Here is a 115,343-nt window from a genome sequence, read left to right as displayed (position 1 = left end):
CTGAATTTAGCGGCAATGCTACGAATGGTAAATCCGTGAGTTACAAGCAAGATGTTCTCAGCACCATCAAGTTGGCTGATTAAGTTAAATCCTTGTCCGACCCTATCCCAATATTCTTGGGCATTTTCAGCATCATGAAATGGATCAGCTTCCTTAATCCAGTCTTTAATTTTATCAATGGGTTCATTCTTAAATAAATCATAGTGATTTTTGTAACCATGAGGCCCACCAATCATTTGCCAAGCCATATCGGTGTCCATGCCTTCAAAATAGCCATAAAAATGCTCACGGAAAAAGGGGGTAGCAATGTGCTGTATTTCATTGCGATTAACGTTGTGATTAATAATGATGTCGCAAGTATCACTAGCACGCTTCAAATCACTAGATAAGGCAATATCAAAAGGTGTGTCTTTTAGTGCTTCACCTGCTTCATCAGCACCCTTAATTCCTGTTTCAGTTAAAGGAGTATCACACCAACCTTGCATCTTATTGTAACGGTTGATGTAGGTTTGACCATGACGAACAATATATATTCTCTTCATTTAATAATTACCCATATTTTCTATTTTTACTTTTTATATAGTTTCTTGACATTTTGAATATCTAGACTTTGAATTGGGTAAATTGAACCAGTAGGATACATGACGGATTGATTAGTATTATGTTTTAGACCAATCGCATGTCCTAATTCATGTTCAACAGTATTGACTACCCGTTGATAACTATAGTTGTATGAGGAGAAATTATCAAGGTAGTAGGTGTTTAATTTGGTGTCAGCTGAGAATAATATGTCATTTTTTAAATAGTAATGAAAAGTGGTGTAACCAGCATAGTCACTGTTAGGATTGTAGATTTGTTCGACTACAATATCAGCATTTTTCTTGTTATCAGTTTTTACAAAAGTAAAAGCTCCGGTATTATTCCAAGCCTTGATTGCTTCGTCTGATGCAGAAAGTAAATTTTTATTGCCATCTAAATCTAGGTAAACTGTGGCTTCGGGTTTTTGCCATCTCCATTCGGTAGAAGCTTTAACTTTTTTAGTTTTCTTAGCAAGCTTAACCTTTTTGGTCTTCTTGGCATAAACAATTTGACATGAATTATTTAGGGAAATACTATTATTAAGCAGTTCGAAGGATCCGTTGACAGCAATAACAGTGAATAAAGCTAAAACAAGTTTATTTAAAAAGTGTTGAATATTTTTCATTGTTTACAAGCTCCGTTACTTTATTTTGGGGAAATATATACATAATTATTTTTCGTTTCTTTAACCTATTATATACGTAATTTTCTATAATTTCACGAATAATATTCTAATAACAATTTTTTAAAAAAATAAGCTCTTTAGATATCGCCGAAATCGATATCATGGTAAAATAATAGACAGCTTTTTAAAAAAACTAAAAATAACGTTATGTTAAAAAGCTAGTATTTTTTAAAAACGTATAGGTGACGTTATGCTAAACGCGACAGATGATAAGAAATTTGAACAAAAACATCTTGACCAAATCTTAAAGATGGTTCGAGCAAAAAAGACGGAGTTATCCTCGTCAATTAAGTCGGCAGAAGGCGAAGCCAAAGACATTAATTCGCATTTTTTTGACGATGTGAAATTGGATTATGATGGCTACTCGACTTCAATGGAAACCGCATTATCGATTCATCAACAGCAGCAACTGCTCGATGAACGTGAGAATGCATGGCAGCATGCCGCTAGACAACTGAGTACGATTCAAAAGCTTGAAAAAAAGCCCTATTTTGCTCGGGTAGATTTTAAAGAGAATGGGCAAAAAACTGAGACTATTTATATTGGCTTAGGTTCATTTGCTGATAAAAATAATCACTTTTTGATTTATGATTGGCGGGCACCGATTTCCTCTATTTACTATGATGGGAAATTGGGAGATGTTTCATACCATTCACCAGAAGGTGAGATTACGGTTGAAATGACCAAAAAGCGGCAATTCATGATTGATGATGGTCAAATTGTTAACATGTTTGACACTAATGAGTCAATTGGTGATCAAATGCTTTTAGAAGTGCTGGGTGAAAAATCCAGTACGCAGATGAAGACAATCGTAACTACCATTCAACGTGAGCAAAATAAGATTATTAGAAATACTGACGCTGACTTGTTATTTGTTCAAGGAGCAGCCGGATCGGGAAAGACTTCCGCTATCTTGCAGCGAATCGCCTTTCTACTTTATCGCTATCGGGGCAACTTGACTAGTAGCAACGTCATTATGTTTAGTCCGAATCAATTATTTAATGACTATATCAAAAATGTTCTGCCAGAAATGGGTGAACAAAATATGGTCCAAATGACTTATTGGCAGTTTGTTGCCCGCCGTTTACCAGGAATGAGCGTTGAAAACCTCTTTGACCAATTCGAAGATGCGGCTGCTGATTCTGCGATTAGTCGTTTTAAAGATTCAACTAATTTCTTTGCCCTCTTAACGCGCTATGCTAAACACCTCAATCGTCGGGGCATGGTTTTTAAAAACATTTACTTTCGCGATAAGAAGCGGCCATTTTTTACTAAAGAAAAAATTGGTGAAATCTATTATTCATTTAATTCCAATTACAACTTGAATAACCGGATTGATGCAACGCGTGAAGATTTAATCAAGATGTTGAACCGTAAAATAAGTTCTGAAAGCAAGAAGGCATGGGTGTCAGATGCAATTCAAAGTTTGAGCCAAGAACAGCTTAACCAGTTGTATGACCGCCCGGATCAAGAGTTTGAATCTGAAGAAAAAGAAGAGAAATTCTTGAGCCGCAAAATTGTTGTGAAGGCTTTGGATAAGGTGTTCCAGCAAATTCGACGCAACAACTTTATCAACATGCGGGCACAGTACCTGAGTTTCTTACGTGCAGTGCCAAAAATGACGGATTTGGCTAAATGGAAAATTACGGAAAACGACTGGCGTGATCACGTTAATAAGGTCAAGGAAAGCTTTAAAAAGCATTACATGCATATGAACGATGTTTCAGCCTACCTTTACCTTTATGACCTGATTACGGGACGGCACGTCGATTATGAAATGCGCTATGCCTTTATTGATGAAATTCAGGACTATACACCATTTCAGCTTTGCTACCTTAAATACAACTTCCCCAGAGCGAAGTTTACAATGCTCGGTGATTTGAACCAAGCGATTTTTACTAAAGACGAAAGTAAGAGTCTACTAAAACAAATCAGTGGCTTGTTTGATCCTGAAAAAACTGATGTTGTTCAGCTGACAAAGTCTTACCGCTCAACCAAGCAGCTTACTGATTTCACTAAGCAGATTTTACGTCAAGGTGAAAAAATTGAGTCTTTCAATCGGCAGGGGCCAAAACCAGTGCTCTGGGGCCGGGAGAATGATCAACAGGCAATTGCACTACTCCAAAAGATTTTGGCAGATAATGATCAGGAGCAATTGACCACCGCCGTTATTACCAAAGACCTTGAACAAGCAAAATTTGTTGCTGACAAGCTAAAACAAGCTGGCGTTAAGGCTACCCTGATTGCAACTGCCAACCAGCGCTTGGTCGAGGGAACACTGATCATTCCGTCATATCTTGCTAAAGGGCTTGAGTTTGATGCCGTTATCATGTGGGGAGCTTCCCGCGAAAATTATCATCGAACTGATGAAACCCAATTGGTCTATACGATTACTTCTCGGGCAATGTACAAACTAGATGTTGTCTATGTTGGTCAAAGAAGTCCGCTGCTTGATGTTGACCCGCAGACTTTTATTGAAAAATAGGTGGCACGCAAAATGGAAAATGAGAAGTTTACTTTTAAAAAGATTGCTGAAATGAAAGGGCGAGAGGTCTATTGCGTTGCCCGGCTCAGAATTGATACTTTTGTGACGGAACAAAAGATAACTGACCCAGAGCTTGATGACCAAGATCTAACCGCAATTCAAGTCTTCCTGCTTAATGAAAATCAGACCAATGCTTTAGCTGTTTGCCGGTTATTTGTGAATAATGGTAAATGGATGCTTGGCCGGGTCGCGGTTGCAAAAGCTGCGCGTGGTCAAAATCTTGGAACTAAGATGATGGCGCAAGTTCATGAATATTTGCAAAAGCTTGGGGCGAAGCGGTTATATTGCCATGCACAGATGCAAGCCAAACCATTTTATGATTACCTTGGCTACCAGGTTCAGGGAGATGTTTTTACTGAAGCTGGCATCGAGCATGTAATGATGGCTTATGATTTATAAAAATTACAAACTCGCGTTAATGTACGCGAGTTTTTTAGTTAGAAAATGCCTGCTCTGGAAGTTTTTGGTGTAAGGCAGAAATTTATTTTATAATGAATAAAAAAGATTAAGGAACTATTACTGATGAAGAATTATTTGCGTTTTAATCGTGATGAATGGGCCTCATTTTCATCTGAGGCTGCGGTTAAAATTACTAAAGAAGAGTTGGCTAATATTAAGTCATTAGGGGATGTTATTAATCTTACTGATGTCCAAGAAATTTATGGCAGTTTAATCAATTACCTCTATTTGGTTTACCAGGAAAAGTGTCGGCTGCAGCAAAAACAAAGCGAGTTTTTACGACAAAAAGTGACGGCAGCCCCTTTTATCATTGGAATTTCCGGTTCGGTTGCGGTCGGCAAGTCGACGACAGCCCGCTTGTTGCAGGTTTTATTGAGTAGAACATTTGCTAATTTAAAGATCCACTTAATGACCACTGATGGTTTTATTTATCCCAATGATGAGCTAAAAAGACGCGGCTTATTTGATCGCAAAGGCTTTCCTGAAAGCTACAACATGAACTTGCTCAGGAACTTTTTGCGTGATGTCCTTAGTGGTAAAGATAATATCGCGTACCCACTTTATTCCCAGGAATTAAGTGATATTGTTCCCGGCAAGTACGGTCATGTTCAACGGCCAGATATTTTGATTATTGAAGGAATTAACACCTTACAGTTGCCGACAAATGGGCAAATTGTCACGAGTGATTTCTTTGATTTTTCAATTTATATTGATGCGGACGAAGATTTAATTGAAAAGTGGTTTATGCAGCGGTTTGTACGTGTCTTGGAACTTAATAAGAATAATCCTACTAACTTTTATTACGAGATGGCTAACGGGCCACGAGAAGATGCTTTACAACTGGCTCAGGATACTTGGCAAATGGTTAACTTGATTAACCTGCGGGAGTATATTGCACCAACGAGACAACGTGCTAGCCTAGTTTTGCATAAAACGACAGGTCACCGAATTGATGAGATTTATTTAAGGCAATTTTAGTAATCTGTTTAGTTAAAAAGATGGCGAAAGCCGTGCGGGAGAAAAACGATGTTAGTATTAACAAAAAAGGACATTGAAAAGTGTTATTCACTTAAAGAGTGTATCGATGCAGTAGCAGAAGCATTCAAATACTTTTCAGCAGGCAAAGTTGACGTTCCCTTGCGAACACAGATTGTGAAAAAGAATGGGCGCGATACTTTCTTATGTATGCCGGCTTTTTGTGAAGAAAAAGATGCTGCTTGCGTGAAGATTTTGAACATGTTTCCGAATAACATTGAGCATGGCCTACCCTCAATCAACGCGCAGGTGTTAAATATTGATGCAAATACCGGTGTCGTAAATGCCATTATTGATGGTAATTACCTGACGCAATTACGCACTGGGGCGGCTTCAGGTGTTGCACTTAAATATTTAGCAAGAAAAAATTGTACTAAGGGTGCACTAATTGGTACGGGCGCACAAGCGGCGACACAACTAGAGGCAATGCTACTTGTTCGCGATTTGGCTGAAGTTTTGGTGAGTGACCTTAACTTTGAGCGTGCACAGGAATTCGCTAGCAAAATGCAAACTAAGCTAGCCAAATATCAGACTAAGATTAAAGCCGTAAAAACAGGTAATGAGGCCGTTCGGGATGCAGATATCATCATTTCAGTTACCCCATCGCATAAACCCGTTTATGATTTTAGCAATGTTAAAAAAGGGGCAACAATTTGTGGCGTTGGTTCGTATCAACCACAAATGGAGGAAACCCCAGCAGAGCTGGTGGCACATGCTGATAAAATTTATTTTGATGCGAAAAAAGCGGTTCTAGCAGAAGCCGGTGATATTATTATTCCATTACAGCAAGGATTGATTGACGAAAGTCATTTGCAAGGTGAAATCGGTAAGGTAATCAGTGGTGAACTAGTTGGGCGTGAAAATGATGAAGAGACCATCTTCTTTAAAACAGTTGGCATTGCGGCACAAGACCTGATGACCGCCAAAGCAATTTACGCTAAAGCTGCAGTAGCTAACAATTAGGTGAGATAAGGCAGTTGTTATAATCACTAAAAACGCTAATTTTTTGGTACCTAGATGTGCGCAACTTTGTTATACTAAACACTATGAATACGATTTATTTACTATTAATAAAAAAATTTGCCTTGCCTCCGGCGTCAACTTTCTTGATGAATAATAATTAAAGTGAGTTTTAAAGGAGACAAAAATGGTACAGGCAATTAACTTAAAAAAAGGTATGGTTTTCAGTCAAGACGGCAAAATGATTAAGGTACTCAAGGCCAATCACCACAAGCCCGGAAAGGGTAATACCGTTATGCAAATGGACTTGCGCAATATTGAAAGTGGTGCAGTGGTTCATAAGACAATGCGTCCGACTGAAAAAGTCGAATTAGTTGATATTACAAAGAAAAATGCGCAGTTTCTTTACAATGAAGGTGATGTTTACACCTTCATGGATACTGAAACTTATGAGCAATATGAGGTCTCAGGCGAGCAACTTGGTGACGATAAGCTATACTTAATGCCTAATATTGAAGTTCAACTTGAATTTGCGGATGGTACTAAGCTGCTTGGTGTTGAGCTGCCTTCAACCGTTACAATGAAGGTCGTTCATACTGAGCCTGGAATTAAGGGTGCAACTGTCACTGGTTCCGGTAAGCCTGCCACAATGGAAACAGGTTTAGTGGTTCAAGTTCCCGACTTCATTAAAGAAGGCGAAGAGCTGGTAATTAACACAGCCGAAGGTGCCTATAAGTCAAGAGCAGAAAGCGGAAAATAAGCTAAAACAATAAGCCATGGTCATAATTTTGACCATGGCTTTTTTGTATGCAACTTAGCGATCATCAACTGCAATTCTTGTTGTAGTCATTGAGTTTTTAAAACAATCTTCTTCTTGCAAACAAGAAGTTAAGATATCGATTAGATACATGTTGGAAAACTGCGAGTTAATTAATTTTTGGTTATTGGCCAAATGAGGTTCGGTTGCGTGGCCGTAATTAGATAAGCTGGTGCCGAAAGTGTTAGCTATAAAGATTGCTATGAATATTAGTATCCAAAATGACCACTTCTTATAAAATGATTTTTAGATTGCATAATTTGTTTTCCTTTTAGATAGCTAAAAACAGTTTTAAGTAATTAAATCAGATATTGGCAATAGTATTATTAAAATTTTATTAATTAGGCTAATTATCCGAAATAAACGGACAGTTGGTCTATTTGTGCAGGAAATTGTAAAAAGCTGCAATTATTATCTGATTGAAAAGGAAAAACTTGTTATATTATGAATAATGGCTAATGAGATTTAAAAAATGAATCTATTCTACCAAGTATTTGTATATTTAAAACACTAGATATTTAAAAATTCACTTAGTACATATGACTAGGTGAATTTTTTAATTATTTATACATTAAAAATAATATGTAACTATATTAATAATTTATGCATAATATATAAAAACAATTGTGCTATTTTAAGCAAATACTTAGATTGCAAATAGTTTAGTAGTATTTTTTTCTAAATTTACCAGGTGATAATCCGGTAGCTTCCTTAATTTTTTTGTATAAATGTGATGCGTCTGTAAAACCACATAAACTAGCTATTTTTTCCAACGGAATAGCATTATCTTTTACTAATAAACTTTTAGCTACTTTAACGCGAACTTTTAATAAATAATGATGCAAACTCATACCTGTATATTTTTTAAAGTCTCGAGAAAGTTGGGAAGGACTAATTGAGCAATTATAAGCAATATCACTTATTCTAATTTTTTGTTTGTAGTTTCGATTCATAAATTCTAGCGCAGACTTAATGTAATCAGGCATAGAATGAAAGTCACTTGATAAATTTGTTAATTTGTTTTCCTGTGTTACTGATAAGTCACAAATCAAATTGTAAGTTAAGTTTGATAAAAATGGGTCATTTTGACCGTCGGAATTGGTAGAAATAAGTCTGAAAATTCTTATGAATAAATTCTCAATATTTTTGCGAGGATTAAAAACTGGAAGAGTATACTTAGTAATTTGATTGAAAATCTTTTGCATAAATGGACTATTGAAGTGAAGAAAGTAAAATTCACTATCGGTAATAGCCTTATAGCTGTTTATTTCTTTACAGTCAAGTAAAACAATCTTATTCTTAGCGTGAAATTCCTGATTACGAAAACAAAACTTCAATTCTCCTTTTTTGATATACATAAGTAAAAATGAGTCCATAAAATCTCTCTTTACCTGATAAGGATAAGTTACCCGATATTCAGCTCCAAACATCGGGTAAAAGTATATTTCGTGAGCTAAATCACTGGGATTGTTATAATATATGCCTTTTTCAACAGTTACGCCACATTCATTTTCGGGAATAAAATCTTTGTACTTATTCATTTTATTCCTTCTTCATTTCTTTATCCTCAGCTGTTTCGCTAGACTGAAAACAGGATTGTAACTCTTCAAGAGACTTTCCACGTGTTTCAGGGATGAATTTAATTGCATAAAACAAAGAAAGAACATTTAATATGGTAAAAATAATAAATGTATTGCTTAATCCAAAATTTGTTAATAAAATCGGAAAAATATAGCCGACTAAAAAATTTGCAAACCAAAGAAAGAAAGTCGCTATGCCCATTGCCATTCCACGAATGCTCTGGGGAAAAATTTCCGATAACAGTACCCATACAATTGGCGAAACTCCACCCTGAAAAAAGATTAAGAAAATTGCCATTAATATCAACATAATATATGGAAAAAGAGAATTATCCTTGAGCAAAAAAGACAAGATACTGATTATTAGCATAGTGGTAGTAGTACCACAAATTGCGGTAATGACCATTTTTCGTCTGTCAATTTTACCCATTAAATGAATGCTGACAATGGTTGCAATGGTTGAAATGATACCGTTGCTGATATTTGCGACTAAGGCTGCAGAATGGCTAAAACCCGCATTGCTTAGAACCGTTGTTCCATAAAACATAATAATGTTAATGCCAATGCCTTGCTGCATAATGCCTAGTCCAATGCCAATTAAAATTAGACGCCGAATCCACGGAACTTTTAAGTCTTTTAGTGTTACCTTTTTTTGTTTATTACTTTTTGATAAGGAATCTTCTATTTCGGATATTTCAGTTGATACGTCTTCCCTATTGCTACGAATATCCTTTAATATATTCGCGGCTTTTTTATTTTGATGTTTGGTAATCAGCCATCTTGGTGATTCTGGAACTTTGCTTATTCCGACTAAAAGTAAAACTTCTGGAATTAAGCCAAAAGCCAGCATATAGCGCCATACTCCACTGTAGTTACCTAGCATTACGCCAAAAAGAGCATTGATAATGTAAGCCAGTAATTGTCCGCTGACAATCATCAATTCATGATGATTAACAAAATTTCCCCTAATATCTGGGGTAGATAGTTCAGCAAGGAAAACAGGGCTAATGACAGATTCAGCCCCTACAGCTAATCCTAAAATGAATCTAAATAGGATCATTACAATGGCATTGGGAGCAAAAGTGCAACCTAAGGTACCCAAAACAAAAATCCAGGCTGCGTACATTAAAACATGTTTTCTGCCAAATCGATCTGACAATTTGCCACCAATAACTGCGCCAAAAGCTGCACCTAAAGTTATTCCACTAGTAACTAGTCCTTCGTCTGAAGCATTTAAGTTAAGCTGATCTGGTCTGCTCATAAAGGCCAGAGAGCCATTAGTTGCTCCTGTATCAATTCCAAAAAGCAGACCACCCAAAGTGATTATCCAACCGTATAATTGTAACTTTTCTTTTTTCTTCTTATTTACGATCTCATCTTCTTTGCCAGAAGACGTAGCTTGATTATTATTCATCGTATCACCATTTCCTAATTCAAAAATAAATCAGTTATAGTGATGCAATCAGTCAAAAATATGCTCGTGAGTAATTTATTCATATTTTTAAAATCATTACAAGTAAATCTGGGTTCAAAAGAAAAAAATGACACTTGCGATTCATTGATATATAAGCATTAGTGATAGTCAGTTTAATTTCTTGAAAACTTTCTAAATTAAGGGACAATCTGGGTAAAGTTGTTATTTTAGGGGCCATCTGAGATAAAAATTTACATTTTTGTGGTTAAAATTTACGCTTTTATTCTTAATAAAGCTCATATTTTCTATTTTAAATTACTTTTATGCTTGAAATTGTTCTTTATTATTTTTTGCCAAAATATTGGAAAAATCCTTATCTGACGGAACATAAATAAAAGATAAATTTGTGACGAATCTTCCAAAAAAATATAAGCGCTTGCAAAAAGGTTGACTCTAAATAAAATGATTTTTAGTGATTGCAATCACGAAAAAATAGATTTAAAGATCTATGTTACATAGGTATTTATTTTTTTGCTCGTTAAAAAAATAGGTGTGGTTAAGTTTAATCCTATGCTTTTATAAATAATAGCATTAGGTTAGAAAAATTTGGAGATTGCAAAATGCAAGAAGATAGTTATGAAAATAACCATCATGGTTATTTAGTTTTGGTTGCATGGATTGCATGTATGGGAGCTCTTTGCTTCGGTTTTGATACTGGGGTAGTAAATGGGTCCTTAGATTTCATGGCAAAACCAAGTCAGTTAAACTTGTCAGCTTTTGAGCAAGGCGTTGTTTCAAGTGGGCTGACTTTTGGTGCCGCTTTTGGTGCCGTCTTTGGCAGTCCGTTAAGCGATCGAATTGGTCGTAAAAGGCTGATGATTTGGTTAGGAGTGTTATTCACAATTACCGCTTTTGGGTGTGGTTTTGCACCTAATACAATGATTCTGATTATTTTTAGAGTAATTATGGGTCTAGCAGTTGGTGCAACTTCTGCAATGGTACCCGTTTATTTAGCAGAAATTTCACCAGCTGAAGAACGCGGTAAATTTGTAAGCATGAACCAGTTGCTGATTGTCGGTGGTCAAGGACTAGCTTTTCTCATTAATGCCGTTTTGGGCAATACGATTGGTCTTCATGATGCTGCTGTGTGGAGAATAATGCTGGGTATTACGGCTATTCCAGGTGTTTTATTGTGGTTTGGCATGTACCTGGTTCCAGAAAGTCCTCAATGGTATGCAAACAAAGGAATGTTTGGCCAAGCTCTGGAAGCTCTTTGTCGGGTCAGGAGTAAGGCACAAGCAGAAGCTGAGATTAACGACTTAAAAGAAAACGCGGCAAAATTAAAACAAGAAAATGCAGAAAAAGCTTCGTTTAAAGATTTTAAAAAACCCTGGATTTTGCAAATTGTTATTACAGGTTCTTTATTAGGCGTTTTCCAACAATTTGCTGGAATTAACAGCGTCATGTATTACGGTACCAAAATTTTAACTTCTGCTGGTTTTGGTAGCAATACATCATTATATATGAATATTGCAAATGGAGTATTTTCAGTAATTGGCGCCATTGTTGGAATGTATACGGTTGATAGACTTGGCAGAAAGCCATTGCTGCTAATCGGATATGTTTTTTGTGCAGTTGCTTTAGTTGCAATTGCGCTAATTGGCAGTTTTGCCCTTCATACTTCATGGGCTCCATTTGCAGTTTTGATTATTTTACTCATTTATATTGTGATTGATCAGGGGACCCTGGGGCCCGTTACGTGGTTGCTCAATTCGGAGATCTTCCCAGTCCGCTACCGTGGATTAGGAACTGGTATCACGATTTTTGTTTTATGGATGGCTAATTTTATAGTTGGATTAGTTTTTCCAGTTATTCTCTCTATTTTAGGGATATCATCATTCTATATTTTTGCGATATTCTGTCTTATCGGCGCATGGTTTGTCAAAGTTAGGATTCCAGAGACAAAGGGTGCTTCATTAGACAGTATTGAAAAATTCTTCCGTGAAAGATATGAAAAATAAAAATAAGCAACTAAATAATTTATTTAGTAAGGAGAAATATTATGGCCGAATATAAAATTGATAAAAATATTAAATTAGGTATTTGTCCTATTGGTTGGCGCAATGATGATATTCCATCAATTGGTGCTGAAAACACTTTTCCTCAACTCTTAAGCGATGCCGCATTAGCTGGCTTTAAGGGTGTAGAAATGGGTGGCTTTTTCCCAAGCACAGATGAAATAAATTACGAACGAAAATTACGTCACATTGAAATTGCTGGTCAATGGTTCAGCAGTTTCATTATTAGAGACGGTATTGAAAAAGCAACGGCTGACTTTGAAGAGCACTGCAAGAAACTACAGGCTCTAGGAGCTCACATTACTACAGTTTCAGAGCAAACTTATTCAATTCAGCAAACAAGTAAAAATATTTTTACGGATAAACCTTACTTTACGGATAAGGAATGGGATGAAGTCTGTGAAGGCCTGAATAAATATGGTGAAATTGGTAAGAAATATGGCGTAAAAATCGCATATCATCACCACATGGGTACCGGCATTCAAACTTTTGAAGAAACTGAAAGACTTATGGACAATACTGATCCGGACAAGGTTGGTCTGGTATTTGATACAGGTCATGCTTTTGTTTCAGAAGGTGAAGTAATGCCGATGCTTAACGCATTTATTGACCGTGTTGTCCATGTACACTTCAAGGATGTTCGTAAAGCTAAAGAAGATGATTCAAAGGCAAGGGGATTGTCGTTCCAAGATGCATTTATGAATGACATGTTCACTGTACCAGGTGACGGTGATATTGACTTTAGGCCAATATTTAAGGCACTAGCTGATCATCACTATACAGGTTGGATTATGGTTGAGGCAGAACAGGATCCTAAGAAGCATAATCCATTTGAAATGGCATTAAAGGCACATAAGTATATGGAAGATGAACTGTTTGCACCATATAGAAAGTAAAAATAAGCAATCATAAGTTAACAAGTATTTTTATCACTTATAACGTTTACTAGTTAATATCAAGAATGCGAATTTACCCGAACTGTAAACATCTAATTATTTGAGTAGTTCTTTTAAAAATTCATAATAATGATAAATTCACTAGTTTTTAGATTAATATAACATGCTTGTTTAATTAAATTTTTCAAATTAATTTACGCCTAATTTGCCTTAAAAAAAGAGAGGTTTTTAATAAATATGATAATTGATAAGTCCATAAATTGGGATAAAGTCTACGATGTAGTAGTGTTAGGCTTTGGTGGTGCTGGTGCTAGTGCAGCCAGATTTGCTGCAGATGACGGTGCAAAAGTTTTGGTAGCAGAAAAAGCTCCGGAAGGCCATGAGGGTGGTAATACCAGATACTCGGGCCAAAATGTTGGTTATACCCCAGATCCAGAAAAGTTCAGAACATATTATAAGCAGCTTGCGCAAGGCTTCCACATTGATAAAGACGTGGAAGATACTGTAATCAAGGGCTTGTCAAACATGAAAGATTACTTCTCTAAATACTTAGAGGTAGAGCCGTTTGTATTTGGTGAACATCCGAATGATAACCCGTTAAGTCATACTGCTGATAATCAAACGACCGCAACACACCCAGAATTCACTAATTCTTCAGCTTCCGAATTAATGACTGTTCATAATGGAATGTTTGACTCTGCACTATGGACTGTGCTTAGAGAGAGGGTTATTGACAGGATGGATAATATTGACGTTTGGTTTGAATCGCCAGCCGTTCATATTATTCAAACCCCTGATAAAACTGTCGTTGGTGTTCAAATCAAGAGAAAGGGCAAAGTGAGAAATATTGGAGCACGAAATGGTGTTGTTCTTTCAACTGGTGGCTTCTCGAATAGTAAAATTAAAATTCAAGATTTTATCGGTGAGCACCATTTAGCTCCAGTGGGAACTCTTTACAACACTGGTGATGGTATTGACCTTGCAATTGAAGCTGGTGCTAGATTATGGCATATGACTACTTATAACTCAGCTGGCATCGTTGGTGATTTAACATTACCAGTGCATGAAGGTGAGCGCAGTATTTTCCAGCCAGCCGATATTGATGCTAAAGAAATGTACACAGGTAGCATTTTCTTAGTTGGTGATGATGGTACTAGATATTGTCGTGAAGATATATTTAGTATAGAGGGCTGGTTCTACAATCATGGTCAATGGCGGACGCCGCAGGCTCCAATTAAGCCGTACGTTGTTTTTGATCAAAAGCAATACGAAAGACTGGCTAAAATAGATCACGTACCATATCAACGAGCACTAAAGAATTTCTTGATAAGTGCTGACAGCGTTGAGAAACTGGCAGCCAAAATCGGTGTTGAAACAGAAACGCTAATTTCAACAATTGATATGTTTAATTCTTACGCTGAATCCGGTAACGATCTAGATTACCACCGTGCAGCTGATACCATGGAGAGATTTGACGCAACGCATACTGTATATGCTTTGCCTATGGTTCAATCAATTGCGCAAACGCATGGTGGTCCAAAGAGAAACGGCAAGGCTGAGATCATGGATCCATTTAACAATGTGATTCCTCATTTTTATGGTGCAGGTGAACTAGGAAGCAACATTGTTAGGATTTATCAAGGTGGTGAAAACCTTGCTGACTGTCTGATATTTGGTAAGGTTGCAGGTGAAAATGCTGCCAAGGTAAAGCCCGACAGAAATAATGTGTTTGACGACAACAGTGATGTCACCTCAGGTGCATCTGTAAAAGAAGACACTGACTTATCTACCGATTTGAAGAAAAAATATACCGTTAAGCTGGACAAAAACCAATTTCTTGGCGTAAGTTCTGCTGGTATGGGCAATGATATTGTTGTCCGAATCACTGTAGATGATGACTTGAACCTGAAAAATGTTGAAGTTTTACAGGAAAGCGAAAGTGAAGACTATGGTAAGCGTGCGATTAAGACCTTGCCAAAAATCATGGTAGAGAAAAACACTTATGATGTTGATGTTGTTTCAGGAGCTTCTTCTTCGAGTCGAGCTATGAGGGAAGCTGTTAAAAACGCTTTAGATTCGGCAAAGGAATTCCATAGTAAATAAAATTTTATTGACAACAAATATGCGATGTGTAAAACACATTCGATGACATACTAAAATATTTGCTAAAACTCGTAGTTAACTTTTTCAGAATGATTAATGCAAACATTCAGCTGATTAGTTCTACGAGTTTTTTGGTAAAAAGCAAAAATAAGGAGATTGCTATGTTGAAAGGAATAATCCCTGTATCTGTTTCTGCAAGGTTAATAAGAAACTGTAAGAAAAGCACACCAGTTTTTGTCAGTGGTAGGCTCTTATCCTTAATGACTTTAGGTAGGGATAATGAAGGTCTGATTACTAGGCGTGAATATTTACAATACTTTACTACTTTGAGTATTGAAACAGATGCGGTATTAATTGCTGATGGTCAGACTGGTTTTGGCAATGAATTAAGTGCGCGAATGACAGTAGAGGAGCTGGGCAATGCTGGCGCGAAATACTTGGTAATAAACGACCAAATTTGGCCTTCAACATCGGTAAAGATTTCAGGCTCAATTGCTAAAAAAATTTTCATTAATACTGTCAAAGCAGCCATATATGGTGCTGAAGATTATAATCTGCAAGTTGTTCCTAAACTGGAGGGAATTAATGAGTATGGCTATAGTGAATTATTAAATCGTATTCAGGCATTGTTGCAATTAGGAATTACACAGATTATTGTTTCACGCTCTAATAAAAGTGACGTGCTTAAACTTAAGCAAACAGCATTTTTTAATCACTTAGGAATAGCGCTGGACGATCGAGCAATATCTTTTACTGAGGCCCGTGAATTAAAACCTTCATTTATTCTGCCGGTCAGGCAGACAATTGATCAGATTGAAAAAGCGGATAATGAAATATTGAGTTTTTAATTTAGGGGGGAATAACAATGAAAAACAAAGCACAAATAATGTGTTCGGCTTTTAATGATTTAGTTCACGAAGGTGATAAAATCCTTAAATTACCAATTGCCGGCAATGGACTATCAGCCAAAGTATGTGAAAAAGCGGGTGCAAGGGCCATTAATTTGACTGGCTTTGCAGTTAATTCTGCTTATGGTCATCCCAACATGGGATTTGCTGATTTTTATGCATTATTTAATCAGGCAAAAGAGATAATTGATAGCGTTGATATTCCTGTTTTATGTGATGTAGGTACCGGTCATGGTTTTAGGGAAAATATTGCGAGAACTACGCGTAGCTACGAAGCCATTGGTGCAGCAGGAATTTACATTGATGACGGAGTCTGGCCTAAAGCATGCGGCATGATGGCGAAAACTATGATTGTGCCAATACCCGAAATGGTAAACAGAATTTACGCTGCAGTTGCAGCCAGAAAAAATAATGATTTTACAATTATGGCTCATACATCTTCTCGTGATATTTGTAATATTAATGAGACAATTAATAAATGCAGCAATTACGTTAAGGCAGGCGCTGATATGCTGTTCATTGATAATATTGCAAGTATTATGGAAGTTAGCAAAATTATCAGAGAAATTCCAGATACACCATTGCTAATAAATGCTTGCTCACTGAAAGAACCTATCAGCATGAATGAGTTGCTTAAATTAGGCGTTTCCATAGTAACATTCGATGATAGCACGTTATATGCAAGTGTAGAAAGAGAGCAGGAGACGCTTAGACAAGAGCTTAAGTGTACAACTGTTTCAAAAAAGCAGAAAACTTGTAATGATGCAGCACGTTTTTCGCGTCTTGTTGGGACTGAAAGTATTGCTAATCTCGAAAAAAAATTCAAGATATAATTGGGATATTTTCATGAAAAAACAAAGACTAACAATTAAATTTATCACTATTATCGTTTTATTTTGGTTTGCGCAATATGTTTATATTCCCTATCAAACTCCCTTTTTGACAGCTATCAATGTAGCTTCAAACCTTATTGGTCTTGTTGTAGGAGCCTACGGTTTATCACAGTTGTTGCTTAGAATACCAATAGGCATGCTAGCAGATTGGTATTTGAATCACAAATTACTTATCATTTTTGGAACATTTCTTTCCGGATTTGCTTCTTTAATAAGGTTAGTTTTTCCAAATGGAATAGGATTTTTAATTGGTAATATTATTTCAGGAATTGCTAGCTCAACTTGGCTGTCCTTTATGCTCTTTTTTTTAAAAATTAACACTAAAAATAGTAAAGTAGAAAATATGGCAATTCTAGTAATGTTTAATAATATAGGAATGCTTTTAGGATTTATAATTTCCAGTATTTTTTATGGGCAATTTTCGATGTCAGGTTTATGTTTATTTAGCATTATAGCTGGAATACTAGCTTTTGCATTATCCATAACGCTACCAGATGTTGCCTTTTCAACTAACTCTGGTCAAAATCTGTGGTCTAATTTTTTTCGAGTTGTAAAAAACAAGACTTTACTGATATGCGGGCTTCTTGCATTTATTCAGCAGGGTGTCCAGATGTCAACCACAATGTCTTTTACCACTCAAGTTATTAAAGAAATTCATGCACCAGAATATTCTGAGGGTCTTTCTTCAATTATCTTCATGGTGGCAGCAGTTATATTTGCCCAAATAACCTCTTCAAGGCTTCTTTCCCGATTTTCCAAAAAAAGCATCTTGATAGTTAGCTATATTCTGTTAGCAATTTACTGCTTTTTGATACCAATCACAAAGAATATTTATTTAATCTACTTTTTACAGCTCATACCAGGAATTGGTACAGGGACGCTGTTCGCAATTCTAAATGCTGTAGCGATTTCTGAAGTACCACAAGCCGCATTGTCAACTGCAACTGGTTTTTTTCAATCTATTTATGCGTTAGGGATGACATTATTTCCAATTCTAGCAGGCCAATTGCGTGCTAAATATTCAATGATTACAGCATTTTATGTATTAGGGATTGCTTCATTAATAGGTGGATTCATAGTACTGCTTTTTGGGGATAAAAAGCCGAAAATATTTAGTTAGTTTTTACATTTTATAAATATTTATTTACATTGTGAGAAGTTTATAAAGCTCTATAATGAATTTTGTATCAAGTAAGCGAAAGCGCTTACCTAAAAATAACTTAAGTCTTAGGAGGCAAATTATGACACTTAGAATAGGTATTATTGGTTGTGGTTACAAGGGAACCGACCATGTCGAACGTGTTGCAAATAGTATTAACGGCGCAACACTAGCAGGTGTAGCTGACATCAAACAGGAACGTGCAGCAAAACTGGCAAAAAAGTTTAACTGCAGGCAATTCAAAACGGGCGATGAATTGATTGAATCACCTGATATTGATGCAGTCATGGTTGTTACTCGTCCACACGATACTCATGTACCATTTGTTCTTAAATCTCTTGAAGTAGGTAAATACGTCTTTAGTGAAAAGCCACTTTCAACTTCCGCTGAGGACTGTAAGCGTGTTGTTGAAGCTGAAACCAAAATCGGTAAGCGAATGGTGCAAGTAGGCTTTATGCGTCGCTATGATAATGGCTACCGTCAAATCAAGAAGGCAATCGATGAAGGAACGTATGGCAAACCATTGGTTCTTCACATGACTCATAGAAACGAAACTACAGTTTCAGACTATTATGACAATGATGCAATTGTTGAAACAGCTATTCACGAATGCGACATCATGCACTGGTTGGTAGGAAGTGACTATGACAAAGTTTCTTGCTTTATTCCAGGCGCACAGACCAAGTATACCCACAAAGGTTTGAAAGACCCACAAATTATGACTTTCGACACTAAGAGCGGCGTACATGCTGACCTCGAAGTTTTTGTTAATAACCATAACAGCTATGACATAAACTGTGAAGTCGTTTGTGAAGAAGGTAATATTGCTTTGACTAGTCCAACATTCACATCAGTCAAGACACAAGAAAGATTCCAGACTTCAATTCCACAAAATGACAGCTTTCGCTTCCGTCAGGCCTTTGACTCTGAAATTCAGGATTGGGTAAATGGAGTTTTGGCCGATCATCTTAACCCAGCTGCACCTACAACTTGGGATGGTTTAATGGCTTGCGTCGCAGCTGATGCTTTAGAGAAGTCACGCGATAACGGCTTTGTTAAGGAGCCAGTTATTTTACCAGAGAGACCAGCTCTTTATGAAAACAAGTAATAAGATAAGAAGAAAAAAGAGGTCTTTTAATGAAATTAGCATATGATGCTTCGATGTTTCGTGATAACACACCTCTTCATGAGACAATTGACAAAGTAGCTCAGTTGGGTTACAAGTACCTGGAATTAGCTCCAAGACAAGACTTTTTCTGGTTTTACCAATATCCGAAGGCAAATTCGGCCATGATTGCCGATGTTCGCAAATGGTGTATGGATGCAGGAGTACAAATTTCATCGTTGGTACCTGTCCAGCAATGGTCATCGCCAAACGAACAGGAACGCCAGGCAGCAGTTCGCAATATGAAGAGAACTATTTGGCTAGCATCAGAATTAGGAGTCGATATAATTAATACTGAGTTTTCTGGCGATAAATATAATTCTGTAACCTCTGAAGGTCAATGGTATAAATCGATGGAAGAATTGCTTCCAATTTTTGAAAAAGAAGGAATTCGTCTTGAGATTCAGGCTCATCCAAATGACTTTGTCGAATCAAGCTATGCTGCAGCTCAACTTATTCGTTCATTAAATTCAGATAATGTAGGACAAGTATTGTGTTCAGCACACGCTTTCTATTCAGATGCTGGTAAGGGTGATGTGCGTCAAGAAATTTTGGATTCAAAAGATATTTTGAGCCACATATTAATCGCAGATACATTTAATTTTGCTGGATCATATGGATTACGATACACAATTAATCCTCCTGGTGCCCCCGTTACAATTCACCAACACCTCAATCCAGGTGAAGGTGAAGTAGATATGGATACATTCTATGCTACTCTTCGTGAAATTAACTTTGATGGTATTGTTACGAACAACGTATTTATGTGGCCTGACCGTATTGAATGGTCAAATGAAAAAACATTAAAGTCTATTAAAGAAGGACTTCATATAAACTAAAAAGGAGACAGTTATGCTTTCTTACGATGACTTTTGTATTAATAGAAAAGCAGCACCAGGATTAGATTTAAAAGATTTTATTCGCATGGTTGCTGATTTGGGGATCAAGTATATTGAATTACGTAATGATATTACAGGTAAAGTTGATAACTCCACAATTTTAGATGATTACCAGCCAGAGGAGATCAAGGACCTGCTTGATGAAAAGGGCATTCAGGTCGTTGATATCAATGCTCAGGGCAACATGGATTTAGTAACAAAATTAGATGAAAATATCACTAGTTTGGAAGAAATGATTCGTATTGGTCGCGTTTTAAAAGTTAAGAACATTTTATTTTGTCCTGTTAGGGATGAAAATGATTCAAGAACTAGTGAAGAAAAATATCAAGGCGCAGTTAACAACATGAAAGCATACTCAAACTTGCTAAAGGAAAATGACATGAGCGGCTTGCTTGAGCCCTTGGGTTTTATGGATTCTTCCCTTAGAACCCCTTGGCAAGCTCAGGATGTTATCAAAGACGCTGGTGTAGATAACTTTAAACTAGTAGCCGACAACTTCCATTACTATTTAGCTAATGTTACTCAAAAAGATTTCGACACAAAAATTGATCCACAAATGGTTGGTTTGGTTCACCTAAGTTCGGTCATCAACCATAAGAAACGTGAAAACTTAGATGATGCTGACAGAATCATGCTAGATGAAAATGACATAATGCGTGCTGATGTTCATGCAAAAATGTTCGAAAATAGTTCTTATGACGGACTATATTCATTTGAGCCTTTTTCACCTGAACTATACAAATGGGATGCCAAAAAGGCTAAAAAAGAAATTATTCACAGTATTAATTTAATTAATGCTAACTAATTTGAATCAAATACTTACTTCATAATCCAATTCGTTTATCAAAAATAAAGTTTAATAAAACAAACAGTAGACTTATCAAAATCAAACCCTTTCAAAGTTTTTGCTTAACTTTCTAATCGCAAAACGTATCAGACTGGTTATTAGCCTGATACGCTTTTTTATTGAATTCTTTAAATATTGTAGCTAGGTTTAAAAAACTTCTTAATATAAAAACCTGTTAACAACTTATCCATCTAATAAGTCATTAACAGATTATTTTTTATTCTTTATCCCGCAATAATCTTTTCTATGCTACTTGAGATTTCTTTCTTGCATTTATCATAACTCCAGTCATTAATTTCAGGAGCACATGGTTCAAAAGAATAAAGACCAAAATAGTTGCTTTCTTTAAACCAATTTGCTTGCTCTACTGATTTCATTACATCATCTTTATTATCAGAAATAAAGTAGCGGTCAGCGTCGTCTGCCTCTTCAGGGTTCTTGTTAGTCGTGATTGAACTGAGGTGGATTAAACCAACCCGGCTGACATCAACTTTTTTTGTAAAGTCATCTTTAGTAACACCTGCCTTATAGTAATGGAAAGTATCGGCAATTAACTTGAAGTTTTTAGCATCGGCTTCTTGAAGAATTCTTTGTGCAACCCACGGAAAGCGGAGTGATGAGTCACCAAAGCCAAGTGGCTCAACAAGTCCGTTTACACCCACTGCACCGAGAATATCAGAATAAATACGAATATTGTGAACTAAATCGGCAAATTTTTGCTCGTCAGTTCGAATATCATCGGTGTTTCGAATAGGAGTAAAAAGGATGTTCTGCGCACCAATTTTCTGCGCAATTTCCGTTAATTTAGTGACTTCTTGAAGTTTTTGGTTCCAATTACTTTGATCATCTAAGTTAAATTCGGCAGAAATATTGGCGACATGTACATCATAGTTGCGCTGTAAGTTGTTAAATTCATCAGTAGTTAAATCATCTAAAAAATTACTGCCTTGATGAATATCAGTGCGAAGTTCAATATTGTGAACACCCACATCATTTGCTAATTTAACAAATTCGGGTAATGAGAGACCGCCTGCACAACAACGATTAACACAAAAATCATTTAATTCTAGCATAGTTGTTTCCTCCTATATTTTTTTCAGCATTTCAATACTGGTTGTAAGATTTGCTTTAGCTTTTTCGTAATTCCATTTACGTAATTCATTGGAAAATGGTTCAAAGGAAAATAAACCGTCAAACTGGCTGTTTGCAAACCACTTAATAGTATCGTAAGCACTAATATTATCGTGATTTGGATCACCTAAAAGTACCCGATCTTGATCTGTCAGTTTTGATTTTGGTCTTTTAACTTCAACCGTACTCATGTGGATTAGTCCTACTTGACTAACATCCAATTTTTCGTCTAAGTCCTTTCGTGTAACGCCACCCATAAACCAATGAAATAAATCTGCAACTACTTTAAAGTTATCGGCTCCTGCTTCTTTAATAATGTCAATGGCTCTAAAAGGTGTTCTTACAGAGCTTTCTGGGAAGCCTAAGGTTTCAAAAAGTCCAGACATTCCTTCTTCTTCAAGTTGCTTTGCAAAAACCTTGACTGTCTTGACGCCTTCGGTAAATTTTTCATTATTGCTGCGATAATCATGCTTATCCATAACTGGACAAAAAAGTATTTTTTTTGCACCAATGCCCTTAGCAATTGTAATCATTTCATTTAAGTCTTTAAGATTATCCTCTTTTTGCGACAATAGATCAGTACTGCCTAGTGAGTTGATATCTTCAACCTGAACGTCATACTGTTTTAACAAGTCGTTGAACTCAGAAATGCTCATTCCGTCCAAAATGTTCTTATTATCTGGCTCACTACCCAGGTCATTGCGCAATTCTACGTGCTTAATTCCTAAATCATGTGCTAGTTTAATAAAATCCGTAATTGGAAGACCGGGAGCAGACTTCCGATTAAGACATAAATTTGAGTTATTGATCATTGAAAACCTCCATTTTTAAAGTTCTATTTTTCCACTATAAAAGCGTTTTCCATAATCAATAGTAAATAATAAAAGAAGGTTGGTAAATGTAAAAACCGCGCACATAATTGTACTTTTATATAGTGTAAAATGCTGTTAACAAAAGTTAGCATTATGAAAAAGTATGTACCATAATTAAATGTTTACGATAGTTTAGCTTAAACAAAGTGAACTGAGAGGATAAACTATTCAATTAGAGTTACAAAAAAGCAAGTTTACCAATTAGGCTGACTTGCTTTTATTTTAGTTTTAAGTTTATAGCAGTATTAAAATACTAAGCTTTGCTTTGATGTTTATTTCTCATTGAATTTTTGCGTTTCTTGTGTTTTTTTAAGTTTTGAAGGTGCAATCGGTTCTCCAAATGGCAAAGTAGGTAATTTAAGTACAAGCCAAATCAAGAGTGGTAATAGACCTATTTCAAGGTACCCGATAACTGATACAGCCACTCCAAACCACAGAAAGCAAGAGCGGATAATTTTTATATAATAAAATATCCGGTTAATTTTCCAGTCTTTTTGGTTTTTGACCTTAAAATATCTGATTTTTGACGCTTTTTTTTGATGATCATTATTACTGTTAATACGGCTTTCTTGAACGGTATTTTTTTCGTTAAAAAACTTAGCAGAGTTTGCTTGCCTATTTGTCGCACTTTTTGTTTTGATTTTTTGACTGTTGGCTTCAGTAAATAATTTTCGTGAATCAATGGTAGTTCGGCTGTAAAGGGCATTGTACACTTTTTGCTTCGGATGTGCCCAACCCATACCGCGTTTCCCGTAATTAGGAATGATTGCTTTTTTTAGAGCTCTCGTAGCTCTACCCTTGGTTCTTGCAGCAATAGATTTTTTGAGACTTGGCTTTCTTAGACCTACTTTTATCATTGTCATTAACCTCTTTTTTTAATATTTCCATTTGCATAGTGTATAGCCTTGACGAATAGCCTGCCCTAACTTCATACTAGTAATATTTCCGTTTGCAGGTCTTAAGCCTCTGCAGTCTGGATCAAAGTGATACCTTCTGCCGGAATTTGGTGCTACATAGACAGTTTGATTGTTACGCTTGTTTTCAGCAGATTGCTTTTGTTGTTGCTGTTTTAGTTGTTTCTGCTGTCTTTTTCTTTGCAGTTTTAACTGCCTATTATGTCTTATTTTAGCTTCTTTTTGAGCCCTTTTTCGTCTTTTTGTAGCTGAGCTTTTTTGTCTTGCTTTTCTTTGAGCAGTTTCCTCGACAGCTGCTTTTTTCTTAGCTGCAAGTTTTTTTACACTGCTGCTTTTCTTTTCCTTTGAATTTTTAGAGGCAGTATTCGTTTCAACTTTTGCTGATTTTGGTTCACTGTTATTATTAGTTTCAGCTTCAGAACCATTTCTAATACCATTTGTAATGAAGATTACCACAATAGTAATTAGCCAAAACCACCATCTCTTATAAAACCGTTTTTTATTATCATTTTTATCTCCTTTATTTTGATTCTAAATAAACAGTTCATATATAGAGATAATTGTGGCGATAATTCACATTTTTTCTAGACAGATTATTAGTTATAGAAAAATGGTGAAATAGTAATTATAGTCTTATAATTATCAAAAACGTCTTGTTGCCCAGGCGTTTTGTTTCATATAACTAGGTTAAATTTGTGGGGTGCTATTATGAATATTGGACCATTGTCAGAGTGGGTTACTGCATTTGCAGAGATCGCAGCAGTATGTGTTGCTTTGTTTTTACCAGTTTATGATAAAAAGCAGGAAAAACGCAAAAGAACACGTAACCTGAAAGCAATATTTAGGTATTTAATTAAAAAATCGCTTGATGAAGAGAACACATCAAACTTAGAATCGTATTTTAAAATCAGTTATCTTATCCTTGACAGCAATGATGATAAGCAAGTATATTCCATGGTTCAGCATGCGATTGAAATATTAAAAAATAACGAAATATCGCAAAGTAAAAAAGAACAAGATATTGACCAAGTAATTAAATATTTAATGTAAAAATGATGTCAAAATGTGCTTAGCAATTAACCTGTTGGGCACACTTTTTTATAATAAGGAGCTTGTAACGGTGCTTTTTGAAGTCGACTGTACAAAATCACAAGTCCATAAGAAAGTGACATTTATCATCTACTATACCTACTGAGTAACATATATAATGAAGTTGTCATGACTTAGAAAGCGCTTTTAAAAAATACTAATAGAATTTTTGGAGGCACAATAATGATAATTAATAAGCTCCGGTTAGCTACTTCGATTGCGGTAACAGCCATTTTGAGTGTTGGTCTCGTAAATATGAAAGCAGTTAAAGTTTTTGCAAGTACCACAAATATCCCAAGTACTTTATTGGAACAGGTGAAAAACACTCAAGCAACTTCTACGGCTGATGAAAACGACCCTTTGCTTGATGGCAAGTATGTTTCAAATGGATATAGTGATAATGGGTATACATTTTTGAAGCCAAGTGATACTTCCTCCGAACGGACAAGTTCTTTTCATCTGGATACGCAAGAGGGCTGGTCAAATGATTTACAGACTATTGTTTTTGATAGCGAAAATAAAGAATGGAATATCTATTATCTTCATACAGAAAAAGTAGTCAATGGTGATACGGGTGCCAAGCAGAATTGGGAACGCGTAACCACTAGGGACTTTATCCATTTTAGCAAGCCTAATATTGCAATTGCTGATTTAAAAGGTGACATTGGTGATGCTTGGAGCAGTGCTTGGACTGGAAGTATTATTACTAATCAAGGTAATATTGCTGGTGTACCTAAGGGGGCTAAAGTCGCATATTTTTCCGGCTTGAGCAATAAAGATAATCAACAAAATATATGGACTGCTTGGTCGGATGATAATGGGAAAACTTTTAGCCACCCGTTAAATGACAAGAAAATTATTCTAGACCATTATTGGCCATGGACATCGATTAATCGTTCAGATGAACGTGATCCTTCTGTCTTTTACTGGAAGGGTAAGTTGATTATGTACGCTGCAGAAGGCGATAAGATCGGGGTATATAAGTCTGAAGATGGACTTGTCTGGTCCAACGCTAATACTAATCAGGCTGACAGCAAATTATCTAGTGATCTCTTTTTTAAAGGACTACCGTTTGAAGCACCCGTTGAATGTCCAGCTGTCAGAAGTATGAAGATGACCAATGGCAGCACTAAACAGGTTTTATTCTTTGGTGCTAAGGCACCACAGGCTGGGCAGACTACCGGCACCTATTATATTGTCGGTCACTTAAATGATCAGGGTCTGTTTGTACCAGAAACTAATGCTAAAAGAATGGACCAAGGGACGGATTATTACGGTGCAAACTTCACTGGCAGCGATGACTTGACTCAAGCCGATGATTCACTCATTACAATGGGTTGGGTAGGAAACTGGAACTATACAAATTCTGGCATTAAGGCAAATCAAAGTGGTTTTTCACCAAATTCAACCCGGCTTGGAACTTATACGTTAGCTAGAAAAATCACTTTAAACAATGATTTAACTATCTCCAGCTCGCCAGTTACTGAGAATCTTGAAAAAGATCCGGACAAAAAGGTAACTGGCACTGTTGGAAATCAGCCTGCTTCTAAAAACAATTATTATGAACTGCTTAATTTAACCCAACAGCCTGTTAACAGCAAATTTAATCTGCATTTTTCTACTAAAAATAGTGAAAATTATCAGGGTGCGGTTAAAATATCTTTCACTCAAGGTAAAGACAGCAACTTTATTATTTTTGATCCGGCAACCGGAAAATATCGTATTGCGGGACAAAGCAGCGAGCTATCCGGTGGTGCGGCTGATTACTATAAGAATGGTCTGGCCAGCGGCTTGGGTTACATTAATGATTCCGGCCTGAAAGGCATTAACGACTTTTCAATAACTGCCTTCACGGATAAAAATGTCATTGAATTGTTCTTTTCCAACGGTCAAACTGCGACATTAGCCCGTTTTTGCGTCAATAATGTGCAAGACGTCAAGGTGGAAGCCCAAGATGAAAACAAAGTCAACCAGTTTGACATTGCTTATGGTCAAGTAGGCACGAAACTAGTGGGTTTCGAGCAACAGTCGGGAAATACCGATAACACAGGTGGCAGTTCAACAGGTAATAATACGCAAAATACGGGCAGCACAAGTAATGACAATACTACTTCAAATGTTGATGCTGGAAAAGTCGAAAATGAGGCGGGTAAACCAAAACAACCTGCAGATCATACTAATGGCAAAAAAGCTAAGAAAAGGACTGTAATGCACGATGCTTTTATATATACTACTGAAGAAAAAAGGACATCATATAAACTTAAAGCTGGCTCAATCGTCAGAACTTATGGCATAAAGAAGATTAATGGTAAAAGATATTATGTTCTAACCAATAAGCGCTGCATTTTGGCTGCCAATATTTCTGGGACAAAAAGAAAACTGAAGCATAATGCGTTTGTCTACGATAACAAAGCTAAACGAATTAAGAAGCTGTTACTGCAGAAAAAATCTGCAGTAAGAACATATGGCGCTGCCATTAAGATTAATGGTAAAAAGTATTACATAGTTGGTAAGAATGCGTTTGTGAAGAAAGCAAATTTTTAAAGTTTGCTAATTAAAAAATCCATTTTCTTAACCTCAAGGTTATAGAAAATGGATTTTGTTTTGCTTTTTATTCTTCGTCAGTTTGGTTGACCTGGAGCTGAATATTAAACAATTGAGTTTCTAAGTCGCCGGATTTTAAAGCGTTTTGAATCTTATAATCTAGTCTTTCTAGCTTATTATTATAAGACTTAAATTTTGGGCTGATTGCTCCGTCTTTCATAATCAAATCCAGTTTTTTGGTAGTTAAATTATGATAACTGATTACTTTTTCATCGAGTATCTTTTGTGCAGCAGGACTGTTAACGACACTGGATAAAACTGAAGTGCCCATATTGGTTTTCATTACTTCGCGTTGAATGTTCTTATTCGTACATAAAAGTTTCATAAATTCCCACGCACTTTGGGCGTTTTTCGCCTTGCTGGAAATGGCAAACATTGTAGTCTCCATTGGTGTGGCCAGTGCGTGACTAATTCCGGGCATTTTTGTGCACTCCCAGACAAAATTGTTGTTACGTGTGATGTGAAATGGATAGGAAGTATAAGTCCGATATTGGGCCAGACCTAAAGGCATAAACGCTACGCTGCCTTTATCAAAAAGACGAGAGGTGACATTGTATGAGGGCTGGTCGTTAGTGATATTTTCAATTAAGGAAAAGGCCTTCCTGGCGGTATCAGTAGTTAGCTGCACGTTATTGTCATCTTTGCTAAAAAGTTGATTCCCATATGCTAGCTGGGCATCTTGCCAATTATAATTCATGGTAACGCTATAGTATTTTCGCTTTTTTGTGGAATAAACAACGCGTCGGCAAAGCCTGTAAAATTGGCTTGGCGTCCAATTTTCACTCGGCGTAGCAATCTTTAATTTTTTTAGCAAAGTTTTGTTCATTACCATCAAAGTCGGGTTAGCTTCATAGGGCAGAGCAAGTTGTTGGCCATTATATTGTCCGGCTTTTAGGGTGCTCTGGTAAAAGACAGCAGGCTGAATCCGATCCTTTTGCATCATTTGACGTAGGTCTTTAAATGCGCCTTCACTGGCCAGAGCATTAAAATCTCGGTTGGGGACAATGATTAGGTCAGGAGTCTTATTTTCAATGATCTTTTCACTAAGCCAGTTGCGATAATCGTCCTGCTGGATTCCACCCTCATACTTGATTTTAATTTCTGGATGTTCTTTTTTAAACTTCTTGATTGCATAATCGATTACGTGGTATTGGTGACCATTGGGCACGTCCCAGCTGCTGCTAGTATAGAGGCCGATGGTTAAAGTTTTTTGCTGTTCAGTGATATGACGCTTCCAAACAACGACACTCGTAATAAACACAATAATTAACGCGATGATGATAAATAATCTTTTCTTAACTTTCATCATCATCACCAATTGATTCGCTAGTGATTCCAGTTTGTACAGCCCAAATAGCTAGCTGTGTGCGATCCCGCAGCTGCAACTTATCCAAAATTTTAGAAATGTAGTTACGAACTGTTCCCTCTGATAAAAACAGCTTGGCAGCAATTTCTTTGTTGGAAAGTCCAAACCCAACTTGTTGAATCACGCGCCACTCATGCTTAGAAAAGTTTTTAGTGTCCTTGTCATTAACCTGAATTGCGTAATTTGCCTGAGCCATCTTAGAAAATAGCTTGAAAACTTTTTCTGCAATATCGGGATTAATCATTGCCCCACCGTTATAAACAGTTTTGACAGCTCTATATAAATCTTGAGTTGATGCACCTTTTAAAAGGTAGCCAGAAGCTCCATATTTTAAAGCACTAAAAATAAAGTCGTCGTCATCAAATGTGGTTAAAATAATTACCTTTATGTTAGGATATTTTTCCTTGACATACTTGGTGCAGACAGTACCGTCCATCTTAGGCATTCTAACGTCCATCAAGATGATATCAGGCATCTTCTTTTTAATACTATCTAAAACCTCCTGACCGTTTGCAACCGTATCCGTTACGCAAAAGTCTGGATTAGCGTTTAAAATAATTTTTAACGAATCGCGAATCAGTTGTTGATCATCTGCAATCATAATTTTAATCATCTGTGTCACCTTCTATTGGAATTTCAACCTTAGTAGTAAAACCATTTTTGCCATCAAAGCTGATCTTACCATTAATAATCGCTACACGTTCCTTCATTTGTGTAATTCCGTAACCCGGCCTGAAGTTTGTTGCTCCTAGTCCGTTATCTTTAATTATCATCTGGTAAATATTGCTTTCGCTTTTAGTGCATTTGATGCTTACCTCACTGGCATGGCCGTGGCGTAGTGAGTTGGTAATCGACTCTTCAATGATGCGGAAGACCACGTCTTCGGTCGTTTTCTCAAAATCGGTTGATCCCCAGTGGTAGGAAAAGTTAATTTCGATTCGGGAAATGTCAGCATATTCCTTCAACATCTTTTTTAATGATTCTTCAAGCGTATAGTTGGTAAGTGCTCCTGGTCTTATACGATTTACGGCTTTGCGGACATCTTTAATACCCTGCTTTACCGCTACTTGAATCTTAGTTAGCTGCTTTTTAGTTGCTTCAGGATCAATATCAATTAAAACCAAAGTAGCATCAATTCCTGCTGCAATTCCTGTCAAAGCATGTCCAACTGAATCGTGAATGTCACGAGCAATTCGTTTTCTTTCTCTATCTTTGGCGATGTATTCGGAAAAAGCAGCGTAGTTTTTTAATTCATAGTTTGCCTTAGAGGCTAAGGCAAGTTTGTTTTGAATGTCGTTTTCCTGATTTAGCTGATAAATTGCGAAATAAATTAAAATTAGGATAAATAAAGTTAAATTTAAAGTAGTGATAAAGTTTTTCCAGAAAACAAGCGAAGGTCCAATTTTTCCGGGCAAAAAACTTAAATAAGTAGTTATATCCGGCAATGTCATGAAGTGACTCAAAATTGAATAATCTGTTACTAGCAATATGATAAGCAAAAAGCCAACAACTAAAACCCAGATCAGATAGTCGCGAAAATTGTACTGGTTACGGTTGCTGATAATAAAGTCAACAAAAATAAGTAAAAAAATACCATTATAAGTCATTCGTAGTGTAACAAAAACAGTAATGGCCAAGATAAATTCGATCAGTATGATTAAGTTGTTCAACTGCGAATTATGGCTAAATTTTTGGGTATGATGATGAAATAGCATTACAAAAGCTAAAACTACAAAACTAATAATACTCTGCCAAAAAATAGTTTGAGGAGAATCAGGAATGTGGTGTAAAGAGGAAAGCAACTGGTAAGACTGTTCAGTTTTAATAACATAATCTGTGGCATAAATAAACAAGGTTGCGTTGAACAAAATTGCAAAAAAGTTTAGCCATAACATCATTCTGCGCAAGACGATCAAATACTTAAACTTTGGCATCACTGCCACCCCAAAACATTGTAGTGATTAATGTTTTTATTAGTAATCAAATAAACGGGCAGGATAATTTTTGGGGGGACTCTTTTGCCGGCAATTAATTTATAAGCGACTCTAACGGCTGTTTTTCCCATATTAATTGGTGTTTGCGCAGAACTAGCAATCGCGTTGTGGTTAACTCCAAGCAGCTTTTTCATGTTTTCTGAACCGTCTACGCTGTACACATCAATCTGTCGCTTTACTCCTACCTCATCGATTGCAGCTAGGGCTCCAACTGCAGCCTGATCATTTAAAGCCATAATGGTGTTAAATTTAGCTCCATTCTTTAAGGCCTTTTCTACTAGCGGTAAAGTAATCTCGGACTGGCCATAAGTATTAATTTTACCTACGACATGGAAATTTCTGTGATTAGGCGATTTTTTGAGAGTATCAGTGAAGCCTTGAATACGGTTATTAGCCGAATAAGCTGAATAATGCTCAAGAAGGAGAATAGTTGCGCTTTTTCTGCTTCTTAATAAATGTTCAGCACAAAGCTGTCCTGCCCGGTAATTATCAGACAATATAGTACAGTCAACATAACGGTCAGATTTCATTTGCGAGTCGACGACAATAACTTTAATACCCTTAGTTTTAGCTTTATGCAGGGCTTCTTGGATTTTAATACTATTACCATCAACGGGATTAATAATGATTGCGTTGACACCCTGATTGATAAATGAATTAAGTTCCTGGACCTGTTTATCAACAATTAAAGCAGGATCGCGATTATATAATCGACCATGACGGTTATCGATGTAATTAGCGATTTGTTCATTTAAAACAGGGTAAAAACTATTGTTCATTGTCATGTAGGTAGAGCCAATCTTTGTTTGCTTATTTTGGCTTGGATTAACAATAAAGACTAAGTAGACTAACAAAATAAAAAATGCAGCGAAAAGCAGTTCGATGCCCAGTAAAATTCGTGTATAAGGGTTTTGGTTTTTTCTATGCTGCTTTTTTGGTTTCGGCAAATTCAATGTCAACATCTCGTTTATTTATTAATAGTAAAAAGCTGATGCTTTTCATATAAATTATTATTGCTGAAAAATCCTGTTCAATCAACAATATTCAGGAAAGCGCTTTAAATAGTGACAAATGTCACACTCAGATTGATGACATTTAGCACTGGTAGCGCATCCAAAATCTGTGATAATTTTTACTTGCAATAAGAAAAGAGGGGAATGACGAATTGAAATATTTAATATTGGTTTCTCATGGCAAGTTTGCGGAGGGCATTAAAACTTCGCTTGAAATGTTTGCTGGAGATTCCACTAAGCAGTGCTTTGCATTGTGTCTTCATAATGGTGAATCGGCTACAGATTTTGAAACAAAAGTTGACCGCTTTTTGCAGGAGCAGCAATTTAAAAAGAATGATGAATTCGTGATTTTAGCAGATATTATTGGCGGAAGTCCGCTGACTACATTTTTGGATTCATTTTCTAAAAAAGGATACCTAGAAAAGGCAGTAGTTTTAGGTGGAATGAATTTTTCAATGGCCCTAACTGCTATCGTTTCTTTAAGCATCATGAGCAAAGAAGAACTAGCAAAAGCGGCTTTAAGTGAAGGAGAAAAAGCAATCAAACAATATAAAATTTCACAACTAACAGATGACGAAGATGATATTTAGATTTTAGGAGAGAAAAAATGACAGTTTCATTAATTAGGGTTGATGACCGAATTATTCATGGCTTAATCACTACTCGCTGGGCTAAAGAGCGTCCGTGCGACGGAATTATTGCTGTAAATGATCAGGCTGCTTCTAATCCAATCTTGAAGTCAGCTTATAAATCTGCTGGCGAAGATCAAGGTAAGAAAACTTTTATTTGGACCATGAAACATTTTAATGATGTTAGAGAAAAAGTCTTAAGTTCCCAAACGCGCTATTTCTTGATTACCAAAACCCCGCAAGATATGAAACATATTTTGGTTGATCTTAACTTTGTCCCGAGTGAACAAAAAGAACTAATTGTGGGACCAGGTAATGATCGTCCAGGTGCTATTAAACTGGGAAGCAATCAGTCGTTTACGCAAGAAGAAGGAGATGCATTTGAAGCAATCAGTCAAAAAGGGTATAAAGTCCATTTTGCTTTACTTCCGGATAAACAGTTAGGTTATTGGGATAAATTTAAGGCTAAATTTGGCTATTAGAGTTGGTCCAATTAAGTTTCAGTTTAGTTAATTTAAAAAGTTAGTTTTTAATTTTTAGAAGAAGGAGAAAAAATGACTATAAGTTGGGTACAAGCCGCCATTCTTGGAATTTTTGCATGTCTTTGTTCAAATTCCTGTATGGCTGGTCAAGCAGTAGGTAATTATACTATCGGCCGCCCGTTAGTTGGTGGACTAGTCTGCGGGATTGTTTTAGGCAATATTCCTCTGGGCATTGCTTGTGGCGTTGCCACGCAATTAGTTTATATTGCTCTTGTTACACCCGGTGGAACAGTTGCAGCTGACGTTAGAGCAATTTCATATATTGGTATTCCTTTAGCAATGGTGGCAATTTCTTCTCGTGGATTGAATCCACTAGGTGCGGATGCCGCCAATATGGCAAAATCACTTGCTACTTTGGTAGGAACAGTTGGGTCAGTATTGTTCTATGCTGTAGCCTTTATGAACTTAATATGGCAAGCGTTTGGCTGGAAAGATATTGAAAATGGTAAATTGAATCGCTTATATAGTGTTGACTTTGGTTGGCCATGGGTTTCTCACTTGGTATTTTCTTTTTTGCCAACTTTACTGATGACGCACTTTGGTGCACAAGCAGTTACGGCATTAAGAACTGCGCTTCCAATGGACGGTATTCCGATGAAGACATTGTTTACCGTTGGTGCCATGCTTCCATGTGTAGGGATAGCAATTTTATTGCGTCAAATTATTAATCAAGCTACAGATTTTATTCCATTTTTAGTAGGCTTCACCTTAGCGGCATCGTTACACCTTAATCTTGTTGCTGTGACGGTCATTTCATTATTATTTGCAGTAATTATGTATGAAATCGAAATGGCTAAAAATTCTGGGAAATCATCTGCAAATACAAAGTTTGCTTCTACCAATGAGACTATTGATGATGAAGAAGAGGAGGATATTTAACGATGGATGCAGGAAAGAAAAGAATAAGTCATAAGACCTTAAGTAAATCTTTTAACTTGTGGTTTTGGGGAGCATTAACCTGTTTTTCACAAGAACATATGCAGACATTCGGTTATTTGTGCTCTATGCTGCCAATTATTAAGGAACTGTATCCCAACGATAATAAGACACAGACCGAAAACATTAAGGCATATACTGCATTCTTCAATACTAATCCAATGTTAGGATCAATTATTATTGGTACAACAGCTAGTTTGGAAGAAGCACGGGCAAATGGTGAAAATATTGATGGTGAGACAATCAATGATATGCGTGCAGGTTTGATGGGCCCAATTGCTGGCATTGGTGATTCGCTAATTGATGGTACGTTAATTCCAATTTTGTTAGGTATTGCCCTAGGGATGTCCAGAAATGGATCCCCGATTGGAGCAATTTTCTATATTATTGCTTGGGATTTAATTGCTTATTTTGGTCAGCGCTTTTTATACTTCCGTGGATATAAGCTGGGCGATAAGGCTGTAGGATTTCTTGTTGGTAAGCAAGGAAAGGCCGTTCGCCGAGCAATTTCAATTGTTGGTGGTATGGTTGTTGGTGGCGTCTTGGCAACTTGGGTTAATGTAACAACTTCATTGCAATTAAAAGATAATACTGGTCATGTCTTTCTTGATTTGCAAAAGCAATTAGATGGTATTTTTCCCGGAATTTTAACTGTTATTATCACGTTATTTTGCTGGTGGTTAATGGCTAAAAAACATGTCTCTGCCATCTGGACAATGATTATTTTAATCGGTGTTGCCTTTATTGGTGTTGTACTTGGCGTCTTCAATCCAGGCTTGAAGTACTAAATCAGGAGCAAATGGGAATGGAAATCAAAGAAATAACCAAGGGATATCAAGCCGAGGTAAACTACCAAAAGAAAATGCTGCAAAATCTTCAGTACTGGCTGCAGTTTTTCTTAGCAACTGGTGCAATTGGTGTTGTCCTGTGCTACTATTTCTACTCTAAGACAGTTGGGCTATTTATTTTAGGGGTTATTTTACTGATTATTGGCATGCTGGGGTCAGTCATAATCGTTTATGGTCGTCATAGGGGAAAACAAAATCTTAACTTACTGATTGATGATTATCAGGCCAAGATAAATTATCTAAAAAAGCAATAAAAAGCCTGATATGGGCCCAAAAATTACGACAGTTTAATAAATTTCAGCTGAGGACTAATTCCCTACATTCAATCGGGTTAGTCCTCTTAGCTTGTTATAGTAATTGATATTTTTTGTTTCTTCGGTTGTTACGAAGAATAAAAAGCAGATAAGACAACTTTTTGGTGTTTTGTTGGCTTCTTTTTACTTCAAAGAGCCATTTTTTAAAACACCTTCTTTATAGCTATATCTTTGCATGATTAACTGATTTTGTACAAGAAGTTAACATCTATTAGTCGATTAAGGGAGATACCCTACATTTTTGAAACAGGATCTTAAATTCTCTTAATTTCTAAATTTAAGTTTTAAGCTATTTGTGAATTAAATTTACATATTCTATAGTCTTAACAACAGCACCTAGCGGTTTTTATGAGAACGATAGTCTAAAAAATCAGCCAGTTCAGCCATTAGTAGCATACTTAAGGTAATTGCTATCTAAATAATTCTTTAACGCCATTAGAGCAAGATTTAGCTAGTGCATTCACTAATTATTTGTTAAGGGCGTCTATTATAAAGGTATTTTATAAAATAATGATTATGGTGTAACTATAAATAATCAATAATAATGCCATTATTTATAAAATAGATATATGTAATAGTGAATATTTTTATTTTTGACAAATAATTAAACAAAATAGATTGGACTTAATTTTTTAGCTTGATTTATTAATAATAAAGCTTGAAGACTTATAGCAATTCTATTAATGTCATCATATTTTTTGCTAATTACCTTTGGGTTAGTCAGTGTGACACTCCCAACTTGTGAATTTGATACTCAGAATTACTTATACACCTGTAATTTTTATTAAAAATAAATATTAATGTATCCTTTATAATTATTTCAAATACATGATGTGCAAAATTTGAACACATTAAAAACTGATTGCATGATATTATGAAATTAGGAATTATATTATGCTAGAGTTCTTTTTGAATAAATTCCTTAAATATATTACTGAATTTATTATACGTTTTTAGTTAAAAGTTTATAACTTTGGTATGAGGTGATCACTATGAGAAAATCAATAAATATGTTATTGTTAAGAACAATCATTTTGAAATTGCTATTCCTAATAGTGCTAAGTTTTTACCTAATGTAATTGAAGGTGCTCAAAAGCAACTTAATATTTCAAACAAGCTTGTTAAAGACAATGGATTAGTTATTAATCCATTAACAAAACCCGCAAATATGATGTCATTAAAAACGCGTAAATTATCAGCAAATTAAAATCGAATTGAATCTTGTAGATTAAGGTCAATCTTTCGCAGTAATCCAGCAGTCAATACTAGAGTAAATGTTTATTACGATATTTTTATGTTTTTAACTGTTCAAGATGTCTCCACACAATTAGACAATGTGCGGGCTGAATTTTATAGGTTCATCTATTGCTCAAAATCACTCATAAACATGGGTAGATAATCTATCTAGTTACAACGGGTGTCATAAAAAGCAAGAAGATATCAAGATGCAAATTGGGTAGCACAAGATTCAGAAGGAGTTTGGCATGATTAAATTTAGCTAAAATGCTGATTTTTAAACCAAAGTGGGGTGAAAGCTAATGCAAGCCGGTCAACAACTATTCATAAACATTTTTCAAGCTGGCCAATTAGTTTTAATAATTGGCGTAGTAATTGCAGCTTTTTACGTTAAAACACATGAGCGAGAAATCTATAGTAGGCCAAGGCTCTATCCTAAAAAGGTTGAACTATTCTTATCTTGTATACCTTTTTTAGTTCCATGGGCTGCATTAATTGGTTACTTTATTTTTCCATTAAAAGCTGATTTTTCTGTTTATGTCAAGCGTGTACTAGATGTTTGGCCATTAATCATAATCTGCATAGTTTGGACACTAATTATGGTTTTAGCAATCCATCATGATTTGAAATTACGGAAAAAATATGGCGGTGACCCATAACCAGTAGGAGATAAATAAAAAAGAATCTGAGACTTATTACCAAAATATCTTTTAACTAAAAGCAGCAATCCTATTAAATCAAGGTTTAGCAATACCGAAATTTAATAGGATTTTTTGGTTTAGAAGAGTTATTGCTCAGATTCTTTTTTGTTTATAACTGAACTTGGACTACCTGAACACCAGCTTTGAAAAACTCCGTAATTGTTTGACTCGGTGTAAAAGAGTCGGTAATTAGTAAATCAATGTCTTCTGCGTGACCAATGGTGAAGTTCGAAAACTGACCAAATTTGCTGTAGTCTGCAACCACAATTAGCTTACGTGAATGCTTAATAATTGCCTGGTTAACTTTGGCTTCTTCGATGAAGGGAGTTGAGATGCCATGCTCGAGACTTAATCCGGCGCAACCAATAATTGCCCAATCGGCGTAAATTTTTAGGAACGGATCAACTGCTAGATCACCGCTCATAATCATTTTGCGACTGATGTTGCCGCCACTAAGGATAATTTTGCTGTTGCTATTACGCATATCGAGATTGCCAGCATAGCCATTGTTGGTCAGAATATTGACGTCTTTTTGCAATAAATAAGGAATTGCTTCGAAAGCAGTTGTACTTGAATTAATGAAAACCCAGTTATGTTTTTCGATGTGACCCGCTGCTTCTTCACCGAGTCGCTTTTTGATGTAACTGACAGAATCGGTAAAAGGCACTTCTTCAGGTTTGACCAGCGAAACCGTCCCTTTATCCTGAATGATTTTGCCTTGATTAGCTAAATTACTACAATCTCGCCGCACAGTCATGATTGATACGCCCAGTTTTTGACAAAGTTCATCTAAGGAGATGTTTTTTTGATGATTGAGCAAGTCAATTATTTTTTTGCGCCGATTTTTGATTACTTGATATGAATTTTTCATTTTGAGCTACCTATAACCTCTTGAATAACACTTGTTGATTATGAAAAATATCATAAAACCAATTAATTATCAATAAATATTGATATTTTTTGCTAAAACACCATATAAAACATTATTTATCATTTAATATGGTTGAAAGCGTTATCAGATTAAAATATAATTACCATGAAAACAAGCTTAAAGGAAAAATTTTAGGAGGAAAACATGACAAATCCAACGAATATCAATCAAGTTACACCAGAAGTCTTTGCGGAAAATAATTTTCCAGAATGGGGCACTTTTTTAAATGAACAAATTGCAGCTAAAAAGATCCCTGCAAAATCATTTGCAATCTGGTGGCTAGGCTGTATGGGTACTTGGCTTAAGACACACGAAGGAACAAATATTGCGATTGACATGTGGAACGGTACCGGTAAACACACTCATGGTGACGGTAAAATGCGCAAAGGTCACCAAATGATGCGGATGACTGGTGGTGAGGCAATGCAACCAAATCTTCGTAATAAACCTTATGTCATTGATCCATTTGCAATTAGAGATTTAGACGCACTTTGCGTGACGCATACACACCATGACCATTTGGATATTTATACTGCAGCTTGCGTTAACAAGTTTTGTCCGAACGCTAAATTTATTGGCCCGCAAGGCGTTGCCGATGAGTGGGAAGAATGGGGTGTTCCCGCTGAAAAAATTACGGTCGTCAAGCCCGGTGATGAAGTTAAGGTTGGTTCCGTAACAATTAAGGCTTTAGAAGCATTTGACCGGACTGAACTGGTAACAGAAGATGACCCTAACGTAAAGCTTGCCGGTACTAAACCAATCGAAATGGCTAAAGTTGCCGTTAACTATTTAGTTGAAACTTCAGGCGGCAATGTCTACCACTCAGGTGACTCACACTATTCCAACACATTTGTTAAGCATGGTAATGAAAATAAAATTGACGTTGCTTTATGCGCATATGGTGAGAACCCACGCGGTATTACCGATAAGTTGGATGATTCCCAAGTTTTAAGAATGGCTGAAGCACTTAATACAAAGGTTATCATTCCAATGCACTATGACATTTGGAGTAATTTTTACAGTGACCCAAAGGATATTTTGGCTCTTTGGGATCGTAAGAGATACCGCTTACAATATCAATTTAAGCCATATATTTGGCAAGTCGGTGGTGAATTTAACTTCCCACAAGATAAGGACAAGTTTGAATACATGTATGATAGAGGATTCCATGATGCCTTTAAGAATGATCCTGATTTGCCATTCCCAGAGTTATTATAATTCACTTTTTGGTTAATTATCTGGTAGGAGGAATCATGTTACGTTATTTTTTTGAAAATCATCTGATTAATATCAGTCAAAAGCATCCCCAAAATTGGCAAGAAGCCATCAGAGTCTCCGGGGAAGTAATGAAGGCAAATAACCTTGTTACCGATAAATATATTGATCAGGTCATAGAAGATGTCAAGCAATATGGGCCATATATTGTAATTGTACCCGGAGTTGCAATGCCCCATTCACAAGCTGATAGTTCTGGGGTTTTAGGGACTGGTATTGGTCTAACGATTTTTGAACAACCGGTTTCCTTCGACCAAAATGATCCAGAAAAAGACGCTCAGTTGTTCTTTATGCTAGCTGCCAAAGATAATGCTACCCATATGAAAAATATTGCTAATTTATCTAACTTACTAATGGAAGATGGCATGATTGAAGACCTGTGTCACGTCAAAAATCTTACCGATTACCAACAAGTCATGGCTAAGCATGACGAAAGTAAAGAAAAGAGCAGGTAAAGAAAATGCAAAATATTTTGAATGTCTTACTAGCTATTTGGAGTTACTTCGCCACGAACGTATTAAATCAACCAGCCTTTATGATTGGTTTTATCGTTTTGATTGGTTATATCTTAGAGCACAAAAAGTGGTACGAAGTATTATCAGGTTTTTTAAAGGCAACTGTTGGGTATTTCATCTTAGCTGCGGGATCAGGCGGGTTAGTTAATACTTTCCGTCCCATCTTAGTCGGCTTAAAAGACCGTTTCCACCTCAGCGCCATGATTATTGACCCTTATTTTGGTCAAAATGCGGTTAACGCGGGAATCATGCAGCGCTTTGGCCGGTCATTTGCGGATACAATGCTGCTATTATTATTTGCTTACATTATCAATATTTTATTGGTGCGGTTTTCTAAATACACTAAATTGCGGGCGGTTTTTACGACCGGTAATGTCCAAGTTCAACAGGCAGCAACAGCGTTTTGGTTAATTTTATTCTGTTTTCCAAAACTGAACCGCTTTTCAATTTTAGCAATTATGAGTTTAATTCTTGGCCTTTACTGGGCTGTTGGTTCTAATTTAACCGTTGGTATTACGCAGGAATTAACTGACGGTGCGGGTTTTGCCGTTGCGCACCAGCAAATGTTCGGAATATATTTCTTCGCTAAATTATCAGAGATTATTGAAAAGCACGCGCTAAAGAAAAACCAAAACAAAAATAAACGGCTTGAAGATATTAAATTGCCAAGTTTCATGTCAATCTTTAATGACAACATGGTTTCAACTTCTATCTTAATGTTGATTTTTATTGGTGCAATTCTGGTAGTCTTAGGACCTGATTATTTGATCAAAGCGCACTTTATGCAAAAAGGGCAAAGTTTCATTTTCTACATCTTACAGACTGCCCTACAATTTTCCGTTTATCTTGCAATCTTACAGCTCGGCGTTAGAACTTTCGTTAATGAACTAACGGAATCCTTTACCGGTATTTCTGACAGATGGCTACCTGGGGCAGTTCCTGGTATTGATGTTGCTGCAACACTGGGTTTTGGTTCCCAAAATGCACAAACCATTGGTTTTATGTTTGGTGCACTAGGTCAGTTTACGATGATTATTTTGTTGTTAATTTTCCACTCACCAACCTTAGTCATTGCTGGCTTCATTCCGTTGTTCTTTGACAACGCTGCTATCGGCTTATATTCCAATAATCGCGGCGGCTATAAATGTGCAATGATCATGCCCTTTATTTCCGGCCTGATTCAAGTTGCCGGCTCGGCATTAATTGCTACCTGGGTTGGCATGGCTAAATATGGTGGCTACCTTGGCATGTTCGACTGGGCAACAGTTTGGCCATTCTTCACTGTCGTCATGAAATACTTGGGCTACTTCGGTGTCGCACTCATTATTATCATGCTTTTGGCAATACCACAGCTGCAATACCGGGCAGATCCGGAAGGGTACTTTTTGATTACTGAAGATTATCCAGAATGGCAAAAATTAAATGGTAAAGAAAATAATTAGAAAGGAAAGATTTAGTTATGAAGATTTTAACTGCATGTGCAAATGGTTCTGGAACAAGTTTGATGTTACTCAGAACAGTAAAAAAGACAATGGAAAAATTAGGTTACCAAATTACTCAGGCTGATCACACTTCAATTTCAGAGGCAAAGGGAATTGCCCGTAACTATGATGTTGTTTTTACCTCTATACCATTCATTAAGATGTTTGATGAGGTAAAAAAGCGCGGTGGAGAAGTAATTGGCATTAAGAATGTTATTTCCGCTAAAGAGGTAGAAGACAAAATTAATGCTTCAGACATTCCAGCTAAGTTTAAAAAAGATTAGGAGCAAAAAATGAATTTACCAATGATGCAAGTAGCATTGGATTGTAACGATACGGCCCAGGCAATCAGTGTTTTACGCCAAGTAGAAGATCAAATCGATGTCGTTGAGGCGGGAACAATTTTAGTTTACCGGGACGGAATGAGTGCCGTTAAGAATTTGCGAGCAATGGCTCCCGATAAGATTGTTTTAGCCGATGTTAAATGTGCCGATGCCGGGACAAAATGTGGTGTATCTTGTCGTGAAGCAGGGGCAGACTGGATGACCTGCATTAATGCTGCAACAGTCCCTACAATGAGTAATGCCCAAAAGGAAATTGAGGTTCAGGTTGAGCTTTATGAGGGCTGGGATAATAAGGATAGAATGCAAGGATGGCTTGACCACGGCATCCACCAAGTGGTTTACCACCAAAGTCGGGACGCCAAATTTGCCGGTCAAAAGTGGTCTGAGCAAGACGTTGAAAACGTCAAGAATTTAATTGCGATGGGCTTCAAGGTTTCAGTCACTGGTGGTGTTCATCCTGAGATTTTGCAGCTATTTAAAGGTGTTCCCGTTTATACTTTTATTGCTGGCCGCGCAATTACTGGTGCTGATGATCCTCATGCTGTCAGCAAGCAGTTTAAGGACGAAATTAAGCGAATCTGGGGCTAACTGATAAAGGGGAGCAATGAATAATCATTGGCGCCTCTTTTTTGTTAGGTCACTAAAAATTATTTAGGAGTAGAAAATGACCGTTAATTCACTAGGTATTTATGAAAAAGCCCTGCCACAAAACCTATCTTGGCGCGAGACCTTTGAGCTCACCCATGAACTGGGCTTTAATTTTTACGAATTTTCCGTTGATGAGAGCGATGCTCGCTTGGCCCGGCTTGACTGGAGCCACGAAGAGCGCAGCCACATGCGGGATCTGATGTGGCAAACAGGGATGCGGATCAACAATCTGATGTTATCAGGGCACCGCCGTTTTCCGCTGGGGTCAAAGGATCCTGCTGTCCGGCAAAAGTCTGTGCAGATGCTAGCCAAAGCCGTCGACTTATGCGTTGATTTAGGCATTCACAATATTCAGATGGCTGGTTATGATGTCTATTATGAAGACAAAAGTGCCTTATCGCGCGAATTATACGTTGAAAATCTAACTAAATGCGTTCACCTGGCAGCTAAAAAGAATGTTATGCTATCAATTGAAACCATGGATGACCCGTTTATTAATAACCTGGCCAAAATCAGTCATTATCATGACCTGGTTAAAAGTCCTTGGTTGCAGGCTTACCCTGATTTAGGTAATCTAAGTGCCTGGCCGGAAAACGATGTCCCGGCAGAATTAGAAAACTACATTGACACCATTTGCGCGATTCACTTAAAAGACAGTAAACCAGTAACGGCAACTTCAGAGGGGCAGTTCAAGAACGTGCCTTTTGGTGACGGCTGCGTTGACTTTGCCGGTCTGCTGCGTCTGCTTGTTCGGTTAAACTACAATGGCAGTTTTACCATTGAGATGTGGTCTGGTGATAACGGCGATGAACAGGCAGTGGAAGAAGTCAAAGCTGCCAAAGCTTTCTTTGACCGCCTCTTTGCGCAGGTGGGCATCGAGCAGGAAGCAATTTAAGTAAAGGAGAAGAGCAAATGCTTGAACAATTAAAACAAAAAGTCTATGAGGCGAACATGCAGCTGCCCAGGCTGGATCTAGTCACCTTTACTTGGGGCAATGTCTCTGGCATTGACCGCAAGCAGGGGTTATTTGTTATTAAGCCTTCTGGTGTGCCATACGAAGAACTGACGCCCGAGGATTTGGTCGTGGTTAATTTAAAGGGCGAAGTAGTGGAAGGCAGCCGCAATCCGTCAAGCGACACTCCGACACACACATATTTATACAATCATTTTCCTGAGATTGGCGGGATTGTCCACACGCATTCGCCTTGGGCGGTAGCCTTTGCGGCGGCACAAATGGACATTCCGGCACTAAACACGACGCATGCCGATACCTTCTATACTGATGTACCGGCCGCTGATGCTTTGACTAAAGCCGAAATTGAAGAAGACTATGAGGGCAACACTGGTAAGACGATTGTGCGCACCTTTAAAGAGCGCCACCTGGATTATGAAGCAACGCCGGGCTGTTTAGTCAGCCAGCACGGCCCGTTTACTTGGGGTGAAACAGCCGCTAAGGCAGTTTATAATGCAAAAGTCTTAGAAGTGGTGGCTGAGGAAGATTACCACACCTTGCAGTTAACGCGGGCAAATAGCCACTTGCCGCAGTATTTGCTGGATAAGCATTACTACCGCAAGCACGGTCAAAACGCGTATTACGGGCAGGACAATGCGCAATCAAAGACGCATGCTAAACGAAAATAGGGTAAAATAAAAAAGTATTGGAAAAACTATTCTTTAAGCCACGAAAAAGCGTTGAACTTGCAGGTTCAACGCTTTTTCTGTATACATACGCTCTTGGTCTTGCTATTATTTAATTACCAAATTTCAAATAGATTAGAGACCAAGAACAATATACCAAATTAATACCATAGACCAGTCTGCTTTAGTACTTAATTTAGACTTTGTTATGCTGCAAAATCACCTAGTTAATGCCATTAGTCAGTTTGTCGATTCCATTCCCCTAGTGGGTTATCCCTCGAGTCACTGGCCGTCCGACATATTATCCTGCTAGTATGCCCAGGATTTGCTTTTTGCCTATAGCCGTAAAGTCTTTTCTGGCCGTTAGATCGTCCAAATACTAACCGAAAATTTATTTAATTGACAAGCAGACAATGACCTGCTACACGATTAATAACTTTCGCGCAAGCAGGCAAGCGTATTAGCTAATTAAATAGCGTTTTCCTTACTTTAACAATCTGCTCTGGAAAGAGAACCTAGTTTAAGAATAGGTCCTTTTTATTGATTGTATCAAAATTGAAGCTGATGCCAACAAATATTTTTTGGCGGCAAGCCGTTGACCGCTTCCAAACTAAATTACAGGTTGAGGCATTAGCGCTCTATCAGGAGTTAATGAAAGAAAACGAAAATGTGGTCAACATAAGATTGATGTGGAAACGGTCTTTGGCCATTTGAAGAACATATTTTGCATGTGTGGAGTCTATCTAAGAGTGCAGCCAAAACAATTTTTTCAGTGTTTTGTTTCCTTCTTTTTTATTTAAAGAGCTAGTTTATTCCCAGTCTCTTTTTGATATTTTTGAACTTGATAAGAAACACACTGAAGCTGATTCTTATACCATTGTTGATGATCCCAAAGATACCGAAATGAAATGATCCTAATTAGTTTAAAGGGTAAAACAACTAAGCCAGTTTCTTTTTAATTTCCGTTACCAAGCAATGCTTTAGACCTTCTCCATCTTCAAGACTTTCACGAAGCAAATTATAGCGATTAATACAAGGACCACTCGTTTAATTAACACTAGACCACATGTTACGTCAGCAATAATGCCATAGCAGCCAAATACAAGATTAAGACTATCAGTCATTTCTGTCCTTATTCAACCAGCAAAGCTTTCCTAGTCATAGCTGCAGTAGCTCCATACATCTTACGATAGATACCGTAAATTTTATCGTATACATTTGCTGAACTTTCATTTGGCTTTACTGCATCTCTTTTATATGTAACAAAAGAATTAATACAGCTTTCCCAGTCATCAAACCATCTGCATCCCATGGCCGCAATCATTGCGGCGCCAATTCCAGGTCCTTGCTCATTTTTTAAACAAATAATCTCTTTTTGGAATATATCAGCTTGAATTTGAAGCCAAAATTGACTTTTTGCTCCTCCTCCAATAGAAATAATTTTATTTATTTTTTTGTAATTTGATTCATAAATGTTAATAAGATCCTTCAAACTGAATGTAATTCCTTCAATAACAGCTCGACAAAAATCCGACATGCTTGTTGTTTGGCTTAGTCCAATAAAACTTCCACGTATATATGAGTCTGAATATGGTGCTCTTTCACCACTGAGGTAAGGTGAGAATAATAAATGATTTGAACCAATGGGAGACTGGCTCGCTTTTTCGATTATTTGATCAAAACTCAAATCCGGACATAATGTTTTTTTAAACCAGTTAAGAGAATCTCCGGCTGATAGTGTCACTCCCATGGAATAATAACGATTTTCAATTGCATGATGCTCCATTTGAATTGATCCTTCATATGGCTCATGCGGTTTTCTTTCGTCAGAAAGAACTACGCCAGACGTGCCAATACTACATAAAATATTGTTACTATCATATATTCCTGCACCAACTGCTGCTGCGGCATTATCGCCTGCCCCCGCAAAAATTTTGGTATTAACCTGTAGTCCAGTTTTATCACAGATTTCCTTTAACGGATAGCCAATAAACTCAGTTGAATTAACCAGACTAGGACAAATTCCAAGTGGTATTTTAAAGTAGTCCAAAATTCGCTTACTCCAGGTGTTTTTCTCAATATTCAGCATTAAGGTTCCAGTAGCATCAGACAAATCCATGTTTATTTTTCCGGTCAAACGGTATCTGACATAATCTTTTGGCATTAACAAAAATGCAATTTTATTATAGTTTTCTCGCTCATTTTTCTTAATCCACAATAGCTTAGGAAGTGTGAATCCTGCTACTGCCTTATTTCCCGTAATTTTAACTATTTCTTGACCAAAGCAATCATTTATATAATTTGCTTCTTCTTCACTTCTTGCATCATTCCATAAAATGGCAGGTCGTATTACACTATAATTTTTATCTAGAAGAACTAGGCTATGCATTTGTCCAGAAAAAGACAAACCGTCAATTGGGCTGTCTTTGCCTATCTCTTTAATGATTTTCTGGATACATTCGACCGTTGCTTTAACCCAGATTTCTGGATCCTGTTCTCTGTATCCATTTTTGGGCATCAAAATTGGGTAAGATATAGATTTTTGAACTTTGATTTTACCATATTGATCTAAACAACTTACTTTAACGGCGCTAGTTCCTAAATCAATTCCTAATACATATTTTTCCATAATTATTTATTTAAATAAGGATTAAATTTAAAGTTTAACTTTTTAGACCATTCTGGATAATCGCTAAACAAAAGTCTAAATGGCTCTTCGTCTTCTTCAATACTGGGGATACGGGGAATTGGCTGATAAAAACGATTATCCATATTATCATTATTAGTCGTTGAAACTTCCCAAGCCATTACCTTGCCAGTTCCTGGCTCAACGTTCCACTTGTGATATATTCTTTGGGTCGCAGTTAAGCTTTCTCCAGGTTCAAGTTTAATGACGCTCCCAGCCGGAAGTAATAGTTTTTCTCCATCTTTAACAATTGTAACATCGCTAACTTTGTCAAGACTCTCATCATTAGCTACATTCCAAACTTTAATTAGAAGGTTACCACCACCTCGGTTGATCGTATCTTCTTCCTTTAGTTTATGAAAATGGTATGGCAGCTCTTGCCCCTCCTCTAGGAATAAAACTTTTTCGCAATAGGGTTTGGGGTAAACACTACTGTGATTATAATTTCCATTTCGAAATGTAAATGCTACTAGGCCATATTTATTAAAATCATTGCTACCAAAGTCTGTTACATCCCATCCCAGCATATTATCGACAATTTCGCGATACTTTTGATCCAGATTAGTCCAATCTTCAAGCTTCCAACTAGCGAATTTTGGAAAGTAAACGCCTCTATTTATAGCAAATGAAATGTTGGTTTTTAAAATTTGGTTGATTTTCGATCTTTTCATCATTTATTCTCCTTAAAATTAAAATTAATATTAAATTCTATCCTCTCATTAGGGCTGATCACTTTTAAGTGATTATTTTTTTGGGCATTTTCGAACCCATTTACATCATTTGTACCGGGCTCCATTCCTAAAACAAAATTTTTCATACGCTCTAACTTCCATTCATTCAGGACGGGTAGTGTGTCTCCACTATACTTTACTTTTAAACTTAAATTAGTATTTGGACTATTTATCGTAAATTCTGGGTTTTTTAATTTGTGAAAAAAAACCTGTTCGGGTCTTTTGCTTTTAGGATCATTCAAATCAAGAAAATCTTTTGCTTCTGTATCTTGATAGCTTCGAGTAAGGCTCTTTGTTGCATTGAAACACAATGTTGTTTTCGGAGTTAAAAATGGATAGCCATAATTATTATGATATAAAAGCATATATGGTAAACTTTCGTCTCCGTTATTAAATAAAGTATCATGAATATTAATTACTAACTCGTTTTTACTTATTGTAATTTCACGATAGATACTTAAATTGGTGCCAAACATGACAGACTCTTTTACATTACCGCAAACTTTAATTTCCTTATCAAGAATTTTATAAAAATAATTATAAGCAGGAGTATTGCTTATCGTTCCATGTAACCCTTTATTTTTATTAGATTTTCCCATATAAGCTAACCCACCAGTTGTCAAAAAACCAACATTAAAGTTTTTCATAAAACCAGTATCGCCATCTTCTGTAAAATACGTACTGTTGACTAATCCAGTTGAAGATAAAAATGAGATATTTTTACCTTTTATACTTAATTCAGGTATATCCAAACCTCTATCAATAGCAATTGTAATGGAAAAGCCACCGGCAGTGACTACTTCATAAGCTTTCATACCAGTGGCTTTTCCTTCAAGAAATTGGATATACTTAACTGAATTTAGCTGTGCTGGATTACCAACAAAATCAGTTTCACTTATATTTTTCATTTTTTATCCAATACTGATGTCGCCTAAGTCAACATCTTTTTCCTCTTTTTGTTCGCTTTCCTTTGTAACTGGACGTTTTAATAAAAAGAAAATAATTCCAGTTACAAGGCTACCAATTAATAGTGCAATTAAAAATTGAACTGGTTTTGTCATTGTTGGGACAGCAAAAAGTCCTGAAGCAGGAATTTTTGAGTCTGCTCCCCATAGCATTGATAAACCGCCTCCGACAGCTCCACCACATGCGGTGGAAACAATCGAACGCCAAAGATCATTAAGCACAATGGGTAAACTTCCTTCTGTTATTTCACATAAACCCATTGGAAATGCGGTTTTTAACGTATTTACTTCCGTTTGAGTATAAATTTTTTTATGAAAAATTTTTTCTAAGAAATATGCAATTGTAAAACCAAAAGGCGTAACCATTGATGCAAGAATTAATACTGTAATCGGCTCATTAACGCCTTCAGCTTGCATTGCTAAAACAAAAGCAAAAACTGTTTTATTAATTGCGCCACCATAATCAATTGAAGCAAGAATACCGATAATTGCTCCATAAAAGAACTTTTGACTTGAAGGAAGCTGCGTTAAATACTGCGTTAAAATCCTTTGCCCTTCCGCAATTGGTGTCCCTAAAATGTAAAACATTACGGCACCAGATAAGATAGAAGATAAAAATGGAATAATTAATGTCGGCATCAAGCCTTGTGCCCACGCTGGGACTTTAATTGATTTCACAATCAGAACAGTTAACCATCCGGCTACATATCCTCCAAGTAAACCGCCCAGAAATCCTGCTTTAATTAAATTTGAAATCAAGCCCACAAGAAACCCTGGAGCAATGCCGGGCTTATCAGCAATGGCAAACGAAACACCAGTTGAAACTACCACAGGTAGAAGCCCTAAAATTAGACCTCCTGCGGTACTAAAGGCATCCCATATTCCAATAGTTCCAGTAAAATTAGTAACGCTTTTTCCTCCAAAAATATTACCTACTGCTAATAGTAAGCCTCCTGCTACAACGACAGGAATTAAATAAGAAATTGCTGTTAAAGCCGGTTCCTTTATTTTGACTATTAATTTATTTTCAGCCATTTTTTTACCTCTAACTTATATTGAGAGTTGAATGCAATTTTCTGATTAATTTTACTGGGCTTTGAATGGCAACGTCAGTCGAAATTTGTACAATTTTTTTACCTTTAAAGCGCTCACGACCAGAAATTTTCACATCAACAGCCAATAAGACAACATCTGCTTCCTTAATTTCATCGGGTGTTAATTCATTTTCTGTTCCAATAGTTCCCTGAGTTTCAATGTGAATAGTGTCTCCACATTCTTTGGCAGCTTGTTCAACTTTTTCTTTAGCGATATAAGTATGCGCAATTCCGGCTGAACATGCTGTGATACCAACAATTTTCATTTTTTCATCTCCTTCATTTTGCAAAAGCCCGGATAACGTCATCAACACTTTTTGACTTTTTAAGTTTAGCAACGACCTCTTCGTTTCCTAATTTACCTGCAAAAACTGATAAGAGTTTTAGTTGGTTTCGAGCTGCATCTGCATTTTTGTTTACTGCGAACAAAATTACTATTTTTACTTTTTCATCATCTAAAGACTCCCATTTAATACCATGCTTTAAAATTCCAATGGCAACGCCAATTCTTTTAACATCATTGCTTTTCCCATGAGGAATAGCGATTCCTTGGCCTATACCCGTAATGCCTTCATTTTCTCGAAGATATATATCCTTCACGAAAAGATTGACATCACCAATGTAATTTGCTTTTTTAAGAATTCTGGCTAGTTTAACAATTACGTCATGCTTATTTTTAGCATCTAATCCAATTGTTATGACTTGAGGATCTAACACTGTAGTTATATCAACCATAATTTTTTTACCGTTTACTTTAACTATGCTTTATAAGATTCATTTTGGAAATTTGTAATTTTATATGGCACATCAATCGGATTTTCATTTTCAAAATATAGTTTAGTTCGGTCAATTGCTTGACATAGTTTATTCTTATGATGGACTACTTTCTGTTCTTCGATCATAGCAGAAGGGAACATCAACTTTGGTTCACGCATTTCGTTTGGATCACTCTCAGCTAAAAGCTTTCTTAATCCTTTGGCAAAAGCAATTTTTATATCACTTGAAATGTTAATTTTATTAATCCCATTAGCAATTGCTTCTTGAATTTGGTCATCTGGATTGTTTGATGCTCCATGTAAAACTAAAGGAATATCAACCGCAGAAGAAACCTCTTTGGCGATTTCTGGTCTCAACTTAGGTTGGACATCTTTAGGATATAGTCCGTGAGCCGTTCCTATTGCAATTGCTAAAGAATCAACTCCTGTTTTTTCAACGAAATCTCTGGCTATTTCTGGTGAGGTATATTGAACATCATCGGTTAAGTGCCCACTAACATCATAACCAGTATTAGCAATTGTTCCGATTTCAGCTTCAACGGAAACGCCAGTAGCATGAGCTGCTTCAACTACTTTTTTTGTAATTGCAACGTTCTCTTCATAGGGTTTCATTGAATAATCAATCATTACGCTCGTGAATCCTAAATGAATTGCGTGTATACAATCTTCAAATGAGCCACCGTGGTCTAAGTGTAAAGCAATTGGCAAGTCAGTTTTACTTGCGGCTTGAATTACCTGTCCAGCAAAGTTGTCTCTCAAAAAAGATAATTCGGTTGGATGAATTGCCATTATAAAAGGCGTTTGATCTTGAATACACTTTTCAAGTGTGGCAGTAAATAATTGCCCTGAGCCAGCATTATAAGCTGGTACCGCAAAGTGATTCTTATGTGCGACATCTAATATTCTTTTTCCTGTTACCAAAACCATTTTTTACCTCCAAAAATAAAATATTATACTGAAAAACAAACTATTTTACGGTCCACTTTTCATAATTTCTCCTTTACTTCTTTTGCACTATTGCATTTGCTTATTTCAGAAACAAACTTATCGTCAGCAAATTTCTTAAAAATATTTGTCATTCTTTTAATCGATGCATTGTCTTTTGTCATATTCTTACTAATTAATAAGATCAAACAGGTGTTAACCATTGTTTTGTCAATACATTGCCAATCCTTAATATTGTTTTTCAGTTTGCAAACAATCAATTTTGGTTCTATTGGATAATCTAAAATTATGTGCGGAAATGCCAATCCACAGTAAAAAGCGGTATTTTTTAATTCTTCCCTGCCTTTTATGCTTTGTAAAATATCTTTTTTGTCTATTTCAGTCATTTTCGAAATTTTTTGTGCAATCCTCTTGAAAAAGTTTTCTTTGTTAACTGCGTCTTGAATATCAATTGTTAAAAATAGACTATCTTTTGTTCTGAATAGATCGGACTGCTTGTTTGACATTTTGTTCATCTTCTTTTGTTAAAAAAGCACTTACTAACTCAACCGGAATATTTTCTTTCACCTTCAAAGGCACGGTGCTAAGTAATAAATCAATATTTTTATGTTTTTGTATAATATCTTCAATTTCCAAATTAGACCCTAATCCTACGACTTTTAAATTTGGCATTAGTTTTTTTATCTTTGCCGAAATTATTTCGGAAGTACCTATCCCTGTTGTGCAGATTATATAAACGTTTACTTTTTTGTCCTCTTTGGGTTTTACTTCAAGATATTTAACAAAATAAAGACAAATATAACCTGTCTCACTATCAGAAATGTGCGGTAAGTTGAATTTAGTTTCTATTTGATTTGATGCTGTTCTTGTCGCATTGTAAATTTCCGCATATTCAAGTTTAATATCGTTTAAAAGAGCATTCGGCAAACTAACTTTCATTTTCAGGCGACTAATCATTGAGAAAATATGATTTCTAATGTCTTTTTCAATGTTTTTGTTGAATTTTGTTTGAAGAATGCTAGAAACCAATTCAATGTAAACTTTAGAAACTTTATCAGTTAACTCTTGATTATTCAGTAAAATGCCACTTTTACTTTTACTAAAGCGAGATGAAATTAGATATTCGAATAAGTAATATGTTTCAACCACTAAGGCATTTGGCTTGACGTTTAAATAACGTTCAATATTAGAGATTATTTGCTTACAAACTGCAAATATGTGAGGATTAGCGTTTGTCTCACTTTCAATACCTGATTTTGCTTCAACGGTATAATCAACGGACCTGAAAGTTCTTGCTCTACTTAATAAAATATAAATATGCGTAAAAAAGTTAATATTATAGGGATAAGGCAAATTATTATTTAAGGCCTTCATAGCTACCTTTACCTGTTTTAAAGCAAAATCAAAATCTTGATTATCAAGATCACCAATACTTCCTCTTAAGTTGCTGATATCGGTCGTGTGATTAACTTGTAAAATCTCTTCGATAATCGCATTTCTAATGTCTTTTTCTTCTCCTTTAATGCTTAATAAGCGTTTTTTTCTTTCTAAAGTTAAATTCCATTTTTTTAATATAGTAGAGATGCATTTTTCGTCGTTCTGAATTACTGACTCACTTACAAATAAGCTGTTGGTCAAATTTGAAATGCAAATTGACCTAGGAGCTGCCAAAAGTAATTTTGTTAGTATACTTTTCTGTCTAACATTGGCTGCGGAATAATCATTTGAACCAGTATTTTCATATTTCAAATAATTCCTGTAAACCAACTTAAATCCTTGACTTCTTTTTGAAACAATAATGTCTTCTGGAAAAGATTCATTTAACTGATTAATTCGTCTAATTATAGTTTTACGAGAAACATTTAATTGATGAGAAATCATAGCTGAAGAATTGAAACCATGATGTACTTTCAAATAATCAATTATGGGCTGATTCAAATCTCTAACCATTTCTTTTATCCTCCCGACAATTTTATTATACCTATTGATGTAAGCGCTACATAACAGTGTTTTGTCTCCAATTGGATTTAAAAAGGGACAAATGATCTGAAACAAAAAGAGTCTGGGAAAAACTATTCTTCTGGGCTATCAAAAAAACGTTGAACTTGCATGTTCAACGTTTTTTCTACTTTTATGTTCAAAGAGCTAGTTTTTTCTCAGTCTTTTTCTATTTAGAATTTAGTTTCTTTGATATCGTCTTCTGGGCGATGTTCTTGAATACGAATAATTTGCCAAGGCAAATTGCTGCTAGTAATTTCTGTTAGGTCAATGGTCAACGCGTTATCTTGGAACGTGAATGCGGGTTCACACCGATTTTCAATCATTTCAACGCGGTTAGGCGCCACTGTTAGACCAGACACAATCACTTGTTTTGGCAAAGGCTTGTTGACAAAAACGTATTTTTGATAATGTAAATGACGATTTTGGAGAACAAAGCCCGAATCTGCGGTAAGATTGCATGGCTGGCTATCATTAAACGCGTGGCCAAAAATATGCATCCAGTTATTAACCGTGGTGAGTGCCTCTTTTGTTGCAGAACTAATTGCATTTTTTTCAGCAACCTCGACATTAATAAAAGAGCTTTGCCCAATTTTGCGGTTAGCAACAAGTTTGTCGATGACATCGTCACTTGTCGCGTCAATGCCGTCACGACCATCAACGAGTGCAACCGTGTACTTCGCACAAGCAAGTTTAAATTCATCCTGCAGCTGATTAGTAGCAACTGCCCGTGCACCGATATCGCGCGCTGTTTTAACTAAAAAATCGGCGTCTACATCTTTCGTGCTTTTTAGTTTAAAATTTAAGATGATTGCAAAATCAGGATTCATTAATTCTCTCTCCTCAAAACATATTACTAAATAAGTTTAACCCAAAAGGTGGTAAATACGAAAGATGAAAATTATTATCTCACCAGCAATGAAGATGAAAGTCGACCGTGATTCATTTCCGGCTCGCTCACACCCCCAGTTTCTTAAGCAGACAAAAGAACTGGCGGCTTTTTTGCAGCAATGCAGTTTTACGCAGTTACAAGCAATCTGGCAGTCAAGCGAGCGGACGACTAAAGAAGGACAAGAGCAAATCAAGCAGCTTAACCTAGCTAAAACGGACAACTTAACCCCAGCAATTATTTCTTATTCTGGAATTCAGTATCAGTATATGGCACCTGACTTGTTTTCAGCGCAAGCACTTGATTATGTCCAAGAAAATGTGCGCATCTTATCTGGCTTATACGGTGTTTTGCGACCATTTGACGGTGTTTGGCCTTACCGCTTAGAAATGAAGAACAAGGCGACAGGTTTTACCGAACCAAATTTGTACCACTATTGGGGTGAAAAACTAGCAGATAATCTTTTTGGTGAGGATCATATTTTGATTAATTTAGCCTCTAAGGAATATTCCAAAAATATTGCGCCTTATGTAACAAAAACGCGGCGAATAATTACTATCGACTTTCAAGAATTCGTCAAGGGTAAGTGGAAAACCGTTGGGGTTCATGCCAAGATGGCCCGAGGAGAAATGGTTCGTTTTGCTGCAGAACACCAATTAACTAAGCCAGAGGAATTACAGAAATTTAATGATTTTGGTTTTCAATATATTGCCCAAGAAAGCACCACAGATAATTATGTCTTTCGAACTGAGTTTGATTTCAAACGGCGATAGTAAATTACTTATTGGGATAGCATAGACAACGTAAGAAATGAGGTTAATCATGGAAATAGTTTTTGTACGTCACGGCCAGACCGACTTAAATAAAACGAGAAAAATTCAGGGAGCACTTTTTGATCATGATCTTGATCATGAAGGACGCGTATACGCCGAAAAGGCGGCCGCTAATTTTGATCCTTCAAGCTTCGATCTTGTTTTTTCTAGTCCGATGAAAAGGGCAGTCACAACGGCAAAAATTTTTACTAAAGGCCAAAAAGAAATCAGATTAGATAAAAGATTAATGGAGTTTAATTTTGGTGAATGGGATGGCCAATATTTAACTGAATTGGGTAAAAAATATCCCGATGCTATTGACCCATGGGGTAAAGCAGCCGCTAATTATGTTAAATATGCACCAAGTGGCGAAACTTTTGCTGAATTAAACGAGCGCTGTGGTGATTTTTTAGCTGATTTACACCAAAATTACCCGGATAAAAAGATTCTGGTTGTGTGCCATGGTACTTTGATCAGAATGATGTTCGCTCATTGCTTTACTGATGGTGATATTAATGCCTTTGAAACAATGGCTAACTGCGCTCTAGCCAAGATTTCAGTACGTGAGAATATTTTCCGGACTAATTATTATAATCGCGTATTAGTTCTATAATTCAGCTAAAAGCCGCAAAGTCGCGGCTTTTTTATTTGCTTATGGCAATAATTAGGCTGCAAGTTTTTGCAAAAGTTCATTTACTTGACGATTAGGTTTAGTAAATGTATTCTGTTATCAAAGTGACACGGTGTCACTTTGGCGAAAAAGAGGTGTGCTCATGGTTAAGACTACTTTTATTAATTTACCGCAAGAGAAAAAGGAGCGGATTGAGCAGGCGCTCCTTCATGAATTCAGCAATCATTCGCTTCCCAAGGCACAGGTTGCGCGAATTGTGAAGGAAGCAGACATTGCTCGTGGTGCTTTTTACAAATATTTTGCTGATTTAACTGATGCTTACCAATACATCTACCAGCGTGCGTTAAAGCAGATTCATGCTGAGATTAAGCTTTCAGAGCAGTACGATCCGCAAATGTTTTATCAAAGCGTTGTTACTTTTCTTGAGCAAACTTTGTGCAGTAAGTATGCCAAAATGGTTAAAATGCATGTGTTGTATAACGAAAGCTTAGTTAAGCAGCCATTCGCAAGCGAGAAATTAGTAAAACTTAGCGCGCAAAAATGGAGTGCAATGATGCTTAGCCATGCAGCAATTAGGGAAATTTTGGCAAACCCTACTTTAAAAAGTGCCATCCTTGCCCAGCTGCAAGCGGGCTTGTTACTGTTAAAAAAGGAGACTAAATAGTGTTTTTAGCAATTAAAGAAATCAAAAGGGAAAAATTGCGTTATGGCCTAATCATTTTGATGATTTTTCTAATCAGCTACTTGATTTTTGTTCTATCGTCCCTTGCTCTCGGCTTAGCAAGCGAGAACACACAGGCAATTGAATCATGGAATGCTAAGCAAGTAGTGCTAAATAAAAATGCTAATGTAAGCATGAGCCAATCTGTTTTAAATAAGGATGACTTAAAAAAGGCTAAGATTGGAAAAGACGAGGCGTTACTTGGGCAAACGCCCGTGGTGGTAAAAAGCAAACAGCGAAGCCAAGTTTCTGCTCAGTTCATTGGCGTTAAGAAAAGCCAGTTCATTTACCATGATCAGGAATTAATTGCTGGAAGAAAAGCGCGCAAAGCTCATGAAGTAGTTGTTGATCAGGCTTTTAAAGTTAAGGGCTACAAAATTGGCGATCAATTAGAACTCAACGGAATGAAGCAAAAGTATAAGATTGTGGGCTTTGTTCAAAACGCCAAGATTAACATTGCTCCGATTATCTATGGAACACTCGCCAGTTGGAAAACCTTACGGCAGGGAATGCCAAATATGCGTGCTTCAGCAATTATTTCCCGCAATGCCAACTACCGCTATAACGATGGCAATAGCAAGACATATCCGATCAAACAATTTATTAATAAATTGCCAGGGTATACAGCACAAAATATGACTTTTCAATTAATGATTGGATTTTTGTTTATTATTTCACTAATTATTATTGCGGTCTTTTTATACATCTTAACTATGCAAAAAATGCATAATTTTGCTGTTATGCGCGCACAAGGAATTCCTAGTGGAACCTTGGTTTGGTCAACGGTTAGTCAGGCTATTATTCTCGTGGGAATCGGAGTAATTATCGGCTTGCTAGCAATGCTGTTAACGGCTAAAGTTTTACCAGCGGCAGTTCCAATGAGTTTTACGCCAACTATTATGCTCAGCGGCACTTTAGGCATGCTTTTAACAGGCATTATTGGCAGTTTAATTCCAATTAGATCAATCTTAAAAGTAGATCCAGCAAAAGCAATAGGTGAATAAGATGACAGTCATTGAATTACAAAATGTCCAAAAGATTTACGGCAAGGGCGCTGCACAAGTTCAGGCCCTAAAAGATATTAATTTCAAGGCCAATGAAGGTGAAGTTGTTTTGATCATGGGACCTTCTGGGGCTGGGAAAAGTACTTTTCTAACTATTGCAGGTTCACTGCAAAAGCCAACAACTGGCAAGGTTTTTATTAGTGGCAAGGATATTGCTAATATTACGACTAAGCAGAGTAACTCTTTGCGCTTAAACCAGATTGGCTTTGTTCTGCAAGCTTATAACTTGGTTCCTTTTTTGACCATTCAAGAACAGTTCGAACTGGTCGATCACGTTAAAAAGCAGGGCAACATTACAAAAGAAACGCTGCAGCAATTGCTTGATAAACTTGGGATTACCAGCCTAGTAAGTAAATATCCAGGTGAATTATCGGGTGGTCAGCAGCAGCGAGCAGCAATTGCCCGCGCACTGTATGCTAACCCGCAAATCTTACTAGCAGATGAACCAACGGCATCACTTGACAGCGCGAAAGTTGATGAAGTTGGGCAATTATTTAATGATTTGGCTAAAAGCTATCATAAGGCAGTAATCCTGGTTACCCATGACCCGCGTCTAGAAAAATATGCAGACCATATCTATGAGATGATGGATGGCGAAATGACAAAAAAACAGTAGTTCTTAAATTAGTTTATTGTTATAAATATTATGGTAAATTATTATTGGATACGTAATTTTTACAAAAAATAAAATTACGTATTTTTTATTTTTAATTAATTAAGTTTAAGGAATAGTATTGATTTTAATAACGCAAATAATTATTTATAGTTGGTATGAGTTACTATTTTAAATGTAAAAAGAACACATTGTTCTTGACAAAACTGTTTTAAATTTACTATTCTAATTAATAGATAGTTAATTGTTATTTTATAAAACCATATATTCATTAATTTTAGATAAACTAAAAAATCTAATTTACATTTAAAATAAATTAGTAATATCTAACAAAACTTGTTTTATCAAAAATAACAAAAATTATTTATGACTATAAATATGTTTATTGTATTGTAGTACCAATAGCTTAATAGCCGGTGCTTTTCAACCTATAGTGGTTGGATCTAAAATAGTACTTATTAATTTTATAATTGAGGTATCATGATGAAAGAAATACCAGAAGATAAAGAAATTGAAATATCAACGGATTATGAAAATCAAAGTATTAATATGCGTTTTTCTGATAATTTAACAGATGATCGCGAGCGGGGCTACATCTTGTCTGCTGCTTTTTTTTCCTTCTGTGCATCACAGGGATTGAGTAAAGATGAAATTACGGATATGGTTTCAACATATTATGATGAATTTTTAGATAATTAATAGTTACTGATTGCTAATATTGCTTTTTACAAATTGGATAATTGCAATTAGAAGAATACTGAAATTGACTAAGGAAGACCAATAATGGCGAGAAAAAAAGAAATTGGAAGAAGTAAAATCTTAAATATTGCCTATCGGATGGTTGTTAAAGATGGTATTGAAAGTCTCACTGCGCGTAATATTGCCAAAGCGGGTCATTTTTCAACGCAGCCTTTATATCTTGAGTTTAATAGCATGGACGAGCTACGGACAGAGGTTCTGCGTAAGATTGCGGAAAATTTGAAAAGCAATATCTTACAAAAACAATATACTGGTCAACCCATGATTGACATGGATTTATCATATATCGATTTTGCTAAAGAGCATGAAAATCTATTTCGGGCAATGTTTGTTGATGGGAAGTTCGGTAGTAAAATAATTTCTGATACCTTAATAGATCTCGGAGTTACAAAATTTAAGGAACAATTTAGGGATACGAAACATCCAGACAAGAAAATTATGAATATTGTTATTGCCAATTGGATTACCACAATCGGTATTGCTTCGTTGCTTGTCAACGGAATTGCTAACTTTTCACAAACGCAGATTATTAACGTTTTGTCTGCTCAAATTAATGATGCAATTTTAAATGATTGGTTAAGTGAGTCTAGCACGGTTTCTCTTTTTGAAACTGATGATAAGGACAATAAAAAATAAGCTTCTATTTACGAGAATCGTGTTTTAAGCTAGAAAAATATAGATATGATATAATTGCTAAAGAAATTAGTTTCTGAAAGGTGGTTTTTATGAAAATCCTTGCATTATCTGGCTCAAATGCCAATAATTCGTTTAATGAGGCATTGCTTAAATTCATTGCTAAGCAATTTGCTGACAAATATGACTTTAAACTAGCAACAGTTAAGGGATTGCCAATGTTTAAAGAGGGTGAAGACGCTCCTGAGTCTGTCCAAACCTTGAGTAAAGAAATTGAGGATGCTGATTTAGTATTGATCGGTTCTCCAGAACAACAACACTCAGTAACTAGTGCTTTAAGTAGTGCCTTAGAATGGCTTTCATGCACTTCTCACCCGTTTAAGGGCAAGCCAGTTGCAGTTGTTTCGACTTCACCAATGCCTCAGGGTGGTTCTCGTTCACAAAGTCGTTTAAAGAGTCTTTTAACTGCACCAGGTTTTAGTGCAAAAATCTTTAATGGCGATGAATTTATGATGGGAACTGCACCGAAGCAATTTGATGAAAATGGTGACTTAACTGATAAGTCTTCTGTTGAATTCTTAGGTCACTTCTTCGATGAAGTTGATGATTGGTACGCACAAGTTACTAAGTAGGAGGGCCAAGAATGAAAATTTTAGCAATTGTTGGTACAAATGCCGCTTTCTCATACAATCGCTTTTTAGCACAATTTATTGCAAAGCGTTACGGTGATAAGGCAGATATTGAAGTAAAAGAAATCGATAAATTGACACCTTTCTGCAGAACAGAAATGGCTGATGATTCAATTAAAGCTTGGATCGAAGATATTAAGAGTGCTGATGGCATCGTTATTACTACACCAGAATATGATCACACAATTCCAGCTGCATTAAAGAGTAGTCTTGAATGGTTGGGTTCACATGCTGGTCCTAACGTAATGAAGATGAAACCTGTTGCAGTGGCAGGTACTTCATACGGTAGCCAAGGTACTGGTCGTGCCCAAGAAGATATTCGTGAAATCTTACTTTCACCTGATATGAGTGCTAATGTTTTGCCAGGTAACGAAGTTTTAATTGGTCAGGCCCCAAGCAAGTTTGACAAGGAAACTGGTGAATTGACTGACGACGCAACCATCAAGCAACTAGATGGTATGATGGACAACTTCTTCAAGTTCGTTGAACAAGCTAATAAATAATCTTTTGCTAGTTTGACTAGCAGAGAGTAAAATAACCGGATAGGATTAACTATCCGGTTATTTTTGGTTAGAAGGGAAATTCTTATGTCTGATCCAGTAGTTTTACCAATCAAATCTGTGCGCAATCCACGTGATATCGGTGGGTATACGGGTCTTTTGGGACGTAAAGTAAAAAAGCACCGCTTACTGAGAACTGGTAATATGAGTAAGATTGTACCCAGTGACGAACAGTTTTTAGTGGACTACGGCTTAAAGCAGATTATTGATTTACGTTCACCGGCTGAATGCAAGCAAAACCCTGACCAAGCAATTGCTGGAGTAAAACATTATAGTTGCCCACTTTCAGTTGAAGACAATACTGGTGGAAACGGTCTTGATATGCAAAAGGAGTTCGCAGAATATCGACGTGATCAGTATGCGGGCTTTCGGATGATGTGTCGGCGTTATCATAATCATATTTTGACTGAAACTGCACAGCATAGTTTTCACCATATTATTGAACTAATTGCACAAGAAGATGATGGTGCAACGCTTTATCATTGTTCCGAAGGCAAGGATCGTACCGGCTTAGTTACCGTGATCTTGTTATACATTTTGGGCGTTGATCTGGAAGTAATCAGGCAGGACTACCTGTATTCAAATTATCTGCTAAATGATTACCGGGCAAGCCGTGATCGGCAATTTAAAAAGGCGGGTGAAAATGACCGCTTTCGCGCCAATATGCGTGTATTAGGTTCAGTTGCCAATGCCTTTTTTGACACTAGTTTAATTACTGTTAATGAAAATTATGGCAGTCTTGATTCTTATATTGTTAATGAACTTGCAATTGATCAGAATCTGCAAGAAACGATTAGAGAAAAGTATTTGGAGAAATAGGAAAAAACACACAAATGATTGAAAATTTAGCTTTAGAACAAGCAGTTGGACAGCATCACGCTTTAGGAACAGCGATTACTCTACAAATTTTTGGTACAACAGATGATACATTAATTAACGAGTCATTTGATTTAATTGATCACTACGAAGACCTGTTAACGGTAAACCGTGAGTATTCTGAAGTAATGGATATTAATCATGCTGCTGGTAAAAAGCCGGTTCAGGTCTCTAGTGCGGTTTATGATTTGGTTAAGCTAGCCGTAGAACAAAGTCGGGAAAACTTTGGCTTTAACGCCCTAATTGGTCCATTAGTCAAACTTTGGGCGATTGGCTTTAAAGGCGCGCATGTACCAACTGATGAACAGATTAAAGCCAAAATGAAGTTAACGGATCCTTTCAGTGTTGACTTAGATGATGAAAATCAGACTGTTTTTCTACAAAAAGAAGGTATGGAACTTGACCTAGGCGGAATTGCCAAAGGCTGGATTGCCGATCGGATTCGTGATTTTTGGCGTGCTTATGGCGTACGCGCAGGAATTATTAATCTTGGTGGCAATATTTTACTAGTAGGCGATTCGCCTAAGCGAGCTAGTGGTCAATGGACTGTTGGTATTCAAGATCCTAAAAAGCCACGAGGTAAAAATATTTCTTCAGTCATGGTTTCCGCATGTTCTGCTGTTACTAGCGGGACTTATGAACGTTATTTAATTGTTGATGGTCATAAATACCATCACTTGATTGATCCACGAACTGGCTATCCAGTCGAAACGGATCTGGCCGGCGTGACAACATTTACTAAAAATTCGGTGCAAGCTGAAATTGAATGCAAGCGACTCTTTTTTGCGGGTCATCCAATTGCAAATTGGCATGATGATCCTGACCGCATTGGTGCAATTTTCGTTTATAACGATGAGCATGTTGAGTATGATAATTTTGAGCAATAAAAAGCGCTGATCCGTTTGTGACAAGCAGTAATTAAAAAAGCCGTAGCTAACTAGTAAGATTTAGCTACGACTTTTTTTGTTGTTCAATTTATTTAATTGTAATTGCTTTATGACAAAACTCTTGTTGAATTGTCGCTTTCTTTAGCCAAGCTTTTGCGCCATGGTCATAGTTCATGTTCTTACCGCCAGTGCCAGCACCGTCATTGGCAGAATAATACAGAGGATCGTAGACAAGAAACTTCCCTTTGCGGTAGCCGACAATTACCTTGCAGTGATTGCGGTGATTATCCCCAGGTTTTTGGTAAGAAGAAAAGCCGTAATACAAGACAGGGCTGCCATCTTGAACATACATCTTGATATCGTTTAGGCTCAACTTTTTGCTTGAAATGTTGACTACCTTTTTTCCGGTCTTAAAAGTTCGTGCATATTTTGCTAGCGCGCCCGGGCTGATTACATACCCAAAGCCAACACCAGTATAAACATTACCTTTTTGGCCACCTTTAGTGGGTTGCATTGGCAGATGATTTTGAACTTTAGTTAAAAAGCTGGCAGTGATTTTTTGTCCTTGCGAGCCTAAAAGCATTGCCATTGAAGCGCCCGCACACCCCCAAGGCGTTTTTACCGGAACATATTGGCTAACATATGGAACCTTAACAACTTTGGCTTGATTGGGTTTAGCGACAGCATTTTTGTTAATATAACCAAATGCTTTTTTTCCTTTTTGATTGAGCCAATAATAGTGGTGTCCGTTATGAGTGAATGTTTTGTTAACATTAAAGGTTTGATGAAAATACTTTGAGCTAGACTTTTTATTAGTGAAGTTACCCTGGTAAATGCCGTAATTCTTTTTGACAATTGCGACTTTAAAAGTTTTAACTTTTTTAGTCTGTGAATCTGCAAGATTAGTTTCATTAATCGCGTTATTTGTACCGGGCTGCTTGGCCACACCAATAGCAGGTTTAGCATCTTGTTTTGCTGGCGGATTTATTACGGCGCTGACAGTTGTCGTTAAATTATTGCAATAAATTGGTGTCGTCAGTATAGCGGCAGCAGAAATCGTCATGACTTTTTTTAAAATATTTTTTGATTCCACTTTATCCTCCGCATAATCCGCATAAATAATTACTTAATTTTTTGTCCAAAAATAGTTTACTACAACAATTAATAAAATAGCTAATTAAATTTTTAAAGTATATATGATTTGTTAACAGCCAACTTTAGTAAACTAAACGCGATAAAAAAGCCCGAATCTGGTCAGATTCAGGCTTCGTAAATAGCGTTTCAAAGTTTGCTTATGCTGCTGTTCGACTAATACTAAAGATGTAGTTAAACATTCCGTTAGACAGACCTGGTGTACTGTAAATGATGAACCGTAAAAACGGTGAATCTAAGGTCTGCTGGATAAACCATTGATTTTGCAGAGCATTGAGCATTGATAAGATAATGTAAACAAAGAAATAACTGGCAAAAAAGGAAACAATTGCGCCTAATACGCTGTCTAGCAGTGAGCCAAAACTAGTTGAATGGGGATTTTTACTTGGAAACCAACTTTTGAAAACTTTAGTAACCATTTTACCGATAAAAAGAATGACGAAAAAGGCTAAAAAGCGAAAAATCATTAAATTAGCGCTGGGAGTCAGTGTAGTTTGAATGTTTTGACCGGTAATTTGACCATAAAGCCAATTACCGACGGGATTTTGAAATAAAATTGCCACAATAAAGACGATTGCCGCAAATATTAAATTAATAATTAATTTGGTAAAACCTGTATGATAGCCCTTATATGCTTTCCAGGCTAAGTAGGCTAAAACAATTAAAGTAATAATCATGTTTATCTCCTTTGACGATATTATAGCTTATTTTGTTCATTTAGACTTTGACGACTGTCGAAAAATATTTCATAATTATAGAGATGTAATAGCTTTACAATAAGCCATTTTTAGCGTTAAATTTATAGGGTGTGAAACAAGGTTTCACGGGTGAAAAATGAATCCTGAACAATTTGTCCAAGAATTATCAAAGCGTAATTTTAAATTAAATGAAAAACAAATCAACCAATTTAACCAATATTTTACCAGCTTAATTGCGGCTAATCAGAAGGTCAATCTTACTCGGATAACTGAAGAAGATGATGTTTACCTAAAACATTTTTTTGATAGTCTTACGCCGTTATTTACTTTTTCTGAAGTCTTTAAGCCAGGTGATACGGTCTGTGATGTCGGTGCGGGCGCGGGTTTTCCGTCGATTCCGCTCAAGATTTTGCAACCAGAATTAAAGGTAACAATCGTTGATTCACTGGGGAAAAGGTTAACTTTTTTACAGGACTTAATTGAAAAATTGCAATTGCAAGATGTGACACTTGTTCATGGGCGTGCTGAGGATGTTGGTCAAAACAAACTTTATCGCGAACAATTCGATATTGTGACGGCTAGGGCAGTGGCTAATATGGCAGTTTTAAGCGAATATTGCCTGCCGCTAGTTAAAAAAAGTGGCTACTTTGTTGCACTTAAGGGGCCAAAAGCGGAAAAAGAACTGCAAGATGGCCAAAAGGCAATTAGTCTCTTAGGGGGCAATGTAATCCAGACCGAGGAACTCCAACTGCCAACTAGCAGTGAGGAACGGACACTGATTCTGGTCCAAAAGGTGAAAGCAACACCTAAAAAGTATCCACGGCAAGCGGGCACACCGCATCGTAAACCAATTCAATAAATAGGGGGACTCTTATATGTCATTATTTTCTTCTTTACGACATCGTGATGAAATTCCTAAAGATAAACAAATTCAAGATATTGAATTAACTAAAATCATTCCGAATTCTTATCAACCAAGGCGCGAGTTTTCCGATGAATCGATTCGTGAACTAGCTTCAACGTTAGACAAAGAAGGCTTGCTTCAACCAATTGTTGTTCGTGAACAAGGCGATAAATACGAAATTATTGCCGGTGAACGACGCTATCGGGCGGCGAAGCACTTAGGCTGGGATAAAATTCCAGCAATTGTTAACAATATGGATGAAGCACAAGCAGCTTCACTTGCGTTAATTGAGAACTTGCAGCGCGAAGATTTAAATCCAATTGACGAAGCGCAAGCATATAATAATTTAATGAAGTTAAATAACTTAACGCAGACTGCACTAGCACAAAATATTGGTAAGTCGCAGTCATATATTGCCAACAAAATGCGGTTATTAAAATTATCACCAAAAGTGCAAAGTTACCTTGCTAGCGGAGAAATTTCTCCTCGTCATGGCCGTTGTTTAGTTGGTTTAACGCAAAAAGATCAAGGTCGTGTGCTTGATGAAATTTTAGCAAATAACCTCAATGTCAGCGATACAGAAAAAATCGTTAAAGACGTTGACGGCTACTTTGAAGATAAGAAAACGCATGAACAGGATAAAGCGGAAAAGACCAAGCGTGCCGTTAACCGGATTCCTAAGGATTTAAAGGTACAGATCAACACGATTAAGCGTGCCGTTAAATTAGCCAAAGAATCAGGCATCAAGGTTAAGGTTAAAGAAAATAATAATCCTGATGATTATATGATCACGATTGAATTGAAGAGAAAGTAGGTTGAGCATGGAAAATATGGTAAGTGTAATTTCGGTTGCTAACCAAAAAGGCGGCGTTGGTAAGACAACGACAACGATTAATTTGGCGGCTTCGATTGCTGAACGTGGCTATCACGTTTTAATTGTTGATATTGATCCCCAAGGTAATGCTACTTCAGGCTTAGGAATTGAAAAGTCGGAAATCGATCAAGATATCTATAGTGTTTTGATTAATGATGTTCCTTTAAAAGACACGATTTTCCACACATCAACTGAAAAACTGGATTTAGTGCCTGCAACAATTAATTTATCTGGTGCAGAAACTGAATTAATCAGCATGATGGCCCGTGAAACTCGGCTTAAGGCAGCTCTTGACGCGGTTAGTGAAAACTATGATTTTATCTTTATTGATTGTCCGCCATCTTTAGGACAGCTTTCAATTAATGCTTTTACAGCCTCCAACTCAATCTTGATTCCGGTGCAAAGTGAATACTATGCTATGGAAGGTTTGAGTCAGCTGCTGAATACTATTCGCTTAGTTCAAAAGCACTTTAATAAAGATCTTGGCGTTGAAGGCGTATTGATGACTATGCTTGATGCACGGACAAATTTGGGTGCGGAAGTTGTTAAAGAAGTGAAGTCTTACTTTACTAACAAAGTGTATAAAACAATTATTCCACGAATCACTAAGTTAGCTGAAGCTCCAAGCTACGGCGAAGCAATTACAGAATATGCCCCTAACTCGCGGGGTGCCAAGGTATACGATGATTTAGCTAAGGAGGTGTTAAAGAATCATGGAAAGAGACTCAAGAAGTAAAGAGACTAGAAGAAAAGGCGGCCTTGGGCGCGGAATTGAAGCTTTATTTGAAGATGAACCACAGATTGAAGAAACCGAGGAGGAAATTCAAGATATCGACCTGAGTGCTATTCGCCCGAATCCTTACCAGCCACGGAAAAACTTTGATGATAAGACACTAAAGGAATTATCAGATTCAATTAAAGAAAATGGCGTTTTTCAGCCAATTATCGTGCGCAAATCGGTTAATGGCTACGAAATTATTGCTGGTGAACGGCGTTTCCGCGCTTCAAAGATGGCTAAGAAAAAGACCGTGCCCGCAATTGTTCGTGACTTTACTGAAAGTCAGATGATGGAAGTTGCTGTCTTAGAAAACTTGCAACGTGAAGATTTAACACCGCTGGAAGAAGCTCAGGCATACGAAATGCTGCAAAAGAACTTGGGCTTAACTCAAGAAGAGGTTTCTAAAAGAATGGGTAAATCGCGACCGTACATCGCTAATTATCTCCGGTTACTAACTTTACCTAATAAAACTAAGCACCTCTTGCAACGCGGTGAACTGTCAATGGGACAGGCGCGGACATTATTGGGGCTTAAGAACAAAGATAAAATTGATGAAGTAGCAAAGCAGGTCGTTAAAGAAGGGATGCCGGTTCGCAAGGTTGAAGCCCTAGTTGCTAACCTGAACGCGAAAAAGCATCGCAAGAAGACAGTCCAAAAGTCAGCCTTTATTCGTGAAAGTGAACATCAGTTGGCAGATAAGCTAGGTTCAAACGTTAATATTTCTGAAAGTAAGAAGGGAAGCGGTCGCTTGTCGATTGGCTTCTCATCGGTCGATGAATTAAACCGCATTTTAGATATTTTAGGTGTCGATCTTGATGAATAAGGAAATCACTTATAATTTAGCGGATACGGTTTTAATGAAAAAGCCACATGCATGCAAAACCAATGATTGGGAAATTTTGCGCTTAGGTGCTGATATTCGGCTAAAATGTATGGGGTGCGGACATATCGTCATGATGCCGCGAGCAAAATTTACGCATAACCTAAAGAAAGTTTTGCATAAGGCAAATGATCCGGTAAATACGAAAAAAGAACTATATGTGCTTAAAGAAGATATTGCTTTACCAGGTTTAAATCAAGATAATAACTAGTTTTAAAAAAGAAGAGGATAAGAATGTCATTAACTGCAGGTATTGTTGGCTTGCCAAATGTAGGTAAGTCTACTTTGTTTAACGCGATTACTAAAGCTGGCGCTGAAATGGCCAATTACCCGTTTGCTACAATTGAACCAAACGTGGGAATGGTTGAAGTACCAGATAAGCGTCTTGCCCGGATTCAAGAATTAATTCCGGCCAAGAAAATCGTCCATACCACTTTTGAATTTACCGATATTGCTGGCTTAGTTAAGGGGGCCTCTAAGGGTGAAGGCCTTGGTAACAAGTTTTTGGAAAATATTCGGCAAACTGACGCAATTATTCACGTGGTACGTGCTTTTGAAGACGATAATATTACCTCAGTAACCGGTAAAGTTGATCCTGAAGAAGATATCAATACTATTAATTTGGAACTGGCAATCGCTGACCTTGATGCTGTTAATCGCCGCATTGATAAGGTAAAGAAAATTGCCCAGCAAAATGATAAAGAAGCAAAAGCTGAATACAATGTTTTAGAAAAAATCAAGCCGGTCCTAGAAGAAGGCAAGGCCGTTCGGTCAATTGATTTTACTGAAGATGAACAAAAGATTGTTAAGGGGCTGTTTTTATTAACGGCTAAGCCGGTCATTTATGTTGCTAATATTGCGGAAGAATCAATGGCTGATCCCGAAAGTGATCAGTACTTCCAGATTGTCAAAAAGCATGCTGAAAGTGAAAAGGCTGAGTGCCTTGGCATTTCTGCAGCAACCGAAGAAGAGATTGCTGGTCTTGATGACGATGAAAAAGCTGAATTTTTAGAAGCTGAAGGCGTTACTGAGTCAGGTCTTGACCGCTTAATTAGGGCAGCTTATCATATTCTAGGTCTCAGAACATTTTTTACGGCTGGCGGTCCGGAAACACGTGCTTGGACATTCCATGAAGGGATGAAAGCCCCACAAGTAGCTGGTGTTATTCACTCGGATTTTGAACGTGGATTCATTCGGGCTGAAGTTGTTTCCTATGATGACTTAGATAAATATGAAACAATGCAAAAAGTTAAAGAAGCTGGTAGATTACGTCTTGAAGGTAAAGACTACGAAGTTCAAGATGGTGACATTATTGAATTTAGATTTAATGTTTAGGAAGAAATAATGGCAGAAAAAAATAACGAAGAACAGTCAAAGATTGATAATTCTAAGCAAGAAAAGCTGAAGGAAAAAGTTGCAAGCCAAAACATGGAGGACGAAGTTAAGCAAACAGAGCCCGCACAATTGCGTGAGCAGCTTAGCAATAAAAACTCTGATTATGTTTACCGTTTGCAAAAAGAACTGGAAGCTCAAGGGTCAATGAGTGAAGAAGATGCAGTTAAACATGTAGACGGTCTTCTGTCTGACTTGGTAATAGCTCAACGTCATGGGCAACCGGCCAGTACGTTTTATGGCATGTCACCTAAGTTAAAGGCTGCCGACATGTTAAAGCCTAAGGTAAAAACTGCGGCTGATATTCCATTTTGGCAATATGCTGTTGATAGCGCTCTGTTATATATTGCCTTATTTGTCGGTCTTTTTGGTGTGATTGCTTTATTTACACCTAACTCAAAGAACAACTCACAAATGGGAATCTTAACTTTGGTCATTGTTGGTGCCGGCATGGGCATTTTTATGACGAAATATAATGACTGGGTTTTACCTGCAGGTGGTAAAAATAGGAAGATACCATGGTCAAAATTGATTTTGGGTATGTGTGCAATTGTACTAATTTTAATTGTTCTTATTTACCTATTGTCAATTCCAGCTCTGCGTGCGATTAATCCTGTCTTACCCGGTTTTGCTGATATCATTATTGCTGCCGCTACTTATGGTGTTCGTTGGTTGTTTAGACGCCATTACCAAATTATTGGTTCCGTTTTTAATCCGGCTTCAAAAAATAAATAAAGTGCTATTTAATATAAAAAGCGCTATACTAAGTTAACTATATGTTTTTAGGGATAAATAGATTTTAAAATCTATTTATCCTTTTAAAATTTAGGCACATATGAAAGTCATTTCACATAGATAGAAAGAGGTATTTGATGATTAACACACTGCGTAAATCAATTAGGCAGTATAAGAAACAATCCTTATTGTCGCCACTCTTTGTTACTGGTGAAGTTATCATTGAAATGTTAATTCCATATCTGGTTGGAATTTTAATTGATAACGGCATCATGAAAGGTAATATGCCTTATATTACTAGAGCTGGACTTTTACTACTGATAATCACAATCGTTTCGCTTGTTTTAGGTGCCGGAGCCAGCTACTTTTCTGCACATGCGGCAGCTGGTTTTGCAGCTAATTTGCGTAAGGACATGTTTTATCATGTTCAAGATTTTTCTTTTGAAAATATTGATAAATTCTCAAGTTCAAGTCTTGTTACTAGAATGACGACTGACGTTAACAATGTTCAAATGTCATACCAAATGCTAATCAGAATTGCGGTCAGAGCACCAATGATGCTGATAGTTTCAATAATTATGTCTTTGATCATTAGTCCACGTTTGTCACTAATCTTTGTTGTTATTGCACCAATCTTTGTCATTTTAATGGCCCTGATTATTAAGAGTGCCAACCCATATTTTCCTAAAATCTTTCGGGGATATGACCGAATGAACCAGGTCGTGCGCGAAAATATTCGGGGAATTCGCGAAGTTAAGACTTACGTTCAAGAAGAGCCGCAAACCGTAGAGTTTAAAAAATCTTCCGGTTTTATTTATAAGCTTTTCTCAACGGCACAAAAGATTATGTCACTCAACGCGATGGTGGTCATGGCCGTATTGAATATTTCCAATTTGGCTATTTGCTGGTTCGGTGCTAAAGAAATTGTTGGCGGCAGTTTGCAAGCCGGTCAATTAATTTCAATGTTTTCTTATTCAAATTCAGTTTTGAACAGTTTAAACATTTTGGCCATGATTTTTACTCAGCTGGTTGTTTCTGCGGCAAGTGGCCGGAGAATTGCTGACGTAATTAATGAAAAGCCATCAATTGAGAATCCGCGTAAACCATTAAAACATGTTACTAATGGTGAGGTTATCTTTGACCACGTTAATTTTAAGTACAATCCGGATGATAAAAACCTTGCTTTGAACAATATCAATTTGAATATTAAGCCGGGTGAAACACTTGGAATTATTGGTAAAACGGGTTCATCTAAGTCGACGTTAGTAGCAATGATTCCGCGACTATACGACACTGATTCTGGTGCCGTCCGCGTTTCAGGTCATAACGTTAAGTCATATGATTTAAAGACTTTGCGTGATAATGTTGCCGTTGTTTTGCAAAACAATGTTTTATTTTCCGGTACGATCAAGGATAACTTGAAGTGGGGAAATGAACATGCAACAGATGAACAAATTCTAACTGCTGCCAAGATTGCACACGCCGATGACTTTATTCGTGAAATGCCTGATAAATACGACACAATGGTTGAGCAAGGCGGAAACAATGTTTCTGGTGGTCAGAAACAAAGAATTACGATTGCTCGTGCCTTACTAAAGAACCCAAAGATTTTGATTCTGGACGATTCAACTTCTGCGGTTGATACGCATACTGAACGGGAAATTCGTGAGTCTTTGGCAAAAGACATGCCGGAAACGACCAAAATTATCATTTCACAGAGAATTGTTTCAATTAAGGATGCTGACCGAATTGTTGTCATGGATGATGGTAAGATTCAGGATATTGGCACACATGACGAGTTAATGGAGCGTAATGATCTCTACAGCTCAATTGCCAAATTCCAAGAAGAGCAAAAGAAGTAGGTGATAAATTTGGATAAAGCAGCAGAAAATAAAAAAACAAGTATGAAGGGTCAGCGGACCACAACCTTGTACCGCTTGCTCAAATTAATTGCGAATACTAGCCCTTGGATGTTAATTACGTCAATCATTGCTATTGTATTGACGGCCGGTGCCAATGTTATTGGTTCGCTTTTTATCGAGCGTTTAATTAACGTTTATATCATTCCGTTGACTAAGCAAGCTCATCCTAATTTTGGCCCACTTTGGCAGGCAATTACAGTAATGTTTGGCTTTTATGCTATCGGCTTTATATCAAACTACCTGTTTGCAATGCTGATGGCCGTTTTGGCACAAAAAGTACAATATCGCGTTCGTAACGAAATGTTCGAACATATGGAAAAATTGCCGATTTCTTATTTTGATGAGAATGATTATGGGGATATCATGAGTCACTACACTAATGATATTGATACCCTGATGCAGATGATTTCGCAGTCAATTCCACAATTTATGAACTCGATGCTCAACATTGTGTTTGTTTTAGCAGCGATGTTTAGTTTGAGCTGGCAGCTGACTATTTTTACCTTGATTATCTTTGCATTGTCAATTGGAATTGTGCGCTTTTTAACTACGCGTTCATCACACTACTTCCAAATGCAGCAAAAAGAATTGGGTCAAGTCAACGGTTACAACGAAGAAATGCTTAATGGGCTAAAGGTAATTAAGGTCTTTAGTCATGAGCCTGAAGTTGAAAAGGATTTTAACGTTTATAACAAGGCCTTAGAAGATGCAGCAGGGAAAGCTAATACTTACGCTACTGTCTTATTCCCAATTATGGGAAATGTTGGTAACTTGCTTTACGTCTTAATCGCCGTTTTGGGTGGTGCTGTTGCGCTTAACCATATTGCTCCCTTGTCTTTGGGGGTAATTGGTGCCTTCCTGCAGCTATCTAAGCAGTTTGCTATGCCGATTGCGCAGATCTCGCAACAATTAAACTCAATTGTTATGGCGTTAGCTGGTGCAAAAAGAATTTTCGACTTGGAAGATGAACCGGTTGAAATTGATGACGGCGATGTCACCATTTCGAAAAATAACGATGTCAAGGGTTCATGGTACTGGAATGTCCCGCAAAAAGATGGTTCAGTCAAGAAGGTTACCGTTAAAGGTCACATTGTTTTTGACAAGGTAAACTTTGGGTACTCACCTAATAAGCAGATTTTGTACAACATCTCGCTTGACGCCAAACCAGGCATGAAAGTTGCTCTAGTTGGTGAAACTGGTGCAGGTAAGACCACTATCTCCAACATGCTTAACCGTTTTTATGAAATTGGTTCAGGAACAATTACCTATGATGGCATTCCAATTAAACGGATCAAAAAAGATGACTTGCGACGGTCACTATCGATTGTTCTGCAGGAAACGCACATGTTTACCGGAACTATTATGGACAATATCCGCTTCGGTAACATGGAAGCTAGCGATGATGACGTCTACCAGGCAGCACACCTTTCACACGCTGATGAGTTTATTCATAATTTAGATGAGGGATATAAGACTGTGATTGATGGTAGTGGTGGCGATTTATCCCAAGGACAAATGCAGCTATTAAGTATTGCAAGGGCAATGATTGCTGATGAACCGGTTATGATTTTGGATGAGGCAACTTCAAGCATTGATACTCAAACGGAGAAGTTGGTTCAAGCCGGAATGGATAACCTGTTAGCAGGGCGGACAAGTTTTGTCATTGCGCACCGTTTATCGACAATTGTTAACTCAGACTTAATTTTAGTTCTTGACCACGGTCATATTATTGAGGCTGGTAACCACGAAGAGCTTCTCAAGGAGAAGGGTTACTACTACGAACTCTACACTGGCAAGAAAGAAATTGAATAAAATAAATTAATAAGAATCCTAATATCTGCAATAATTTGTCAAAGATATTAGGATTTTTTGTTTGCTGATTTTTAAAAATAATTGCTGATATCAGTACACTTAAAGCTTACGCGAGCAAGGTTAAAGAAGCTTAAGGCTAACAAAGTAAAATTAACTTTCTACTAAAAAATATCTAATCAGAGCACATTTTTAGATGAAAACATCAGTTTGTGTTATTGTAATAAAAGAATAAATTTACGTTAACGTGTTATTGCGGTTAAAGTGCTACCTAGCAATGATTTAGCCGTTAACTAGTGCAGTGCTGAGTAAAAAGGAAATTATCAATGAACCAAATTATACAAATCCTCAATGATCGCCGGGGAGATTTATGGGTTGCCCTGTTGCAGCACTTACAAATATCGTTAGTATCATTGTTATTAGCAATGTTGATAGCAATGCCGCTTGCCTTTTGGGCAACTAAGCATAAAAAGGCGGCTGAATTTTTATTACAGTTAACCAGTATCTTACAAACAATTCCGTCCTTAGCCCTTTTAGGTCTTTTGATTCCGTTAGTTGGGATTGGCACGGTTCCGGCAGTGATTGCCTTAGTTGTTTATGCCCTGTTGCCAATTTTTCAAAATACTTATGTTGGACTAACCGGCATTGATCCCGCGCTTGAAGAAGCTGCCAATGCTTTTGGGATGTCTAGACTGCAAAAACTGACCAAGGTTGAATTGCCGCTTGCGATGCCAACAATTATTTCGGGAATTCGGACTGCGCTAGTTTTAATCATCGGGACAGCAACGATGGCTGCGTTAATTGGTGCAGGTGGATTAGGAAGTTTTATCTTACTAGGAATTGATCGCAATAACACTGCCTTAATCATTATCGGTGCTGTTTGTTCCGGCCTATTGGCAATCACTTTAAGTGCGCTAATCAAGTGGCTTGAACATGCCTCAATTAGAACCACCCTTGGTGTTTTCGGCGTCTGCCTGCTTTTTTTGGTCGGTTCAGGTGTTTATCAAACAATCAATAGCCAGACGGAAACGGTGACGATTGCCGGTAAATTAGGTGCAGAACCAGAAATCTTAATTAATATGTACAAAGAATTGATTGAAGACGGTGATAAGCACGTCAAAGTAACCCTTAAGCCCAATTTTGGGAAGACAACTTTTTTGTTTAGTGCACTTAAAAATGACAAAATTGATATTTATCCGGAATTTACCGGAACAGTACTGGAAACTTTAGCCAAAAAGCCGGTCACGACGACTAATTTAACCGAAAAGCAAACTTATCAGCAAGCGCGTGCAATTCTTGCTAAGCAAGATAACCTTACTTTGCTTAAGCCAATGGCCTACGATAATACTTATGCGCTCGCGGTTAAAGCCAGTTTTATGAAAAAACACCAGCTAAAGACAATCAGTGATTTAGCAAACATTCAGAACCAGTTAAAGGGTGGAATGACCATGGAATTTATTGATCGTGGTGATGGCTTTAAGGGTATTAAAAAGCTTTACCAGATTAATTTCCCGGTTAAATCGATGGAACCGGCACTGCGCTACCAGGCAATTGAGCAGGGAAAAGTTAATATTGTTGACGCATATTCCACTGATAGTGAACTGCGGCAATATCACTTAAATATTTTAAAAGATGATAAGCATAACTTCCCAATCTATCAGGGGGCACCACTCATGCGGTCTGATTTTGCTAAACGGCACCCACAGATTGTAGCCAGTTTGAACAAACTGGCAGGCAGAATTACGGAAAAAGAAATGCAGGAAATGAATTATGAAGTGAACGTCAAAAATGCGGATCCAAGCCAAGTAGCCCATAAATATCTAGTGCGACATCATTTAATTAAGGAGAACTAGCCATGACAACAGCAATTAAATTTGAACATGTAAAAAAAGCCTTTGCTGATCAAGTGGTAGTTAATGATTTCAATTTAGACATTCAGCAAGGCGAGCTATTTGTTCTGGTAGGTAATTCCGGTAGTGGCAAAACGACTTCAATTAAAATGATTAACCGGTTGGAGGACCCTAGTTCCGGTAGGGTACTAGTTAATGATCAGCCCACCACTGATTATAATGTTCAAAGATTGCGGTGGAACATTGGTTACGTGCTGCAGCAAATTGCCCTTTTTCCTAATATGACTGTTGCTGAGAATATTGCTTTAATTCCTGAAATCAAGGGCGAAGTGAAGGGTAAAGAACAAGAGCAACGCGAAAAGGTACGCAATTTATTAAAGCAAGTCAACCTCGATCCAGATAACTACTATGATCGCTATCCGCGAGAACTATCTGGTGGTGAGCAGCAACGGATTGGAATCTTACGGGCAATTGCTTTTAAGCCGCCAATTGTGTTAATGGATGAGCCCTTTAGTGCCCTTGATCCATTGTCGCGGACTAATCTCCAAGATCTTGTTATTAAGCTTCACCGGGAGCTGCATAATACCATTGTTTTTGTTACACATGATATGAGTGAAGCACTTAAACTGGCTGACCGAATTGGTGTTATGAAAGATGGCAATTTATTGCAAGTTGCTGAGCCGCAAGAGATTCTGCGTCATCCTGCTAACCAGTTTGTCCGCGAATTCTTCCAGGGAAGTCTTGGCAAAGATTTATACGAAACGCCTGTGCGTCAAGCAATCCTGTTTAATGCACTTAAAGAGGAGCAAGGAGATAGTACTAAAGCGGCGCCTGTAATTAGTGTTGATGATAAATTAGCTAACTTATTAGCTCTTTTAAGCGACCATCCAGCAATTGCTGTTCAAAATTCGAATCATGAAGTACTGGGCTATATTGACCGGCAATGGATTATCAGGTATTTGAGTGGAATAAATGATTTTAACTAGCTAAGTTGGACCAGGTTGTCCAACTTTTTTAATAAAAAGATAAGTTATGCTTGAATATTAGGTGATTATCAGATAATTGGCTAAAATAGATGGCAAAGAGTCTGCTACACTATAGTTAGCAAAAATAAAACGAAAAAAATTTAGATAAATCTAACAAAAAAAATTAAAGAAGGGAATATGCCCGATGAAAATTTTAGTAGTTGATGACGATAAAGAAATCGTTGAATTATTAAGTATTTACCTTAAAAATGAAGGTTATACCCCTGTTGTAGCTTATAGCGGCAAAGAAGCCATTACTAAGCTCACTACTACTCCTGACATTGCTCTAATGATTTTGGACGTAATGATGCCTAGCATGAGTGGAATTGATGTAATTAAGGAAGTTCGGAAAGACTCGGATATTCCGATTATTATCGTTTCCGCTAAGACCGGCGACATGGATAAAATCCAGGGACTAATTACTGGTGCCGATGACTATGTTTCCAAACCATTTAATCCGTTAGAGGTAATGGCCCGTGTACGTTCACTGTTACGTCGAAGTCAAAAGCAGGTTAAAGATGATGAACCTGATGTTCTTGAAATTGGACCGCTCATTATTAACCGTGATTCACATGAGGTGAAAACGATTGACGGTAAGGATATTCAGTTGACGGCACTGGAATTTGGAATTTTATATTTACTTGCCAGTCACCCTAACCGGGTATTTTCAGCCGATGAAATATTTGAACGTGTTTGGCAGCAAGAATCCATTGTTTCTGCCAAAACGGTCATGGTTCACGTTTCGCACTTGCGTGACAAGATTCAAAAAGCAACTGGTGGCGAAGATGTAATCCAAACTGTTTGGGGCGTAGGCTATAAGGTTGAGGCTTAGCTAAATGAAAAAAGAACGTGTCAAGTTAACAGCCGCGGAAAAAAGTGAACTTTTCGCTGAAGGCGTAATTACGGTTGTATTATTGTTGCTGCTCAATTTATCAATCGTTATTTTAATCAATCTGACCATTCTGCAAAATAAAAACTTGGTAAACGGTATTTATTTTTTAAAGAAAACAATTACTTTTGCTGGCGGACGGCATCTCTGGTCTTGGCAAAACACCTTTTTGGTGATTATGGGTATTGGGGATTTAATTGTCCTTTATTGGCGACTCATCAGGCGTTATCACCAGATGCAGCTGCGTCACGTTATTTCAGAACTGCATTATATTGCTCAGGGTCATTTTGATCACACCATTTCTTTTAAAGTGAAAACAGACCTGCAAAAAGTTATCGACTCAATTAATTCGCTAGTTGATAGTACGGTAACTGCTATTAATGAAGAAAGAACGATTGAAAAGTCCAAAGATGAATTAATTAGTAATGTTTCTCATGATATTAGAACACCGCTAACCTCAATTATTGGCTATTTGGGCTTATTGAAATCAGGGGTCTCAGATCCTGAAGACCAGCAAAGATACCTCAATATTGCGTACATGAAAGCCGAGCAAATGAAATCACTTGCTCATGACCTGCTTGAATATACGACACTTAAGTCAACTAGTACTAAGCTTAGTTTATCTTCTTTACACATCTTTTCGATGCTAGAACAAGTGGCTGCTGGCTTTGAATTTGAAGCGGATGAAAAGGGAATTATTTTTAATATTGAAACAAGACCTAAGGACCTAACAATTCAAGCCGACCCAGAAAAGCTTGTTAGAGTCTATAATAACTTGATTTCTAATGCTTTAAAATATGGTACTGGGGCAACGCAAATTAACTTGATAGCTAATTTAGTCAATAACAACGAAGTTGAACTGCGGGTAGAAAATAACGGTGCACGCATTCCAGAAGAATCATTAAAAAAAATTTTTGAGCGTTTTTACCGGATGGAGACTTCCCGAAATACCAAAACTGGGGGAACTGGGCTCGGGCTCTCGATTACTAAGAGTATTGTCGACTTGCATCATGGCAAAATTCACTGCGAATCAGATGATAATTGGACACGTTTTATCATTTGTTTGCCATTAGATCCAAAGAATGCAAAAACTCACGCCTAGCTGTGATATAATTTTGACTAGATAACTAATAGAGGGGTATAGCATGAGTATTTCTTTAAATACCTGTATTTTAATTTTAAAAGAACATCACCTGCTTAAGTCTAGTGCAGTTCAAGATACGGTGATTACGCGGATGGAATATGTTTCCTATGATTCACGTGATATCCAAACTAATACCTTGTTCTTCTGCAAAGGAGCAGGTTTTCGACCAACTTATTTATCAATGGCAAAAGATAACGGTGCTAATTGTTATGTTGCTGAACAGCCTTATCCGGAAGGAAAAGGGATGCACGCCTTGATTGTACGTGATGTTGCCAAAGCAATGGCCTTGTTATCGGCAGCATTCTTCCGGTTTCCACAGGATGATTTATATGTAATTGCCATTACTGGAACTAAGGGTAAGACAACGACGGCATACTTTTTAAAGGGGATGCTTGACCAAGTTAATGGCGGCAGAACGGCATTAATTTCTTCCGTTAATAATGTTGTGGGGCAAAAACCAGAAGATACATTCAAGTCTAGCCTGACCACACCAGAATCTCTTGATTTGTTCCGTGACATGCGTAATGCAGTTGATAATGGCATGACTCATTTAGTAATGGAAGTTTCTAGTCAAGCTTATAAACGTAACCGGGTATTTGGCCTAACTTATGATCTCGGGTTCTTCTTGAATATTTCTCCAGATCATATTGGTCCAAACGAGCATCCTAATTTTGCGGATTACTTACACTGCAAGCTGCAGTTATTGGTTAATGCACGTAAGTGTATAATCAATGCACAAACTGCGCACTTTAACGAAGTTTATGCGGCAGCTACCACTACGACTGATCCTGACAGCATTTATTTATTTGCTGATGAGAAGTTTGAAAATCCTGCTTTACCGCAAATAATTGATTTCCGGTATTCTTCTGAAGAACTTGATATGGCACGGACTAAGTTCAAAGTTTCATGTATCAGTGACCAAGCTAAAAAGCTAAAAATTGCGGGTGATTACGAGCTAAAGATGTTGGGTGATTTTAATGAGTCCAACGGAACAGCTGCTGTGATTGGTGCAGGCTTAGCTGGAATGGAACATGATGCTGCTGCTAGGGGCATTCGCAATGTTAGTGTTCCCGGAAGAATGCAGACAGAAGTAACTAAGGACCATGGTGTGGTAGTAGTTGATTATGCGCACAATGAAGCCTCAATGATGGCACTGATGGGCTTCATGCAACGTGAATTTGATAATCCAAAAATCATTGTGGTTGTCGGTGCACCTGGAGATAAAGGCGTTTCTCGCCGTCCCGGTTTTAGTAAAAGCTTGAATGCGTACGCCGACAAGGCCTTCTTGACTACTGATGATCCCGGCTTTGAGGATCCACTAGAAATTTGCCAGGAAATTGATGCTGGTATCGATCATTCAAAAGTGGATGTAACAATTGAACTTGACAGGCAAAAGGCCATTCACGATGCAATCAGCATGGCGAAAAAAGGTGATGTTGTCTTAGTCTGTGGCAAGGGCGAAGATGGCTTCCAGAAAGTACGTGGTATTAATACCCCTTATCCTTCAGATATTACTGTTGCTCAGCAAATAATTAACGAGTTAGAAGGACAAGACGAGCACTTTAATTAGTGAGAAAAGCAGAACATATGAAAAACTTTTTTACCATTCTTGGCGGAATGGGAACGATTGCGACGGAGAGCTTAGCTCGCCAATTAAATCACCGAATTAAGATTACTAAGGATCAGGACTACTTAAATTACGTTTTGGTCAATGATGCTCAAATTCCTGATAGAACAGCATATATAAAAGATCATTCGCAACCTAATTTCTTTCTTAATTTGCGTGAAGATGTTTTACAGCAAGCGCAACTTAAGCCAGATTTCTTTATTATGCCGTGTAACACTGCACACTATTTTTACGATGACTTGGCAGCGCTAACCGATGTTCCTTTCTTGCATATGATGCGGATTGCTGTTCACCGGTTTGTGCAAGATTACCCAGACGAAACAAAAATTGGTTTAATTGCGACTGAAGGATCAATTTATGATCATCTTTATGTTGATGAATTAGCCAAGGTAGGGCGAAAAGCTGAATTAGGCGGCCCAGAAATACAACCGTTAGTAACTGAATTAATCTACGACAACATCAAGCAAAAGGGTGTTGTTGATGCTGAGTTGTATCACCGCATATTGCGCAAAATGCATGATGAGTATGGCTGCGAGGTTATTTTGCTGGGTTGTACCGAGTTATCTTTGGCACAAGAAAAGGCGCCAGACCACCCGTATAATATAATTGATCCCCAATCAATTATTGCGGATGTGGCAATTGAATTGGAATTAAAAATTCGTGCGGGAATGGCTCCTGCAGAAGCTGTAAAAAAATATTTATACTAAATTGCTTTTTCATTATTGCTTGCTAGATTAACAATAATAATTAAATAAAGAAGACTAAAAACTTTTTTGATAAAAACCCCGAAGTTAGAACAACTTCGAGGTTTTTTATTATGGCTAAATTATCTAAGCAAGATAAAATTGAAATTTTCAATCTTTGATATAGTCAGTAAGCACTTGCACAAATACAATAGCAAAATACATTATTTACTACTTTTTTAAAAGAGCGACTCGTACAAAGTAAAGATGTAATGATGCCTTAAATCATCGGAAAAAAATGTGTCTACTGTATGGATGTATATATTCCCGCTGTTCCTGTAATATCTACCTGCTTTTCTCGATGAGCAATTCAATATTAATTCTTTTACCTATTTTTCTTGATTTCTCAATTTAAAATCTAATTGTGTTTTAAGAAAATGCTCAAATACTAAGTTACCTGCATAGCCTTCTTTAATATTAAATGAGATAGGTCACATATCTAATCTATTATTAAAAAATAGTGTATCATTGATATGAACCCCAAAATTAGGACACTTTGTATTAGCTGCTAGCTGAGGACTAACTTCCGATATTCAAGCGGAGTTAGTCCTTTTAGTTTGATTTTGATTCTTTTCTGATTGTAATACTCAATGTAGTCTCTGATTGCGTCTTCCAGTTCATTTAGATTCTTAAACCGCTTTTCAAACCCATAAAACATTTCTCGTTTAAGTATGCCGAAGAAACCTTCCATTAAGCCATCATCAAGCGAATTACCCTTGCGTGACATTGATTGGCTAATGCCATGATTTTTGAGCCATGCTTGAAATCTGTAGTTCTGATATTGCCAGCCTTGATCGGTGTGGAAGATCAAGCCGTTCAGTGCCGGATACTTGTGCCAGGCCTTTTTTAACATATCCATGGTCTGTTTAAGATTAGGGCTGCGAGAAATGGTATAGGAAATAATCTCTTGGGTACACCCATCAATGATCGGTGATAAGTAGGTCTTTTGCCCATTGAGCTTAAACTCAGTTATATCTGAATACCATTTATGATTGGGATAAATCGCACTAAAGCTACGTTTAATCAGGTCAGGCTTAATTGGACCTTGAGTACCGCGATAACTGTTATATTTGCGCCAGCGTTTACTGACGATGCCAAACAATTTCAGCTTGTTCATTAAGCGCTGCACTTTTTTATGATTGGCTAATAAACCGCGACGTCTTAATTCCAAAGTAATGCGCCGATAGCCATAGCGGTGCTTGTGTTCTTCATAAATAGCTTTGATTTCAGCCATTATTTCTTGGTTATCCCGATCTTTATCCTTCTTCTTTAAAGCGTAGTAGTAATTACTACGAGAAAGATGGGGCAGATTGGGATTGGCATTAATAGCAGCAAGAATAAAAGTTACGCTGACTTTAAGCTCACGTCTTAGTTGGGTAACTGCCACGGCTATTTCCGGGGCTTGCGGTTCTTGGTCCGCTGGTCGACTAAGACGCTCAATTTTTTTACAAATTCGTTCTCGATAGTCAGCTTTAAGTTCTGCTGGCGTAAGCGCTCGTTTTCTTGCTTGAGTCGATGATTTTCCTGTTTGATCAGTTGTTCTCTTTTGGTCATGGGGCGGTCTTCCTCTTTGCTTATTAACGATATTATACCCATTTTTACGATATTCTCGCAGCCAATTGTACAACATGCCAAAACTTTTTAAACCTAAAGCTAGTGCTACGTGATAAGGGGGTTCATGATCAACTATGATTCGCTTGAGTGCCTGCTCCTTAAAATTACTTGTGTAAGTAGTGTAAGGCTGGTCTAAAATAGCCAGACCGTGACGATTAATCAAAGCCAACAAGTAATTGATATTAGACTTGCCAACCCGATAATGCTGACTTAATTCAGTAGGACCAACTTGATAATCATGCCAAAGATGATAGATTTCAATTTTATCTTGCTTAGATAATTTAGCCATAAAAATAACCCCCAAATTTGTCCTAAATTTGGGGGTCACTTCATGAGCAGTCTATTTTTAACTAGTTAAATATAAAAACAAAAAGACTTTATTTCTTAATTATGACTGTTTGCAGTAATTGAGAATAAAGCCTTTTTTAGTTAGATTATATAATTTTGAAACTGTTGCTGTTTTTCTGGTGCTAGTCTGGCGGTAATATGAACACCGTCTGCGCGATAATTCTCGGCAATAATTTGAGCACTTTCGTGTAAGTCGGCCAGCGGTTTGCCAGCCGATAATGGCAAGAGCAAGTTAACTTGTTGGTAATTGGCAAAAACTCGTTTAGTAATTAAATTAGCCAGCAATTTAATTGATTCTGGATTAGTAGCTGAATATAAAATTCCGCTACCTTCAATTTGCGGATAATGACGTTCAGACTTATCTGCTTTATTGTAAGCCGTAATCATCGGGGTATTTTTAACGCCAATCTCAGTTAGAACATTTTGCGTAGTACGAATCATTTGAATCATATTTGGATCTGACGCATCAACTACGTTAATTAGCAGATCGGCATCCTTAACTTCTTGTAAAGTAGCCTTAAATGATTCAATCAGATTATGAGGCAATTTAGAAATAAAACCAACTGTATCGGATAGGATAAAGCTAAAATTATTGTTTAGCTCAATCCGTCTGACATTGGTGTCCAAAGTTGCAAAAAGCATGTCCTTAACAAAAACCTGCTTTTCGTCGTTTTCCTTGGTAAATTCTGCTAGTAAGCCGTTCATCGTCGTTGATTTACCGGCATTAGTATAGCCGACCAGGGCAACCTTGGGAATATGGTTTTGATTACGTCTTTTGGCCTTAATTTCTTCTTGTCCCGCAATTTCCTTCAGCTCTTTTTTAATGACGGCAATTTGCTTCCCAATTGTCCGCCGGTTTAATTCTAGTTTTGATTCACCGGCACCACGGTTAGCAAAGCCACCGCCGCGTTGCTGGTCAAGGTTATTTTCTGACGGATGCAGACGCGGCAATTCGTATTCTAGCCTTGCAAGCTGAACTTGCAATTTAGCTTGTTTGGTTCGCGCCCGATTTGAAAAGATCTCCAAAATTAATTCTGTCCGATCAATAATCCGCAACTTAGTCATTTTTTCTAAATTACGGATTTGGACGGGGGTTAATTCATCGTTTAAAATAAGAACTTTCGCCCTTAAGCCACGGGCCATATCCTTAATTTCGTTTATTTTACCGAGACCAAAGTAGGTGCCAGCAACAACATGTTCCAGGTTTTGCCGTGATTGGCCAACTACTTCCATATTGGCTGCTTCTGCTAAGTTAGCCAGTTCAGCCAGATAGTAATCAAAATTAGGGTCATTTAAGTTAACGCCAGCAATATAAGCTTTGGTTTTATGAGGTGTGTTATCGATCATGTAGTCCTCTTTTTATGTTTAAATCTTTTAGTGACATTTTATCTAGCGATTTTGCTTGTAATAATCCTCATGATCACGATCTCCTTTATGTAAATTAGGTTAGCTTAATTGTAATACAAAAGTGCAACTTTACCAAAAAGACGGTTAGCAACAAGTATAAATATAATAGGGAAAAATCATATCAATTAGATGTGATTTTTTATTTTGACGAAATTTAATCTAAATATGGTTTAAGAAAAAAGCACTTAACTTATCATCAACTTCTGCTAGTGCATTAGTTGCACTGAATTTTACAGGCATCAGAGACTTATCACGGAAAAGTGGTAATGATTAAATTAACGGTGAAATGGCCTAAAGAATGGAGGTGAATTAATGGAACTTTTAAGCTCAGATTTAGTTTTTGCACATCTTAAAGTAAATAATGCTACTGAGGCTCTTCATTTTCTGGCCGGTCAGCTAAAGAAACAAGGAAAGGTTAAGGCTGATTTCGAGCAAGCGGTTCTTAAGCGCGAACAGATTCATCCAACTGGTCTGCCTAGTGGCAAGATTGCAGTTGCGATTCCCCATACTGATGTTCAGTATGTTAAAGAGGCGGCAATTACGTTTGCGACACTGGCAAGTCCGGTAGCCTTTCATAATATGGCGGTTACTGCCGAAACTGTCAATGTTCAGATTATTGTTATGCTGGCGCTAAAAAATCCACATAGTCAGGTTAAAATACTGCAAAAATTAATGGCATTGTTTCAAGACCAAGAACTTTTGCAAGGGTTAGAGAAAATGACGGATCAGCAGAAACTATACGAAGCTGTATCTGAATATATTAAGTAAAAAGATTGGGAGGAATTATTTATGAAACCGGTAATTGATTTCATTATGTATATTGTTGGTTTGGGACCTACCGTCCTAATTCCAATAATTATGTTAATCTTTGGACTTTGCGTGCGAGTGCCTTTCACTAAAGCGTTACGTGGTGGTCTGATGGTCGGCATTGGCTTTATCGGTCTAAACGCCACCGTTTCAATTTTGACCGATGTAATGAATCCTGCGATTAAAAACATGATCCAGGTAATGCATTTGAACTTGCAGGTAATTGATGTCGGTTGGCCATCAGCATCAGCGATTGCATACGGCACCGCGGTTGGTGTTAGTATGATTCCCTTGGGAATTGCCATTAACATTCTGATGTTGGTGACGAAAACTACGTCAACCATTGATGTGGATATCTGGGATTTTTGGCATTTTGCCTTTAGTGGTTCTTTAGTTTATGCCTTAACCAAAGATATTGTACTTAGTTTGTTTTTAGCCAGTGTTAATATGATTGTAATCATGGTGACTGCTGACAGAACTGCACCGTTATCGGAAAAATACTTGGGTTTACCGGGAATTTCCATTCCCCACGGCTATGCTGGTTCGTTCGTGCCAATTGCAGTTGTTTTTAACTGGTTAATCGATAAGATTCCGGGTATTAATAAAATCCATATGGATGCCAAGGATTTCAATAAGAAATTTGGCTCATGGGGTGAACCTACATTGCTTGGCTTTGCCATCGGAATTATCATTGGCATTCTTGCTTATGGCTTTATTCCAGGAATGTCAATTGCAACTAAGTTGGGCAAAATTATGTTAATGGGCGTTACTTTGTCAGCGGTAATGATTATTACACCAAAGATGGCTGCTTTGCTTTTGCAAGGAGTTGTTCCCGTATCTGATGCAATTCAGTCGTTTACCCAGAAAAAATTTGCCGGTAAAAGAAAAATTTACATTGGGATGGATACTGCGGTCGGAATTGGTAGTCCAGTCGTCTTGGCCTGTGCCACTTTAATGATTCCAGTAGCATTGTTGTTTGCCTTTATTTTGCCGGGCAACCAGTTTTTACCAACAATTGGACTAGTCGGCTTTGTCTTCATGTTTCCATTGATAGTTTCAATCACCCACGGAGATTTCTTTAGATCATTTATTATCGGGGCCATTAATGTCATTATTGGTCTTTGGATAGGGACTAATTTGGCGCCATTAATAACCAAGTGTGCCCGTGCAGCCCATTTTGCCATTCCAAAAGGTTCATCCCTCATTTCAAGTATTGATTACGGTTCTAACCCATATCCTTGGCTAATTGTTCAAATCGCACCTTATAAAATTGCGGCATATGCAATTGGGATTGTGCTAATTGTTGGCTTATGCTGGTGGAATCGTAAGAAAATTACTGCGGAAGAAAAAGTAGCAGCTGCTGCTAACCAGGACAAGAAATAGTTTTAATTATAAATAGTGATAAAGGAGAAAACAGATGAAAAAGATTTTAGTTGCATGCGGAGCTGGCGTTGTTACTAGCACATCAGCAATGAATAAGCTGCAAGAAGAACTAGCTAACAGGGGGATATCACCAGATGAATATACTTTAGGGCAATCTTCTGTAGCTCAGATTGAATCATTAGCTGGGGACTACGATTTAGTTATTACGACAACGCAATATGATAATGATGCGGTTAAAATTCCCGTCATTAATGGTCTGCCGCTTTTAACTAACATTGGGATTGATCAAGTTATTGACGAAGTAATCGATAAGTTAGATTTGTAATTCACGGCTGTTAAATTCTTATACTATTGCATTTAAAGGGTGATTAATGTGACGGCAAGCAATTTTGCCAGTTTAACAAGAGCTCGGGAGTTATTAAACTATTTGGCAAAAGCACCTGGGTTTGTTAGTTTGAAAGAAATCTTAACCACTTTTAGAATTTCACGACGGACGGCTTTTAACTGGTTAAAAACAATTAATCAGCAGCTTCAAGCACAAAAATTAGATCAAATAATTAATATTCCACGCTACGGCTATAAACTAACTGATCGGACTAAGAAAAGTCTTACGCAAAAAAAAGCTAAATTGCCGTCGCTGCAGATGAACCATGAAACTATCTTAAATGCGCGTGAGAGGCAAACTAAGATAATTTTATTATTGCTGGATCAAAAGCATTATCTGTCAATTAATCAATTAGCTGAGATGTTTCATTGCTCCCGCAATACCATTATTAAGGACTTTAAGGCTCTCAAACGACACTTTCCGGCACTAAAAATCGGCAGTTCGCGTTTAGGACACCGCATTATTAGTGATGAAAACTCAATTCGGATAACGGTTTATGAATTATTATTGCGACAAGACAAACTCGTTTATGCTTTTATCAATCGCTTAAATTATTCATTCTCCAAAGCTAAGGAATTGGTTATCAAGACGCAGCAACAATTGCACATAAATTTTTCTGAAAATTCTATTCAGCAACTAACTTACCTTTTGTTGTTTACTAAGTGGCGAATTACACACAATCAAATTATTGCTCAGAGTGAAAACTGGCAGTGGATAGCTCAAAATACTAAAGATGTGTTGCCTACCTGTACCAAACTACTTGTTAAACTGGGCGGCAATGAGAAGCTAAAAGGTGAAATTGTTTTTCTCAGTAAAATTTTCTTGTGTTCCCAAGCAACCGAAGTTGATTGCATTAGTAAAAATTTGTACCACGATATTAGTAATATTGCTCAGGAAATAATATTTCGCTATGAACAATTAACCGAACAGCAAATTTCGTACCGCGTGTTTACTAAGACCTTGTGTAATCATCTTTATGCAACCTTTTTCCGGGTAAAATTTGGTATCCCATTTTCTTCCAATGAGGTTGATGAAATTAAGTGGCAATATCCCGTATTAATCAAATTTACGGCAATTGCATGTGCTCCATTAGAACATTATCTGCAGAAAAAATTGCCTAGTGAAGAAGTAGCATTAATTTGTCTTTATTTTGGTTCAGTCAATAATCGGGAATATCAGGAGTTTACGGAAAGTGATAAGTTAAAGCGTGCGCTATTGGCTGAAGTTTTAGTGGTTTGCTCAAGTGGGATTGGAACTTCAGCGATGCTATACCATGAGCTTAGTAAAACTTATCCGCTGATTAAATTTTCTTTACCACTTGAAATTCGCGATTTGGCTAAAATTTTTCAACATAATTACCAGGCCAAACTGATTATTAGTACTACGACTTTGCCTAAAGGCAAGTATCCCATTCCGGACGTGAAGGTTAAAGCCGTTATAACTAAGCATGACCAGACAATTATTGATAGTTTTTTGCGTGAAGAAGTTCCGCGTAAACTCGAGCATAATACCAGTGCAGTAAACAGCCTGGTTTCCATTATTAATGAATATGCAGATGTAAAAGATGAAAAGGGCTTACGGCTTAGCTTAGATAGATTTATTTTTCCAGGTTTACAAAAAAATAATAAAGCAGACTTGCCTACGTTAAGCGGTCTTTTACCTGCTAAGCACATTAGAGTTTTGCGGAAGAAAGATCAACTCAAATGGCAGACGGTTTTAAAATTGGGGTGTAATTTACTTGAACAAGACGAAATCATCGACCAATTTTATTTTGAAAAAATTGTTCAATTGATTAATCATTACGGTCCGTATATGCTGATTGCTAATAACATTTTTTTAGCCCACGCGGCCCCCAGTAATAGTAATAAGAAAGTTGGCTTGTCATTAATCTTACTTGATCAGCCATTAGAAATTCGTTCACGCGGGGAATCTGCTTGGGTAACATGCATGTTTGTCCTTTCACCGGGAAAAGAAAAAGAGCACGAAAAAGCACTTGAACAACTTGTAGACATTGTAAGAAGTCAGGAAAACATTAATCGTCTATTGAAGGCTAAATCACCGCAGGAAGTGCGCCAATTCTTATTATCGTTTTACTAAATAATTAAAAAGCGTTCATTGCTAAATGAGCGCTTTTTAACTGGCAAATTTAGCATTACTCCCAGTTATTCTTAACCTAATCGGTAAGTTTTTACCAGTCGTCAACTCTTTGGGTCAAAAACTGCAACCTAATACCGGCTAAGTGTGAATTAGCTAAATTTATTTACCATTTTTTGGACAAAATGTAAAATAATAATGGTCTGAATTACCTACAGCCTCAAGGCTTTTACAGCTACTTATAAAAGTAAGCGGTCACATCATATAATGTGGCCGTACTTTTTCTTGGCACCTAAGAAAAAAAGTGTATAATTTAAATCATTAAGGTACCTAACTAAATTTGAAAATTGAGAGGATTGGTAAGAATGACACAAACTTTGAGTTACCAAACTAACCAAAAGGTGCAAAAAAATAGATGGTGGATATTGGTGGCAGTTGGGTTATTTACCTTTATGTCAACGTTAGACGGAACAATTGTTAATATCGCATTACCGGTAATTAGTAATGACCTGCATATTCCAATGAGCCAGTCGGAATGGGTTGTTTCCTTATACCTGATAGTAGTCTGCAGTTTTATTCTGTTCTTTGGCAAATTAAGTGATCTTCACGGAAAAATCAGAATTTTCCGGTTGGGAGCAATTTTCTTTATTGCTGGTTCACTGTTATCAGGTTTAAGGGTTAATCTAGTCTTTTTGTTGGCTGCCCGGGCATTGCAAGCGTTTGGTGCTGCAATGACGATGGCAACTAATAATGGAATTATCACCGAAATTTTCCCATCAACTGAACGCGGGAAGGCACTAGGAACTATTGGTTCATTTGTGGCCTTGGGTTCGATTGCCGGACCTGGCCTTGGCGGATTAATTTTAAGCCATCTTTCATGGTCATATATTTTCTGGCTAAATGTTCCAGTCGGTATTATTGCTGCTATTATTGGTGCAATTTACCTACCAAAAGACATTACCTTTACTAATGCACCGCTTGATAAGACTGGTTCATTCAGCTTTGCCTTGGGGATGGTTACCTTGTTTGGTGGCGTATTCTTAGGTCAGCAACTTGGCTTTACCGCAATGCCTGTTTCAGTCATGTTAATCGTTGGTATAGCTAGTTTTGTCTGGTTTGTTTATGTTGAAAATCATACAACTAATCCGTTGTTGCAATTCAACCTGTTCAAAAATCCTGATTTTTCAGTCAGCTTGTTGTGTGCATTATTAATCTTTATCACGAATTTCTTCTTTAATGTTGTTACGCCATTTTATCTTGAAAATGCCCTTCATTTGGCACCGAGCCAAGCAGGCTTGATTTTGATGATTTTACCAGTAGTTCAACTTTTTGCCGCTCCAGTTGCCGGTACGCTCTCTGACAAGATTGGGCCAAAATTAATTACTTTCATTGGGTTAGTACTACTTCTAATCAGTCAGATCGGTTATAGTCTGTGCAATCTACACTCATCCATTTGGCTCTTCATTGTGAGCATCGCTATTATGGGTCTTGGTAGTGGTATCTTTAGTTCACCGAACAATTCTTTGGTAATGAGCTCTGTTGAACAAAAAGACCTCGGTGTTGCCGGCAGTATTAACTCCCTTTCACGTAATTTGGGAATGGTAATTGGTATTTCAAGTGCAACGACGATTTTGTTTGCTGCAATGAGTCATGCTAAGGGTGTACGGGTTACCGCATATTTGCCTAAACAACCAGAAATTTTCATTTATGGCATGCATGTTGTCTTCATGATCTCAATGATTATTTGCCTCATAACTGTTATTTTAAGTGGTTGGCGCTTGTTTAAAAAAGACGCAAAAAAGTAATTGCTTTTTTTATTAAAAATATGCTAAAGAAAAAATGTTGGTGCAGAAGTGCAGCAACATTTTTGGCGTTGGATTTAAAAATTAATGCCTGAAGTAGCTAGTATTCGCCTAGTTAACAAAATGGAAAATATCTAACAAAAAATAAGATAAACAATAATTTTTTCATAATTATTTCTTCTAAGCACTATTTTAGGTATATGATGGTATATAGGTAAAAATAAACCAAGCGAGATTGAGGAGGTTTGGTAGATGAGCCATAGAATTGTAACTTATCCAGCTATTTTTAAGCCCTTAGGAAATGATGTTTATGTAATTAATTTTCCTGATGTTAAAGGTGGAATTACTGAAGGCGAAGGTTTGCGCGAGTCAATGAAAATGGCTGCCGATACCTTAGCTAGCAGGTTGTATAATAAAGCTGAATTACCAAAATGCAGTAAAGAAAGCGAGATTCATCTTCCTGATGATGGTTCTTTTATTGCTCCAGTTTCAGCTGATTTGACTGAGGCCTCACATGATCGAATTAATTATGAGATTTAGCTAAAAAAAGCACCCCAAATTTTGGGGTGCCCTTTTTATTAACTTGTTCCAAAAACTAATTATAATTCTCGGGAACAAACATATTATAGTATATTAAAGTGATTTTTGCTAATAATTTAGGCTATTTTCTTTAAAAAATAGGTTGTAAAAAATGGTGTCAAGTCAACGATTAGCGGTTATTTTCTTTTTTCTTCCATTATTAAGTAATTTTATAGTATAATCTTCTATCAATTAAATTTTCTTAATATTTGTTTTCGCTAGAAAATTGTTGGCTTTCGTGACTGAATTGACATAAGTGCCATTTACGTGCTATTTTCTATGAGGGAGAAAGTTTGGAGTAAGCTATGCAAACAATAGAAAGTTCTATTCTGCGTGCTGCTATTGATGAAAAGGATGCACAATTAGTTAATTTTGTATCACAACACGATCAAATTGATTATTTCAAAGATGGCGACTCACAGAAGAAGTTAGGGATTGCCTTTATAGGTGATGACCAAAGTGAAAATTGGGCTGAGCTCTTGCCTTGGACTGTTGTCGATAAGGGAGATGCACGGGTTAGTTTAGCTTTGATTGATGATAGTGCGAGCTATAAAAGGTTTCCGTATCATTTTGAAGCAATCTTGTCTTACATACTTGAAGGCAATCGCGTCGTAATTAAATACTATTTAAAAAATAATTCACATAAGGAGATGCCATTTTCTGTCTTATTTACTTTGCCAATCAGCAATGGTTGGACAGAAAGTGAAAATGTGAACGAAATTGAGTTAAGCAAAAAGGATGTAACAATTAAGCTTGCATCTACTAATTTTGACTTAGCAATTAGAAATAAGCAGATCGTTGCCATGCTTGATAAAGCTAGGCTTGACGGTGATAGTGACGTGGAGTTAACACTAACTCTTACATTAAGTTAAATAAATTAATGATTTTAATAAGATATTATAGACAAACCGCTGTCGGTTTGTTTTTTTTGCTATAATGTACTCATTGTATGTAAAAATTGGGTAAATAAAAGAAAATATGGATCACAACGATAACCACCCGGCAAAGACGCGGGTTGAAGTGAATAAACGAAATTACAAAAAAAGACGGCATATTTTAGAGTTTTTCATCGGTCTGACTTTAATTGCTGCTGTTTGCTACTCATCTTATGTTTATCTTCGAACAAAGAACGCAGTTGATAATACCTATGACAGCAATAATCACGTTCAAATTAAAAAAGGCGAATTTGATGGTAAAAAGAAGTTCGCTGTCTTACTGATGGGGACTGATACAGGCGCGCTTGATCGTAAGGAAAAAATCGGCAATACAGATACAATTATTATCGCAGTCATTAATCCGCAAAAAAAGCGGTACACATTAATGTCTGTTCCGCGTGATACAATGACGCAAATGGCTGGTGCAGAGCAGTTTGAGATTGAAAAAATCAATGCTGCTTATCCAATTGGTGGTGCCAAAATGGCTATGAATAGTGTTTCGGAATTAGTTAATGTTCCCATTAAATACTATGCACTGGTTAATATGAAGGGGATTATGCGCCTAATTCGCTATGTGGGCGGGATTAATGTTCGGCCAACACTCAGCTTTGAGTATGGTGGCTATATTTTTAAGAAAGGCCAGTTAACTCATATGGGCGGAGGCGGCGCCTTAGCCTATTCAAGAATGCGTTATGATGACCCCGAAGGTGATTATGGCCGACAAAAGCGGCAGCGTCAAGTTATCACGACTTTAATTAATAAGGCAGTTTCCTTAAATACGTTGACGCAATTGGACTCTGTTTTAACGTCTATTTCGGGTAATGTAAAAACGAACTTGCCTTTTGATGCTTTAAAGCAAATTGCCTTTAATTACCGCGGCTCGACTAAGAATGTCAAAAATGACTATTTACACGGTCATAATGCTACAATTGATGGTGCCTCTTACCAGGTGCAATCGACTGCTGAATTGCAACGCGTTTCGAATTATTTACGCGCCGAATTAGGGCTTAAGCCAATGACGGTCAATAACAATGAAACTTATCAAAATAAACGCAACAAACGTCATGGTTTTGATTTTACCAATCCTGCAACGCAAGATTATAATATCTACAAAGATTATTTGAATCAGGATCAACAGGAAGAAGGTGAAAACTAATGCCACGATTGTGGGCCACTCTAATTGGGTATGCTTTTGGCTGCTTGCTATTCGCTGTCTTAGTATGTCGGTTGGGCTTGCATCAGGATCCCACCAAAGTTGGTTCGGGTAACCCGGGAACTGCAAATGTTGGTGCTGTTTTTGGTAAAAAATGGGGTATAATTACCTGCATTGGCGATATTGCCAAAACCGTTATTTGTTTGCTACTTGTACAATATTTTTTAGCAGAAAGAATTGCACTCGTCTATGCAGGTCTTGGATTAGTTTTAGGTCATTGTTTTCCATTTTGGGATCATTTTCAAGGCGGTAAAGGTGTGACTGTAGCTGTTTGGTTTGCAGCAATCTATGATGTTCGGGCTGCAGCTGTAACTCTACTGATTGCGCTAATACTAATGATTGTTTTAAAAAACCTGACGCTTCCGCCGCTAGTTTTTATCTTATTGTTCAGCCTTTATGAATTAACTCAAGTTAAGGAAGCCGGCATCGTATTATTATTCATTACACTAATCATGACCTTTAAGTTTAGGCATGATCTAGTTGACTTTTTTACGGGTAAGGGTAAAAAAGTTGATGTTTTATACTCAATTAAGAAAAAATTGGGGATAAAAGTGCAATAATTGATTGCATCATTTTTTAGTGAGGACAGATACTAGAAACATGAATAAAAATAAAAAAACGTTAAAAGTTGTGCAGATTGTTTGTCTGCTGGCAGCTACACTTTTCATGCTGATCCAGATGTACAGCTTGAAGGGGATTGCGGCACGTGCACATTATTCGTTTGTTCGCTTTATGCCGAATATGCTGCACAACGCAACGATCATGATTGTACCAATGGTCTTTGGTGCTGTTTATAGCAAGAAAAAACAAAGCGTGAGCGAAAGCTTTAAGTATTGGCTGATGGCAATTATCACGCTAATTGTTTATTACATTCTTTTCTTCATTAAAGTGCCTGGTCGCTTTAATATGTGGCGTGTGTTTGGGATGCTATTTCCAATTATTACTAGCACTTCCGTTTTATTTGCGGGTCTGTTTTTCAGTATGCTGGTTCAACCACGTCTTTATGATTTACAACACAAATTAACGGAAAAGCAAAATCTCTTAGTTTTAAGTATTCTAACCTTGCTAGGCTTTGCTTTGAGTGCGGGGAATTTGACATTCCAGTATTCACTGTATGGACTATACCTCATCTTATTTTTTGCTTGGGGGATGTTCTTAGCCAACGTTGAAATTAAGGGTAAGGTTTTAGCCCTTGCACTATTAAGTGGCTTAATTTCGTTTTTTGTCGTGATAATCGGCGTTTCTGGTTTTGATGCCGTTTATTGGTCACAAATCATTTCCGGCAACGGTGGTGGTGATTGGAATCGCGAATTTTTAAATAATCCGTCTTCACCATTTATGTTTTTACTGGTAGTTGCTGCCTTTCTACTTTTCAAGAAAGTAATCATGACTTTTAGTGAAAAGCAAATGCATTACTTCATTCCCGTAATTATGTTTATGGACGCACCGATTTCTAATCGGTTTATGAATGCCTTCCGTTTTACTGGTTCATCTGTAATCAACAAGTTAATCATGATTGTTATCATGGTTATTATTGCGATTATTTGGGATCAGTTACTGGAACGGTACTTATTTAAGCTAAAGCCTTGTGCAAAAGTAATCAATTATTTAAATCACGAGTCAAGTTTAGCCAAGATCTGTGAAAAAGGTTGGCAAATATTTACCCGCTTTATCATTAGAAACCGGGTTAACTTGTTAACGTGGGCATGGTTTTATATCCTGAGTTTTGGTTCGTTTCTGATTGAGTCAGACAATCTGCGGATTCAAATCAGTACTGCTGCAACTATTAATGCAATTGTCTACTTGCTAGGCACCAAGTTCTTTGCCATCATTTTGACAACGATCTTTTTAGATGCCTTGTTCTCCATTTTTTACTTTATTACGACTAGGTATTGGACTTCCAATATGCTTGTCAGCTTAATTGCGATTGGTTGGGCAATTGCGAATAAGATTAAGCTTCTTCTTCGCGGGGAACCTATTTACCCAACTGAAATTAGTGAAATCGTTAACTGGAAGACACTTTTGCCGATGGTCGGCAAGAAATTGGTTATCGTCATTTTGATAGCCATTGTCATTGTCATCGCACTTGATGTCTTCTTAGAACTTAAATTTACAATCAAAAAACATGGTTCATGGAAAAAGCGTGGGATCTGGGCACTGATTAGTTTGCTCTTATTCATGACGCCACTTCGTTTTAACCATGATGGTGGGGTTATTTACCACATTAACCGTGGATTTGATAACCGGCAGAAATTTAGGAATCCTGAGCGAGATATTCAGGTTAATGGGCCAGTCTTAAACTTCTTGAACTACATTGATCTGCAGATTATGGATCAGCCTGCAACAGGCTATTCTGCTTCAACAATCAAGCAGCTAAATGACAAGTATTCTAAGATAGCAAATAGGATTAACAAAAACCGCAAGAACGATTTGCAAAAGCAAACAATTGTCTTTAATTTGAGTGAAAGTTTTGTTGATCCAAATACCTTCCCAACAATCAAATTTGAGCGTTCCGCTCCAAATCCAGTTAAATTTATTGAATCAATGAAGTCACGTTCTTCATATGGTACGATGCTTAGTGCTGGCTACGGTGGTGGAACTGCCAACATGGAATGGGAGACATTAACCGGACTGAATATGGGTCTATTTAAATCAACTTTGACACCATATGTTCAGGTTGTGCCAAATTATGACTTTTACCCAACAATTGGAATGAACTTTGATTACAAATCTGCTGTTCACCCATTTATTGGTACATACTATTCAAGACGTGAAGATTATCGCCGCTTTAAGTTCGATAAGTTTGTTTATGCCGGTTCCAAGTATAAGATTATTGACCAAAAGAAACTGGGCAAGAGTGGTTATAATTCCGACTTTACAACGTATGCAAATGGCTTACACCAAATTAATTCACGTAAGGGCGGCCAGTTTATTAACCTGATTTCAATTCAGAACCACATGCCTTATAACAATTGGTATCCGCATAACGAATACATGGGCAAGATTTCTGGTGATTTGTTTAACACCCCTGCTGTCCGTGAACAGATGGCAACATATGTCAAGGGGACACAATACACTGATAAGGCGGTTAAACAGTTTATCAGTCAGATTGATAAAATTAAGAAGCCGATTACCTTGGTCTTCTATGGTGATCACTACCCAAGCATTATTTCACAAAGTTATACTGCGAAATATCCGGTACAAATGCACTCAACTCGCTACTTTATTTACTCAAATAAATATGCCCGTGAACACGGCGCTAAGACGAGATTGCCACGGAAGGCGAATAACTTTGTCAGTTCCAGTGACTTTATTGCAATGATGTTGGAACAAACTGATTCAAAGGTAACGCCATACCAAGCACTCTTAACTGAGGTTCATAAGAAACTGCCTGCAATTACCATTAACTTTGATGGCGATAAGGGTTATGAGTTAATTGGTCGCAAGGGTCAAGTAATTGATCCAAAATATCTCACTAAGAAGCAACAAGAATTATTGTCCGACTATGAGACTATTCAGTATGATATGACTGCTGGTAAGGCTTATGGTTTGGGAATTAAAGGTTTCTACAAGTAAAAACGGATATTGACTTATTAAATAAAAATGAGTATGATCATTTATAATCAATTTAAGTAGCACTTCGATTCAGCGGACAGAGAACTAGCGGCTGGTGTGAGCTAGACAGGTCGAAGAAAGCGAAATACAAATGACAGGGTGGTTTCTTTAAAGACCAAGTTAAGGCGTTTATTTAAACGCAAACGTGGGTGGTACCACGGCTATGAAAAAGTAATTTAGTCGTCCCTAGATTCGATTTAGAATCTAGGGATTTTTTATTGGAGGAAAATAATGGCGAATTTTGATATCTTAGAGGACTTAAAATGGCGCGGCGCAATTAACCAGCAAACTGATGAAAAAGGTTTGGCTGAATATCTTGAAAAGCACGATGATTTAGCCTTATATTGTGGTACAGATCCGACAGGTGACTCACTTCATATTGGTCACTTAATTCCTTTTATGATTTTGAAGAGATTTCAACTTGCAGGCTACCACCCAGTTATTGTTATCGGTGGTGGAACAGGTACGATTGGTGATCCATCTGGTAGAAGCTCTGAACGAGTATTGCTTAGTGCAGAAAAACTTCACCAGAATGAATTAGCTTTAACCAGACAAATGGAAAGACTGTTTGGAACAGAGAACTTTGAAATTGTTAACAATGCTGAATGGTTGGATAAACTGAGTCTGATCGAATTTTTGCGTGAATATGGGAAACATTTCCAAGTAAACAACATGTTAAGTAAGGATGTTGTAGCCAATCGGTTAGAAAATGGTATTTCATTTACTGAATTTTCATACCAAATTTTGCAGGCCATTGATTTTTACCAATTGAATAAAGAACACGGTGTTCAAATGCAAATTGGCGGTAGTGACCAATGGGGCAACATTACGGCAGGAATTGACTTGATTCATAAATTGCTGGGTTCTGATCGCCAAGCATTTGGTTTGACCATTCCGTTGATGCTAAAAGCTGATGGAACTAAATTTGGTAAATCAGCCGGTGGTGCTGTTTGGCTTGATCCGGAAAAGACCAGTCCATATGAGTTCTACCAATTCTGGATAAACCAAGATGACCGTGACGTTGTTAAATATCTGAAATACTTCACTTTCCTCAGCCACGAAGAAATTGATGAACTGGCAGAACAAGTTAAGAATGAGCCATGGAAACGGACTGCACAGAAGACTTTAGCTCGGGAAGTAACTAAATTTGTTCATGGACAAGAGGGCCTGCAAGAAGCAGAAATGATCACTGATGCACTATTTTCTGGTGATATCAAGGACTTGACCGTTAAACAAATTGAACAGGGACTTAAGAGTGCCCCTACGGCTGAAGCAGATGCTAGTGCAAAGAACATTGTTGACTTCTTAGTTGAGACAAAGATTGAACCATCTAAGCGGCAAGCACGTGAAGATGTTACTAACGGTGCAATTTATATTAATGGTGACCGGCAACAATCTGTTGATTTTGTAGTTGATCCGGAAAAGGCCTTCTCTGGTAAATACGTTATTGTCCGTAAAGGGAAGAAAAAGTACACCTTAGTTAATATTACTGCCTAATTTGACGCTTAAGAAACGACCTACTGCATTTTACAAAGTGGGTCGTTTTTATTTTTGGCAAAATGATGGGGCAGAGAACACTAAGTGGCTTAAAATAGAATTAACTAATTTTTGAGGGGATGATAGCTATGCGCGCTAGGGTAATCATTTATAATCCTGATTTGACGGCAATTTTATTAATTCACCGGCAAAAAAAGCAGCGAAATTATTGGGTAGTCCCTGGCGGCGGTGCAAAAAGGAGTGAGACGCCACGAGAAACTGCCATTAGAGAAATTAATGAAGAATTACGAATAGAGTTAACGCCAGCACAATTACGGCAACTGTTTGTGATCGATAATGAATACTTCTTTTTAACTGATTATCGGCAAAAAGCTGTGCCTGACATTAGCGGCGAAGAAAAAGAGCGGTCAACCAGTACGAATGTTTATCGGCCGGCTTGGGTTTCTTTGTCCGAATTGTTAAAAATCAACTTGATGCCACCCGCATTAAGCAAAAAGATTCTAGCAGTGATTAAATAGCGACTGTAAATATTTGTTTTATTATTTTTGGATTTATGATTGACATGTTACTATCTGTTAATTCATAATTTGGTTTTAGCAATATAAACTTATTGACTAAAAGGCCCTAATAAAGGAGGCTCACCTATGAGTAATGATGAAATATTAGTTACAACAACTGAAAATATACCTGGTAAGGAATACGAGGTTATCGGTGAAGTATTTGGTTTAACAACCCAGTCTAAAAATATGATTAAAGACTTCGGTGCAGGTTTAAAGTCAATGGTTGGTGGAGAAATCCGCAGCTATACACAAATGTTGCAAAAGTCACGTGAACAAGCTTTAGAGCGCTTGCGGCAAGAAGCTGTAGAAAAAGGTGCTGACGCAATTGTGATGATGCGCTTTGATTCTGGTACAATTGGTGGTGACATGCAATCAGTTGTTGCCTATGGAACAGCAGTGAAATTTCGCTCAAGTGCAGAATAATTAATTACTGCGGAGATATCCACCGGACAAGGTGGATATTTTTTTGATAGAATATTCTTGCCGCTTTAGCTCAGGAGGTAGAGCACCGCCGTGGTAAGGAGGAGGTCCTCAGTTCAAATCTGGGAAGCGGCTTAAATATAGTTCATTGATATTAATTAACCTTAATAAAGCAAGGATTTATGCAGAATGATTTATACTAATTTCAGTTAATTAAAAATAATTATGCACACAGAAATGCACACGCAAAATAGCGTGTTCCGTGAAAAAACTCTTAGATAGAAATAAAAGCTGGTATATCAAGGTTATTAGTCACTTTTACGTGTGCAGGAATGTGCACAAAACTGATATTGTATTATTGTTTTAAAATTAGAATTTCTAATAGTATACTGAATTATAAGAGAATTACTTGAAAATAGAAGGAAGTAAAATTGAAATGAATCAAATAAGTAATAATAGAATAAAAAAAGTAGTAATAAGTACAATTAGTATAGCTTTTACGATTTTATTATTTGGTTTATTTGCTACGCATACTAATAGCAAAAATAATATTACTAATCAGGTACAAGCTTCAAGTCTCACAATTCCAAAAAAAATGCGTGGAACTTGGAAATCAAAACCAATCTACTCGTCCGAAACAAAACATATTAAGAAGAATATGGCTGTTCCCGCTATGAAAATGAAGGTAACTGCTAAAAAAGTTAGATGGCATTTTATTGGCTATGTTCCAGCACCCTATAATAGAAAAAAACATACAATTAAATTGGTTTCTAAACAAAATGGCCAACCAGTATTAAAAGGCCATGGTCCATTTCGTGATGATAATTACTTACAAATGAGTGGGAAAAAATTGATTCTTTCATATCATGGTGGCTTTAATCAATTTACTAAAGTAGCAAAATAAAAAACTAGCTATTTAGTTAATTAAGAACAAATAGTTAGTTCGAATCGGATAGATCAATTTATACGAAAGAAGTTTTTATCATGAGGAACAAAAAGTTATTAACGAAAACAATTATTATAGGAACCTTATTATCTACTAGTATTGGTACTTTAGCTTATACAGATAATACTGTAAATGCTGAATCTCTGCCTGTAGCTACAACTAAAGACTATAACAAATTACAAAGGCTTTCTATGAAGCAAGGTATACATTATGTTAAAATAAAAAAATGGTATACTGGATTTGTGCCAGGTAATAATGTAGAAGGATTTAGGTATTTTAATTCTAATAAATTAACTGGTTCTAAAATGGACCCCGGCAAAGATGATTACCAGTCCTATATAGGTACATATAAGATTGATGGCAATCGGTATTTTATTATGAATAATAAGCTAAGAGATGGTAAGAATAAATATTTAGTACCCGCTGAATATTGTCAAGTACCATACGCTTATAAGTTAAAGCCAGGACATAAAACTGTATATGATTATGACGGATCTTTAGCTAACGCATGGAATGGTTATAATCCATATAGAAATTCATATGGTGAAACTTTAACTAAAGAAAATATTATTTACAGTAGCCATAAAGACTCTGCTAAAGAGGTAACTCTTGATCGTGTTGGTCAAAATACTGGTAAGAACCAAGGGTTCTGGATCGGTAAAACGCCAATTACATTTAGAGTTGATGGCACTGATACCTATGAAGATTACTACCCATTGTACAACTATGATCCATCTGGTGAATTAGTAGTCAGCTACATTAAGACCGAAGATCTGGATCAATTCGAGCCAGCTACGGTAACTTATAACTGGTTAGGTACGATCACCAAGGATCACAAGTTTAAACCAGAAGATAAAAAGTTAGATCTTTAATTATCAGTAACGGAAGATAATTCATAATTCAATAAGTCGTATTATTTAGTATTATGAAAGGAATCATAATGTCTAGATTTAGTAATGTTATTTCTAAGACAAAGATTGTTATTGTTATTTAATACCTACAGTCATTACTCATAATGATTGTGTATATGTATTGTATTTTTTATTTAAAGTGCTAAAATAAAATTGTAAGCGGTTAACACAGCTTACAGACCGTTATAGCGGTTTGCGGTCGTTAAAGGCGTTCTAACTACTCAGAGAGTTTATCTACGCAAATTGTAGTTTAAATACTACAAACTCATATTTATTGAGTAACCGACAAATTGGTCAAACATATTTAATTGTTGACCTTTTCTTGGGCGATTAGATTAATCTAATCGCCTTTTTTATACTTAAGTAAGTGAGTAAATAAAATGAATATATATAACGAATTTGCACCACAAACATTTATTAATTTAAAGAACAATGATGTCTTTATTAGTCTTCCTGGTATCTTAAACTGGATAATTAATAACTCCGCTCTAGAAAGTATTCCTGCTAGAAATTGGGACATTACAGATTTAAAATCTTTTTTAATTAAGCATAATATTAACATCATATCTAAACAAGAAAGTAATTTTAAATTTGCTTTTAACGATATAAATTACACTGCCAATATGCAAATTACACCAGATGAAGAATTTGGGGCAAGCAATACGAAAAGAGTAGAGCTACTAAATTCTAATGACTTATTGAAATTAGTTAAGCTATTGCAATTGGGCAATTCTACTACTAAGCAGTACCAGGAGCTCATGTTTAAGGGCTTTTATCAAGACCAAAAAAGTGGATTATTTGTTTTCAACCTAAAGGATGTACTGTATAGTTTTGTTAACAATTCTCGAATGTATAGGTCAATAACATTTCGCTCCACTCTGAATGAACTCAAAATTTTTGCTAGTAAAAATAAAATCCAAATAGAATCAATTAATCCCAATCAAATTGAATTCTTAACAATGCCTGAAGAAATTAGGCCTAAAACTATTGATCAATCTTTTGATACGATTTTTGCTGACACAACTAATAATATGGTGGTTGTTGATAAAAATGCAGCTACAGCAAAGATACTCGAAGTAATTAGCACGAAGGGGTTATGCGAACTCTATCAAGCTATGCAAGAATTGGTGCCTGACTATTCTGAGGTTTCTTCAGGAGTTATTTGTCCCATAAATAAAGATAATGAAAATCTCTATAGTGTAGAAGCTACTCTTGAAATAATTAATTTGAGAACGGAAAGAATTAATATAAGTATTAGTAAAAGTGCAGTTCGTAAACAAATAAAAAAATTGGTCTCTGAAAATCCAGATAAATTTAAAACCTTCAATGTTAAAGCTGAATCAATTAATTTTCATAATAAGATTAGGCTGTATAAAAGCAATAAAGAGCTGTATTTAAATGAGCCATTGTTTGAAGCGTTAATAAATTTTTATTTACAAAGATATGCTAATCACAATCCTAATCCAGGACCACAATTTGAATTACTGCTTCCATCTATAATGGAAGAATTTAAAAAACGCGCATTAACTTTTGATCATCAATCTATTGAAATAAATTACGATACTATTAATGGTACTGAATCAGGACTTAACTATTACAAAGAAAACCTAGAAGAGTATATAAAAGAAAGAGTCAAGTGGTTAAAAGCCAAGCTAGACTATTTATATGATGGAATCACCACAAAAATAAGGTATGATATGCAATCTTCGTTACTTTTGCAAGTTGAAGCAGGTAAAAAAATATTACAAGAATGTTGTAAACAAGCCCAAAATTATCCTAATCCTTGCTTAAGAAGTATTTTGCAGAACGAAATACCACAAGCTTATAAGCAAATTATTAGTGATAGGGGCCGACAAGATTATAAGCAAGGGACTAAAATCAACTATGATGAATTGAAAGCAATTGACCAAGAATTTGAAGAGAATTTCAGTAAAAAAGTCAAAGACTTACTTGTAACAGTCAAGGAAAACTTTAACCAGGTAATGCAAATCATTAATAATTTAGCAATTAAAGTACATATAATGATTGATCTCAATAATCTTTAATAATATGAACCGAAAATAATAGATACTTTCGGTTTTTTTTTGTCCAAAAATTGCCGTTTGCCGTGCACCTTAAGTCTAGACAATTTTAGTTCTTAATTTAATTAAACTATGTTTACAAGTTGAGAAACCAACTTGCAACTATTTTATTTAAATTGAAAGGGCAAATTATTATGAAACGAAAAATGATAAGTGGATATTCCCAACAAGTAGTTAACAGATATCTCGATTTGGCAAAGCCAATCTATTGCTTAAGTATAGAGCTAATACCTCAATATGAGTGGAAAGACAGCAGACCTACCGACAACGTGGTTGCATACAGGGGATGGTTTACTCAAGAGGGCGCCGACGCGTTCTCAGTCAAGTTTACTAGCGAGATCAAATTACCTAAGTATCTTGCTAAGGTTGAGTTTGATGGCCTTGAGGCTTGTGAAGTTAGGAATAATGTGTACTTCCGAGCAAAGTCGATAAAGGAGGCAAAATAATGGAGCTAAAACAATATCTTACTAGGTGTCTCAATATGGCGCTCGGCATACAAGGTGAAACAACCTATACCAATAGTTTTAAGATAACCACTAAGCAAAACGGTTTTATCTTCATTCCCAGATTCCCAGCTGGCTACCTATTAGATGATCAGCTGTATCAACGAATTTATCAAATTGCGAACGCAGCCCTTTATCCCGATTACACATTGCTTAAGCAAAACGGTATCTACTTTATACCATTGTTTGATAATCCAATCGAAGTTAGACGTGGCCTTTATTTTCCATGGATTAAAGGATCGGTACAGCGCATAAAGTTTGATAAGCTAGATGATTATTTTGCTAGTCGTAAGGACAACATAATCCCATTAATGAAGGATTTTTCAATCAATTTCGATAAAGTTACCAGCATTGCAATCGCAGGTAATTCTGGCGCCGGAAAAAGTTACTTCCTTACTTATCTTCTAGCTGCTTTGGTTAAAGTTTCAGAGCTGATCATTATTGACCCCAAACGAGATCAACCCAGCCGTTGGGCTAGAGATCATGGCTTTCCAGCACTATATCCAACAACAAATTCCTCAAAATCAGACTATGTTTCATCAGTAAGTGATGCGTTAAGCAGAGCATTAAATACCATTTATGAAAGACAAGCAGCTCTATATGACGATCAGGATAAGGATTTTAAACCAATCACGATCGTGATTGATGAGGTGCTAGCTTTAACAGAAGGCGTGAATAAGTCAGTTAAAGATTCGTTCTTCGCGTTGTTGTCGCAGATAGCCTTGCTTGGCCGTGCCACAAAAGTGCATCTTATTCTATGCAGCCAGCGACTAGATCATACGGCAGTGCCAACGTCAGTACGAGAACAGGTTAACGTCAGCGTCCAATTAGGGAATATCAACAAGAAAACCACCCAGTTTCTCTTTCCAGATCTTGATCCCACGGGATTAGTAATTCCAATGGGCAAGGGTACCGGAATAATCCAGGTAGTTGATGGCGAACATCCTTATAACGTGTTGCCATTCCTGGCGCCTAGTTATTAATAGAAAGGAGGTGATTAATTATGAAAAGTATTTCAAAATTAGAAATTGGATATTATTTACCATTAGTAACTTTAGTCGAAATAGTTGCAATACTGATAACAGTCCTTATTCAACCATACAGCGTTAGTGGTTTGCTTAATAATATGAAGCAAGCAGTAATTGTAGCGACTATATTGATGTTAGTAATCTTGTTTGCAATGGTAGTGATAACAATTAAGTACCAACATGATAATAGCTTCCGAAATTACTGTAGTTCAGTAGCTCAAACTTATAATTTGCGTAGATTTTCAAAAGTACAACCAAAGACTACTCAGGTTAAGGTTGGTAATGAATGGAAAAATCAACCAATTAATGATCCTGTTGAAAGGGCCTTCAATCAGGCAATTCAGGGCTGGTATATTGACAGGCGAAAAAATAGTCTAATAGTTTGGCTGTTTTTACCAAAAACATCAAGTGCAATCAATAAACTAGATCAAGAATTGCCAACGATTTTGACGCAAATCAAAGAAAACAATCCAGAGTATATTTTTTCATCACATGAACGTGTTGGTAACTATTACAAGGTAGATGCCACTCGCTATTAACTGCCAATGTGGCGCTGCTGCTTTTGCGTCAAGCAAAGGTGCAGCAAAGCGCCACATTAGGCGAAAAAGTTAATAAGCTTTAACTGTGCGAGAAGTTCCAATCAGTTACTAACCGTGACATTTTGGGGCTTGTTATCTAAATGTCACGAAGTGTGCAACTGTGCAGAAAATAGAAAGGAGGTGACACCAATGACAAAAGAAATAAGAGCCAGACAGTTTATGTTTGTTCAGGACTTAATTCATTTAAAAATAAAACCCCAAGACTTACCTAATTTATTAGATAAGTCTGGCGCGATAGAATGGGCATACATCAACCACGATCATGATCAAGATGAAAATGGTGAGCCAATCCGCGAGCATTTCCATATTGTGCTTAAGTATGAGAACCCGCAGACAATCACCAGTATTGCCAAGCTATTCCAGGATAAATCGCAATACGTGCAAATATGGCATGGCCGGATCAATAACGCATATTCTTATCTTATCCACGAAACTCAAGATGCCGAAAGTGCTGATGGCAAGTATCATTATAGCGATACCGCAGTCAAAGCATCGTTTGACTATCCGAAGCGCTTAGAGCAGATTCGCGCCAAAATCAAGCTTAGCCCAAAGTATGAAAATCAACAGATAAGGCGCTACGCGGAACAGTCTATTACCCGAGAGCAACTGACCCAAGAGCTAGGTGTCTACGGCATAGCCAGACACCAGCAGCTAATTGATAAGATTGATAATGAGCTATTGGCTCAGAAGCATCAAGAGTGGCTCAAAAAGTTCAAAGGACATAAAATGACCACGCTTTGGCTTTACGGCAAGGCTGGTGTAGGAAAAACGCGATTAGCCGAGCATATCTTTCAAGGAAAAGATTACATCACTCTAGGTAGTTCCCGCGATCACTTCCAAGAATACCGGGGCCAGCGGTTCGTTATCATTAACGATCTGCGACCCAATGACTTCGAATATAGCGACTTGCTGCGGTTGCTAGACCCTTATCAGCACGATAAGGCCGCACCAAGCAGATATCACGACAAGCGTCTTAACTTAGAAAAGTTGATCATCACGACTCCATATGATCCAGTCAGTTTCTATCGCAATATCAATTCGATCAATGATATGGCGGTGGATTCGATTAATCAATTGTTAAGGCGAATTAAGCCAATCAAGGTCACAGATCAAATGATCAAGACAATTAAGCGCAAGGTCACTCGCCGAAAAAATAAAAAAGCTAGTTAAATCTCCCCAGATCGAAACTAGCCTTCTAAAAAATTTTTCAAATTAAGTATAAAACTAAATTTAACAAAAAGAAACTTTATTAATATTGAAAGGACAATTGATATGAATAATCCAAAATTAAAAAATAAGTTCTCTTATTATGATACGTGGATTACGCCACCTACATTTCAGCAATTATGCGATTTTGGCTTGATTGGCCGCAGAATCGGTGAAGTTAACATTATTGACTATCATGACAATCCAGGTGACAACTTCATTGATAATGGCCTAGTTTGCCAGGTGAAAAATTGTATTAATCAAGCAGATAAGCCACTCGAAATTCTTCTTTTTAGCAATACAGTTGCCGATTATTCGAAATTCATTAATCAACCGGTTATAGCTGATGTAGGCAACTTTTATTGCCCAGGCTGGCAAGAAATACCTACCTATCAGGTCAAAGGCTTACGAATCGCAGGTGACAAGAAATGACGTCAATTTTATTGAACGGCAAGCAGCTCTGTAAGCAGCTTAATATTAGTACCACCTTACTTTACAAGTTTCGCAAAGCTGGCATGCCTTATCATCAACTGCCACACAGCAGGGCATACTATAATTTAAAAGAAGTTCAAAAATGGTTAGCTCAAGCAGGTTACCATCAAGAAAAAACTTGGTCAAAATAATCTAAAATGAGATAGAATAAAAGCAAGTGACTAATAACTAAGCTTTTATTTCTATCTTTTTTAATCAAGAAAGGTAGAAGATTATGATAAAGAAGGTAACGAAAGGAAAAAATAAGAATAAATATCAAGTAAGAATCCAACCAATCGATAAAAATACTGGGAAACGGATAAGTTGGCCGATTAGTTACGAGAAAACGAAAAAAGAAGCGGTAAAAGTCGAGCGTCAAATGTGGGCTGAATATGAATCTGGCCTTAATCCGAACAATGGGAAAGTGATATTCGCGGATGATTTTAAGCGTTATGTGGAATTGCGTTCTAAGTCAATTAGTGCTGTCACACTTAAGGCCTGGCTGGAGACGGTCAGATCGGTTAAAAGCTATTTTGGTAAAGCTAAAATTGATCAAGTAACTACTGCGCTGATTAATCAATATGCCCACGATTATGTCAAATTTCATCATGCCACTGTAAGTAACACTTCCAGCATTTCGAAAAGGTTAACTCATTTGCGCAATTATTTTAAATCTATTGAAGGTAAGGTAATTAAAGAAAATCCCATACCAGAAAATGCCTTGAAATTGTTTTTTAAACAGAGTGATTTTACTGTGGCTCAAGAATGGCGTATATTTACGGCCGATGAATTAGTCAAAATTAGGGAATCGATTATTGATGATTTGAAAAATGACTCTGTTGAAAATAATGGTAGCAAGTTAGCTATTCTGATTGAAAGCTACACAGGCATGCGCGTGGGCGAGTTGCAGGCTTTAAGATTTTCTAATATGGTAAAAAATGATAATTTCTGGACTTTTAAAATTGATGATAGTTGGTCAGATTTGAGCAAGTCCTTCAATGGTACGCTTAAGGCCCGTCCACAAGGCTATACTCGAACCTTATTGCCGATTCCCGCAAAAGTAATCGAACAAATAAAGGGGTACCATACTTTACAAGAAAATTTTTTAAAAAATCATGGTTTAATTAATCCTAAAAGATTAATTTTTCTTAATTTGCGAGATTATCGCCGAGCCAAAAAATGTGAACCTTTAACGCAAAGTGGACTGACTTATACATTTAAAGAAATTTGTCGCAAATTAGGAATTGATCCCAATGGTAAACGTATGAGCATCTATTCTTTCAGACATACGATCTGTACCAAATTGGCTAACACACCTGGAATATCATATCCATGGGCGGCAGAAAAAATGGGGCATACAGTTTCGATGTTTATGAAAACTTACGTTGGTGTCGATCCTGATATTAATAGCAGAATGTCCGAAATTTGGACGGCTTAAGAGTGCACACAGAACTGCACAATTAAATTTTTGAAATAGTTAAAAAATGTTGATAGCTAGGGATTAACAGCCACATGCTCAGGAGCTGGGAAGCGGCTTAGTGAAAGGAAGGGAAGATAAAGTTGGATTTAGATAAGATTACCAGTTTTGTTAAACAGCAATTAAAAGACGAAAAAACCGGGCATGATTTTTATCATGGTCGGCGAGTTGCCAATTTAGCTAGTCAAATGTATTTGCAGGATAACCCAGATGCACGACCTAATAGCCGCATGGTGGCAATTATTAAAGCAGGAGGGTATCTGCACGATACGATTGACGAAAAGATCTGTGCGGACCCTGAGGCGGTTATCGCGCAAATTAAACAGCTATTACCTCAGGCTGATTTTACTGAATTAGAAGTTCAGGATATTTTGTTTACGATTCAGCATATGTCTTTCTCCCAAAATATTGAGCATCATTACCAATTGCCGGTATCTGGTGAATATGTTCAGGATGCGGACCGAATTGAAAGCTTAGGAGCTATGGGAATTGCCCGTGCTTTTACCTATGGTGGTGCTCACGGAAATGCAATTTATGATCCTGAAATTAAGCCCCAGAAGTTGGTCAGTCACGATCAATATCGTGAACATACGGAAACAACGATCAATCATTTTTACGAAAAGTTATTCCAACTTGAAGATTTGATGAATACCGCTGGTGGTAAAAAAGAAGCACACAGAAGAACAGAATTCATGCGTGCTTTTGTTAAAGAATTTATGGCGGAATGGGATGTTTAAAAGTGCTACAGCGCCTGCTCCATTTGTAATAGGGCTTGTTTGCGCTCAATTCCGCCAGCATATCCAATTAATGAGCCATCCTGGCCAATAACCCGGTGGCAAGGAATAATCAGGGTAATAGGATTGTGACCAACAGCTCCGCCGATTGCCCGTGCCTTGTTAGTCTTTTTTGACTCCTGTTTTTGCAACTGGTCAGATAACTCTTTGTAAGTCGTAGTTTGCCCGTAAGGAACTTTTTGTAATTCCTGAAAAACTTGCTCACGAAAAAGTGTTACCTCTGGTTTGATTGGAATCGCGAATGGATCGGGCTGTTGCCCGCAGAAATATTCGGTTAGCCACTGTAATGTCAGTTTAAGTGGTCGCACTATTTTTTCATCCGCTTTTTCTAGCTGATAGTTTGCGCCGAAAAATTTTTGGTCATTAAACCATAGACCGAGTAAGTGCTGATCACTACTTAAAAGGATCATTTTGCCAAGAGGCGACTGATAGGTTGCTTTGTGTAAAATCTTGTTCATAAAATTTAACCGTTAATTTTTAGAGAACCACGTCAATCGTGGCTCTTTTTTTATTGCTAATATTTAAGCTTATTTTAGCCTAAAAGTTCTTACTTTAATAGCAAGTAAAAGGAATTTCCTATCAGGATAACTTTACATAAATTCGTAAAATCAAAAAAATTTTGTTTTTGTGCTTGTTGCATACAAAAATAGATAGCATTAAGCTTACATTCTGGTCTATACCAAATACAAACCGTATGATATCAACACTCTATGTTGTGCTGTTCTTTTGACATAGCTACTAAATATTGATATTTTAGGTAATGAAATAAACAGGAGGTCAAAAGATGAGGACGAATATTAAGAAGATTTTTTCACTTGCAACGGTGGCAGTTACGGCGGGGATTGCCCTGACGGCTTGTTCTGGTAAAAAACAGGGCGGTAGTGGTAATTCTACCAATAATGCTAAGCATTCAATTGCGCTGATTACTGATACTGCTGGTGTTAATGACAATTCATTTAATCAGTCAGCTTGGCGCGGCTTTAAGGCATACGGCAAAGAACATAACATCAAGCGTGGCCGTAATGGATACCAGTACTTCCAATCAAGCAGTGCAGCAGACTTCGAACCAAATTTTGACCAGGCAAGTAAGGCCGGTTATCAAACCATTTTTGGTATTGGTTATAGTCTAAAAGATGCTGTTAGCGCAGCTGCCAAAAAGGATCCCAAGAAAAACTTCGTTATTGTTGATGACGTGGTTAAGGGTCAAAAGAACGTTGCTTCTGCAAACTTCAAGAGTGAACAAGCTTCTTATTTAGCCGGTGTTGCTGCTGCTACCCAAACTAAGACTAATGTAATTGGTTTTATCGGTGGTGCACACAGTGATATTATTGACCTCTTCGACGCTGGCTTTACTAAAGGTGTGAATGACCAAGCCAAAAAGCTCCATAAGAAAATTACCCTGTTAAATCAATACGTTGGCAACTTTACTAGTGCTGATAAAGAAAAAGCAATTGCCCAATCAATGTACGCTAAAAAAGCGGATATTGTCTTCCATGCTTCGGGATTAGCCGGAAATGGTCTTTTCCAAGAAGCAAAAGCTATTAACCAGAACCGTGCTGCAGATAAAAAAGTTTGGGTTATCGGTGTTGATGTTGACCAATCATATCTCGGCAACTACAAGACTAAGGACGGTAAAAAAGATAATTTTGTCCTAACCTCCGTCATTACAGGCGTAAATGTAGCTACTCATGATATTGCCAACCGTGCATATAACGGTAAGTTCCCTGGTGGTAAGCAACTAGTTTACGGCCTTGATACAAATGGTGTTTCCATTATGCGTGGTCATATCAATGACACTGCATGGAACTATTCGCGGAAGGCACGCAGCGAAATTATTGCTGGTAAGATTAAAGTGCCAATTCACCCTGCTAAATAGTTCGCCTTTAACATAACTATGGTTTTTTAAGCCCTTTATATTACATCTTATTCTTGAAATTATACGTATTTTATAATAAAGTAGTTAATGAAAAGTTCGTATTTTGTGGAGGGTAAGAAAAAATTATGGGTAAGAAATTTACGAAGCTTTTGTCTTTAGGAGCACTTGCTGCGTCATTTACGTTGCTGGTGAGTGGTTGTTCTGGTAAAAAACAGAATTCAACCGCGCAAAGTAAAAAGGACAGTATTGCTTTAATTACAGATAGTAATGGTATCAACGACCAGTCTTTTAATCAGGCTGCTTGGGAAGGCTTTAAAGCTTACGGTAAAGAGCACAACTTGCAAAAAGGCAGTGGCTATCAATATTTCCAGTCAAATAGTGCCACTGACTACACGCCTAACTTTAATCAAGCTGCTAAGTCAGGCTATAAGACAATTTTTGGTATCGGTTATTTGTTAAAGGACTCTGTCAGCGCAGCTGCTAAAAAGAACCCGAAGAAAAACTTTGTAATTGTTGATGATGTGATTACTGGTCAAAAGAATGTTGCTTCCGTAACTTTTATGAGTAACCAGTCTTCATATTTAGGCGGAGTTGCTGCAGCGTACTCCACTAAGACTAACAAGGTTGGTTTTATTGGTGGTGCCAAGTCAGCGATTATTGGCTCATTTGAGAGCGGCTTTAAGCAAGGCGTTGAAGACGCAGCTAAGGCAATGCATAAGAAAATTACTGTCAGTTCCCAATATGTTGGCAACTTTACTTCGACTGATAAGGCTAAATCAATGGCGCAATCGATGTATGCAGATAAATGTGATGTGATTTTCCAAGCTGCTGGCTCTGCTGGAAATGGTGTTTTCCAAGAAGCAAAAGCACATAACCAAACACGTCTAGCTGATCAAAAAGTCTGGGTTGTTGGTGTTGATGTTGACCAGCAAAACATGGGCGAATATAAGGCAAAAGATGGTAAAAAAGCTAACTTTACTTTAACTTCAGTGCTGAAAGGCTTAAATGTTGTCACTAAATCTTTAGCTGATGACGCTGTTAAAGGTAAGTTCCCGGGTGGCAAGCATTTAGTTTACTCGTTAAAGGGTAACGGTGTTTCCGTCACTAAGGGTAACCTTTCGCCTAAAGCTTGGACAGCAGTCCAAAAGGCGAGAACAGAAATTATTGCTGGCAAAATTAAAGTTGCGCAAAATTAGCAGTTAGTTAAATGTTTTTAAGAACTCTTTGTGTATTAATATGCAAAGAGTTTTTTACAAAAGGAAATTAATAATTGAAATGAAAAATACGACTAATGTAATTGAGATGCGGCATATAGTCAAAGACTTTAACGGCTTTAAGGCTAATAATGATATTAACCTTACTTTGCAAAAAGGTGAGATTTTAGCCCTTCTTGGTGAAAACGGTGCGGGAAAGTCAACTTTGATGAGCATTTTGTCAGGACTGCTCATGCCAACTTCTGGTGAAATCATTGTTCGCGGGCAAAAAGTAGCAGTCAAAAATCCGACTGTAGCTAAGGATCTAGGAATAGGCATGGTTCACCAGCATTTTATGTTGATGAATTCATTTACGGTTTTGGAAAATATTATTTTAGGCCACGAAACGACTAAGGGCCCGAAACTTGATTTCAAAAAAGCCCAAAAGCAGATTGAGGAGTTATCTGCTCGGTATAATTTAAATGTTGATCCAAATAAAAAAGTGGGCGAAATAACAGTTGCCCAGCAGCAGAGAGTAGAAATATTGAAGGTTCTTTATCGCGGCGCTGATATTATGATTTTTGATGAACCCACTGCTGTTTTAACCCCGCAAGAAATAACCGAGTTTATTCAGATCTTGCAAGAATTGGCTAAAGAAGGAAAGTCAATCATCTTAATTACGCACAAGCTGGAAGAAATTAAGCGGGCTGCTGATCGGGTTACGGTTATCCGTGCTGGTAAAAGTGTGGGTACGTTTGAAGTAGCAGATGTATCTAATAATCGTTTGGCTGAGTTAATGGTTGGCCGTCATGTTGATATGCGACTGGATAAACCTGAAGCCAAGCTAGGTAAAACAACGCTTAAAGTTAGTGATTTAAAGGTAAAAAATAAGCAAGGCATTTTAACGCTTAAGGGCTTATCTTTTAACTTGCGTGCAGGTGAAATTTTAGGAGTTGCAGGAATTGATGGCAACGGTCAAGACGAATTAGCTCGGGCGTTAACTGGCATGCAGCACGTTGATTCAGGCAAGGTTATGATTAATGACGAAGACATGACTAACCAAAAGGTCCGCAAGATTACTGAAAAGGGCGTTTCTTATATTCCTTCTGATCGGCAAAAATACGGCTTGATTTTGCCATTTTCAATTTCTGATAATTTGGCATTACAAAATTATTACCGTGAGCCATACTCTAGCCATCATTTAATGCATTATGATGCCATTCACCAGCATGCTAATCAGTTGATTAAGAAGTTTGATATCCGAACTACAGGCAGCAATCTGCCAGTTAGTGACCTATCCGGCGGTAACCAGCAAAAAGTAATCATTGCACGTGAACTGAACCTTAATAGCGATTTAATTATTGCCTTTCAACCAACGCGTGGACTTGATGTTGGTGCAATTGAGTATATTCATAAACAGCTGCTTCTTGAACGGGCTAAGGGTAAAGCAATTTTATTAATTTCCTATGAGCTAGATGAAATTATGCAGTTGTCTGATCGAATTATTGTTCTTCATGACGGTAAGATTTCCGGTGAAGTAAAACCCGAAACAACCAGTGATGAAGAATTAGGCTTGTTAATGACGGGTATCAAGAAAGAAGGCAACGCTCTTGCTTAAAGTAAATCCCAAAACTAAAAAAATCTTAGTACCAATTATTTCAATTCTCGCCGGCTTTTTAGTTGGTGCTTTAATTATGCTTATATGGAGCTATAATCCGTTTGAAGCATATGCGTCAATGTTTTCGAGTGCTCTGGGCAATATGAATGGAATCGGTGAAACTATTCGTGAAGCTACACCGCTGATTTTTACGGCTATTGGTTTTGCCATTGCCTCTAGCGCCGGCTTTTTCAATATCGGGTTACCCGGACAGGCACAAGCTGGCTGGCTAACTTCAATTTGGGTGGTGCTTGCTAATCCTAATATGCCTAAGGCATTATTGCTGCCACTTGCAATTATTGCCGGGATTGCTGCCGGTGCATTAGTTGCCGGAATTGCCGGCTGGCTGAGGGCTCAGTTTGGGACCAACGAAGTGATTACTACGATTATGTTGAACTATATTGTGCTTTATTCTTGCCAGTATTTAATGCAGCAGATTATGCCGAAAACGATGAGAATTGATACGGACACAACTAAAACAATTGCTGCTAATGGTAGTTTGAAAATTGACTGGCTCAGCTCGATGTTTGGCGATTCGCGGATTAATGCGGGAATTTTCTTAGCTATTATTGGCGTGTTCATTTATTGGTACTTAATGAAAAAGACAACCACCGGCTTTGAAATTCGGTCGGTTGGTGCTAACCCATTTGCCAGCCGCTATGCCGGAATGTCGACGAAGAAAAATATTTTGTATTCAATGCTTTTATCCGGTGGTTTTGCCGGCTTAGGCGGTGTTGTTCAGGGATTAGGAACATATCAAAATTACTTTACCCAGACAACTAGCTTGGATATCGGTTGGGACGGTCTTTCTGTTGCCTTACTGGGTGGTGGAACTGCCATTGGCATCCTGTTAGCAGCAATTTTATTTTCAATTTTAAAAATTGGTGGTTTGGGGATGCAGACGATTGCCGGGATTCCTTATGAAATAGTTTCAATTGTGATTGCAGCAATTATCTTCTTTGTGGCGATTCAATATGTGATCGGCTTGCTCTTTAAAAATAAACGGGTAACCGCCAGTGACTCACAGCAAGAAGAAAAGATAGCTAGTACTCAGGATAAGGCACCAAGTGCAACCAGCACTGAAGGAGGACGAAACTAATGAATTTGCTTACCATTTTATCTTTATTGGTGTCTTCCACCTTCGTTTA

At 37.1% G+C, this 115,343-nt stretch carries 113 protein-coding genes and 1 tRNA gene (2 of these 114 running past the window's edge); 86 read left to right on the top strand and 28 right to left on the bottom strand.

Going from position 1 to position 115,343, the window contains the following annotated elements; all coding sequences use genetic code 11:
* Positions 1-542 carry the 5' portion of a histidine phosphatase family protein gene (locus tag J3U73_RS06545; RefSeq protein WP_220269017.1) on the bottom strand. The gene continues 103 nt to the left of window position 1, outside the view, so only the first 542 of its 645 coding nucleotides appear in the window; the start codon lies at positions 540-542; its stop codon lies off the left edge, out of view.
* A gap of 26 nt (positions 543-568) precedes the next feature.
* On the bottom strand, positions 569-1,204 hold the full coding sequence (locus tag J3U73_RS06540) for a matrixin family metalloprotease (RefSeq protein ID WP_220269018.1): 636 nt from the start codon (positions 1,202-1,204) through the stop codon (positions 569-571).
* Between the two features lie 250 nt (positions 1,205-1,454).
* On the opposite strand from J3U73_RS06540, the gene helD reads away from it, so the two are divergent.
* The 5 genes from helD to efp all read left to right on the top strand — a co-directional run bounded on the left by helD (position 1,455) and on the right by efp (position 7,023).
* Positions 1,455-3,749 (top strand): RNA polymerase recycling motor HelD, encoded by a 2,295-nt coding sequence (gene helD, locus J3U73_RS06535; RefSeq protein ID WP_267392545.1) that lies wholly within the window; start codon positions 1,455-1,457, stop codon positions 3,747-3,749.
* A gap of 12 nt (positions 3,750-3,761) precedes the next feature.
* Positions 3,762-4,208, top strand: coding sequence for a GNAT family N-acetyltransferase (locus tag J3U73_RS06530; RefSeq protein WP_267409930.1), 447 nt, complete (start codon positions 3,762-3,764; stop codon positions 4,206-4,208).
* Positions 4,209-4,331: 123 nt separating this feature from the next.
* Positions 4,332-5,246 carry a type I pantothenate kinase gene (gene coaA / locus J3U73_RS06525; RefSeq protein ID WP_267409928.1) on the top strand — a complete coding sequence of 305 codons (915 nt, stop codon included), beginning with the start codon at positions 4,332-4,334 and terminating at the stop codon, positions 5,244-5,246.
* Between the two features lie 48 nt (positions 5,247-5,294).
* On the top strand, positions 5,295-6,266 hold the full coding sequence (locus J3U73_RS06520) for an ornithine cyclodeaminase family protein (RefSeq protein ID WP_267409927.1): 972 nt from the start codon (positions 5,295-5,297) through the stop codon (positions 6,264-6,266).
* Positions 6,267-6,450: 184 nt separating this feature from the next.
* Positions 6,451-7,023, top strand: coding sequence for an elongation factor P (gene efp / locus J3U73_RS06515; RefSeq protein WP_267409926.1), 573 nt, complete (start codon positions 6,451-6,453; stop codon positions 7,021-7,023).
* 719 nt (positions 7,024-7,742) lie between these two features.
* Here the strand turns inward: efp and J3U73_RS06510 are convergent.
* Together J3U73_RS06510 and J3U73_RS06505 are read right to left on the bottom strand one after the other, a co-directional pair.
* Positions 7,743-8,621, bottom strand: a complete 879-nt coding sequence (locus J3U73_RS06510; protein WP_267392541.1) for a helix-turn-helix domain-containing protein — start codon at positions 8,619-8,621, stop codon at positions 7,743-7,745.
* Position 8,622: 1 nt separating this feature from the next.
* Complete coding sequence (locus tag J3U73_RS06505; RefSeq protein ID WP_267409924.1) at positions 8,623-10,074, bottom strand: sugar porter family MFS transporter; 1,452 nt, start codon at positions 10,072-10,074, stop codon at positions 8,623-8,625.
* A gap of 620 nt (positions 10,075-10,694) precedes the next feature.
* Here J3U73_RS06505 and J3U73_RS06500 point away from each other — a divergent pair.
* From J3U73_RS06500 to J3U73_RS06460, 9 genes are all read left to right on the top strand, one after another.
* The gene (locus tag J3U73_RS06500) at positions 10,695-12,095 is read left to right on the top strand and encodes a sugar porter family MFS transporter (RefSeq protein ID WP_267409923.1); all 1,401 of its coding nucleotides are present in this window, start codon (positions 10,695-10,697) and stop codon (positions 12,093-12,095) included.
* Between the two features lie 41 nt (positions 12,096-12,136).
* Positions 12,137-13,048 carry a myo-inosose-2 dehydratase gene (gene iolE, locus J3U73_RS06495; RefSeq protein ID WP_103752821.1) on the top strand — a complete coding sequence of 304 codons (912 nt, stop codon included), beginning with the start codon at positions 12,137-12,139 and terminating at the stop codon, positions 13,046-13,048.
* Positions 13,049-13,285: 237 nt separating this feature from the next.
* Positions 13,286-15,151, top strand: a complete 1,866-nt coding sequence (locus tag J3U73_RS06490) for an FAD-dependent oxidoreductase (RefSeq protein WP_267409922.1) — start codon at positions 13,286-13,288, stop codon at positions 15,149-15,151.
* A 161-nt stretch (positions 15,152-15,312) separates the two neighbouring features.
* Positions 15,313-15,999, top strand: coding sequence for a hypothetical protein (locus tag J3U73_RS06485; protein WP_267409921.1), 687 nt, complete (start codon positions 15,313-15,315; stop codon positions 15,997-15,999).
* A gap of 17 nt (positions 16,000-16,016) precedes the next feature.
* On the top strand, positions 16,017-16,892 hold the full coding sequence (locus tag J3U73_RS06480) for an isocitrate lyase/PEP mutase family protein (protein WP_267409920.1): 876 nt from the start codon (positions 16,017-16,019) through the stop codon (positions 16,890-16,892).
* A gap of 13 nt (positions 16,893-16,905) precedes the next feature.
* Positions 16,906-18,072, top strand: a complete 1,167-nt coding sequence (locus J3U73_RS06475) for an MFS transporter (protein ID WP_267409918.1) — start codon at positions 16,906-16,908, stop codon at positions 18,070-18,072.
* A 121-nt stretch (positions 18,073-18,193) separates the two neighbouring features.
* Positions 18,194-19,219, top strand: coding sequence for a Gfo/Idh/MocA family protein (locus tag J3U73_RS06470; protein ID WP_267409916.1), 1,026 nt, complete (start codon positions 18,194-18,196; stop codon positions 19,217-19,219).
* Positions 19,220-19,272: 53 nt separating this feature from the next.
* Positions 19,273-20,115 carry a sugar phosphate isomerase/epimerase family protein gene (locus tag J3U73_RS06465; RefSeq protein WP_267409913.1) on the top strand — a complete coding sequence of 281 codons (843 nt, stop codon included), beginning with the start codon at positions 19,273-19,275 and terminating at the stop codon, positions 20,113-20,115.
* A gap of 13 nt (positions 20,116-20,128) precedes the next feature.
* Complete coding sequence (locus tag J3U73_RS06460; RefSeq protein ID WP_267392534.1) at positions 20,129-20,980, top strand: TIM barrel protein; 852 nt, start codon at positions 20,129-20,131, stop codon at positions 20,978-20,980.
* Between the two features lie 266 nt (positions 20,981-21,246).
* On the opposite strand, the gene J3U73_RS06455 is transcribed toward J3U73_RS06460, so the two are convergent.
* From J3U73_RS06455 to J3U73_RS06440, 4 genes are all read right to left on the bottom strand, one after another.
* Positions 21,247-22,095, bottom strand: a complete 849-nt coding sequence (locus tag J3U73_RS06455) for a TIM barrel protein (RefSeq protein WP_103752829.1) — start codon at positions 22,093-22,095, stop codon at positions 21,247-21,249.
* A gap of 12 nt (positions 22,096-22,107) precedes the next feature.
* Entirely contained in the window at positions 22,108-22,965 is an 858-nt protein-coding gene (locus J3U73_RS06450) for a TIM barrel protein (RefSeq protein ID WP_267409911.1), read from the bottom strand.
* A 332-nt stretch (positions 22,966-23,297) separates the two neighbouring features.
* Positions 23,298-23,882 carry a hypothetical protein gene (locus J3U73_RS06445; protein ID WP_267409909.1) on the bottom strand — a complete coding sequence of 195 codons (585 nt, stop codon included), beginning with the start codon at positions 23,880-23,882 and terminating at the stop codon, positions 23,298-23,300.
* Positions 23,883-23,900: 18 nt separating this feature from the next.
* Positions 23,901-24,395, bottom strand: coding sequence for a hypothetical protein (locus J3U73_RS06440; RefSeq protein WP_267409907.1), 495 nt, complete (start codon positions 24,393-24,395; stop codon positions 23,901-23,903).
* 252 nt (positions 24,396-24,647) lie between these two features.
* Here J3U73_RS06440 and J3U73_RS06435 point away from each other — a divergent pair, with 252 nt between their 5' ends.
* Positions 24,648-24,989, top strand: a complete 342-nt coding sequence (locus tag J3U73_RS06435; RefSeq protein WP_267409905.1) for a hypothetical protein — start codon at positions 24,648-24,650, stop codon at positions 24,987-24,989.
* A gap of 222 nt (positions 24,990-25,211) precedes the next feature.
* On the top strand, positions 25,212-27,572 hold the full coding sequence (locus tag J3U73_RS06430; protein ID WP_267409903.1) for an SLAP domain-containing protein: 2,361 nt from the start codon (positions 25,212-25,214) through the stop codon (positions 27,570-27,572).
* Between the two features lie 67 nt (positions 27,573-27,639).
* Here the strand turns inward: J3U73_RS06430 and J3U73_RS06425 are convergent, their stop codons facing one another.
* The 4 genes from J3U73_RS06425 to J3U73_RS06410 are packed head-to-tail and all read right to left on the bottom strand — an operon-like array spanning position 27,640 to position 31,945.
* On the bottom strand, positions 27,640-28,938 hold the full coding sequence (locus J3U73_RS06425; protein WP_267392529.1) for an ABC transporter substrate-binding protein: 1,299 nt from the start codon (positions 28,936-28,938) through the stop codon (positions 27,640-27,642).
* Complete coding sequence (locus J3U73_RS06420) at positions 28,928-29,611, bottom strand: response regulator transcription factor (protein ID WP_220269033.1); 684 nt, start codon at positions 29,609-29,611, stop codon at positions 28,928-28,930. Before J3U73_RS06420 ends, J3U73_RS06425 begins: the two co-directional genes overlap by 11 nt.
* Entirely contained in the window at positions 29,604-30,932 is a 1,329-nt protein-coding gene (locus J3U73_RS06415) for a sensor histidine kinase (protein ID WP_267409901.1), read from the bottom strand. Before J3U73_RS06415 ends, J3U73_RS06420 begins: the two co-directional genes overlap by 8 nt.
* The gene (locus tag J3U73_RS06410; protein ID WP_267409899.1) at positions 30,932-31,945 is read right to left on the bottom strand and encodes a substrate-binding domain-containing protein; all 1,014 of its coding nucleotides are present in this window, start codon (positions 31,943-31,945) and stop codon (positions 30,932-30,934) included. Before J3U73_RS06410 ends, J3U73_RS06415 begins: the two co-directional genes overlap by 1 nt.
* A gap of 212 nt (positions 31,946-32,157) precedes the next feature.
* Between J3U73_RS06410 and J3U73_RS06405 the strand changes: the two genes are divergently transcribed.
* The 6 genes from J3U73_RS06405 to J3U73_RS06380 all read left to right on the top strand — a co-directional run bounded on the left by J3U73_RS06405 (position 32,158) and on the right by J3U73_RS06380 (position 37,169).
* Positions 32,158-32,595: a PTS sugar transporter subunit IIA gene (locus J3U73_RS06405; RefSeq protein ID WP_220269036.1), complete on the top strand. Its 438-nt coding sequence runs from the start codon at positions 32,158-32,160 to the stop codon at positions 32,593-32,595.
* Between the two features lie 17 nt (positions 32,596-32,612).
* A complete protein-coding gene (locus tag J3U73_RS06400) occupies positions 32,613-33,116 on the top strand; it encodes a PTS sugar transporter subunit IIB (RefSeq protein ID WP_220269037.1) in 504 nt (167 codons plus the stop codon).
* A 72-nt stretch (positions 33,117-33,188) separates the two neighbouring features.
* A complete protein-coding gene (locus J3U73_RS06395; protein WP_220269038.1) occupies positions 33,189-34,055 on the top strand; it encodes a PTS mannose/fructose/sorbose/N-acetylgalactosamine transporter subunit IIC in 867 nt (288 codons plus the stop codon).
* Positions 34,056-34,057: 2 nt separating this feature from the next.
* On the top strand, positions 34,058-34,900 hold the full coding sequence (locus tag J3U73_RS06390) for a PTS system mannose/fructose/sorbose family transporter subunit IID (RefSeq protein WP_220235091.1): 843 nt from the start codon (positions 34,058-34,060) through the stop codon (positions 34,898-34,900).
* 17 nt (positions 34,901-34,917) lie between these two features.
* The gene (locus J3U73_RS06385; protein WP_267409897.1) at positions 34,918-35,214 is read left to right on the top strand and encodes a DUF202 domain-containing protein; all 297 of its coding nucleotides are present in this window, start codon (positions 34,918-34,920) and stop codon (positions 35,212-35,214) included.
* Between the two features lie 1,598 nt (positions 35,215-36,812).
* Positions 36,813-37,169, top strand: a complete 357-nt coding sequence (locus J3U73_RS06380) for a hypothetical protein (RefSeq protein WP_267409895.1) — start codon at positions 36,813-36,815, stop codon at positions 37,167-37,169.
* A 151-nt stretch (positions 37,170-37,320) separates the two neighbouring features.
* Here J3U73_RS06380 and J3U73_RS06375 read toward each other — a convergent pair whose 3' ends face one another.
* Entirely contained in the window at positions 37,321-38,082 is a 762-nt protein-coding gene (locus tag J3U73_RS06375; protein ID WP_267409893.1) for a DeoR/GlpR family DNA-binding transcription regulator, read from the bottom strand.
* 204 nt (positions 38,083-38,286) lie between these two features.
* On the opposite strand from J3U73_RS06375, the gene ulaG reads away from it, so the two are divergent.
* From ulaG to J3U73_RS06335, 8 genes are all read left to right on the top strand, one after another.
* Positions 38,287-39,360 carry an L-ascorbate 6-phosphate lactonase gene (ulaG, locus tag J3U73_RS06370; RefSeq protein ID WP_267409891.1) on the top strand — a complete coding sequence of 358 codons (1,074 nt, stop codon included), beginning with the start codon at positions 38,287-38,289 and terminating at the stop codon, positions 39,358-39,360.
* Positions 39,361-39,395: 35 nt separating this feature from the next.
* A complete protein-coding gene (locus J3U73_RS06365) occupies positions 39,396-39,872 on the top strand; it encodes a PTS sugar transporter subunit IIA (protein ID WP_220220629.1) in 477 nt (158 codons plus the stop codon).
* A gap of 5 nt (positions 39,873-39,877) precedes the next feature.
* Positions 39,878-41,374 carry a PTS ascorbate transporter subunit IIC gene (locus J3U73_RS06360; protein ID WP_220269042.1) on the top strand — a complete coding sequence of 499 codons (1,497 nt, stop codon included), beginning with the start codon at positions 39,878-39,880 and terminating at the stop codon, positions 41,372-41,374.
* Between the two features lie 17 nt (positions 41,375-41,391).
* The gene (locus tag J3U73_RS06355) at positions 41,392-41,697 is read left to right on the top strand and encodes a PTS sugar transporter subunit IIB (RefSeq protein WP_220269043.1); all 306 of its coding nucleotides are present in this window, start codon (positions 41,392-41,394) and stop codon (positions 41,695-41,697) included.
* A gap of 9 nt (positions 41,698-41,706) precedes the next feature.
* Complete coding sequence (locus tag J3U73_RS06350) at positions 41,707-42,345, top strand: 3-dehydro-L-gulonate-6-phosphate decarboxylase (RefSeq protein WP_267409889.1); 639 nt, start codon at positions 41,707-41,709, stop codon at positions 42,343-42,345.
* 76 nt (positions 42,346-42,421) lie between these two features.
* Positions 42,422-43,300 carry an L-ribulose-5-phosphate 3-epimerase gene (locus J3U73_RS06345; RefSeq protein WP_267392525.1) on the top strand — a complete coding sequence of 293 codons (879 nt, stop codon included), beginning with the start codon at positions 42,422-42,424 and terminating at the stop codon, positions 43,298-43,300.
* Positions 43,301-43,317: 17 nt separating this feature from the next.
* A complete protein-coding gene (locus tag J3U73_RS06340; RefSeq protein WP_267392524.1) occupies positions 43,318-44,046 on the top strand; it encodes an L-ribulose-5-phosphate 4-epimerase in 729 nt (242 codons plus the stop codon).
* Between the two features lie 537 nt (positions 44,047-44,583).
* The gene (locus tag J3U73_RS06335; protein ID WP_267409887.1) at positions 44,584-44,757 is read left to right on the top strand and encodes a hypothetical protein; all 174 of its coding nucleotides are present in this window, start codon (positions 44,584-44,586) and stop codon (positions 44,755-44,757) included.
* Positions 44,758-45,175: 418 nt separating this feature from the next.
* Here J3U73_RS06335 and xylB read toward each other — a convergent pair whose 3' ends face one another.
* The 10 genes from xylB to J3U73_RS06285 form a co-directional block, all read right to left on the bottom strand.
* Complete coding sequence (gene xylB, locus J3U73_RS06330; protein WP_267409885.1) at positions 45,176-46,672, bottom strand: xylulokinase; 1,497 nt, start codon at positions 46,670-46,672, stop codon at positions 45,176-45,178.
* Between the two features lie 2 nt (positions 46,673-46,674).
* Positions 46,675-47,400 (bottom strand): D-lyxose/D-mannose family sugar isomerase, encoded by a 726-nt coding sequence (locus J3U73_RS06325; RefSeq protein WP_220269659.1) that lies wholly within the window; start codon positions 47,398-47,400, stop codon positions 46,675-46,677.
* Complete coding sequence (locus tag J3U73_RS06320; RefSeq protein ID WP_267409883.1) at positions 47,400-48,368, bottom strand: DUF4432 family protein; 969 nt, start codon at positions 48,366-48,368, stop codon at positions 47,400-47,402. Before J3U73_RS06320 ends, J3U73_RS06325 begins: the two co-directional genes overlap by 1 nt.
* Before the next feature lie 3 nt (positions 48,369-48,371).
* Positions 48,372-49,460: a PTS fructose transporter subunit IIC gene (locus J3U73_RS06315; protein ID WP_220269048.1), complete on the bottom strand. Its 1,089-nt coding sequence runs from the start codon at positions 49,458-49,460 to the stop codon at positions 48,372-48,374.
* 10 nt (positions 49,461-49,470) lie between these two features.
* Entirely contained in the window at positions 49,471-49,785 is a 315-nt protein-coding gene (locus tag J3U73_RS06310) for a PTS fructose transporter subunit IIB (RefSeq protein WP_220269049.1), read from the bottom strand.
* 13 nt (positions 49,786-49,798) lie between these two features.
* Entirely contained in the window at positions 49,799-50,254 is a 456-nt protein-coding gene (locus J3U73_RS06305; RefSeq protein ID WP_220269050.1) for a PTS sugar transporter subunit IIA, read from the bottom strand.
* Between the two features lie 23 nt (positions 50,255-50,277).
* Complete coding sequence (locus tag J3U73_RS06300) at positions 50,278-51,222, bottom strand: ketose-bisphosphate aldolase (RefSeq protein WP_267409881.1); 945 nt, start codon at positions 51,220-51,222, stop codon at positions 50,278-50,280.
* Between the two features lie 59 nt (positions 51,223-51,281).
* Positions 51,282-51,746 carry a PTS sugar transporter subunit IIA gene (locus J3U73_RS06295; RefSeq protein WP_267392518.1) on the bottom strand — a complete coding sequence of 155 codons (465 nt, stop codon included), beginning with the start codon at positions 51,744-51,746 and terminating at the stop codon, positions 51,282-51,284.
* On the bottom strand, positions 51,706-53,190 hold the full coding sequence (locus tag J3U73_RS06290; protein WP_267392517.1) for a BglG family transcription antiterminator: 1,485 nt from the start codon (positions 53,188-53,190) through the stop codon (positions 51,706-51,708). Before J3U73_RS06290 ends, J3U73_RS06295 begins: the two co-directional genes overlap by 41 nt.
* Positions 53,191-53,411: 221 nt before the next feature.
* Entirely contained in the window at positions 53,412-54,068 is a 657-nt protein-coding gene (locus tag J3U73_RS06285; protein ID WP_267409880.1) for a hypothetical protein, read from the bottom strand.
* A gap of 64 nt (positions 54,069-54,132) precedes the next feature.
* Between J3U73_RS06285 and yaaA the strand changes: the two genes are divergently transcribed.
* The 11 genes from yaaA to J3U73_RS06230 all read left to right on the top strand — a co-directional run bounded on the left by yaaA (position 54,133) and on the right by J3U73_RS06230 (position 62,372).
* Positions 54,133-54,900: a peroxide stress protein YaaA gene (gene yaaA, locus J3U73_RS06280; protein WP_267409879.1), complete on the top strand. Its 768-nt coding sequence runs from the start codon at positions 54,133-54,135 to the stop codon at positions 54,898-54,900.
* Between the two features lie 49 nt (positions 54,901-54,949).
* The gene (locus J3U73_RS06275) at positions 54,950-55,552 is read left to right on the top strand and encodes a histidine phosphatase family protein (protein ID WP_103752855.1); all 603 of its coding nucleotides are present in this window, start codon (positions 54,950-54,952) and stop codon (positions 55,550-55,552) included.
* Between the two features lie 160 nt (positions 55,553-55,712).
* Positions 55,713-56,234 (top strand): TetR/AcrR family transcriptional regulator, encoded by a 522-nt coding sequence (locus tag J3U73_RS06270; RefSeq protein ID WP_267409878.1) that lies wholly within the window; start codon positions 55,713-55,715, stop codon positions 56,232-56,234.
* Positions 56,234-57,295 carry an FtsX-like permease family protein gene (locus J3U73_RS06265; protein WP_220269058.1) on the top strand — a complete coding sequence of 354 codons (1,062 nt, stop codon included), beginning with the start codon at positions 56,234-56,236 and terminating at the stop codon, positions 57,293-57,295. The genes J3U73_RS06270 and J3U73_RS06265 overlap by 1 nt, the downstream gene beginning before the upstream one ends.
* A gap of 1 nt (position 57,296) precedes the next feature.
* Positions 57,297-57,971 carry an ABC transporter ATP-binding protein gene (locus J3U73_RS06260; protein ID WP_267409875.1) on the top strand — a complete coding sequence of 225 codons (675 nt, stop codon included), beginning with the start codon at positions 57,297-57,299 and terminating at the stop codon, positions 57,969-57,971.
* A gap of 480 nt (positions 57,972-58,451) precedes the next feature.
* Positions 58,452-58,667 (top strand): hypothetical protein, encoded by a 216-nt coding sequence (locus J3U73_RS06255; protein WP_220269661.1) that lies wholly within the window; start codon positions 58,452-58,454, stop codon positions 58,665-58,667.
* 84 nt (positions 58,668-58,751) lie between these two features.
* Positions 58,752-59,363: a TetR/AcrR family transcriptional regulator gene (locus tag J3U73_RS06250; protein WP_220269060.1), complete on the top strand. Its 612-nt coding sequence runs from the start codon at positions 58,752-58,754 to the stop codon at positions 59,361-59,363.
* An 89-nt stretch (positions 59,364-59,452) separates the two neighbouring features.
* Positions 59,453-59,992, top strand: coding sequence for an NADPH-dependent FMN reductase (locus J3U73_RS06245; RefSeq protein ID WP_220269061.1), 540 nt, complete (start codon positions 59,453-59,455; stop codon positions 59,990-59,992).
* Positions 59,993-60,003: 11 nt separating this feature from the next.
* Positions 60,004-60,552 (top strand): NADPH-dependent FMN reductase, encoded by a 549-nt coding sequence (locus tag J3U73_RS06240; RefSeq protein WP_103752862.1) that lies wholly within the window; start codon positions 60,004-60,006, stop codon positions 60,550-60,552.
* 84 nt (positions 60,553-60,636) lie between these two features.
* Positions 60,637-61,428 carry a tyrosine-protein phosphatase gene (locus J3U73_RS06235; protein ID WP_267392511.1) on the top strand — a complete coding sequence of 264 codons (792 nt, stop codon included), beginning with the start codon at positions 60,637-60,639 and terminating at the stop codon, positions 61,426-61,428.
* Positions 61,429-61,442: 14 nt separating this feature from the next.
* Positions 61,443-62,372 carry an FAD:protein FMN transferase gene (locus J3U73_RS06230; protein ID WP_103752864.1) on the top strand — a complete coding sequence of 310 codons (930 nt, stop codon included), beginning with the start codon at positions 61,443-61,445 and terminating at the stop codon, positions 62,370-62,372.
* Positions 62,373-62,460: 88 nt separating this feature from the next.
* Here the strand turns inward: J3U73_RS06230 and J3U73_RS06225 are convergent, their stop codons facing one another.
* A complete protein-coding gene (locus J3U73_RS06225; RefSeq protein ID WP_267409873.1) occupies positions 62,461-63,465 on the bottom strand; it encodes a C39 family peptidase in 1,005 nt (334 codons plus the stop codon).
* A 199-nt stretch (positions 63,466-63,664) separates the two neighbouring features.
* Entirely contained in the window at positions 63,665-64,201 is a 537-nt protein-coding gene (locus J3U73_RS06220; RefSeq protein WP_267409872.1) for a CvpA family protein, read from the bottom strand.
* A gap of 157 nt (positions 64,202-64,358) precedes the next feature.
* Here J3U73_RS06220 and rsmG point away from each other — a divergent pair, with 157 nt between their 5' ends.
* The 15 genes from rsmG to J3U73_RS06145 all read left to right on the top strand — a co-directional run bounded on the left by rsmG (position 64,359) and on the right by J3U73_RS06145 (position 80,758).
* A complete protein-coding gene (rsmG, locus tag J3U73_RS06215; RefSeq protein WP_267392510.1) occupies positions 64,359-65,081 on the top strand; it encodes a 16S rRNA (guanine(527)-N(7))-methyltransferase RsmG in 723 nt (240 codons plus the stop codon).
* Between the two features lie 16 nt (positions 65,082-65,097).
* Positions 65,098-65,940, top strand: coding sequence for a nucleoid occlusion protein (gene noc / locus J3U73_RS06210; RefSeq protein WP_267409871.1), 843 nt, complete (start codon positions 65,098-65,100; stop codon positions 65,938-65,940).
* 16 nt (positions 65,941-65,956) lie between these two features.
* Positions 65,957-66,736, top strand: coding sequence for a ParA family protein (locus J3U73_RS06205; protein WP_267410007.1), 780 nt, complete (start codon positions 65,957-65,959; stop codon positions 66,734-66,736).
* The gene (locus J3U73_RS06200) at positions 66,714-67,601 is read left to right on the top strand and encodes a ParB/RepB/Spo0J family partition protein (RefSeq protein ID WP_267392508.1); all 888 of its coding nucleotides are present in this window, start codon (positions 66,714-66,716) and stop codon (positions 67,599-67,601) included. The genes J3U73_RS06205 and J3U73_RS06200 overlap by 23 nt, the downstream gene beginning before the upstream one ends.
* Positions 67,594-67,869 (top strand): DUF951 domain-containing protein, encoded by a 276-nt coding sequence (locus tag J3U73_RS06195; protein ID WP_220269068.1) that lies wholly within the window; start codon positions 67,594-67,596, stop codon positions 67,867-67,869. Before J3U73_RS06200 ends, J3U73_RS06195 begins: the two co-directional genes overlap by 8 nt.
* Positions 67,870-67,892: 23 nt before the next feature.
* Complete coding sequence (gene ychF / locus J3U73_RS06190) at positions 67,893-68,993, top strand: redox-regulated ATPase YchF (RefSeq protein ID WP_103752870.1); 1,101 nt, start codon at positions 67,893-67,895, stop codon at positions 68,991-68,993.
* Between the two features lie 9 nt (positions 68,994-69,002).
* On the top strand, positions 69,003-69,785 hold the full coding sequence (locus J3U73_RS06185; RefSeq protein WP_220269070.1) for a DUF1129 family protein: 783 nt from the start codon (positions 69,003-69,005) through the stop codon (positions 69,783-69,785).
* A gap of 137 nt (positions 69,786-69,922) precedes the next feature.
* Positions 69,923-71,647 carry an ABC transporter ATP-binding protein gene (locus tag J3U73_RS06180; protein ID WP_220269071.1) on the top strand — a complete coding sequence of 575 codons (1,725 nt, stop codon included), beginning with the start codon at positions 69,923-69,925 and terminating at the stop codon, positions 71,645-71,647.
* A gap of 42 nt (positions 71,648-71,689) precedes the next feature.
* On the top strand, positions 71,690-73,519 hold the full coding sequence (locus tag J3U73_RS06175) for an ABC transporter ATP-binding protein (protein ID WP_220269663.1): 1,830 nt from the start codon (positions 71,690-71,692) through the stop codon (positions 73,517-73,519).
* A 323-nt stretch (positions 73,520-73,842) separates the two neighbouring features.
* A complete protein-coding gene (locus J3U73_RS06170) occupies positions 73,843-75,369 on the top strand; it encodes an ABC transporter permease/substrate-binding protein (protein WP_267409869.1) in 1,527 nt (508 codons plus the stop codon).
* A 2-nt stretch (positions 75,370-75,371) separates the two neighbouring features.
* Positions 75,372-76,352, top strand: coding sequence for an ABC transporter ATP-binding protein (locus J3U73_RS06165; RefSeq protein ID WP_267409868.1), 981 nt, complete (start codon positions 75,372-75,374; stop codon positions 76,350-76,352).
* Between the two features lie 184 nt (positions 76,353-76,536).
* Complete coding sequence (locus J3U73_RS06160) at positions 76,537-77,223, top strand: response regulator transcription factor (protein WP_103752875.1); 687 nt, start codon at positions 76,537-76,539, stop codon at positions 77,221-77,223.
* Between the two features lie 4 nt (positions 77,224-77,227).
* Positions 77,228-78,382, top strand: a complete 1,155-nt coding sequence (locus J3U73_RS06155; protein WP_220220650.1) for a sensor histidine kinase — start codon at positions 77,228-77,230, stop codon at positions 78,380-78,382.
* A gap of 43 nt (positions 78,383-78,425) precedes the next feature.
* Positions 78,426-79,994: a UDP-N-acetylmuramoyl-L-alanyl-D-glutamate--2,6-diaminopimelate ligase gene (locus tag J3U73_RS06150; protein WP_220269074.1), complete on the top strand. Its 1,569-nt coding sequence runs from the start codon at positions 78,426-78,428 to the stop codon at positions 79,992-79,994.
* A 17-nt stretch (positions 79,995-80,011) separates the two neighbouring features.
* Positions 80,012-80,758 (top strand): aspartate/glutamate racemase family protein, encoded by a 747-nt coding sequence (locus J3U73_RS06145; RefSeq protein WP_267409867.1) that lies wholly within the window; start codon positions 80,012-80,014, stop codon positions 80,756-80,758.
* Positions 80,759-81,302: 544 nt separating this feature from the next.
* Here the strand turns inward: J3U73_RS06145 and J3U73_RS06140 are convergent.
* Both J3U73_RS06140 and hflX read right to left on the bottom strand, forming a co-directional pair.
* Entirely contained in the window at positions 81,303-82,697 is a 1,395-nt protein-coding gene (locus tag J3U73_RS06140; protein ID WP_323848372.1) for an IS3 family transposase, read from the bottom strand.
* Between the two features lie 140 nt (positions 82,698-82,837).
* Complete coding sequence (gene hflX, locus J3U73_RS06135; protein WP_267409866.1) at positions 82,838-84,103, bottom strand: GTPase HflX; 1,266 nt, start codon at positions 84,101-84,103, stop codon at positions 82,838-82,840.
* A 372-nt stretch (positions 84,104-84,475) separates the two neighbouring features.
* On the opposite strand from hflX, the gene J3U73_RS06130 reads away from it, so the two are divergent.
* The 25 genes from J3U73_RS06130 to J3U73_RS06010 all read left to right on the top strand — a co-directional run bounded on the left by J3U73_RS06130 (position 84,476) and on the right by J3U73_RS06010 (position 109,412).
* On the top strand, positions 84,476-84,931 hold the full coding sequence (locus J3U73_RS06130) for a PTS sugar transporter subunit IIA (protein ID WP_220268528.1): 456 nt from the start codon (positions 84,476-84,478) through the stop codon (positions 84,929-84,931).
* Between the two features lie 21 nt (positions 84,932-84,952).
* Positions 84,953-86,353 carry a PTS galactitol transporter subunit IIC gene (locus tag J3U73_RS06125; protein WP_220268527.1) on the top strand — a complete coding sequence of 467 codons (1,401 nt, stop codon included), beginning with the start codon at positions 84,953-84,955 and terminating at the stop codon, positions 86,351-86,353.
* Between the two features lie 34 nt (positions 86,354-86,387).
* Positions 86,388-86,678 (top strand): PTS sugar transporter subunit IIB, encoded by a 291-nt coding sequence (locus J3U73_RS06120; RefSeq protein ID WP_220268526.1) that lies wholly within the window; start codon positions 86,388-86,390, stop codon positions 86,676-86,678.
* A gap of 102 nt (positions 86,679-86,780) precedes the next feature.
* Entirely contained in the window at positions 86,781-88,835 is a 2,055-nt protein-coding gene (locus J3U73_RS06115) for a BglG family transcription antiterminator (protein ID WP_267409864.1), read from the top strand.
* Between the two features lie 362 nt (positions 88,836-89,197).
* Positions 89,198-90,637, top strand: coding sequence for an MFS transporter (locus tag J3U73_RS06110; protein WP_267409863.1), 1,440 nt, complete (start codon positions 89,198-89,200; stop codon positions 90,635-90,637).
* Between the two features lie 249 nt (positions 90,638-90,886).
* Positions 90,887-91,174 carry a type II toxin-antitoxin system HicB family antitoxin gene (locus J3U73_RS06105; protein ID WP_220268523.1) on the top strand — a complete coding sequence of 96 codons (288 nt, stop codon included), beginning with the start codon at positions 90,887-90,889 and terminating at the stop codon, positions 91,172-91,174.
* 344 nt (positions 91,175-91,518) lie between these two features.
* Positions 91,519-92,085 (top strand): aldose epimerase, encoded by a 567-nt coding sequence (locus J3U73_RS06100; protein WP_267393822.1) that lies wholly within the window; start codon positions 91,519-91,521, stop codon positions 92,083-92,085.
* A gap of 106 nt (positions 92,086-92,191) precedes the next feature.
* Positions 92,192-93,304, top strand: coding sequence for an LCP family protein (locus J3U73_RS06095; protein WP_267393824.1), 1,113 nt, complete (start codon positions 92,192-92,194; stop codon positions 93,302-93,304).
* Positions 93,304-93,921 carry a glycerol-3-phosphate acyltransferase gene (locus tag J3U73_RS06090; RefSeq protein WP_267409862.1) on the top strand — a complete coding sequence of 206 codons (618 nt, stop codon included), beginning with the start codon at positions 93,304-93,306 and terminating at the stop codon, positions 93,919-93,921. Before J3U73_RS06095 ends, J3U73_RS06090 begins: the two co-directional genes overlap by 1 nt.
* A gap of 40 nt (positions 93,922-93,961) precedes the next feature.
* The gene (locus J3U73_RS06085; RefSeq protein WP_267409861.1) at positions 93,962-96,937 is read left to right on the top strand and encodes an LTA synthase family protein; all 2,976 of its coding nucleotides are present in this window, start codon (positions 93,962-93,964) and stop codon (positions 96,935-96,937) included.
* A 270-nt stretch (positions 96,938-97,207) separates the two neighbouring features.
* On the top strand, positions 97,208-98,473 hold the full coding sequence (gene tyrS, locus J3U73_RS06080; RefSeq protein WP_267393829.1) for a tyrosine--tRNA ligase: 1,266 nt from the start codon (positions 97,208-97,210) through the stop codon (positions 98,471-98,473).
* A gap of 128 nt (positions 98,474-98,601) precedes the next feature.
* A complete protein-coding gene (locus J3U73_RS06075; protein WP_267409859.1) occupies positions 98,602-98,991 on the top strand; it encodes an NUDIX domain-containing protein in 390 nt (129 codons plus the stop codon).
* A gap of 126 nt (positions 98,992-99,117) precedes the next feature.
* On the top strand, positions 99,118-99,456 hold the full coding sequence (locus J3U73_RS06070) for a heavy metal-binding domain-containing protein (RefSeq protein ID WP_103752923.1): 339 nt from the start codon (positions 99,118-99,120) through the stop codon (positions 99,454-99,456).
* 59 nt (positions 99,457-99,515) lie between these two features.
* Positions 99,516-99,588, top strand: a tRNA-Thr gene (locus J3U73_RS06065).
* A 274-nt stretch (positions 99,589-99,862) separates the two neighbouring features.
* Positions 99,863-100,357, top strand: coding sequence for a hypothetical protein (locus J3U73_RS06060; RefSeq protein ID WP_267409857.1), 495 nt, complete (start codon positions 99,863-99,865; stop codon positions 100,355-100,357).
* Between the two features lie 80 nt (positions 100,358-100,437).
* Positions 100,438-101,271, top strand: coding sequence for a hypothetical protein (locus tag J3U73_RS06055; protein WP_267409855.1), 834 nt, complete (start codon positions 100,438-100,440; stop codon positions 101,269-101,271).
* A gap of 419 nt (positions 101,272-101,690) precedes the next feature.
* The gene (locus tag J3U73_RS06050; RefSeq protein WP_267409854.1) at positions 101,691-103,355 is read left to right on the top strand and encodes a hypothetical protein; all 1,665 of its coding nucleotides are present in this window, start codon (positions 101,691-101,693) and stop codon (positions 103,353-103,355) included.
* A gap of 170 nt (positions 103,356-103,525) precedes the next feature.
* The gene (locus J3U73_RS06045) at positions 103,526-103,837 is read left to right on the top strand and encodes a hypothetical protein (protein WP_267409853.1); all 312 of its coding nucleotides are present in this window, start codon (positions 103,526-103,528) and stop codon (positions 103,835-103,837) included.
* The gene (locus J3U73_RS06040) at positions 103,837-104,877 is read left to right on the top strand and encodes a helicase HerA domain-containing protein (RefSeq protein ID WP_267409852.1); all 1,041 of its coding nucleotides are present in this window, start codon (positions 103,837-103,839) and stop codon (positions 104,875-104,877) included. The genes J3U73_RS06045 and J3U73_RS06040 overlap by 1 nt, the downstream gene beginning before the upstream one ends.
* A 20-nt stretch (positions 104,878-104,897) precedes the next feature.
* Positions 104,898-105,461 carry a hypothetical protein gene (locus J3U73_RS06035; protein WP_267409851.1) on the top strand — a complete coding sequence of 188 codons (564 nt, stop codon included), beginning with the start codon at positions 104,898-104,900 and terminating at the stop codon, positions 105,459-105,461.
* A 189-nt stretch (positions 105,462-105,650) separates the two neighbouring features.
* Complete coding sequence (locus J3U73_RS06030) at positions 105,651-106,691, top strand: Rep family protein (RefSeq protein ID WP_267409850.1); 1,041 nt, start codon at positions 105,651-105,653, stop codon at positions 106,689-106,691.
* A 102-nt stretch (positions 106,692-106,793) separates the two neighbouring features.
* Entirely contained in the window at positions 106,794-107,159 is a 366-nt protein-coding gene (locus J3U73_RS06025; protein WP_267409848.1) for a hypothetical protein, read from the top strand.
* Entirely contained in the window at positions 107,156-107,350 is a 195-nt protein-coding gene (locus J3U73_RS06020; RefSeq protein WP_267409846.1) for a helix-turn-helix transcriptional regulator, read from the top strand. The genes J3U73_RS06025 and J3U73_RS06020 overlap by 4 nt, the downstream gene beginning before the upstream one ends.
* A gap of 83 nt (positions 107,351-107,433) precedes the next feature.
* Positions 107,434-108,636: a tyrosine-type recombinase/integrase gene (locus J3U73_RS06015; protein ID WP_267409844.1), complete on the top strand. Its 1,203-nt coding sequence runs from the start codon at positions 107,434-107,436 to the stop codon at positions 108,634-108,636.
* Between the two features lie 122 nt (positions 108,637-108,758).
* Entirely contained in the window at positions 108,759-109,412 is a 654-nt protein-coding gene (locus J3U73_RS06010) for an HD domain-containing protein (RefSeq protein ID WP_267409843.1), read from the top strand.
* Between the two features lie 5 nt (positions 109,413-109,417).
* Here the strand turns inward: J3U73_RS06010 and J3U73_RS06005 are convergent, their stop codons facing one another.
* Positions 109,418-109,918, bottom strand: a complete 501-nt coding sequence (locus tag J3U73_RS06005; protein WP_267392446.1) for a methylated-DNA--[protein]-cysteine S-methyltransferase — start codon at positions 109,916-109,918, stop codon at positions 109,418-109,420.
* A 335-nt stretch (positions 109,919-110,253) separates the two neighbouring features.
* On the opposite strand from J3U73_RS06005, the gene J3U73_RS06000 reads away from it, so the two are divergent.
* The 5 genes from J3U73_RS06000 to J3U73_RS05980 all read left to right on the top strand — a co-directional run.
* On the top strand, positions 110,254-111,345 hold the full coding sequence (locus J3U73_RS06000; RefSeq protein WP_103752250.1) for a BMP family lipoprotein: 1,092 nt from the start codon (positions 110,254-110,256) through the stop codon (positions 111,343-111,345).
* A 125-nt stretch (positions 111,346-111,470) separates the two neighbouring features.
* The gene (locus J3U73_RS05995) at positions 111,471-112,541 is read left to right on the top strand and encodes a BMP family lipoprotein (protein ID WP_220268515.1); all 1,071 of its coding nucleotides are present in this window, start codon (positions 111,471-111,473) and stop codon (positions 112,539-112,541) included.
* A 79-nt stretch (positions 112,542-112,620) separates the two neighbouring features.
* Complete coding sequence (locus tag J3U73_RS05990) at positions 112,621-114,156, top strand: ABC transporter ATP-binding protein (RefSeq protein WP_103752252.1); 1,536 nt, start codon at positions 112,621-112,623, stop codon at positions 114,154-114,156.
* A complete protein-coding gene (locus J3U73_RS05985) occupies positions 114,149-115,294 on the top strand; it encodes an ABC transporter permease (protein WP_267409842.1) in 1,146 nt (381 codons plus the stop codon). Before J3U73_RS05990 ends, J3U73_RS05985 begins: the two co-directional genes overlap by 8 nt.
* Positions 115,294-115,343, top strand: the 5' portion of a protein-coding gene (locus tag J3U73_RS05980; protein WP_103752254.1) for an ABC transporter permease. It continues 907 nt past the right edge of the window; 50 of the gene's 957 nt are visible here — the first part of the coding sequence; its start codon is at positions 115,294-115,296; the stop codon falls past the right edge of the window. The genes J3U73_RS05985 and J3U73_RS05980 overlap by 1 nt, the downstream gene beginning before the upstream one ends.

Source organism: Lactobacillus sp. B4005 (assembly GCF_026536045.1).
Classification (GTDB): domain Bacteria; phylum Bacillota; class Bacilli; order Lactobacillales; family Lactobacillaceae; genus Lactobacillus; species Lactobacillus panisapium.
This window is presented reverse-complemented; position numbering and strand designations above follow the sequence as displayed.

Coding starts and splice junctions, on each gene's coding strand:
- J3U73_RS06540 (WP_220269018.1), bottom strand. CDS start 1,204: ATGAAAAATATTCAACACTTTTTAAATAAACTTGTTTTAGCTTTATTC.
- helD (WP_267392545.1), top strand. CDS start 1,455: ATGCTAAACGCGACAGATGATAAGAAATTTGAACAAAAACATCTTGAC.
- J3U73_RS06530 (WP_267409930.1), top strand. CDS start 3,762: ATGGAAAATGAGAAGTTTACTTTTAAAAAGATTGCTGAAATGAAAGGG.
- coaA (WP_267409928.1), top strand. CDS start 4,332: ATGAAGAATTATTTGCGTTTTAATCGTGATGAATGGGCCTCATTTTCA.
- J3U73_RS06520 (WP_267409927.1), top strand. CDS start 5,295: ATGTTAGTATTAACAAAAAAGGACATTGAAAAGTGTTATTCACTTAAA.
- efp (WP_267409926.1), top strand. CDS start 6,451: ATGGTACAGGCAATTAACTTAAAAAAAGGTATGGTTTTCAGTCAAGAC.
- J3U73_RS06510 (WP_267392541.1), bottom strand. CDS start 8,621: ATGAATAAGTACAAAGATTTTATTCCCGAAAATGAATGTGGCGTAACT.
- J3U73_RS06505 (WP_267409924.1), bottom strand. CDS start 10,074: ATGAATAATAATCAAGCTACGTCTTCTGGCAAAGAAGATGAGATCGTA.
- J3U73_RS06500 (WP_267409923.1), top strand. CDS start 10,695: ATGCAAGAAGATAGTTATGAAAATAACCATCATGGTTATTTAGTTTTG.
- iolE (WP_103752821.1), top strand. CDS start 12,137: ATGGCCGAATATAAAATTGATAAAAATATTAAATTAGGTATTTGTCCT.
- J3U73_RS06490 (WP_267409922.1), top strand. CDS start 13,286: ATGATAATTGATAAGTCCATAAATTGGGATAAAGTCTACGATGTAGTA.
- J3U73_RS06485 (WP_267409921.1), top strand. CDS start 15,313: ATGTTGAAAGGAATAATCCCTGTATCTGTTTCTGCAAGGTTAATAAGA.
- J3U73_RS06480 (WP_267409920.1), top strand. CDS start 16,017: ATGAAAAACAAAGCACAAATAATGTGTTCGGCTTTTAATGATTTAGTT.
- J3U73_RS06475 (WP_267409918.1), top strand. CDS start 16,906: ATGAAAAAACAAAGACTAACAATTAAATTTATCACTATTATCGTTTTA.
- J3U73_RS06470 (WP_267409916.1), top strand. CDS start 18,194: ATGACACTTAGAATAGGTATTATTGGTTGTGGTTACAAGGGAACCGAC.
- J3U73_RS06465 (WP_267409913.1), top strand. CDS start 19,273: ATGTTTCGTGATAACACACCTCTTCATGAGACAATTGACAAAGTAGCT.
- J3U73_RS06460 (WP_267392534.1), top strand. CDS start 20,129: ATGCTTTCTTACGATGACTTTTGTATTAATAGAAAAGCAGCACCAGGA.
- J3U73_RS06455 (WP_103752829.1), bottom strand. CDS start 22,095: ATGCTAGAATTAAATGATTTTTGTGTTAATCGTTGTTGTGCAGGCGGT.
- J3U73_RS06450 (WP_267409911.1), bottom strand. CDS start 22,965: ATGATCAATAACTCAAATTTATGTCTTAATCGGAAGTCTGCTCCCGGT.
- J3U73_RS06445 (WP_267409909.1), bottom strand. CDS start 23,882: ATGATAAAAGTAGGTCTAAGAAAGCCAAGTCTCAAAAAATCTATTGCT.
- J3U73_RS06435 (WP_267409905.1), top strand. CDS start 24,648: ATGAATATTGGACCATTGTCAGAGTGGGTTACTGCATTTGCAGAGATC.
- J3U73_RS06430 (WP_267409903.1), top strand. CDS start 25,212: ATGATAATTAATAAGCTCCGGTTAGCTACTTCGATTGCGGTAACAGCC.
- J3U73_RS06425 (WP_267392529.1), bottom strand. CDS start 28,938: ATGAAAGTTAAGAAAAGATTATTTATCATCATCGCGTTAATTATTGTG.
- J3U73_RS06420 (WP_220269033.1), bottom strand. CDS start 29,611: ATGATTAAAATTATGATTGCAGATGATCAACAACTGATTCGCGATTCG.
- J3U73_RS06415 (WP_267409901.1), bottom strand. CDS start 30,932: ATGCCAAAGTTTAAGTATTTGATCGTCTTGCGCAGAATGATGTTATGG.
- J3U73_RS06400 (WP_220269037.1), top strand. CDS start 32,613: ATGACAGTTTCATTAATTAGGGTTGATGACCGAATTATTCATGGCTTA.
- J3U73_RS06395 (WP_220269038.1), top strand. CDS start 33,189: ATGACTATAAGTTGGGTACAAGCCGCCATTCTTGGAATTTTTGCATGT.
- J3U73_RS06390 (WP_220235091.1), top strand. CDS start 34,058: ATGGATGCAGGAAAGAAAAGAATAAGTCATAAGACCTTAAGTAAATCT.
- J3U73_RS06385 (WP_267409897.1), top strand. CDS start 34,918: ATGGAAATCAAAGAAATAACCAAGGGATATCAAGCCGAGGTAAACTAC.
- J3U73_RS06380 (WP_267409895.1), top strand. CDS start 36,813: ATGCAAGCCGGTCAACAACTATTCATAAACATTTTTCAAGCTGGCCAA.
- J3U73_RS06375 (WP_267409893.1), bottom strand. CDS start 38,082: ATGAAAAATTCATATCAAGTAATCAAAAATCGGCGCAAAAAAATAATT.
- ulaG (WP_267409891.1), top strand. CDS start 38,287: ATGACAAATCCAACGAATATCAATCAAGTTACACCAGAAGTCTTTGCG.
- J3U73_RS06365 (WP_220220629.1), top strand. CDS start 39,396: ATGTTACGTTATTTTTTTGAAAATCATCTGATTAATATCAGTCAAAAG.
- J3U73_RS06360 (WP_220269042.1), top strand. CDS start 39,878: ATGCAAAATATTTTGAATGTCTTACTAGCTATTTGGAGTTACTTCGCC.
- J3U73_RS06355 (WP_220269043.1), top strand. CDS start 41,392: ATGAAGATTTTAACTGCATGTGCAAATGGTTCTGGAACAAGTTTGATG.
- J3U73_RS06350 (WP_267409889.1), top strand. CDS start 41,707: ATGAATTTACCAATGATGCAAGTAGCATTGGATTGTAACGATACGGCC.
- J3U73_RS06345 (WP_267392525.1), top strand. CDS start 42,422: ATGACCGTTAATTCACTAGGTATTTATGAAAAAGCCCTGCCACAAAAC.
- J3U73_RS06340 (WP_267392524.1), top strand. CDS start 43,318: ATGCTTGAACAATTAAAACAAAAAGTCTATGAGGCGAACATGCAGCTG.
- xylB (WP_267409885.1), bottom strand. CDS start 46,672: ATGGAAAAATATGTATTAGGAATTGATTTAGGAACTAGCGCCGTTAAA.
- J3U73_RS06325 (WP_220269659.1), bottom strand. CDS start 47,400: ATGAAAAGATCGAAAATCAACCAAATTTTAAAAACCAACATTTCATTT.
- J3U73_RS06320 (WP_267409883.1), bottom strand. CDS start 48,368: ATGAAAAATATAAGTGAAACTGATTTTGTTGGTAATCCAGCACAGCTA.
- J3U73_RS06315 (WP_220269048.1), bottom strand. CDS start 49,460: ATGGCTGAAAATAAATTAATAGTCAAAATAAAGGAACCGGCTTTAACA.
- J3U73_RS06310 (WP_220269049.1), bottom strand. CDS start 49,785: ATGAAAATTGTTGGTATCACAGCATGTTCAGCCGGAATTGCGCATACT.
- J3U73_RS06305 (WP_220269050.1), bottom strand. CDS start 50,254: ATGGTTGATATAACTACAGTGTTAGATCCTCAAGTCATAACAATTGGA.
- J3U73_RS06300 (WP_267409881.1), bottom strand. CDS start 51,222: ATGGTTTTGGTAACAGGAAAAAGAATATTAGATGTCGCACATAAGAAT.
- J3U73_RS06295 (WP_267392518.1), bottom strand. CDS start 51,746: ATGTCAAACAAGCAGTCCGATCTATTCAGAACAAAAGATAGTCTATTT.
- J3U73_RS06290 (WP_267392517.1), bottom strand. CDS start 53,190: ATGGTTAGAGATTTGAATCAGCCCATAATTGATTATTTGAAAGTACAT.
- J3U73_RS06285 (WP_267409880.1), bottom strand. CDS start 54,068: ATGAATCCTGATTTTGCAATCATCTTAAATTTTAAACTAAAAAGCACG.
- yaaA (WP_267409879.1), top strand. CDS start 54,133: ATGAAAATTATTATCTCACCAGCAATGAAGATGAAAGTCGACCGTGAT.
- J3U73_RS06275 (WP_103752855.1), top strand. CDS start 54,950: ATGGAAATAGTTTTTGTACGTCACGGCCAGACCGACTTAAATAAAACG.
- J3U73_RS06270 (WP_267409878.1), top strand. CDS start 55,713: ATGGTTAAGACTACTTTTATTAATTTACCGCAAGAGAAAAAGGAGCGG.
- J3U73_RS06260 (WP_267409875.1), top strand. CDS start 57,297: ATGACAGTCATTGAATTACAAAATGTCCAAAAGATTTACGGCAAGGGC.
- J3U73_RS06255 (WP_220269661.1), top strand. CDS start 58,452: ATGAAAGAAATACCAGAAGATAAAGAAATTGAAATATCAACGGATTAT.
- J3U73_RS06250 (WP_220269060.1), top strand. CDS start 58,752: ATGGCGAGAAAAAAAGAAATTGGAAGAAGTAAAATCTTAAATATTGCC.
- J3U73_RS06245 (WP_220269061.1), top strand. CDS start 59,453: ATGAAAATCCTTGCATTATCTGGCTCAAATGCCAATAATTCGTTTAAT.
- J3U73_RS06240 (WP_103752862.1), top strand. CDS start 60,004: ATGAAAATTTTAGCAATTGTTGGTACAAATGCCGCTTTCTCATACAAT.
- J3U73_RS06235 (WP_267392511.1), top strand. CDS start 60,637: ATGTCTGATCCAGTAGTTTTACCAATCAAATCTGTGCGCAATCCACGT.
- J3U73_RS06230 (WP_103752864.1), top strand. CDS start 61,443: ATGATTGAAAATTTAGCTTTAGAACAAGCAGTTGGACAGCATCACGCT.
- J3U73_RS06220 (WP_267409872.1), bottom strand. CDS start 64,201: ATGATTATTACTTTAATTGTTTTAGCCTACTTAGCCTGGAAAGCATAT.
- rsmG (WP_267392510.1), top strand. CDS start 64,359: ATGAATCCTGAACAATTTGTCCAAGAATTATCAAAGCGTAATTTTAAA.
- noc (WP_267409871.1), top strand. CDS start 65,098: ATGTCATTATTTTCTTCTTTACGACATCGTGATGAAATTCCTAAAGAT.
- J3U73_RS06205 (WP_267410007.1), top strand. CDS start 65,957: ATGGTAAGTGTAATTTCGGTTGCTAACCAAAAAGGCGGCGTTGGTAAG.
- J3U73_RS06200 (WP_267392508.1), top strand. CDS start 66,714: ATGGAAAGAGACTCAAGAAGTAAAGAGACTAGAAGAAAAGGCGGCCTT.
- J3U73_RS06195 (WP_220269068.1), top strand. CDS start 67,594: ATGAATAAGGAAATCACTTATAATTTAGCGGATACGGTTTTAATGAAA.
- ychF (WP_103752870.1), top strand. CDS start 67,893: ATGTCATTAACTGCAGGTATTGTTGGCTTGCCAAATGTAGGTAAGTCT.
- J3U73_RS06185 (WP_220269070.1), top strand. CDS start 69,003: ATGGCAGAAAAAAATAACGAAGAACAGTCAAAGATTGATAATTCTAAG.
- J3U73_RS06180 (WP_220269071.1), top strand. CDS start 69,923: ATGATTAACACACTGCGTAAATCAATTAGGCAGTATAAGAAACAATCC.
- J3U73_RS06175 (WP_220269663.1), top strand. CDS start 71,690: ATGAAGGGTCAGCGGACCACAACCTTGTACCGCTTGCTCAAATTAATT.
- J3U73_RS06170 (WP_267409869.1), top strand. CDS start 73,843: ATGAACCAAATTATACAAATCCTCAATGATCGCCGGGGAGATTTATGG.
- J3U73_RS06165 (WP_267409868.1), top strand. CDS start 75,372: ATGACAACAGCAATTAAATTTGAACATGTAAAAAAAGCCTTTGCTGAT.
- J3U73_RS06160 (WP_103752875.1), top strand. CDS start 76,537: ATGAAAATTTTAGTAGTTGATGACGATAAAGAAATCGTTGAATTATTA.
- J3U73_RS06155 (WP_220220650.1), top strand. CDS start 77,228: ATGAAAAAAGAACGTGTCAAGTTAACAGCCGCGGAAAAAAGTGAACTT.
- J3U73_RS06150 (WP_220269074.1), top strand. CDS start 78,426: ATGAGTATTTCTTTAAATACCTGTATTTTAATTTTAAAAGAACATCAC.
- J3U73_RS06145 (WP_267409867.1), top strand. CDS start 80,012: ATGAAAAACTTTTTTACCATTCTTGGCGGAATGGGAACGATTGCGACG.
- J3U73_RS06140 (WP_323848372.1), bottom strand. CDS start 82,697: ATGGCTAAATTATCTAAGCAAGATAAAATTGAAATCTATCATCTTTGG.
- hflX (WP_267409866.1), bottom strand. CDS start 84,103: ATGATCGATAACACACCTCATAAAACCAAAGCTTATATTGCTGGCGTT.
- J3U73_RS06130 (WP_220268528.1), top strand. CDS start 84,476: ATGGAACTTTTAAGCTCAGATTTAGTTTTTGCACATCTTAAAGTAAAT.
- J3U73_RS06125 (WP_220268527.1), top strand. CDS start 84,953: ATGAAACCGGTAATTGATTTCATTATGTATATTGTTGGTTTGGGACCT.
- J3U73_RS06120 (WP_220268526.1), top strand. CDS start 86,388: ATGAAAAAGATTTTAGTTGCATGCGGAGCTGGCGTTGTTACTAGCACA.
- J3U73_RS06110 (WP_267409863.1), top strand. CDS start 89,198: ATGACACAAACTTTGAGTTACCAAACTAACCAAAAGGTGCAAAAAAAT.
- J3U73_RS06105 (WP_220268523.1), top strand. CDS start 90,887: ATGAGCCATAGAATTGTAACTTATCCAGCTATTTTTAAGCCCTTAGGA.
- J3U73_RS06100 (WP_267393822.1), top strand. CDS start 91,519: ATGCAAACAATAGAAAGTTCTATTCTGCGTGCTGCTATTGATGAAAAG.
- J3U73_RS06095 (WP_267393824.1), top strand. CDS start 92,192: ATGGATCACAACGATAACCACCCGGCAAAGACGCGGGTTGAAGTGAAT.
- J3U73_RS06090 (WP_267409862.1), top strand. CDS start 93,304: ATGCCACGATTGTGGGCCACTCTAATTGGGTATGCTTTTGGCTGCTTG.
- J3U73_RS06085 (WP_267409861.1), top strand. CDS start 93,962: ATGAATAAAAATAAAAAAACGTTAAAAGTTGTGCAGATTGTTTGTCTG.
- tyrS (WP_267393829.1), top strand. CDS start 97,208: ATGGCGAATTTTGATATCTTAGAGGACTTAAAATGGCGCGGCGCAATT.
- J3U73_RS06075 (WP_267409859.1), top strand. CDS start 98,602: ATGCGCGCTAGGGTAATCATTTATAATCCTGATTTGACGGCAATTTTA.
- J3U73_RS06070 (WP_103752923.1), top strand. CDS start 99,118: ATGAGTAATGATGAAATATTAGTTACAACAACTGAAAATATACCTGGT.
- J3U73_RS06055 (WP_267409855.1), top strand. CDS start 100,438: ATGAGGAACAAAAAGTTATTAACGAAAACAATTATTATAGGAACCTTA.
- J3U73_RS06050 (WP_267409854.1), top strand. CDS start 101,691: ATGAATATATATAACGAATTTGCACCACAAACATTTATTAATTTAAAG.
- J3U73_RS06045 (WP_267409853.1), top strand. CDS start 103,526: ATGAAACGAAAAATGATAAGTGGATATTCCCAACAAGTAGTTAACAGA.
- J3U73_RS06040 (WP_267409852.1), top strand. CDS start 103,837: ATGGAGCTAAAACAATATCTTACTAGGTGTCTCAATATGGCGCTCGGC.
- J3U73_RS06035 (WP_267409851.1), top strand. CDS start 104,898: ATGAAAAGTATTTCAAAATTAGAAATTGGATATTATTTACCATTAGTA.
- J3U73_RS06030 (WP_267409850.1), top strand. CDS start 105,651: ATGACAAAAGAAATAAGAGCCAGACAGTTTATGTTTGTTCAGGACTTA.
- J3U73_RS06025 (WP_267409848.1), top strand. CDS start 106,794: ATGAATAATCCAAAATTAAAAAATAAGTTCTCTTATTATGATACGTGG.
- J3U73_RS06020 (WP_267409846.1), top strand. CDS start 107,156: ATGACGTCAATTTTATTGAACGGCAAGCAGCTCTGTAAGCAGCTTAAT.
- J3U73_RS06015 (WP_267409844.1), top strand. CDS start 107,434: ATGATAAAGAAGGTAACGAAAGGAAAAAATAAGAATAAATATCAAGTA.
- J3U73_RS06000 (WP_103752250.1), top strand. CDS start 110,254: ATGAGGACGAATATTAAGAAGATTTTTTCACTTGCAACGGTGGCAGTT.
- J3U73_RS05995 (WP_220268515.1), top strand. CDS start 111,471: ATGGGTAAGAAATTTACGAAGCTTTTGTCTTTAGGAGCACTTGCTGCG.
- J3U73_RS05990 (WP_103752252.1), top strand. CDS start 112,621: ATGAAAAATACGACTAATGTAATTGAGATGCGGCATATAGTCAAAGAC.